General features: G+C 63.5%; 104 protein-coding genes and 1 tRNA gene (1 of these 105 only partly in view). 69 read left to right on the forward strand and 36 right to left on the reverse strand.

Features of this window, described 5'->3' with window-relative positions; all coding sequences use genetic code 11:
* Positions 1-142: 142 nt before the first annotated feature.
* The 4 genes from ACT01B_RS07600 to ACT01B_RS07615 all read left to right on the forward strand — a co-directional run bounded on the left by ACT01B_RS07600 (position 143) and on the right by ACT01B_RS07615 (position 6,654).
* On the forward strand, positions 143-1,279 hold the full coding sequence (locus ACT01B_RS07600; protein WP_445146759.1) for an efflux RND transporter periplasmic adaptor subunit: 1,137 nt from the start codon (positions 143-145) through the stop codon (positions 1,277-1,279).
* Positions 1,276-4,476 carry an efflux RND transporter permease subunit gene (locus ACT01B_RS07605; protein ID WP_445146760.1) on the forward strand — a complete coding sequence of 1,067 codons (3,201 nt, stop codon included), beginning with the start codon at positions 1,276-1,278 and terminating at the stop codon, positions 4,474-4,476. The genes ACT01B_RS07600 and ACT01B_RS07605 overlap by 4 nt, the downstream gene beginning before the upstream one ends.
* Positions 4,473-5,954 (forward strand): efflux transporter outer membrane subunit, encoded by a 1,482-nt coding sequence (locus tag ACT01B_RS07610; protein ID WP_445146761.1) that lies wholly within the window; start codon positions 4,473-4,475, stop codon positions 5,952-5,954. Before ACT01B_RS07605 ends, ACT01B_RS07610 begins: the two co-directional genes overlap by 4 nt.
* Before the next feature lie 160 nt (positions 5,955-6,114).
* On the forward strand, positions 6,115-6,654 hold the full coding sequence (locus ACT01B_RS07615) for a DUF6496 domain-containing protein (RefSeq protein WP_445146762.1): 540 nt from the start codon (positions 6,115-6,117) through the stop codon (positions 6,652-6,654).
* Here ACT01B_RS07615 and ACT01B_RS07620 read toward each other — a convergent pair whose 3' ends face one another.
* From ACT01B_RS07620 to ald, 4 genes are all read right to left on the reverse strand, one after another.
* Positions 6,655-7,275: a cytochrome b gene (locus ACT01B_RS07620; protein WP_445146763.1), complete on the reverse strand. Its 621-nt coding sequence runs from the start codon at positions 7,273-7,275 to the stop codon at positions 6,655-6,657. It abuts the gene before it with no gap.
* A complete protein-coding gene (locus tag ACT01B_RS07625; protein ID WP_445146764.1) occupies positions 7,275-8,363 on the reverse strand; it encodes a catalase family peroxidase in 1,089 nt (362 codons plus the stop codon). The genes ACT01B_RS07620 and ACT01B_RS07625 overlap by 1 nt, the downstream gene beginning before the upstream one ends.
* Positions 8,364-8,580: 217 nt before the next feature.
* A complete protein-coding gene (locus ACT01B_RS07630) occupies positions 8,581-8,958 on the reverse strand; it encodes a cupin domain-containing protein (protein WP_445146765.1) in 378 nt (125 codons plus the stop codon).
* Between the two features lie 466 nt (positions 8,959-9,424).
* Positions 9,425-10,543, reverse strand: a complete 1,119-nt coding sequence (gene ald, locus ACT01B_RS07635) for an alanine dehydrogenase (protein ID WP_445146766.1) — start codon at positions 10,541-10,543, stop codon at positions 9,425-9,427.
* Between the two features lie 160 nt (positions 10,544-10,703).
* Here ald and ACT01B_RS07640 point away from each other — a divergent pair, with 160 nt between their 5' ends.
* The 12 genes from ACT01B_RS07640 (at position 10,704) to ACT01B_RS07695 (ending at position 22,305) form a co-directional block, all read left to right on the forward strand.
* Entirely contained in the window at positions 10,704-11,177 is a 474-nt protein-coding gene (locus ACT01B_RS07640; protein WP_445146767.1) for an Lrp/AsnC family transcriptional regulator, read from the forward strand.
* 98 nt (positions 11,178-11,275) lie between these two features.
* Positions 11,276-11,701, forward strand: coding sequence for a MerR family transcriptional regulator (locus ACT01B_RS07645; protein WP_445146768.1), 426 nt, complete (start codon positions 11,276-11,278; stop codon positions 11,699-11,701).
* A 161-nt stretch (positions 11,702-11,862) separates the two neighbouring features.
* Positions 11,863-14,127 (forward strand): heavy metal translocating P-type ATPase, encoded by a 2,265-nt coding sequence (locus ACT01B_RS07650; RefSeq protein WP_445147447.1) that lies wholly within the window; start codon positions 11,863-11,865, stop codon positions 14,125-14,127.
* A 97-nt stretch (positions 14,128-14,224) separates the two neighbouring features.
* Positions 14,225-14,389: a hypothetical protein gene (locus ACT01B_RS07655; RefSeq protein WP_445146769.1), complete on the forward strand. Its 165-nt coding sequence runs from the start codon at positions 14,225-14,227 to the stop codon at positions 14,387-14,389.
* 149 nt (positions 14,390-14,538) lie between these two features.
* A complete protein-coding gene (gene folC, locus ACT01B_RS07660; RefSeq protein ID WP_445146770.1) occupies positions 14,539-15,831 on the forward strand; it encodes a bifunctional tetrahydrofolate synthase/dihydrofolate synthase in 1,293 nt (430 codons plus the stop codon).
* 77 nt (positions 15,832-15,908) lie between these two features.
* Complete coding sequence (locus ACT01B_RS07665; RefSeq protein WP_445146771.1) at positions 15,909-16,967, forward strand: SPOR domain-containing protein; 1,059 nt, start codon at positions 15,909-15,911, stop codon at positions 16,965-16,967.
* A 21-nt stretch (positions 16,968-16,988) separates the two neighbouring features.
* Positions 16,989-17,594: a CvpA family protein gene (locus ACT01B_RS07670; RefSeq protein WP_445146772.1), complete on the forward strand. Its 606-nt coding sequence runs from the start codon at positions 16,989-16,991 to the stop codon at positions 17,592-17,594.
* A 15-nt stretch (positions 17,595-17,609) separates the two neighbouring features.
* Complete coding sequence (gene purF, locus ACT01B_RS07675; RefSeq protein ID WP_445146773.1) at positions 17,610-19,085, forward strand: amidophosphoribosyltransferase; 1,476 nt, start codon at positions 17,610-17,612, stop codon at positions 19,083-19,085.
* A 65-nt stretch (positions 19,086-19,150) separates the two neighbouring features.
* Positions 19,151-19,963, forward strand: a complete 813-nt coding sequence (locus ACT01B_RS07680) for a ferritin-like domain-containing protein (RefSeq protein ID WP_445146774.1) — start codon at positions 19,151-19,153, stop codon at positions 19,961-19,963.
* An 81-nt stretch (positions 19,964-20,044) separates the two neighbouring features.
* A complete protein-coding gene (locus tag ACT01B_RS07685) occupies positions 20,045-20,413 on the forward strand; it encodes an ArsR/SmtB family transcription factor (protein ID WP_445146775.1) in 369 nt (122 codons plus the stop codon).
* Entirely contained in the window at positions 20,410-21,495 is a 1,086-nt protein-coding gene (locus tag ACT01B_RS07690; protein ID WP_445146776.1) for an SRPBCC domain-containing protein, read from the forward strand. Before ACT01B_RS07685 ends, ACT01B_RS07690 begins: the two co-directional genes overlap by 4 nt.
* 60 nt (positions 21,496-21,555) lie before the next feature.
* Positions 21,556-22,305: a VOC family protein gene (locus ACT01B_RS07695; RefSeq protein ID WP_445146777.1), complete on the forward strand. Its 750-nt coding sequence runs from the start codon at positions 21,556-21,558 to the stop codon at positions 22,303-22,305.
* A gap of 122 nt (positions 22,306-22,427) precedes the next feature.
* On the opposite strand, the gene ACT01B_RS07700 is transcribed toward ACT01B_RS07695, so the two are convergent.
* Positions 22,428-22,811 carry a DUF427 domain-containing protein gene (locus ACT01B_RS07700; RefSeq protein WP_445146778.1) on the reverse strand — a complete coding sequence of 128 codons (384 nt, stop codon included), beginning with the start codon at positions 22,809-22,811 and terminating at the stop codon, positions 22,428-22,430.
* Between the two features lie 465 nt (positions 22,812-23,276).
* Here ACT01B_RS07700 and ACT01B_RS07705 point away from each other — a divergent pair, with 465 nt between their 5' ends.
* Complete coding sequence (locus tag ACT01B_RS07705; protein ID WP_445146779.1) at positions 23,277-24,755, forward strand: MFS transporter; 1,479 nt, start codon at positions 23,277-23,279, stop codon at positions 24,753-24,755.
* 62 nt (positions 24,756-24,817) lie between these two features.
* On the opposite strand, the gene ACT01B_RS07710 is transcribed toward ACT01B_RS07705, so the two are convergent.
* From ACT01B_RS07710 to ACT01B_RS07740, 7 genes are all read right to left on the reverse strand, one after another.
* On the reverse strand, positions 24,818-26,302 hold the full coding sequence (locus ACT01B_RS07710) for an ABC transporter permease/substrate-binding protein (RefSeq protein WP_445146780.1): 1,485 nt from the start codon (positions 26,300-26,302) through the stop codon (positions 24,818-24,820).
* Positions 26,299-27,069, reverse strand: coding sequence for an ATP-binding cassette domain-containing protein (locus ACT01B_RS07715; protein ID WP_445146781.1), 771 nt, complete (start codon positions 27,067-27,069; stop codon positions 26,299-26,301). The genes ACT01B_RS07710 and ACT01B_RS07715 overlap by 4 nt, the downstream gene beginning before the upstream one ends.
* Positions 27,070-27,242: 173 nt before the next feature.
* Positions 27,243-28,184, reverse strand: a complete 942-nt coding sequence (folE2, locus tag ACT01B_RS07720) for a GTP cyclohydrolase FolE2 (protein WP_445146782.1) — start codon at positions 28,182-28,184, stop codon at positions 27,243-27,245.
* Between the two features lie 80 nt (positions 28,185-28,264).
* Positions 28,265-29,566 (reverse strand): S8 family serine peptidase, encoded by a 1,302-nt coding sequence (locus ACT01B_RS07725; protein ID WP_445146783.1) that lies wholly within the window; start codon positions 29,564-29,566, stop codon positions 28,265-28,267.
* The gene (locus ACT01B_RS07730) at positions 29,563-30,198 is read right to left on the reverse strand and encodes an anti-sigma factor family protein (protein WP_445146784.1); all 636 of its coding nucleotides are present in this window, start codon (positions 30,196-30,198) and stop codon (positions 29,563-29,565) included. The genes ACT01B_RS07725 and ACT01B_RS07730 overlap by 4 nt, the downstream gene beginning before the upstream one ends.
* Positions 30,195-30,779: an RNA polymerase sigma factor gene (locus tag ACT01B_RS07735; protein WP_445146785.1), complete on the reverse strand. Its 585-nt coding sequence runs from the start codon at positions 30,777-30,779 to the stop codon at positions 30,195-30,197. The genes ACT01B_RS07730 and ACT01B_RS07735 overlap by 4 nt, the downstream gene beginning before the upstream one ends.
* Before the next feature lie 67 nt (positions 30,780-30,846).
* The gene (locus ACT01B_RS07740) at positions 30,847-31,557 is read right to left on the reverse strand and encodes a hypothetical protein (protein WP_445146786.1); all 711 of its coding nucleotides are present in this window, start codon (positions 31,555-31,557) and stop codon (positions 30,847-30,849) included.
* A gap of 508 nt (positions 31,558-32,065) precedes the next feature.
* Here ACT01B_RS07740 and ACT01B_RS07745 point away from each other — a divergent pair.
* The 19 genes from ACT01B_RS07745 to ACT01B_RS07835 all read left to right on the forward strand — a co-directional run bounded on the left by ACT01B_RS07745 (position 32,066) and on the right by ACT01B_RS07835 (position 53,367).
* On the forward strand, positions 32,066-33,151 hold the full coding sequence (locus tag ACT01B_RS07745; RefSeq protein WP_445146787.1) for an acyltransferase family protein: 1,086 nt from the start codon (positions 32,066-32,068) through the stop codon (positions 33,149-33,151).
* 511 nt (positions 33,152-33,662) lie between these two features.
* Positions 33,663-34,802: a DmsE family decaheme c-type cytochrome gene (locus tag ACT01B_RS07750; RefSeq protein WP_445146788.1), complete on the forward strand. Its 1,140-nt coding sequence runs from the start codon at positions 33,663-33,665 to the stop codon at positions 34,800-34,802.
* Between the two features lie 12 nt (positions 34,803-34,814).
* Positions 34,815-37,430: an MtrB/PioB family outer membrane beta-barrel protein gene (locus ACT01B_RS07755; RefSeq protein ID WP_445146789.1), complete on the forward strand. Its 2,616-nt coding sequence runs from the start codon at positions 34,815-34,817 to the stop codon at positions 37,428-37,430.
* Between the two features lie 47 nt (positions 37,431-37,477).
* The gene (locus ACT01B_RS07760) at positions 37,478-38,146 is read left to right on the forward strand and encodes a c-type cytochrome (protein ID WP_445146790.1); all 669 of its coding nucleotides are present in this window, start codon (positions 37,478-37,480) and stop codon (positions 38,144-38,146) included.
* A gap of 196 nt (positions 38,147-38,342) precedes the next feature.
* Positions 38,343-38,780: a sugar 3,4-ketoisomerase gene (locus ACT01B_RS07765; protein WP_445147448.1), complete on the forward strand. Its 438-nt coding sequence runs from the start codon at positions 38,343-38,345 to the stop codon at positions 38,778-38,780.
* Positions 38,765-39,430, forward strand: coding sequence for an acetyltransferase (locus ACT01B_RS07770; protein ID WP_445146791.1), 666 nt, complete (start codon positions 38,765-38,767; stop codon positions 39,428-39,430). The genes ACT01B_RS07765 and ACT01B_RS07770 overlap by 16 nt, the downstream gene beginning before the upstream one ends.
* 6 nt (positions 39,431-39,436) lie before the next feature.
* Positions 39,437-40,390: a hypothetical protein gene (locus tag ACT01B_RS07775; RefSeq protein ID WP_445146792.1), complete on the forward strand. Its 954-nt coding sequence runs from the start codon at positions 39,437-39,439 to the stop codon at positions 40,388-40,390.
* Positions 40,377-41,306 (forward strand): GNAT family N-acetyltransferase, encoded by a 930-nt coding sequence (locus tag ACT01B_RS07780; protein ID WP_445146793.1) that lies wholly within the window; start codon positions 40,377-40,379, stop codon positions 41,304-41,306. The genes ACT01B_RS07775 and ACT01B_RS07780 overlap by 14 nt, the downstream gene beginning before the upstream one ends.
* Positions 41,306-42,418, forward strand: coding sequence for a DegT/DnrJ/EryC1/StrS family aminotransferase (locus ACT01B_RS07785; protein ID WP_445146794.1), 1,113 nt, complete (start codon positions 41,306-41,308; stop codon positions 42,416-42,418). Before ACT01B_RS07780 ends, ACT01B_RS07785 begins: the two co-directional genes overlap by 1 nt.
* Positions 42,415-43,689 (forward strand): O-antigen translocase, encoded by a 1,275-nt coding sequence (locus ACT01B_RS07790; protein WP_445146795.1) that lies wholly within the window; start codon positions 42,415-42,417, stop codon positions 43,687-43,689. The genes ACT01B_RS07785 and ACT01B_RS07790 overlap by 4 nt, the downstream gene beginning before the upstream one ends.
* Complete coding sequence (locus ACT01B_RS07795) at positions 43,668-44,615, forward strand: glycosyltransferase (protein WP_445146796.1); 948 nt, start codon at positions 43,668-43,670, stop codon at positions 44,613-44,615. The genes ACT01B_RS07790 and ACT01B_RS07795 overlap by 22 nt, the downstream gene beginning before the upstream one ends.
* Complete coding sequence (locus ACT01B_RS07800; protein ID WP_445147449.1) at positions 44,612-45,784, forward strand: hypothetical protein; 1,173 nt, start codon at positions 44,612-44,614, stop codon at positions 45,782-45,784. The genes ACT01B_RS07795 and ACT01B_RS07800 overlap by 4 nt, the downstream gene beginning before the upstream one ends.
* Positions 45,785-45,807: 23 nt before the next feature.
* Complete coding sequence (locus tag ACT01B_RS07805) at positions 45,808-46,635, forward strand: Wzz/FepE/Etk N-terminal domain-containing protein (RefSeq protein WP_445146797.1); 828 nt, start codon at positions 45,808-45,810, stop codon at positions 46,633-46,635.
* A 146-nt stretch (positions 46,636-46,781) separates the two neighbouring features.
* Entirely contained in the window at positions 46,782-47,615 is an 834-nt protein-coding gene (locus ACT01B_RS07810) for a class I SAM-dependent methyltransferase (protein WP_445146798.1), read from the forward strand.
* A 16-nt stretch (positions 47,616-47,631) separates the two neighbouring features.
* A complete protein-coding gene (locus ACT01B_RS07815) occupies positions 47,632-48,852 on the forward strand; it encodes an amidohydrolase family protein (protein WP_445147450.1) in 1,221 nt (406 codons plus the stop codon).
* The gene (locus ACT01B_RS07820) at positions 48,849-49,547 is read left to right on the forward strand and encodes a class I SAM-dependent methyltransferase (protein WP_445146799.1); all 699 of its coding nucleotides are present in this window, start codon (positions 48,849-48,851) and stop codon (positions 49,545-49,547) included. Before ACT01B_RS07815 ends, ACT01B_RS07820 begins: the two co-directional genes overlap by 4 nt.
* A gap of 25 nt (positions 49,548-49,572) precedes the next feature.
* The gene (locus ACT01B_RS07825) at positions 49,573-51,087 is read left to right on the forward strand and encodes a B12-binding domain-containing radical SAM protein (RefSeq protein ID WP_445146800.1); all 1,515 of its coding nucleotides are present in this window, start codon (positions 49,573-49,575) and stop codon (positions 51,085-51,087) included.
* 13 nt (positions 51,088-51,100) lie between these two features.
* Positions 51,101-52,228 carry a glycosyltransferase family 4 protein gene (locus tag ACT01B_RS07830; RefSeq protein ID WP_445146801.1) on the forward strand — a complete coding sequence of 376 codons (1,128 nt, stop codon included), beginning with the start codon at positions 51,101-51,103 and terminating at the stop codon, positions 52,226-52,228.
* Positions 52,225-53,367 (forward strand): glycosyltransferase family 4 protein, encoded by a 1,143-nt coding sequence (locus ACT01B_RS07835; RefSeq protein ID WP_445146802.1) that lies wholly within the window; start codon positions 52,225-52,227, stop codon positions 53,365-53,367. The genes ACT01B_RS07830 and ACT01B_RS07835 overlap by 4 nt, the downstream gene beginning before the upstream one ends.
* Before the next feature lie 269 nt (positions 53,368-53,636).
* Here the strand turns inward: ACT01B_RS07835 and ACT01B_RS07840 are convergent, their stop codons facing one another.
* The 4 genes from ACT01B_RS07840 to ACT01B_RS07855 form a co-directional block, all read right to left on the reverse strand.
* Positions 53,637-54,566, reverse strand: coding sequence for a glycosyltransferase family 2 protein (locus ACT01B_RS07840; protein ID WP_445146803.1), 930 nt, complete (start codon positions 54,564-54,566; stop codon positions 53,637-53,639).
* Positions 54,567-54,773: 207 nt separating this feature from the next.
* Positions 54,774-55,724 (reverse strand): class I SAM-dependent methyltransferase, encoded by a 951-nt coding sequence (locus ACT01B_RS07845; RefSeq protein WP_445146804.1) that lies wholly within the window; start codon positions 55,722-55,724, stop codon positions 54,774-54,776.
* A 46-nt stretch (positions 55,725-55,770) separates the two neighbouring features.
* Positions 55,771-56,988: a nucleotidyltransferase family protein gene (locus ACT01B_RS07850; protein ID WP_445146805.1), complete on the reverse strand. Its 1,218-nt coding sequence runs from the start codon at positions 56,986-56,988 to the stop codon at positions 55,771-55,773.
* Positions 56,963-58,471, reverse strand: a complete 1,509-nt coding sequence (locus ACT01B_RS07855; RefSeq protein WP_445146806.1) for a B12-binding domain-containing radical SAM protein — start codon at positions 58,469-58,471, stop codon at positions 56,963-56,965. The genes ACT01B_RS07850 and ACT01B_RS07855 overlap by 26 nt, the downstream gene beginning before the upstream one ends.
* A 203-nt stretch (positions 58,472-58,674) precedes the next feature.
* On the opposite strand from ACT01B_RS07855, the gene ACT01B_RS07860 reads away from it, so the two are divergent.
* From ACT01B_RS07860 to ACT01B_RS07880, 5 genes are all read left to right on the forward strand, one after another.
* A complete protein-coding gene (locus ACT01B_RS07860; protein WP_445146807.1) occupies positions 58,675-59,697 on the forward strand; it encodes a serine kinase in 1,023 nt (340 codons plus the stop codon).
* A gap of 164 nt (positions 59,698-59,861) precedes the next feature.
* Complete coding sequence (locus tag ACT01B_RS07865) at positions 59,862-61,616, forward strand: ATP-binding cassette domain-containing protein (RefSeq protein WP_445147451.1); 1,755 nt, start codon at positions 59,862-59,864, stop codon at positions 61,614-61,616.
* Between the two features lie 57 nt (positions 61,617-61,673).
* The gene (locus tag ACT01B_RS07870) at positions 61,674-62,423 is read left to right on the forward strand and encodes a class I SAM-dependent methyltransferase (RefSeq protein ID WP_445146808.1); all 750 of its coding nucleotides are present in this window, start codon (positions 61,674-61,676) and stop codon (positions 62,421-62,423) included.
* Between the two features lie 28 nt (positions 62,424-62,451).
* Positions 62,452-63,348 (forward strand): flavin reductase, encoded by an 897-nt coding sequence (locus ACT01B_RS07875; protein WP_445146809.1) that lies wholly within the window; start codon positions 62,452-62,454, stop codon positions 63,346-63,348.
* Between the two features lie 157 nt (positions 63,349-63,505).
* On the forward strand, positions 63,506-64,189 hold the full coding sequence (locus tag ACT01B_RS07880; protein WP_445146810.1) for a peroxiredoxin: 684 nt from the start codon (positions 63,506-63,508) through the stop codon (positions 64,187-64,189).
* A gap of 240 nt (positions 64,190-64,429) precedes the next feature.
* Here the strand turns inward: ACT01B_RS07880 and ACT01B_RS07885 are convergent.
* Positions 64,430-64,506, reverse strand: a tRNA-Pro gene (locus tag ACT01B_RS07885).
* Positions 64,507-64,705: 199 nt separating this feature from the next.
* On the opposite strand from ACT01B_RS07885, the gene hisS reads away from it, so the two are divergent.
* Both hisS and ACT01B_RS07895 read left to right on the forward strand, forming a co-directional pair.
* Complete coding sequence (gene hisS / locus ACT01B_RS07890; protein WP_445146811.1) at positions 64,706-66,088, forward strand: histidine--tRNA ligase; 1,383 nt, start codon at positions 64,706-64,708, stop codon at positions 66,086-66,088.
* Positions 66,089-66,167: 79 nt separating this feature from the next.
* Positions 66,168-68,063, forward strand: a complete 1,896-nt coding sequence (locus tag ACT01B_RS07895) for an HAL/PAL/TAL family ammonia-lyase (protein ID WP_445146812.1) — start codon at positions 66,168-66,170, stop codon at positions 68,061-68,063.
* A gap of 76 nt (positions 68,064-68,139) precedes the next feature.
* Here ACT01B_RS07895 and ACT01B_RS07900 read toward each other — a convergent pair whose 3' ends face one another.
* The 8 genes from ACT01B_RS07900 to ACT01B_RS07935 form a co-directional block, all read right to left on the reverse strand.
* A complete protein-coding gene (locus ACT01B_RS07900) occupies positions 68,140-68,757 on the reverse strand; it encodes a DUF998 domain-containing protein (protein WP_445146813.1) in 618 nt (205 codons plus the stop codon).
* A 399-nt stretch (positions 68,758-69,156) separates the two neighbouring features.
* Complete coding sequence (locus ACT01B_RS07905) at positions 69,157-69,429, reverse strand: 2-hydroxyacyl-CoA dehydratase (RefSeq protein WP_445146814.1); 273 nt, start codon at positions 69,427-69,429, stop codon at positions 69,157-69,159.
* A gap of 145 nt (positions 69,430-69,574) precedes the next feature.
* Entirely contained in the window at positions 69,575-70,963 is a 1,389-nt protein-coding gene (locus ACT01B_RS07910) for an ATP-binding protein (RefSeq protein ID WP_445146815.1), read from the reverse strand.
* Positions 70,960-71,625, reverse strand: a complete 666-nt coding sequence (locus ACT01B_RS07915) for a response regulator (protein ID WP_445146816.1) — start codon at positions 71,623-71,625, stop codon at positions 70,960-70,962. Before ACT01B_RS07915 ends, ACT01B_RS07910 begins: the two co-directional genes overlap by 4 nt.
* Positions 71,626-71,941: 316 nt before the next feature.
* On the reverse strand, positions 71,942-72,457 hold the full coding sequence (locus ACT01B_RS07920; protein ID WP_445146817.1) for a peroxiredoxin family protein: 516 nt from the start codon (positions 72,455-72,457) through the stop codon (positions 71,942-71,944).
* A gap of 95 nt (positions 72,458-72,552) precedes the next feature.
* The gene (locus ACT01B_RS07925) at positions 72,553-73,566 is read right to left on the reverse strand and encodes a transporter (protein WP_445146818.1); all 1,014 of its coding nucleotides are present in this window, start codon (positions 73,564-73,566) and stop codon (positions 72,553-72,555) included.
* A 328-nt stretch (positions 73,567-73,894) separates the two neighbouring features.
* Positions 73,895-74,233 (reverse strand): DUF2946 family protein, encoded by a 339-nt coding sequence (locus ACT01B_RS07930; RefSeq protein ID WP_445146819.1) that lies wholly within the window; start codon positions 74,231-74,233, stop codon positions 73,895-73,897.
* Positions 74,234-74,422: 189 nt separating this feature from the next.
* Entirely contained in the window at positions 74,423-75,091 is a 669-nt protein-coding gene (locus tag ACT01B_RS07935; RefSeq protein WP_445146820.1) for a MarC family protein, read from the reverse strand.
* A gap of 428 nt (positions 75,092-75,519) precedes the next feature.
* On the opposite strand from ACT01B_RS07935, the gene ACT01B_RS07940 reads away from it, so the two are divergent.
* Positions 75,520-75,804 carry a hypothetical protein gene (locus tag ACT01B_RS07940; protein WP_445146821.1) on the forward strand — a complete coding sequence of 95 codons (285 nt, stop codon included), beginning with the start codon at positions 75,520-75,522 and terminating at the stop codon, positions 75,802-75,804.
* A gap of 106 nt (positions 75,805-75,910) precedes the next feature.
* On the opposite strand, the gene ACT01B_RS07945 is transcribed toward ACT01B_RS07940, so the two are convergent.
* Positions 75,911-77,314 (reverse strand): diguanylate cyclase domain-containing protein, encoded by a 1,404-nt coding sequence (locus tag ACT01B_RS07945; protein WP_445146822.1) that lies wholly within the window; start codon positions 77,312-77,314, stop codon positions 75,911-75,913.
* Positions 77,315-77,688: 374 nt separating this feature from the next.
* Here ACT01B_RS07945 and ACT01B_RS07950 point away from each other — a divergent pair, with 374 nt between their 5' ends.
* The 14 genes from ACT01B_RS07950 (at position 77,689) to ACT01B_RS08015 (ending at position 90,918) form a co-directional block, all read left to right on the forward strand.
* Positions 77,689-78,024, forward strand: coding sequence for a YerC/YecD family TrpR-related protein (locus tag ACT01B_RS07950; RefSeq protein ID WP_445146823.1), 336 nt, complete (start codon positions 77,689-77,691; stop codon positions 78,022-78,024).
* Positions 78,021-78,914 (forward strand): ATP phosphoribosyltransferase, encoded by an 894-nt coding sequence (gene hisG, locus ACT01B_RS07955; protein ID WP_445146824.1) that lies wholly within the window; start codon positions 78,021-78,023, stop codon positions 78,912-78,914. The genes ACT01B_RS07950 and hisG overlap by 4 nt, the downstream gene beginning before the upstream one ends.
* Before the next feature lie 28 nt (positions 78,915-78,942).
* A complete protein-coding gene (gene hisD, locus ACT01B_RS07960; RefSeq protein WP_445146825.1) occupies positions 78,943-80,250 on the forward strand; it encodes a histidinol dehydrogenase in 1,308 nt (435 codons plus the stop codon).
* Positions 80,247-81,308: a histidinol-phosphate transaminase gene (gene hisC, locus ACT01B_RS07965; RefSeq protein ID WP_445146826.1), complete on the forward strand. Its 1,062-nt coding sequence runs from the start codon at positions 80,247-80,249 to the stop codon at positions 81,306-81,308. The genes hisD and hisC overlap by 4 nt, the downstream gene beginning before the upstream one ends.
* Complete coding sequence (gene hisB / locus ACT01B_RS07970; protein ID WP_445146827.1) at positions 81,305-82,423, forward strand: bifunctional histidinol-phosphatase/imidazoleglycerol-phosphate dehydratase HisB; 1,119 nt, start codon at positions 81,305-81,307, stop codon at positions 82,421-82,423. The genes hisC and hisB overlap by 4 nt, the downstream gene beginning before the upstream one ends.
* A complete protein-coding gene (gene hisH / locus ACT01B_RS07975; RefSeq protein WP_445146828.1) occupies positions 82,423-83,013 on the forward strand; it encodes an imidazole glycerol phosphate synthase subunit HisH in 591 nt (196 codons plus the stop codon). Before hisB ends, hisH begins: the two co-directional genes overlap by 1 nt.
* Positions 83,010-83,738, forward strand: coding sequence for a 1-(5-phosphoribosyl)-5-[(5-phosphoribosylamino)methylideneamino]imidazole-4-carboxamide isomerase (gene hisA / locus ACT01B_RS07980; protein WP_445146829.1), 729 nt, complete (start codon positions 83,010-83,012; stop codon positions 83,736-83,738). The genes hisH and hisA overlap by 4 nt, the downstream gene beginning before the upstream one ends.
* Positions 83,732-84,502, forward strand: a complete 771-nt coding sequence (hisF, locus tag ACT01B_RS07985) for an imidazole glycerol phosphate synthase subunit HisF (protein WP_445146830.1) — start codon at positions 83,732-83,734, stop codon at positions 84,500-84,502. The genes hisA and hisF overlap by 7 nt, the downstream gene beginning before the upstream one ends.
* Positions 84,503-84,597: 95 nt before the next feature.
* On the forward strand, positions 84,598-85,230 hold the full coding sequence (gene hisIE / locus ACT01B_RS07990; RefSeq protein WP_445146831.1) for a bifunctional phosphoribosyl-AMP cyclohydrolase/phosphoribosyl-ATP diphosphatase HisIE: 633 nt from the start codon (positions 84,598-84,600) through the stop codon (positions 85,228-85,230).
* Between the two features lie 353 nt (positions 85,231-85,583).
* Positions 85,584-86,987, forward strand: a complete 1,404-nt coding sequence (locus ACT01B_RS07995; RefSeq protein ID WP_445146832.1) for an FAD/NAD(P)-binding protein — start codon at positions 85,584-85,586, stop codon at positions 86,985-86,987.
* A gap of 119 nt (positions 86,988-87,106) precedes the next feature.
* Positions 87,107-88,108 (forward strand): sulfate ABC transporter substrate-binding protein, encoded by a 1,002-nt coding sequence (locus ACT01B_RS08000; protein WP_445146833.1) that lies wholly within the window; start codon positions 87,107-87,109, stop codon positions 88,106-88,108.
* Between the two features lie 5 nt (positions 88,109-88,113).
* Complete coding sequence (gene cysT / locus ACT01B_RS08005; protein WP_445146834.1) at positions 88,114-88,938, forward strand: sulfate ABC transporter permease subunit CysT; 825 nt, start codon at positions 88,114-88,116, stop codon at positions 88,936-88,938.
* Positions 88,935-89,798, forward strand: coding sequence for a sulfate ABC transporter permease subunit CysW (gene cysW / locus ACT01B_RS08010; protein ID WP_445146835.1), 864 nt, complete (start codon positions 88,935-88,937; stop codon positions 89,796-89,798). The genes cysT and cysW overlap by 4 nt, the downstream gene beginning before the upstream one ends.
* A 1-nt stretch (position 89,799) precedes the next feature.
* Positions 89,800-90,918, forward strand: a complete 1,119-nt coding sequence (locus ACT01B_RS08015) for a sulfate/molybdate ABC transporter ATP-binding protein (protein WP_445147452.1) — start codon at positions 89,800-89,802, stop codon at positions 90,916-90,918.
* 271 nt (positions 90,919-91,189) lie between these two features.
* Here ACT01B_RS08015 and ACT01B_RS08020 read toward each other — a convergent pair whose 3' ends face one another.
* The 4 genes from ACT01B_RS08020 to ACT01B_RS08035 form a co-directional block, all read right to left on the reverse strand.
* A complete protein-coding gene (locus ACT01B_RS08020; RefSeq protein ID WP_445146836.1) occupies positions 91,190-92,230 on the reverse strand; it encodes a C13 family peptidase in 1,041 nt (346 codons plus the stop codon).
* Between the two features lie 20 nt (positions 92,231-92,250).
* Complete coding sequence (gene mtnC / locus ACT01B_RS08025; RefSeq protein ID WP_445146837.1) at positions 92,251-92,937, reverse strand: acireductone synthase; 687 nt, start codon at positions 92,935-92,937, stop codon at positions 92,251-92,253.
* Between the two features lie 78 nt (positions 92,938-93,015).
* Complete coding sequence (locus tag ACT01B_RS08030) at positions 93,016-93,579, reverse strand: 1,2-dihydroxy-3-keto-5-methylthiopentene dioxygenase (protein WP_445146838.1); 564 nt, start codon at positions 93,577-93,579, stop codon at positions 93,016-93,018.
* A complete protein-coding gene (locus ACT01B_RS08035; protein ID WP_445146839.1) occupies positions 93,576-94,223 on the reverse strand; it encodes a methylthioribulose 1-phosphate dehydratase in 648 nt (215 codons plus the stop codon). Before ACT01B_RS08035 ends, ACT01B_RS08030 begins: the two co-directional genes overlap by 4 nt.
* A gap of 166 nt (positions 94,224-94,389) precedes the next feature.
* Here ACT01B_RS08035 and ACT01B_RS08040 point away from each other — a divergent pair, with 166 nt between their 5' ends.
* Positions 94,390-94,722, forward strand: a complete 333-nt coding sequence (locus tag ACT01B_RS08040; protein WP_445146840.1) for a high-potential iron-sulfur protein — start codon at positions 94,390-94,392, stop codon at positions 94,720-94,722.
* A gap of 464 nt (positions 94,723-95,186) precedes the next feature.
* Here the strand turns inward: ACT01B_RS08040 and ACT01B_RS08045 are convergent, their stop codons facing one another.
* Both ACT01B_RS08045 and ACT01B_RS08050 read right to left on the reverse strand, forming a co-directional pair.
* Entirely contained in the window at positions 95,187-96,632 is a 1,446-nt protein-coding gene (locus ACT01B_RS08045; protein WP_445146841.1) for an amino acid permease, read from the reverse strand.
* 96 nt (positions 96,633-96,728) lie between these two features.
* Positions 96,729-98,279 (reverse strand): APC family permease, encoded by a 1,551-nt coding sequence (locus ACT01B_RS08050; protein ID WP_445146842.1) that lies wholly within the window; start codon positions 98,277-98,279, stop codon positions 96,729-96,731.
* 276 nt (positions 98,280-98,555) lie between these two features.
* Here ACT01B_RS08050 and ACT01B_RS08055 point away from each other — a divergent pair, with 276 nt between their 5' ends.
* A complete protein-coding gene (locus tag ACT01B_RS08055) occupies positions 98,556-99,086 on the forward strand; it encodes an NUDIX hydrolase (protein WP_445146843.1) in 531 nt (176 codons plus the stop codon).
* Between the two features lie 26 nt (positions 99,087-99,112).
* Here ACT01B_RS08055 and ACT01B_RS08060 read toward each other — a convergent pair whose 3' ends face one another.
* The 4 genes from ACT01B_RS08060 to ACT01B_RS08075 all read right to left on the reverse strand — a co-directional run bounded on the left by ACT01B_RS08060 (position 99,113) and on the right by ACT01B_RS08075 (position 104,370).
* Complete coding sequence (locus ACT01B_RS08060; protein ID WP_445146844.1) at positions 99,113-99,637, reverse strand: 3-hydroxyanthranilate 3,4-dioxygenase; 525 nt, start codon at positions 99,635-99,637, stop codon at positions 99,113-99,115.
* Between the two features lie 39 nt (positions 99,638-99,676).
* Positions 99,677-100,030, reverse strand: a complete 354-nt coding sequence (locus ACT01B_RS08065; RefSeq protein WP_445146845.1) for a gamma-glutamylcyclotransferase family protein — start codon at positions 100,028-100,030, stop codon at positions 99,677-99,679.
* A gap of 481 nt (positions 100,031-100,511) precedes the next feature.
* Positions 100,512-102,401: a DNA topoisomerase IV subunit B gene (gene parE, locus ACT01B_RS08070; protein ID WP_445146846.1), complete on the reverse strand. Its 1,890-nt coding sequence runs from the start codon at positions 102,399-102,401 to the stop codon at positions 100,512-100,514.
* 169 nt (positions 102,402-102,570) lie between these two features.
* Entirely contained in the window at positions 102,571-104,370 is a 1,800-nt protein-coding gene (locus ACT01B_RS08075) for a M24 family metallopeptidase (RefSeq protein WP_445146847.1), read from the reverse strand.
* Positions 104,371-104,647: 277 nt separating this feature from the next.
* Here ACT01B_RS08075 and cyoA point away from each other — a divergent pair, with 277 nt between their 5' ends.
* The 9 genes from cyoA to ispD all read left to right on the forward strand — a co-directional run.
* Positions 104,648-105,592 (forward strand): ubiquinol oxidase subunit II, encoded by a 945-nt coding sequence (gene cyoA, locus ACT01B_RS08080; protein WP_445146848.1) that lies wholly within the window; start codon positions 104,648-104,650, stop codon positions 105,590-105,592.
* Between the two features lie 3 nt (positions 105,593-105,595).
* Positions 105,596-107,617, forward strand: coding sequence for a cytochrome o ubiquinol oxidase subunit I (cyoB, locus tag ACT01B_RS08085; protein ID WP_445146849.1), 2,022 nt, complete (start codon positions 105,596-105,598; stop codon positions 107,615-107,617).
* Positions 107,618-107,620: 3 nt separating this feature from the next.
* On the forward strand, positions 107,621-108,253 hold the full coding sequence (cyoC, locus tag ACT01B_RS08090; RefSeq protein ID WP_445146850.1) for a cytochrome o ubiquinol oxidase subunit III: 633 nt from the start codon (positions 107,621-107,623) through the stop codon (positions 108,251-108,253).
* A complete protein-coding gene (gene cyoD / locus ACT01B_RS08095; RefSeq protein WP_445146851.1) occupies positions 108,253-108,630 on the forward strand; it encodes a cytochrome o ubiquinol oxidase subunit IV in 378 nt (125 codons plus the stop codon). Before cyoC ends, cyoD begins: the two co-directional genes overlap by 1 nt.
* Positions 108,631-108,912: 282 nt before the next feature.
* Positions 108,913-110,583: a CTP synthase gene (locus tag ACT01B_RS08100; protein ID WP_445146852.1), complete on the forward strand. Its 1,671-nt coding sequence runs from the start codon at positions 108,913-108,915 to the stop codon at positions 110,581-110,583.
* The gene (gene kdsA / locus ACT01B_RS08105) at positions 110,580-111,413 is read left to right on the forward strand and encodes a 3-deoxy-8-phosphooctulonate synthase (protein WP_445146853.1); all 834 of its coding nucleotides are present in this window, start codon (positions 110,580-110,582) and stop codon (positions 111,411-111,413) included. The genes ACT01B_RS08100 and kdsA overlap by 4 nt, the downstream gene beginning before the upstream one ends.
* A 91-nt stretch (positions 111,414-111,504) precedes the next feature.
* Positions 111,505-112,818, forward strand: a complete 1,314-nt coding sequence (gene eno / locus ACT01B_RS08110; RefSeq protein WP_445146854.1) for a phosphopyruvate hydratase — start codon at positions 111,505-111,507, stop codon at positions 112,816-112,818.
* Position 112,819: 1 nt separating this feature from the next.
* Entirely contained in the window at positions 112,820-113,146 is a 327-nt protein-coding gene (gene ftsB / locus ACT01B_RS08115) for a cell division protein FtsB (RefSeq protein WP_445146855.1), read from the forward strand.
* A 267-nt stretch (positions 113,147-113,413) separates the two neighbouring features.
* A protein-coding gene (gene ispD / locus ACT01B_RS08120) for a 2-C-methyl-D-erythritol 4-phosphate cytidylyltransferase (RefSeq protein WP_445146856.1) crosses the window boundary here: on the forward strand, positions 113,414-114,041 show its 5' portion. It continues 65 nt past the right edge of the window; 628 of the gene's 693 nt are visible here — the first part of the coding sequence; the start codon lies at positions 113,414-113,416; its stop codon lies beyond the right edge, outside the window.

The raw sequence follows: 114,041 nt of genomic DNA on the forward strand, positions 1-114,041 counted from the left end.
TAGCACGCGCATCGACTATGGATCGGAATGCTTTGTTGAATTCAAATACAACTATGTATTAGAGTTCATGGGTGAATTTACCTTGGCCGGCTGCGGGTCAGCCGGGTACCCCACAAGCGTCCCCAAGCTGTAGGAGTAGCTCGTGACTAACTCTGATTTCCGCCTGTCCGCCGGCGTGTTGGCGCGGCATGGCTGGCTGCCCGTTGCCATGGCAGCACTGGTCCTGCTTTCCGGGTGCGGCAAGGGGGCGCCTCAGTCCGAGCCCGCCCGGCCGGTGATCGCCATGCCGGTCGCGTTGGTCGACGGCGCATCGCGGGAACGATTTCCAGGCGAGGTCCGCGCACGCTTCGAAATGCCGCTGTCGTTCCGGGTGGCTGGGCAACTGGTCGCCCGCCAGGCGCGGCTGGGCGATACGGTGAAGAAGGGTCAGGTGCTGGCGCAGCTCGATCCCGCCGACGCCGCGCGCTCGCAAGCCTCCGCCCAGGCCGCGCTGGAGGCGGCAGAACATCGGCTTATCTTCGCCACGCAGCAGCGCGATCGCGACGAAGCGCAGGCGAAACAGAATCTCATCAGCCAGCTGCAGCTGGACCAGACGCATGACGCCTATGCCGCTGCGCTGGCCGCACGCGACCAGGCCAGGCAGCAGCTGGCGCTGGCGCAGAACCAGTCGAACTACACCACCCTCGTAGCCGATCGCGACGGCAGCATCACCAGCGAACAGGCCGACGTCGGGCAGGTGCTGGCCGCCGGCCAGGCGGTGTTTGGCTTTGCCTGGTCCGGCGATCGCGACGTGTTCATCGACGTACCCGAGAATCGGCTGGCCGGCATCACGGTGGGCCAGCCCGCGACAGTGAGCTTGCTGGCCTTGCCGGGCAAGACGCTGGCCGGCCATGTGCGCGACATTTCGCCCGCAGCAGACCCGCAGTCGCGTACCTATCGCATCAGGCTCGCGCTGGACCAGCCGGGGCCGCAGGTACAACTGGGCATGACGGCGGAAGTCAGCCTTGCCGCGTCATCGACTACCCGCCCGGCGATACGCATTCCCGCCACGGCGCTGTTCCATCAGGGCGAACATCCGGCGGTGTGGGTCGTGCGTGCTGCCGATGCCAGGCTGGAGCTTCGTCCGGTCGCCGTCCTGAGTTACGGCGAGCGCGATGTACTGGTGGGCAGCGGTCTGCATGCCGGCGAGCGGGTGGTGATGCAAGGCGTGCATACGGTGTCCGCGGGCGAGAAGGTGGAGCCGATCGCGCCGCCGCATCCTGAGGACGCGCCGCTATGAATCAGCCCGATATGCATCAGGCCGCCAGTAACCAGGAAGGCCGCTTCAATCTCTCGGCGTGGGCGTTGCGTCACCAGTCGCTGGTGTTCTTCATCATGGTGATGGTGGCGCTGTTCGGCATGTTGTCGTACAGCCGCCTGTCGCAATCGGAAGATCCGCCGTTCACCTTCAAGGTGATGGTGGTGCAAACGTTCTGGCCCGGCGCCGATGCCAAGCAGGTGCAGGAGCAGGTCACCGATCGCATCTCGCGCAAGCTGCAGGAGACGCCGTCGATCGACTTCCTGCGCAGCTATTCGCGGCCGGGCGAGTCACTGATCTTCTTCAACATCAAGGATTCCGCACCCAGCGCCAGTGTTCCCGATACCTGGTATCAGGTGCGCAAGAAGGTGGCCGACATCGCTGCCCAGCTGCCGCCAGGTGTGCAGGGGCCGTTCTTCAACGACGAATTCGGCGACGTCTATACCAATATCTACGCGCTGGAAGGCGATGGTTTTACGCCAGCGCAGTTGCATGACTATGCCGATCAGCTACGTGCGGAACTGTTGCGCGTACCTGGTGTAGCAAAAGTCGACTTTATCGGCGACCAGAACCAGCGCATCTTCATCGAGATGTCGAACGCGCGCCTGTCCAAGCTGGGCATCAGTCCCCAGCAGCTGGCGCAGGCGATCAACCAGCAGAACGCGGTGACCTCGGCCGGCGTGCTCACTACGTCGGACGACCGCGTGTTCGTGCGACCTACCGGCCAGTTCGACAACGTGGACGCGCTGAAGGACACCTTGCTGCGCATCAACAACCAGACGTTCCGGCTCGGCGACATCGCCACCATCCACAAGGGCTACGACGATCCGCCGAGCCAGCAGATGCGCTTTATGGCGCAACCGGTGCTGGGTATCGGTATCACCATGCAGCCGGGCGGCGATGTCATCCATCTCGGCAAGGCGCTCGATGCGGCGACGGTTTCGCTGCAGAAGCGCTTGCCGGCGGGGTTGAAGCTGTCCGAAGTGACCAGCATGCCGCATGCGGTGTCCCATTCGGTGGACGACTTCCTGAAGTCCGTGGCCGAAGCGGTGGCGATCGTCTTGCTGGTGAGTCTGCTGAGCCTGGGTTTCCGTACCGGCATGGTGGTGGTGATCTCGATCCCGTTCGTACTGGCAGTAACCGCGCTATGCATGGAGTTGTTCGGCATCGGCCTGCATAAGGTGTCGCTGGGCACCCTGGTGCTGGCGCTCGGCTTGCTGGTGGACGACGCGATCATTGCCGTCGAGATGATGTCGGTGAAGCTGGAACAGGGTTGGAGCCGTATGCGCGCCGCCGCGTTCGCCTATACCAGCACGGCCTTCCCCATGCTCACGGGCACCCTGGTTACGGTCGCCGGCTTTTTGCCGATTGCGCTGGCCAAGTCCGGTACGGGCGAATACACGCGTTCGATCTTCGAGGTGTCCGCGATCGCGCTGCTGGTGTCGTGGCTGGCAGCGGTCATCGTGATTCCGTTGCTGGGCTATCACCTGTTGCCTGAGCACCACCAGCGCGCCAAGCCCGGCCAGGAGTGGTGGGCACGCGTGCTGCCGCGCCGCTGGAACGAGGCGCGCAGCGCGAATACCGCGGCCGTGGTGCACAAGGAGGGCGATATCGAGATCTACGACACGGCGTTCTACCGGCGCTTCCGCGGCTGGCTGGACTTCTGCCTAAAGCGCCGCTTCCCGGTGCTGGGCATGACGGTTGCGCTGTTTGTGGTGGCGCTGGCCGGCTTCGGCCTGGTGCCGAAGCAGTTCTTCCCCAGCTCAGACCGGCCCGAACTGCTGGTCGACCTGCGCCTGCCGGAAGGCGCCTCGTTCGACGCGACCATGAACCAGGTGAAACGCTTCGAGGCAGCGATCAAGGATCGCAAGGAGATCGGCAGCTACGTCAGCTTCGTCGGCGCGGGCGCTCCGCGTTTCTATCTGCCGCTGGATCAGCAACTGGATCAACCCAACTTCGCCCAGTTCGTGATCACGGCAAAGAGCATCGAGCAGCGTGAAGCGTTGGCACGCTATCTGGACGGCATGCTGCCGCGCGATTTCCCGGCCGTGCGTAGCCGTGTCAGTCGGCTGGAGAACGGGCCGCCGGTGGGTTTTCCCGTGCAGTTTCGCATCGAGGGCGACGATATCGCGACCGTTCGTGGCATCGCCGAGCAAGTGGCGGGCACGATGCGCGCCGATCCACGCACGCGCAATGTGCAGTTCGATTGGGACGAGCCGGGCGAGCGATCCGTGCGCTTCGAGATCGACCAGGTCAAGGCGCGCCAGCTCGGCATCACCTCCCAGGACGTGTCGAATTTCCTCGCCATGTCGCTGTCGGGAACCACGGTGACCCAGTATCGCGAGCGCGACAAGCTTATTGCTGTCGATCTGCGTGCGCCCAAGGCCGATCGCATTCACCCCGACCAGATCGAACGGCTGGCGATACCGACGCCCACTGGTACGGCGATTCCGCTGAGTCAACTCGGTCGCGTCGACTATGGCTTGGAATACGGCGTGGTGTGGGAGCGCGACCGTCAACCGACCATCACGGTGCAGGCCGATACGCGCAACGGTGCCCAGGGACTGGATGTCACCAACGCCATCGACAAGCAGCTCGACGGCATACGCAGCCATCTGCCGGTCGGCTATCGGGTCGAGGTCGGCGGCGCGGTGGAGGAGAACGGCAAGGCACAGGGTTCGATCAATGCACAGATGCCCTTGATGGTGATCGCCGTGCTGACCTTGCTGATGATCCAGCTGCAGAGCGTCAGCCGCACCTTCATGGTGGTGTTGACTGCGCCGCTGGGTTTGATCGGCGTGATCGGTTCCCTGCTGCTGTTCCGCCAGCCGTTTGGTTTCGTTGCCATGCTGGGCACGATCGCCATGCTCGGCATCATCATGCGCAACTCGGTCATCCTGGTGGACCAGATCGAGCAGGACATTCGCGCTGGACATCCGCGCTGGGAAGCCATCGTCGGCGCCACCGTGCGGCGCTTCCGTCCCATCACGCTGACGGCCGCTGCCGCCGTACTGGCGCTGATTCCGCTGTTGCGCAGCAACTTCTTCGGACCGATGGCCACCGCCCTGATGGGCGGCATCACCGTCGCCACCGTGTTGACCCTGTTCTATCTGCCGGCGTTGTACGCCATCTGGTTCCGCGTGCGGGCCGGCGAGCCGCCGCAGGAGGTTGCACCATGAGACTTGTGATCAAGCATAAGCGGACCTTAATGGCGACGGCTGTCGCCGCGCTCACCCTGGCCGGTTGTTCCTTCGCGCCGCCAGCGAAACCACCGGCCTCGCCTTCACCGCAGAGCTACACGGTAGAGCCGACTCCCGCGGTGAGTGCCGAAGCAGGGGGCGTCGTCCAGCATTTCAATGCAGGCGAGCATGCCGTGCCGGATTGGTGGCGGCAGTTCGGTTCCGACACGCTCGATGCCTGGGTGGAGGAAGGGCTGCGCAACAATCCATCGCTGGATGCCGCCAGGCACACGCTGGAAGCGGTACATCAGCAATATCGCGCGCAGGTCGGGGCGACCCAGCTGCCATCGCTCGACGCGCAAGGTCAGACCAGTCGGCAACGCGCATTAGGCGTGCCGAACCTGGGGCCGCCGACTGATCTTTACAACGTCTACGCCGGCCAACTGAGCCTGGGCTATACCTTCGATGTGTTTGGCGCGGCGCGTTATGGAGTCAAGCAGGCCGCCGCCCAGGTGGATTTGCAGTCGTACCAGTTGGACGGTGCGCGTCGCGCGCTTGCGGCGAACATCGTGATTACCGCGGTCAACACTTCGTCGCTGGCGGAACAAGTCACCATCAATGAGCGGCTGGCGGTGTTGGCGCATGAACAGGCCGACCTGACAGAAAAGGCTTATCGTCTCGGCGCGGCGTCGCACGACGACGTGCTCACGGCGCAACAGAACGCCGCGATACTGGACGCTTCGTTGCCGCCGTTGCGCTTCCAGGCGCAGCGCGCCCGGCACGCGCTGGCGGTATTCATGGGGCGCACGCCGGATCAGGCGCCGGCCGTGATTCCGCTCGCACAGCTGCATGTGCCAGACGACATTCCGGTCAGCGTGCCATCCGACCTGCTCAAGCAGCGTCCCGACGTGATGGCCGCCGAGGCTGCCATACAGGCGGCCTCGGCCCAGGTCGGTGTGGCCACCGCCAACCTTTTTCCACATATCTCGCTTTCTGCCACGATCGGTTCGGGGGCTTTCAAGGCGGCGGATTTGTTTACCGGCGCCGGGGCGATATGGAGCGCTGGGCTGTCGTTGGCGCAACCGATCTTCCGCGGCGGCGCGCTACTGGCGCAGCGCAAGGCAGCCATGGCCGATTACGATGCCAGCATGGCGCAGTACCGGCAGACGGTGCTCAACGCATTCCAGAACGTGGCCGACTCCTTGGCTGCCTTGCAGCAGGACGCCATGACCCTGCAGGCTGCGCAGAGCGCATCCAGTTCGGCAGCAGAGTCGTTAGCCGATGCCAAGGCGCGTTACCGGCTGGGCGCCGTCTCTTACCCGGTGACACTTGCCAGCGAGCAACGTTGGCGGAACGCGACGCTCTCCGATGTTCAAGCCACGGCTGTGCGGCTGGTGGATTCCGCCGCGCTATTCCAGGCCATGGGTGTGCCAGCGGTGGCGGCTGATGGCGAGCCAGTGGTAGAAGCGGCGCATTGAGAGCGATGGGAGAGGGCAAGGGAATCAGGCTTGCGTAAGACGCCAAAGAAGCACCGACATGGGTGGCTTGGCCGCATAGCGAGCTGTTGAGGTTTCCTTGCCCCGCCATTCACAGCCGGCCCCGCAGCATGGCCTCTCCTTCCGTCATCGGAGCAGCGTGATGCCCAGCGAGAAGGCCCGGGCTCGTGCGCGCAAGGACAAGCGCGAAGGCAAATCGGCCAGCACCCAGGCCGGCGAATTCGTGCGCGAGGAAATCGAGCATATGCGCGCAGACGGGCATGCGGCGGTCTCGGTCAGGCAAGCCATAGCCATCGGCTTGTCCGAGGCGCGTCGCGCCGGTATCGATGTGCCGGCCAGGAAGGCTGCGGCGAGCAAGAAGGGCACGCGCAAGAAGCCTGCCGCCAAAAAAGCCGCTGCGAAGACGGCGGCAAGGCGCACCTCGGCGAGGCGCAGCCGCGCTTCCACCATGGCATTGAAGCGTGAGGGTAGCGCCGCGGCGGCGACAACCGCGTCGGCGCGGGCTTCCGCGCGTACAACCCCTGAGCGTTCGGTGTCTGCCAAAGAGGCTGCGCCCAGCAAGGGTCCGGCAGGTCGCAAGGTTGCTGCAAAGAAAGCTTCACGCACCAAGGGTGCGACCGGCCGCTCGGCAGGAGCTACCCGGGCCGCTCGCACGCGTGCCATGCACGCGCGCGAGCGCTGATCAGCTGGCGTTAGCCGACGGCGGTAAGGCGTCCGAGGCCGGTGGCTCGATGCCTGCTGGCGGCTCCTGCGCTTCCTCGGCTGAAGCCGGAAACCCGACCGTCATGCTGGCATAGACCTCATCGCGCCGAATCAATGCGTGATAAAGCGCAGCCCCCATATGCCCAAGAATGGTCAGGAAGAACAGATAGGCAAGGTATTCGTGCGCCTCGCGCAACCAGGCGAAAAGCACGGGGCTTGCGGGAAGTATCGCTGGAAGATGCCACGAGCTTCCAAGCATCACCGGGTAGCCGCCGGCCGACAGCATCGCCCAGCCGATCAACGGCATGGCCAGCATCAAGGCGTAAAGCAGCCAATGCGAAGCGTGTGCGACAAACTGCATCAAGGCAGGCATGTCCGCAGGTAGCGCCGGTGGCCGGAAACGCAGGCGCACGACAATGCGCAGCAAGACCAGCAACAGTATCGCGATGCCGAGCGGCTTGTGGATGGCGAGCAGCCACTGGTGCTTCGCCGATACCGTCGAAACCATGCCCACGCCGATAAACAACATCGCCAGAACCAGCACGGCCATGGTCCAGTGCAGCAGACGCGCGAGCGGATGGAAAGCCTTGGGAGTCGTCATCACTTGCTCTCCGGTTTGGCAGCATCGGCCTGCGCCGTGCCGGGGAAGTGCGCCTCTTCGCGGGTCCGACGCAGATAGGAGTCGGCATAGGCAGCGGAGCGCGCCGGCAGCAAGGGATCATCGGAGATCCTGATGCCCTCGGGGAGCACGGTCGGGTCGTAGTTGATGTCGCGGCAGGGACCGCTGTCCTGCGGTTGTTCGCTCTCGATGACCAGGGTGCCTGCATCGATGGTGGTGCGGTCGACCGGCCACGCCTTGGTGGCGTCGTTGGTCGGGTCGCCGGGTGCGGCCAGGGTTACCAGCAAACGCCAGCGTTGCGGTGCGGCCGCCAGGCGTTGCTGCAGATCCTGCGACAGGAAGTCGTTGTCGTCGGATTTCGGCGCCGCGCCAACTTCGTCGCTGGCTTCCGGCACCACACGCCAGCGCGCTGCGTGCTGCTGCCCGTGGGCGTCGACAAGATAGAACGCATCGAGGGCGTCATAGCTATCGGTGGCGAAGCTGGCCGATGGCTTATGGGACTTGGCCCAGGCAAGAAACGCCGCGGCTTCCGGATGGGACGCGAAGAAGGCGCCTGCGCGCGCCGGGTCCGGTTTGCCGGTAGCTGGGTCAGGGCGGGTTGCCACCGTCAACTGATAGAACGCCTCAGGCGTCGCCACGACAAACACCGGTATGTTGTTCATACCCGTGCGCCACTGTTGACCATGGGGCAGGTCAAAGCGAAGCGCGAGGCTGCGAATCGCCGTGCTGCCGTCCGGCGCATAGGGATTGCCGCCGGGAATGGCAAAGCGGCCCACCACCGGCGTGCGCACGTTTCTAAAAACGGACGCCGTGGAATAAGCGGATGCGGCACCGCTGCCTTCGAAATAGCCTGCAACACAGATGCCCTTGGCATGATTGCGACGGTATCCCGGATGCACGCCGCCGTTGTCCTGCAAGGCATTGACAATACGCTGTGGCGTGAGTCGCCGTGGCGTGAGCCAGCCGCCGACGTAGGCAAAAGCCAGCGCCAGGATCATGACAGCAACGGCAATCACGCCCCAGCGCCAGACCTGGCGTTGCGGCGGTGACGTATCGGACGAATCAGGCATGAGGCGCTCCCGGCCAGGTTGTCAAAGGCGTTGACACCAGATTTCGTTGGATCGCGTGCAACGGTTACGTGGATGCAAACGGCAGGCAGCATTCCTCGTGAAGTGGACATCGGCCAGTCATGTCATGGCCGATGTCACCCAGACGCGCGCATCGAAATGGAATGGGCGGCTTCCATTAAACGTGTTGATAAGGCAATGCACGGGTCGCTGCGACCCGCTATTTGGCTGGCTTGAGCTCGATCACAATGACCTTCTCCGCCGTTGTTCCCACGTTCTGGTTGCTATGTGTGATAGGCGCGCTCCACAGCACTTCACCCGGCTTGCGCGTGGTCTCGGTCACTTTTCCATCGGATGTCGTGGTTTTGATCTTGCCCCCGGTGACGAAGTACACCACGTTCTCCGGATGGGAATGCATCGGGATGCCTTCGCCCGGCTTCACGTTCACTTCGAGCACTCGTACGTCCGCTTTGTCGATCAACACCTTGGTCGTATCTGGCGACACGGTTGCCATGTCCTGGGCCATGACGGCTCCGGCACCGGCATAGACCAGGGCGACCAACACGCATTGCGCATACCGACGGTTAATGACTGCCATGACACGTCCTCCACATCGTTGCTGAGGTTGTCGAAGGTCCTTGACGGCTGATCACGCGATCAGCGCCCGATTCACCGGGTGTCCTGATGCAGGCGGCACACTTCTTTCCGCCCATTCGAGCGGGCTGTGACAGGCGTCATGAGCGCAGCCGGCACCACACGCGTAGGCGAACTACGACGGCTACGCTGGTGCCCGGGCGGAGGCTTCCACAGCATGCGCTGGCCATCGAAGGAGAGGTGCCGCTGCGCCAGACAAGCCAGCCCGGACGCCCGGCGGACGCTACGCGCTCATAAGAGGGGCGTCAATCATGCAAAAGGAGGCGTTGGCAGCAGGTATCGATGGCGCCTTGGGGGCGACCCATGCAGTCGAGCTCCTACCTATAAGTCTGTCCGCTCGGTGACGGAAGATGGGTAGGGCGCCATGGCCTCCCTGCGGCGAAGCGCAGGGAGGCCATGCTTGCGAGGCCTTACAGGCCGATCGCGGTTTCCGCCTTCACGTACGGCAGGCCGTGTGCCTGGGCAACCGGCTCACAGGTCACCTGGCCTTCGGAGACGTTGAGGCCGTTGCGCAGATGGACGTCCTGCGCCAAAGCCTTCTTCCAGCCGTTGTTGGCCAGGGCGAGCGTGAAGGGCAGGGTCACGCTGTTGAGCGCAAACGTCGAAGTGCGGGCGACCGCGCCCGGCATGTTGGCAACGCAGTAATGCACCACGCCGTCGACCACGTAGGTGGGGTCGGAGTGGGTGGTGGCGTGCGAGGTTTCCACGCAGCCGCCCTGATCGATGGCGACGTCGACGATCACCGAGCCCGCCTTCATCGTGCGCACCATGTCGTGCGTCACCAGCTTGGGAGCCGCGGCACCCGGCACCAGCACCGTGCCGATCAGCAGGTCGGCGCGACGCACCAGTTCCTCGATGGCCGAGCGGGTGGAGAACACGGTGGAGATCGAGGTGCCGAACTGCGTGGCGAGACGCTTGAGCGCATCGGCCGAACGATCGACCACGGTTACCTTGGCGCCCATGCCCACGGCGATGGTCGCCGCGTGGGTGCCGGACACGCCGCCGCCCAGGATGACCACTTCAGCCGCCGGCACGCCGGGCACGCCGCCGAGCAGCACACCACGTCCGCCCTGTGCCTTCTCCAGCGAATGCGCGCCCACCTGCGGAGCGAGACGGCCGGCGACTTCGGACATCGGGGTCAGTAGTGGCAGTGAACCATTGGCCGCGGTGACCGTTTCGTACGCAATACAGACGGCGCCGGAGGCGATCAGGTCCTGGGTCTGCTCAGCGTCGGGCGCGAGATGCAGGTAGGTAAACAGGATCTGGCCCTTGCGGAGCTTCTTGCGCTCAACCGCCAGCGGCTCCTTCACCTTCACGATCATGTCCGCTTCGGCAAAGATCTGGTCGGCACCATCGACGATGGTGCCGCCGGCCGCGACGTAGTCGGCGTCGGTGATGCCCGCGCCAAGACCGGCGCCGACCTGCACCATCACCTGGTGACCGTTGTGCACCAGTTCCTGCACGGACGACGGGATAAGGCCCACGCGATATTCGTGGTTCTTGATTTCTTTCGGCACACCGATGCGCATGACTTGCTTCTCTCGCTAGGGATGATGGGAGGGCTGCATTTAGCAGCAATGCCAGGGCGGCAGTATGATCTAGGTATCAAGCAATTACTCGCGCATTTGGCTTGACGTAGAGCGATAATATGGCTTTAAATTCGATTTTTAGCCAAATTATTGGAATGTTATGCCAATCAGAGATCCGGCTCTCGACGACCGCGACAGGGCGATACTCCTGCGGCTCCAGCAGGACGGCCGATTGACCAATCTGGAGCTCGCGCATCAGATCAATCTATCCCCCTCGGCCTGCCTACGCCGCGTGAAACTGCTTGAGGAGCGCGGCGTCATTTCGCGCTATGTGATGCTGGTGGACGAAAAGGCCGCGGGGCTTCCGGGCACGGCTTTTGTCCTGATCACGCTCGACCAGCAAGGGCGCGCGGCGCTCGACACCTTTGAAGCGGCCATCCAGCAGCATCCGGAAGTGACCGAGTGTTGCCTGCTGGCCGGTGTTGCCGACTACATGGTGCGCGTGGTCTATGCGGACGCGGCGGATTTCGAGCGCATCCACACTGAAATCCTCACCCAGCTCCCTGGTGTGGTGCGCGTGCAATCGACCCTGGCACTGCGTACCGTGATGAAGACGACAGCGCTGCCGGTATGAAGTCGGCTGGCGATCGCGAGGGCTGATCGCCCTCGTCCGCGGTCGCCGCGTGGCCGGGGCTTGACTCTGGACCTAGATCAAAGGTCTAGACTTTGTCCATGGACACTCAAAACACACCCATGACCATCGGTGCCGTCGCCAAGCGCGTCGGCGTGGCGATCGACACCATTCGTTACTACGAGCGTGAAGGGCTGCTGCCCGAGCCCCTGCGGCGCGCGTCGGGTTACCGCAGTTACGACGACAGCGCCGTGCGGCAGCTGCGCTTTATCCGGCGAGCCAAGGATCTGGGTTTCACCTTGGAAGAAATACGCGACCTGCTCGCCTTGTCCGCCGATCGCCAGCGCGGCGTGAAGGCGGTGAAGAAGCGCGCGCAGGAGCGCCTCGCTGCCATCGATGCGCGGATCGCCGAGCTCACCCGCGTGCGCGATGGCTTGGAGCAACTGGTCGATGCCTGTCCCGGGCACGGTTCGCCGGATCAATGCCCGATCCTGCGCGCGTTGGCTGACCAGGAGGATGACGCATGAGCGCCGGTCAGCAGGGATGTTGTGGCGCGCAGGAGAAAGCCGTCGAACCGGCGGAGACATCCTGCTGTGGCGGTGCTGCGCCTGCGGTCAAGCAACACCAACACGATCAGCATGAGCATCACGACCACGCGGCTCACTCGGAGAAGGATCCGGTCTGCGGCATGAACGTGGACCCGCACACGACGGTGCATCACGCCGAGCATGGCGGGCAGAAGTATCACTTCTGCGCGCAGCGCTGCCGAGAAAAGTTCGTCGCCGATCCTGAGCGCTACCTGCGGGAGCGCCCCGCGCCCACACCGGTCATTGCCGGCGCCGTCTATACCTGCCCGATGCATCCGGAGGTGCAGCAGATCGGTCCTGGCCATTGCCCGACATGCGGCATGGCACTGGAACCGATGATGCCCAGCCTGGACGAGGACGACGGCCAGGAGTTGCGCGCGATGTCGCGTCGCTTCTGGACGCTTGCGGCATGCACGCTGCCGGTATTCCTGCTGGCCATGGGGCCGCATTTGTTGGGCTGGCACCTGCCGAATCCTTGGGGTGGCATGGCGACGTGGATCGAGGCGGTACTTGCGACGGTCGTGGTGGGGTGGGGTGGTGCGCCGTTCTTCGCGCGCGGTTGGCGTTCGCTGAAGCCCTGGTCGCCGAATATGTACACGCTGATCGCGTTGGGCACCGGCGTGGCGTGGCTGTACAGCGCGGTCGCCTTTCTCGCACCGTCGCTGTTTCCCGAGGGCTTTCGCGATCTGCATGGCCGGGTCGGGGTGTACTTCGAGTCGGCGGCGGTCATCGTCACCCTGGTGACGTTGGGCGACTTCCTCGAACTGCGCGCGCGGCGTCGTACCGGCGAAGCGCTCAAGGGTTTGCTGGGGCTCGCGCCGAAGACGGCGCGCCGGGTCGGTGCGGACGGCCGTGAGTTCGATGTGCCGCTGGACCAGGTGCATGCCGGCGACACCTTGCGCGTGCGTCCCGGCGAGAAAGTGCCGGTCGACGGCGTCGTACTCGATGGCAGTAGTCACGTCGACGAATCCATGCTCACCGGCGAGCCGTCGCCGGTGGCGAAGGCCAAAGGCGAACGCGTGACGGGCGGCACCATCAATCAGGATGGCGCGTTGTTGATGCGTGCGGACAAGGTGGGGGCGGAAACCATGCTGGCGCAAATCGTGGCACTGGTGGCGCAAGCCCAGCGCAGCAAGGCGCCGTTGCAGCGCGTGGCGGATCGGGTAGCGGCATGGTTCGTGCCGGCGGTGGTGGCAGTCGCCGCACTGGCGTTCGTCGCCTGGGCGTTGCTGGGACCCGATCCGCGTCTGGCCTATGCGCTGATTGCCGCGGTGTCGGTGTTGATCATCGCGTGTCCGTGTGCGCTGGGCTTGGCCACACCTATTTCGATCATGGTGGCCAGCGGTCGCGCAGCGCAATCGGGCGTGCTGTTTCGTGACGCGGCTGCGATTGAATCCCTGCGCGACATCGACACCTTGGTCGTGGACAAGACCGGCACGCTGACCGAAGGCAAGCCGATGTTGAAGGAAGTCGTGAGCCTGGGCGCGTATCCCACTGAACGACTGCTGGCGATGGCCGCTGCGTTGGAGAAGCCGAGCGAGCATCCGCTGGCGCGGGCGATTCTTGCGGGAGCCGAGGCGGCGGGTGTCAAGGTGCCCACGGTGACGGACTTCCGCACCTTGACCGGCGCGGGCGTGGAAGGCGAGATCAAGGGTCACGCGGCGGCGTTGGGCAATCTGCGCCTGCTGTCGAACATCGGCATCGAGCCGGATGATACGGCGCGAACTCGTGCGGATGCGTTGCGTGCCGAGGGAGCTACCGTGATGTTCCTGGCCGTCGATGGTGCATTGACAGGGCTGATCGCCGTGGCCGATCGCATCAAGGCGAGCACGCCCCAGGCAATCCGGGATCTGCATGCGGCCGGCCTGCGCATCGTGATGCTGACGGGTGACAACGCGATCACGGCCACGGCCGTGGCCAGCAGCCTGGGTATCGATGAGGTGCATGCGGACGTCTCGCCCGCCGGCAAGGCCGCGGTGGTCCAGTCCTTGCGTGCGGCCGGCAGGCGCGTAGCGATGGCCGGCGACGGTATCAACGACGCACCTGCGCTGGCGGCCGCCGATGTCGGTATCGCCATGGGCAGCGGCACGGATATCGCCATGGAAAGCGCCCAGGTGACCCTGGTGAAGGGTGAGTTGACGGCCATCGTGCGCGCCCGGGCGCTATCGCAGGCGACCGTGCGCAATATCCGCCAAAACCTGTTCTTTGCCTTCATCTACAACGCGGTGGGCGTGCCGCTGGCGGCAGGGCTGCTGTATCCGCTGTTGGGCGTGATGTTGTCACCCATGGCGGCCGCGCTGGCCATGAGCCTGTCGTCCGTGTCGGTCGTCGCCAATGCCTTGCGGCTGCGCCGCCTGCCATTGTGATGATTGTCACCTGCGATGATTGACGGGACTCCCTGCCACGCATGGCTAGGGAGGCCGATGATTCCTCCCGCACCAATCGGGTGTGGGAGGGGATCTGATGAACATCATCGACGACATGCGCGGCACCCTGGAAAAGCACATGCCCCTTTTGTTGGGGCTGCTGGTGGCTCTGCTTGCGGCACGCGCCCTGAAGAAAATGTTCTGGACCGCCTTTGGGATGTACTGGGCGCTGCGTGCCAGTGGCATTCATTTGTGGGGTTGAAGCTGCGCCTGCTGTTTGCCCGTCATCCCAGCTTTGCTGGGATGACGGTGAGAGATTGCCAGAACTGAGGCTGCGGCTCGCGGTTCGCGCCATCTTTGTGGCAAGCATGCTCTAAGCTGTGCACCCGTTTTACCGCCGGAAGCCGTTGGATGTCCGCCAGCCAAACCCGCACACTCGACGAATGGCTGGCGTATCAGGAACGCGTCAATGTACGCAGCATCGAGCTTGGCCTCGATCGCGTGCGTGCGGTATGGCAGCGCATGGGCGCGCGGGCGCCGGCGCGACGGGTGATCACCGTCGGCGGCACCAATGGCAAGGGCTCCACGGTGGCCATGCTGGAGGCCATGCTGTCGGCCGCAGGGAAGCGGGTGGGCTGTTATACGTCGCCGCATTTGCTGCACTACCGCGAGCGCGTGCGCATCGATGGCGCCGATGCCGATGACGGCCTGCTGATCGCAAGCTTCGAGCGTATCGAGGCGGCACGCGGCGACATTCCACTCACCTATTTCGAGTTCGGCACGCTGGCGGCGCTGGATCTGTTCGCGCGCGCCGATCTCGACGTGGCCGTGCTCGAGGTAGGGCTGGGCGGTCGACTGGATGCGGTGAATATCGTGGATGCCGATGTGGCGATCATCACCACGGTCGATCTCGACCATATGGACTGGCTGGGGCCCGATCGCGACACCATCGGTGCGGAAAAGGCCGGGATCGCGCGTGCCGATCGTCCGGCGATCGTCGGCGAACTGGATCCTCCCGCGGGATTGACCAATGCCCTGGATGGCATCAAGGCCCGTACGCAACGGGCGGGTGCGGACTTCGTGGTCGAACGCCTGGCAACCGGCTGGCGCTGGCGTCACCGCGACGGCACGTCGCTTTCATTGCCCGATCCGGCGCTGAGCGCACCGGTCCAATACGCGAACGCCGCCGCCACCATCGCGGCGCTGCATGCACTGAGCGCCATTGACGCGTCCCTGGCTGACATCGACCTTGGCGCGGCGGCGGCGGTTGGCCTGCGCAGGGTTCGGGTGGCAGCGCGGCTGCAGTCGCTTGGTGGCGACCCGGCCCTGGTCGTCGATGTGGCACACAACCCGCAGGCGGCCCGCGCGCTCGCCGAATGGTTGGATTCGCAGCCACGAGGCCGCGTGCACGCGGTTTACGGCGCCTTGTCCGACAAGGACGTGGGTGGCGTGATCCGCGCACTAGGCGCACGCATCGATGACTGGCATCTGGCCGGGCTCGAGCGCGATACGCCGCGAGGACTGCCAGCACAGGTGCTGGCGGAACAACTGAAACTGGCCCTCCCGCAGGCACGCTACGACGTCCACGCGAATGTATCGGCCGCACTCGCCGCGGCGCGCGCAACGGCGAAACCGGGCGAGCTCGTGCTCGCTTTTGGATCTTTCTTCGTCGCAGCGGCGACCCTTGCTGAATCGTCGGAATGAGGTTTCAGTCAGACCGGCGACTCAGACAGGTATAATCGCGCCGTTCTCGCACCTCGTCCGCCGCCTTGGAGCCTGTCTTGAAAACACGTCTGCTGGGAGCTGCCGTTCTTATTGCGCTGGCGGTCCTGTTCTTGCCGATGATCTTCTCCAGCAGCCCGCCGAGCAGCAGTGCCGACGAATCCGTAAGCCTGGCCATCCCGCCGGCACCGGATCGGGATCTGCAGACCAAGACCATGAGCTTGACGCCGGGCGCCGCCACGTCGTCCTCGGCGGCGCCGGCGCCCAAGCCGGCCATCGACGTCGCCAAGGCGCCGGCCGCCACGCCGGCGGGTTCTGACCAGCTGGCCACGGTGAATATTGGTTCCAACCGTCCACGCGATGTGGAGATCGATCCTGCTGCGGGTCAGAAGCCAGAGCCGACGACGGTCACCAAGGGCGGTACCACGGTGGCGCAGCCGCTGATCCCCGCCCAGACCTCGCCTGTGGCGTCGGCGACCAAGTCGGCCAAGGCAACTGCCACTCCGGCCGTGCCCGCCCAGCCAGAGGCGCAGCCGGCAACCGCGGCAGCCACCGCCGCGCATGGCCAGTATTTGGTCAATCTCAGCGCGTATGCGTCACCGGCCAGCGCGCAGAGCCTGATCCAGCGCGTGCACGCCTTGGGTTATCCGGTGTCGGGTCGCGCCATCACCCAGGCCGGCAAGCAGCTGACCATGGTCACGGCAGGCCCATTTGAGTCACGCGCTGCGGCGGAATCGGCGCGCCTGAAGATCAGTCAGACCATTCCGGGTGCACCGGCGCGCCTCGAAAGCAGCGCTGCCACGCCGACGCAGGACGATATGCCGGCCGCCAAGCCCGCCAATACGGTCACCAATACGCCCAGTACGACGGCCACGCCGGGTGCGGGCGCCTGGGCAGTGCAGGTGGCGGCCATGGGTAGCCAGGCCGATGCCAATGCGCTGCGCGACAAGCTGCGCGCCAACGGCTTCGATGGCTATGTCGATACGGTCAATGCCAGCGGCAAGCAGTTGTGGCGCGTTCGCGCGGGTCCGCAGACGCAGCGTGCTGACGCCGTGCGGATACGCGACCAGATCAAAACCAAGCTCGGTGTCGACGGCAACGTCGTCAGCGCTCCCTGAACATCCTGAACTGGTGACCCGGTGAATTGGGCCGACTACATCATCCTCGCCGTACTTGGCCTGTCGGTCTTGATTGGTCTATGGAGAGGCCTCATTTCCGAGGTGCTGGGGCTGGTGGTGTGGGCGGTAGCGTTCTGGGTCGCATGGACGTTTGGTCCTAGTGTGGCGGGCTACTTCGAGCACAGTATCCAGCTGCCGTCGGCGCGGATTCTGGTCGGTTACGGCATCTGTTTCCTTGCCGTATTGATTGCAGGAGCAATGCTGCGTTTTGTGGTGAGCAAGCTGGTCGAGGGCACGGGCTTGTCCGGTACCGATCGTTTGCTTGGCATGGTGTTCGGTTTTGCCCGAGGTGTGCTGCTGGTGACGCTGGCGGTGTTTCTGCTTGGGTTTACCGCGTTCATTCGCGACCCATGGTGGAACGAATCGGTTTTATTGCCGCAGTTCAAGGGAGTGGCTGCGTGGCTGGGAGAGCGGGTGCCGGAGAGTGTTCGGCACTACCTGAATCCCCCGGCGCTGCTGGACCATCTTCCCGCCTTGCCGGCGGTTGTGCCGGGCGCTTCACCTGCGACTAAGCACAATGCCCACCCGGCGGCCGCCTCCACGGCCGCTACTGCGACGACTTTCTAAATACAGGCAACAACCATGTGCGGAATCATCGGTATCGTCGGCACCACTGAGGTCGCCGCGTCACTTTATGACGGTTTGACCGTGTTACAGCACCGTGGCCAGGACGCTGCCGGTATCGCCACCGTGGATGGCGCGCGACTGCGCTTGCACAAGGGCAATGGCCTGGTGCGCGACGTGTTCAGCCAGAGCGCGATGATTGGCCTGCGCGGCAATATCGGCATTGGTCATTGCCGTTATCCCACCGCCGGTTCGGAGGGCTCGGCAGAAGCGCAGCCGTTCTACGTGAACTCGCCTTATGGCATCGCGTTCGCGCACAACGGCAATCTGGTGAACACCGAGACCCTGCGTCGCGAGATGTTCGAAGACGATCGCCGCCATATCAATACCGATTCCGACTCCGAGGTGCTGCTCAACGTGCTGGCGCACGAGCTGCAGATCCAGGACCGCATGGCGCTGACGCCGGATCACATCTTCAAGGCGGTCGCTGGCGTGCATCGCCGCGCACGCGGCGGCTACGCCTGCATCGCCCTGGTGCTCGGCTACGGCTTGCTGGCCTTCCGCGATCCCAATGGCATCCGTCCGCTGGTGCTGGGTGAGCGCATCACTTCGGAAGGTCGCGAGTACGCGGTGGCTTCCGAGTCGGTGGCGTTGGATATCCTGGGCTTCAAGCGTTTGCGCGACGTGGCGCCGGGCGAAGCGGTGTTCATCACCAACGACGGTCAGTTGCATGCGCGCCATTGCGCGGAAGATGCCGTGCACGCGCCGTGCATCTTCGAATACGTCTACCTGGCCCGCCAGGATTCGATGATCGAGAACGTCTCGGTGTACAAGGCTCGTCTGCGCATGGGCCAGAAGCTGGCCGAGAAGATCCTGCGCGAGCGGCCGGACCACGGCATCGACGCGGTGATCCCGATTCCGGATACCGCGCGTACTGCGGCGTCGGCGCTGGCCGAAGCGCTGGGCGTGCCGTTCCGCGAGGGCTTCGTGAAGAACCGCTATATCGGCCGCACCTTCATCATGCCGGGGCAGGGCGAGCGCGTGAAATCGGTGCGCCGCAAGCTCAATCCGGTGGAGCTGGAGTTCCGCAAGAAGAACGTGCTGCTGGTGGACGACTCCATCGTGCGTGGCACGACCTCGCGCCAGATCATCCAGATGGCGCGCGATGCCGGTGCCAAGAACGTGTACTTCGCCTCGGCCGCGCCGCCGGTGCGCTATCCGAACGTGTACGGCATCGACATGCCGGCCGCGTCGGAGCTGGTGGCCGCCGGCCACACCGAGAAGGAAGTCGAGAAGGTGCTCGGCGCCGACTGGCTGATCTATCAGGATCTGGCCGATCTGGTCTGGGCGGTGCAGGACGGCAACGAGAACCTGAAACAGTTCGACACCTCCTGCTTCTCCGGCGAATACGTCACCGGCCTGGAAAAGCACTACCTGGAGCAGATCGAAATGCTTCGCTCCGACGACGCCAAGGCCTCCCGCCGCACGGCGTAAGCACTTCCACCACCGTCTCCCCTTCGGGGAGAGGGTGGTGGTGAGGGGGTGCTCGAAAAACCTTTATGACGACCGACCTCCACGCCGCCGCCAAGCGTTGCCTCGACGCCACCGACCCCGCCGAGAAACTGCGCCTGACCCATGCAACATGGCAGGCGTTGCAGTCCGGTGAGTTGCGCCCGGAGCCGGACTCGCCACCGCCCGAACCGATCAGTGCGCCAGGACGTCCGGCAAAGCCGCAACTGGTGCCCCTGCGCCAGGTGCCGCAACGCGGTCTCGGTACGCCCGAAGGCCGCGCCGCGCTGGTCCATGCCGTCGCGCATATCGAATTCAACGCCATCAACCTGGCCTGGGACGCGGTGTACCGCTTTCGCGGCAAGCCGGAGGCGTATTACCGCGACTGGGCTAGTTGTGCGCACGACGAGGCGCGCCATTTCGCCATGTTGTCGGAGCGCCTGGCGGAACTCGGCCATGCCTATGGCGACTTCGATGCGCATAACGGCCTGTGGGAAATGGCCGAGAAAACGGCGCTCTACGACACCGCGCGCATGGCCCTGGTGCCTCGCGTGCTTGAAGCGCGTGGACTGGATGTCACGCCCAGCATGATCGAGCGACTGACTTCGGTGGGTGACACCCGCACCGTGGCGATTCTTGAAGTGATCCTGCGCGAGGAAGTGGCCCACGTGGCCGCGGGTACGCGCTGGTTCCGCCACTGCTGCGAGCGCGATGGGCTCGACCCGCGCGAGACCTTCCTTGATCTCCTGCGCGACTACATGGGCCGCACCCTGCGCGGCCCATTCAACCGGCCCGCACGCCTGGAAGCGGGCTTCGACGACGAAGAGCTCGACCGGCTGGCGGCGCTCGCGCTGGAAGCCTGAGACACCACGGATAACGCGCACGGGCCGATGGTCCGTGCGATGGCACTTGACTATCGATTAACCAAGTGGTTAAGTGACGGCATGTCCATCGACCACGATCCGCTCTCCAGCACCTTTGCGGCGCTCGCCGATCCCACCCGCCGCGCCATCCTGGCGCGGCTTGCCGAAGGCGAAGCCACCGTTGGCGACCTGGCCAGTCCTTTCAGCATCTCGGCGCCAGCGATTTCCCGGCACCTGCGCGTACTGGCGGACGCTGGCCTGATCGAGCGCGAGGTCGATGCGCGCTGGCGCATCTGCCATCTGCGCGCCGATGCCTTGCGCGGTGCACATGACTGGCTTGAGACCTATCGGCGCCATTGGGAAGACAACCTCGATCGGCTCGTCGCATTCGTCGAACGCACGCATGGCACCGAGATGCGCGCTCCTCACGTACGGAGAAAAAAGCCATGACTCAAGCCGCCACCTTCCAGCTGGAAATGACCCGCTTTATCCGCGCGCCGCGGGAGAAAGTGTTCGATGCGTTCACCCATCAGGATGCGCTGGCAGCCTGGCATTGCCCGCGCGGCATGCACGTCTCCGACGTGAGCGCCGATGCGCGCGTAGGTGGGCGCTATCGCATCGCCATGGCGGCGCGCGATGGTTCGGCTTTCGTTGTGGCTGGCGAATATCAGGCGCTCGATCGTGCCGATTTCCTGGCCTACACCTGGTCCTGGGAGCGCGGCGCGATGGCGCCGGATCGCATCACCCTGATCGAGGTGACCCTGATGGCGCGTGATGGCGGCACGGCCCTGCATATGCGCCATACCGGCTTCCCCGATGCATTCATGCGGGACGGGCACATGGCGGGCTGGCAGTCGGTGTTCAACCATTTGACGGACTACCTCGACCCGGCTGGCAGCGCTGGCAGTCTTACCCTGATCGGCGACCCGCGCAGCAGCTATTGCCGCACGGTGCGCATGGCGCTTGCGGAGAAGGGTGTGGCTTATACGCTCCAACCGGCGCCGCCCAGCTCAGCGGAGGTACTTGCTGCCAATCCCTTTGGTCGTATTCCCGTGCTGCGCGATGGTGAGTTCGAGTTCTACGAGACGCGCGCCATCCTCGGCTATATCGACGAATCGTTCGACGGCCCAAGCCTGTTGCCAGCCGGTGGTGCCTGGGCGCGGGCGCGCGGCGAGCAATGGGTCAGCGTGATCAATAGCTATGTCTATGACACGATGGTCAATCGCTACATCCGCCCATGCACGCGCGCCAGCGGCGCGCATGGCGAGCCCGATCGTGCCGCGATTGACGCCGCGCTGCCCGATATCGACCGCCAGCTGGCCGTATTCGAGCAGGCCTATGGCGGGCTCGATTTCCTGGTGGGCGGTTCACCCTCGATGGCGGACTTCATGCTGGCGCCGATCTTGTTCTACCTCGAGAGATTTCCGGAAGGCGCCGCCTTGCTCGGCAAATATCCGCAAGTCCGCCGTGCGCAGGCGGTCATGCGCGAGCGGGAGAGTTTTATCGCGACGCAGCCAAAACCTGGCGGGTAGAAAACGGAGTGCGCGCAGCGGCGCACGCGATCGGAGCTACTTGAACGAAGAGGCAAGCCCATGAATACCACGACTGGAAAACTCGTCTGGGTCGAACATGCCAGCGCAGACCCCGGCAAGGCACGCACGTTCTACGAGGCGCTGTTCGGCTGGACCTGCTCACCGATGGATGTGAGTGGCAGCAGCTACGAGGTCATCATGAATGCCGGGGAAGGCATTGGAGGCTATCGTCCCGCGCAGGAAGGCGAATCCGCCCACTGGGGCATCTACCTGAGCGTGGCCGATGTCGACAAGAGCTATGCGCAGGCCTTGCTGGCTGGCGCGCAGCCGTGGATGCCGCCTACCGATTTTCCGCCCGTCGGTCGCGGCGCCACCTTGCTCGATCCGGTCGGCGCGACCGTGTCGATCTGGCGTAGCGCGGCGGATGATCGTGCCGATGCCGACATGCCGCCCGGCCATTGGTGCTGGCATGAGTTGCAGGCGAGCGATCCGGCCAGTGCGTTGGCATTCTACGAAGGACTCTTCGGCCTCACCCATGACGCCGTACCGTTGGGCAATGGCTCGTACTACGTGCTGAAGAGTGGTGAGCGCGGGCGTGGCGGCATCATGAAATCGTTCAACGCGGATGCGCCATCCATGTGGCTGCCCTATGTGCATGTCGCGGACGTGGAGGCAAGCACGGCGAAAGCCAAGTCCCTCGGTGCCGATATCTGCGCGCCGCCTGCGGATATCGCTGGCATCGGTCGCTACTCGGTGCTGCGCGATCCGCAGGGTGCATCGCTCGCGCTCTTTCTTCCCATGGCGCGGTGATTCAACGCTTCGTTCGTACAAGTCCATCCTGCGGTCAAACGGCCGCCAGGGTGGCTTGCCAAGGGTTGGTGCGCACGCGATGCATCGACAAAAAGCCTGGAGCTGGAACTTGCCCACAGGATTCAGTCGAACTCTTCGATAGAGTCCACGCGCGTGGGATAGAAAGCGAGGTGATCCTTGATCGCGGAAACGGCGTCGTAGGGATGCTCATACGTCCATACCGCGTTGACCGTGCGATCGCCGCCGAGCGGAATGCTGTAGTAGCTGCATTCACCCTTGTACGGGCAGTAAGTGGCGTGATCGGTGCGTTCGAGCAGCGCCATGTCGGCGTCCCGGCGAGGGATGTACTGCGCTGCGGGATAGCTCGCTTCGCGCAGAACCAGGGCATCGCGCGTGTCCGCGATGACCCGGTCGCCAACCTTCACGACGACGCGACGGGGGTTCCGCTCGATCGTGATCGGGTGATCGGGCCCTGGAATCCTGACGGTTCGGGCGGTGGTATCCATGGTCTATCTCCTCTAGCGATAGTGATCCCAGGAGGGCTGTGCCGCCGTGTCGGGTGATGCGGCGCGTGAGTCGCCGATGGGTAGGGCCTGCTCGGCCAGCAACGAAGCGACGTGTTGCAGAAAGCGCTTTGGATCGGGATGTAGCAGGTCATGGTACGCGCAAATTCTCAGGTCTTGGCCAGCAACCTGCCCATCACTGAACTTGTTATCGGCTATCAGCGTTCCAGCGGCGCCCCCACTCACCCATGGTGCAGCTGGACGGCCTGATGGCAGGCGCCTGCACCGCATCTCGTTGGGGATTAAGCTGGGCGGGCTTCTGTGGGACCACGTGCCGCACCGGATGCCATGAGCCAGATCGGAAAACCTCCTTGCGATGATGGCGCCGTCCTGTATGGCGGGACGGCGAAGCCATGTTCAGCACCCTCGCGGCATTGGACCCTGGTTGCCGCGATTCTCGGGTCCAGCATGGCCTTCGTCGACGGCACGGTCGTCAATGTCGCCTTGCCCGCGATCCAACGCGAGCTGGGTGCCACGACGTCCGACGCGCAATGGATCATGGAGTCGTACGCGCTCTTCCTCGCTTCGCTCTTGCTGGTAGGCGGCGTGCTTGGAGATCGGTTTGGGCGCAAGCGGATCTTCATGATCGGTACTGCTCTGTTTACGCTGGCCTCGATCGCCTGTTCGTTGTCCACGGCCATCGGTCCATTGATTGCCGCAAGGGCGATCCAAGGCATCGGTGCAGCGCTGTTGGTACCGGGCAGCCTGGCACTTATAAGTGCCACGTTTCCCCAAGCGGAGCGTGGCGCAGCCATCGGCACCTGGTCGGCATTCAGTGGCATCACGGCGGCGATCGGTCCGGTGATCGGCGGGTTTCTGGTCGATCACTATTCCTGGACCTGGGCCTTTCTGGTGAATGCCCCGCTTGGCGTCGTGCTGCTCTTGATCTGCGCCGCGAGGGTTCCCGAGAGCAGGGGGGACGCAGGCAGCGGTGCCATCGACATCGCGGGCGCGGGCCTGGCGACGGTCGGACTGGCAGGCGTGGTATTCGCCTTTATCGAGGCACCGTCACGGGGCTGGGGGGCGGTTCCCGTCTGGATAGCCGCGGTCATTGGTGTGCTTGCGCTAGGTCTATTCGTTCGCGTGGAGGCACGCGTCGCCGCACCCATGTTGCCGCTGGAGCTGTTTCGCGAGCGCAATTTTGCCGGTGCCAATGTGCTGACCTTGCTGCTCTATGCGGCGCTGGGGGGCAGCCTGTTCTTTCTTCCGCTCAATTTGATTCAGGTGCAAGGCTTTGGGGCCACCGCCGCCGGTGCCGCGCTGCTGCCCTTCATCGCCATCATGTTCGCGCTGTCCCGATGGGCAGGAGGGCTGGTCGATCGGTTTGGCCCCAAGTTGCCGCTCGTCGTGGGGCCGCTGATAGCGGCCATCGGCTTTGCGATGTTCGCACTGCCGTCGGTCGGCAGCCATTATTGGACGACATTTTTCCCCGCGATCTGCATCCTGGGCGTCGGCATGAGCATCACCGTGGCACCGTTGACGACGACGGTGATGAATGCCGTGGGCGAAGAGCTGGCGGGGACTGCGTCCGGGGTGAACAACGCGGTATCACGTGCGGCGGCCTTGCTGGCGATCGCGGTGTTCGGCGTCGTGCTGACCATGACCTTCGATGCCCGCTTGAGCGACCAACTGGCGACCTTGCACGCGCCAGCGGCACTGGTCACATCCGTCATGGCGCAACGCGAGAAGCTGGCCGGTATCGTCATTCCGGACGGCTATCCGGCAGCGATGACGGCGGCGTTGAAACGGGCAGTGGACCTGTCGTTTGTTGCCGGCTTTCGCTGGGTCATGCTGGTTTCCGCCGGGCTGGCGCTGCTGAGCGCGATCAGCGCCGGCATGTTCATCCATGGCAACCATCCCGCGCATGCAGCCACAGGGGTGGCTTGAAAAAACCGCCAGCTGAGTTTTCGGTGTTATGACAAGCAGGACCTATGCGCCTGTCTCGCCAACTACTGCCTCGCTTCGAGGCGCAGCCCGCGCGGCGTAAGCCATCGTTCGACACCTTCGAACAGGCCTTGCACGAGTAGTGCGAGTACGGCGGCAGGCACCGCCCCCTCCAGAATCAAGCCGATATTGTCGAGGCGGATGCCGGTGAGGATGGGCTGGCCATAGCCACCGGCTCCGATCAAGGCGGCCAGCGTAGCGGTACCGACATTGATCACCGCCGCGGTCTTGATACCGGCGAGGATCGATCGCGTCGCCATGGGCAGTTCCACGCGACGCAATCGCACGCTGCCCGGCAGGCCCAGTGCGGCGGCGGATTCGCGCAGCTCGAGCGGTATGTCGATCAAGCCCGCATGTGTATTTCGCACGATCGGTAGCAGGCTATAGAGGAAGAGCGCGGCGGCGGCCGGCCAGGTTCCAATGCCGAGCAGCGGGATCATGAAGACGAACATCGCCAGCGACGGCACGGTCTGCAGGATGCCGGTAACGCCGATGACCAGCTGGCCCGCGCGTTTCCATCGCGCAGACAAGATGCCCAGCGGAATGCCCAGCAACACCGCCATGCCAAGCGACAGTGCGACCAAGGTGACGTGCTCGGCGGTGCGCTGCCACAGGCGCTGCCAGAATCCGCCATCGCCGCCGACGGGGGAAATGGACAGGAAGCGCGCGGCGACGTCGCTTTCCTTCATGCCGCCAAGCTTCACCTCGGCATTCATGCGCTGCATCGACGATACATCGATGCGCCCACCAAGCTTGCGTAGAGCGGCGATGAACGCGGGCGCGCTCTGCTCCAGTTCCAGTCGATAGAGGAAGACGGCCTCATAGCGCGGAAAGTAATGACGGTCGTCGTTGAGCGTCCGCAGGTGGTAGTAAGGAATCTCCGCATCGGTGCTATAGAGATCGATGGCGTCGACGGCGCCGCTCGCGACGGCGCGATAGGACAGCGTGTGATCCAGTCCGCGCACTTGCGTTTGTGCGAGGCCATAGCGCTGGCGTACACCCGGCCAACCATCCGTGCGATCCATGAATTCGTTGGAGAAGCCGAAGCGCAGTTCGGGATGCATCGCCAGGTCGGATATGCGCGAAATGTGGAGCTGCGCTGCACGATTCTCCTGCATGCCGATGGCATAGGTGTCGCTGAAGCCCAGCGTGTCGGTGATGCCGATGCCGAGTGGTTTGAGTTTCTCGCGCAGCGCAGGAATGTCGGCGTCGGGGGCGACATCTCTCAACAGCTCGTGAGTAAGCGTACCGGTATATTCCGGGTAGGCGTCGATAGCGCCATGCTGAAGAGCGCTCCACAGGATGCTGGTGCCGCCCAGCTCCCGCTGATGCCTGGCGTCGACACCGGCTTGCTGAGCGTTGAGGCGCGCCAACTCACCGAGAATCACCGACTCGGTAAACTGCTTGGAGCCGATGTGCACCGGCGCTGCCCAGGCCAGCGCAGGCAGCATGGCGAGCACCGTGAGCACGGTGAGCAGCGCGCGCTTCATGCGGATGCCTCTGGCAAGTATCGCTGCGCCTTCACGAAACGAGTCACGAACTCGTCTGCCGGTCGCTCACAGAAGTCCGCAAGCCGGCCATCCTGCAGGACCTTGCCGTCGCGAAACAGGACCAGTCGCTCGGCAAACCACGCCGCTTCGGCCAGGTCATGGGTAACCACGATCACGGTCTTTCCCAGCTGATCGAAGATGCGCTTGAGTTCGTCCTGAAGCTCATGCCGGACCAGCGGATCGAGCGCCCCCAGGGGTTCGTCGAGGAGCAGGGCATCGGGGTTCAACATCAGGCCGCGCATCAAGGCGACGCGCTGACGCTGGCCGCCCGACAGTTCGGCGGGATAACGCTCCAGCACGTCGCGCGAGAGATGGGTCAGTTCGGCGAGTTCCTGTGCCCGCGCGTGGACTTGCGCAGTCGTCCAGCCCATATAGCGCGGCAGCAGTGCGAGATTGCCCAGCACGGTGAGGTGCGGGAACAGGCCACCCTCCTGGATGACGTAGCCGACGCGCCGCCGCAGTTCCAGCACGTGTGCGCGTTGAAGCATCTCGCCGCCCGTTCTGACCACACCCTGGTCAGGCCAGTCCAGTCCAAGCAACAGGCGCAACACGGTCGACTTGCCCGCGCCACTGCTGCCGATCAAGGCGGTGGTGCTTCCCACGGCGAAGCTGAGACTGACCTCGGCGAGTGCGACGACCGAGCCATAGCGCTTGCTCACGCGCTCCAGCGCGAAAGCGATGGGTCGCGCCGAATCAGCGCCGAACAAGGTGTTTCCCCGCCCAGCACATCCATGGCGCGCAGGCATGCGTCCGGTATGACGACCCGGCAGTCTCCAAGACCCAGCCACGGTGGCAGCGAGCATGCGACATGGGTGAGGACTCTACCGTAAGCCCCTACCAGCAGCTACGCATGCTCAAACCGGGGCATCGGAGGGTTCTGCTAAGGGAGTGGCGCCGATCCACCAGCGCGGCCCGCATAGGCCACCGCATCATGCGCATGAAGACTCTCGTGGTGCGCTATCCGGATATGGAAATCGGCGATGCTTTCATCGGCGAGGAGCGCGTTGTAGATCCGGCGCGCAGCATCTTCGCAGAACATGAGGTTGCCGCCATTCGCGCGGGCGAATGCCTGCTCGTCCTCGCGTTTGACGGCCGTCTGTACGGGCGTGCCCAGCGCCTGTTCCACGCGGTCGAGCAGGTCGATCAGGTGTAGCGGGGCTCCGTCGAGAAAGCGCACGCGCAAGCGGGCGGTGCTGCGCTGGGCATGCGGCGTGGCGAGGATGCCGCGTTCGCTTCCCAGCCACGCCATGACCGTAGCGTGATCCGGACAGCTTCCCGTGTCGAAATCATGGGCAAACTGCTGTTGAATGAGTTGACGCGACAGTGCGGCCGAGGCCGGGCAGGTCGACGAATAGACGACTTCGGTGCCAAGCACGAGATGGAAGGCCTGGGCGCTCACGCTCGCTTCGATCAGGACCGGGTACGCCCGCCATCCTCGGTTGTCGCTGCGAAGAGCGGCGCGACGTACCAGGTGTTCGAAGCGGATGCTGATGCGCGCATGATCGGCCACGTCAGCGTGCGATTGCACGAGTGCGCTCAGCAGGCGCTCAAGAACGTCGCCATCGATGATCTTGCCGCCGAGGTGCCGGTCCAGTAGGCGATACAAGCGCGACCGACGGATGCCGCGTGTTTTCCCGCGAGCGAGGCAGACAAAGGCGTCCACCCTGGCGCGTGACCGCTGTACGTCGCCGTCGCCGGCATCGAAGCACAAGGGCAGGTCGACGTCCTCCACGCCGGCCCAGTTCGGCAGGTTCGATGAGGCGACCGGCGCCGGGATCGTGACCTCGTCTACCGGGCAAATGGCGCGCTCTGTGCCTTTCACGATAAGACCCGAATCGTCATGGCCCGGAAGGTAGTCAGCCCAGTCTCGCCGGGCAGCTCAGGTAGAGGCCGCCGCCGGCATCAGGGTGAAGCCTTCTGCTCAGCGCGAAGCGCCACCATGGCTGAGGCCGCATTCACCTGGAACACGCCGTTGGACGTCTTGCTGCTGCGTAGCAGGAGATCGTGGACCGTGCGCGCATCCAGCTTGGGCGAGAGCGATAGCATGAGCGCGGCAATGCCGCTGACATGCGCGGCAGCCATGGACGAGCCCGAAGTGAAGTCGTACCCGCCGCCAGGCTGGGTGGTGAGGATGTCGTCCCCAGGGGCGCTAAGAACGCTGGGTGGCGCAGCCGACTTATCGCTCACTCGAACCACGATGACACCGGGCGTATCGCTCGGAAAGCCATCGGCGTCTCCTTGCGGAGGCATGGCGACGACGACGATACGCCCCTGGCTCAATAACTGGTCGAGAAGCTTGTCGAGCAGTTGATCCTCAGGCCCTCCCAGGCTCAGGTTGACGATGCGCGCATTGGAGTCGATCACGGCCGCCAGCGCCTTGGCCAGCGTGAAGGTATTGCAATGCGCGCCCGCGCCTTGCGTGGTGGAGTACCAGCAAGCTTTATAGATGTTGAGCACCGCCTTGGGCGCCATGCCCACGATGCCCTCATGGTTATCGCCAAGCGCAGCGATGATGCCGGCCACTTCCGTGCCGTGGCTGTCAGCCGTGAACGCCGACACATCGGCATCGACCAGATTTCTCGCTACGCCAATGCCACCCTTGAGATCGGGATGCATCATGTCGACGCCCGTGTCGATGACCGCGATATGGACCCCGCTGCCCTGGCTGAGGTTGTGCGCGACAGCGGCCTCGGTCTGCACAAAGCCGCGTTGCAGGTTGACGTAGGGATCGTTGTAGCGGTGCGCCTGCGTGGCGTCCTCCGCATAGACGGAATAGTCCTGCAGCGGCTGCGCAAGCTGCACGCGACTATCCTTCGCCAACGCTCCGAGCAGCGCCTCGCGGCTCATGCCTGCTGGCGGCTCCAGGACGATGCAGTACAGGCCCAGCGCCTTGATGGGCCAGCCGGAAACCTCGCGTATCCCATAGCTTTCCTTCAAGGCGGCCAAGGTGGACGCTGCCCGTTGGCCGGCACCATAGCTGCCCGAAGGGGTGTACCCAAGCAGACTTGAGCCCGCGTGGGTGGCTGGCGGGTCGATCGGGTTGGCCACCGCCAGCACGATGTCTCGCTGCGTATCCATCGAGGAAGCTCCGGCCAGCCCAGGGGAAGCCTTGTCGCTCTTCGGCATGGTGGGGCGCGGTTGGGTACACGCACCCAACGCGGCCATGACCGCGACAAAGGCGAGCATACGGGCGCGACGCTTCATTGGGTAATGGCAACCGGCTCGGCCAGACGAATGCCCCGGGTCCCGCGCAGTTTCTGCAAGATATCCTTCGTCGTTGAGGCAGTTCCCCTCGGCACGACGGTGTATGCGCCAACGTCGTTGGGGTCACCCACGACCTGCAGTTGGAGGGCATGAAGCAGGGCATTCCATTCGGCCAACTTCATGCTGTCGTCAGGCACCACATGGATCGCGCCCGCAGGTGCTGGCGTCGCATTCTGGCTTAGCGTGCGATAGGCCGGGTGGCCGCCTTCTACCCAGAGCTTTGCACCCAGCACCCCGATGCCGATGGCCTGGACCAACACCGCAGCGACCAGTGCACGCGTCAACCAACTTGCGGGACGCGAACGGAACGGTACGTCCTGTGTATCGGGGGCATCGACCCTGGCCAGCAATCGCCGCAACCCGGCATTTACATCGAGCACGATATCCGGAGGCAATGAGACGGCAAGCTGCAGCCGACGTTGTTGCGCGAACTCTGCGCGGCACGCATCGCATTGGGTCAGGTGCTGACTCAGCCATTCGTCATGCGTTGGCGAAGCGCCGCTCTGCAGCGCCCAGGGCATGGCCTCCCAGGCACGACCACAATCCATGTCGATATCCGAGGGAGACTTCATGACGCGCTCTCTTTCTGAATGGGGGAATCGCCCGCAAGCGCCGGCAGCGTATTGCGCAGTTTGACCCGCGCATGGAACAGGCGCGCCTTGATGGTGCCCACGGGGCACTCCATGATGACGGCGACGTCGTCCAGGGTGTGGCCCAGTCCGTAGACCAGCTCGATCACCGCCCGCTGGTCCGTCGATAGTCGATTCATACCCTTGGCCAACCAATCTCGCAGCTCGCGATCCTCGTCAGGGTTATGCGACAGATAGCGATCTTGCGTCAGCGCGTCATCTTCCATGGGCTCATCGCCATGTTGCCGCAGCGCCTTTAGTCCGCAGCGATAGGCAATGCCTATGACCCAGGTGGAAACGCGTGAGTCGCCGTGAAAGCTGCCCGCCTTCTGCCAGGTGATCCACAAGCAATCGTTGATGACTTCCTCGATGACGTCGGGTCGCCGGGTCAAGCGGGAAAGAAAACGGCACAGCCTGCCGTGGTAGCTGCGGTATAGCACCGCCAACGCGGTACGGTCGCCGCTCGCCATCCGCTGCAGCAGTATGCGGTCCGTGGCGTCTGCGTCGATGTCGGCGTCGTTCATGGCCGCCTCACAAGGGTGGTAATTCGACCCATGAGTGCCATTTCAGCGCAAGGGGGTTGCCTTCGCGTCAAAACGAGTAGGAAATCGTGGCCACCCAGGGGGCAGTATCGAAACCGCCGGGGGGATGGGTGAGCCCGCTGGTTAGGACGCGGTCGAGCTCCATGTGCCAGGACCCCATGCTCCATATCAAGCCCGCGTGGCCGTAGCCGTAGGTCTCCGCCGGAACGGGTTCGTAGTAGCCAGGTTGATAGTATCCGTAGGAACTTGCACATCCCTGGCCGCCGGCATTGCAGGGGGTAACAGCAGATCGCGTGACGCCTACGCCGGCGGAGAACGAAAAGTGTCGCGGCAAAGGCCAATGGAAGTCTACATCCGCCGCACCGCGCAGGCGGGAGCCCTCGGTGTTGATGCCGTAGATTGCGGACAGGCCAAACGTGAGTACGTCCCGGTAAATCCAATCGAACGTGGCCTCGACGCGGTTATAGGCCCGCGCATGCGCATTGCTTGGGTAGTCGTAATAGGCCAGGACAGCCCGTGCCTGCCAGTCCGCGGCGAGCGACCACGAGCGTGATGCCTGCGCGAGCGCTTCAGAAATCCGATCTGGCGAGCGCACTTCAGTACTCGCCGATAAGCCCACGGACCATCCAGTGGCAAACGAGTAGGACCCTGCGCCTTGCAGGATAGCCGTTTGCGGCGTGACCGCCTGGCCTCGATCCACCAATTGCGAGCTGAGCGCCACGGTGCCGTTCAAGTTCGTAGCCTGGGCATGGGCTGCCATGGGCAAACCCATGCCGATGAGCAGCCATGCACAGCCAAGACCGTGACCGATGCGCGCGATCACCGCGTATGCGAGGCCTGGGCGAGCGGGGTTGGTGAAGCAAGGGTGAAAACGGATGTTTGCGCCTGGGCTGAGCAATGTCGGCATGGATGTCTCAGGCGCGCGCATTTCGGCGCCGTCGGATCCCGCAGTCCACGGAGCGGGTTTTGCGATGAAAGCCTGTAAACGATTCGTCGCGAAGCATCGGCCCATCGTCTCAGTGACCCGCACTCGCACCCTGGACGTAAGCGTCACCCGGGTCGAGATCCCTTGACTACTATACGGTTGAAGGGGCCAAAAGGGGGCGGCTACTCCTCTAGGGATGCGGACGGACAGAGCCGGTGACGCCTGCGCAGAGTTAATCAGAGCATCCCCGGCACCCTGATAAGCTCGCCCCAGCGATGCGATGACCCGGGCCCTTTGAAACGTGGCAACGGATACTGTCTTCGACTTCCACTCCGTATGGCCCATGCTCGTGCTCATGGCGGGAGTATTGGGCATCGCATCCACCGGAATATTCCGACGCCTTGATGCGGCCCCGGGACGGACAATGCGCCGCGACGTCACCCTCGACGGGTTGCGCTCTTTCCTGGCGCTGGCGGTGGTCTTCAACCATATGTCGATGCGCCGCGCTGCTGGTGCGAGCGGCGCCGTGCAGCTGCCGACGTCCCACGTGTATTTCTATCTCGGCAGTCTCGGTGTATCGATTTTCTTCATGATTACCGGCTACCTGTTCTGGGGACGATTGCTGGATACGTCAGGTCGCCCGGGATGGCTGAAGCTCTATACGCACCGATTCTTTCGTATCGTCCCGCTGTATTGGTTCCTGATGGTTGCCTACTTCGCGATCGTGCTCTATCGCACGGGCTTCAACTCGCCCGTGCCGATCACGGAGGCGATGGGGCAGGCCATGAAGTGGTTGGCCTTCGGCGCCTATCCGTATCCGCCACGGTTCCTGGGCGACGCGCGCAGCATGCTCGTCGTGGGAATGACCTGGACCTTGTTTTTTGAGTGGGTGTTCTATGCCTCGTTGCTGGCCCTGTCCGTCATGGTGAAAACCCGCTGGTCCGGGGTTATCGTCGTCAGTGCACTGATTTTGACGCTGTACGCAAGCTCAGGTCTTGCAGGGCAGACGGTCTATTACGTCGCATTTTTCCTGTGTGGAATGACCGCCGCTTCGGTCGCGAGGCAGTTGCCCCAGTGGCATGGGGATGGAATCATTCGTTCAAGCATCGCCCTGTGTTTGTTGATCGGGGCCATGGCGCTTAGCTCGACGGCGTACTCCCTGGCCGGCGTGTGTCTGCTCGGCCTGTTCTTCCTGCTCATTGCTTCGGGAACATCGATTTTTGGTCTGCTCCTGACGCGAGGTGCCGTGCGCCTCGGGCATGCGAGTTATAGCCTCTACTTGCTGCATGGCCTCACGCTGTCGCTCATTTTCGCGCCATCTGTTCTGGGCACGTACGCCATGTCGTCGCCGCTGCATTTTTGGATCGTCAGCGGCGCTGACGATGGTCGTTCTGGCCTCGGTGGCAGCCATCTCGTATCTGCTGATTGAGAAACGAGGCATTGCTATCGGCCACAAGCTCTTGGCCAGGACGCAGCCGGTAGCGCTGGAGCTCGGTCGCACCGACAGCGCGACAAAAGCGCCTCAGTAAAGCCCGGACCCAGGGACGCCATCGGCGTACCACGTCGGCATGCGCGTCTGCGTCGATTATCCCCAGGTGCCTGGCGGGAAAAGGGGCGGGGCTCGCTTTGGAACCGATATCGACCGATCGGCACGGGTGATATGCCCACCATCTCGAAATCGTTTGCAACCAAAAGGAACCGTCCGGGCACACACGGCACAGCGCGGCCGCACGGGGTCCTTGTGTGCTGCCGCCGGAGCGGGTCGTGGACGGACGATCTCGTTCGGCATGGGCTGGACGGGATCGGACGCGATCGTAGTGGCAGGATGCTGGATCTTGGTGCGGGCTGGGAGACGCACTGGCGATTCATGGGCACGGAACCGATGGGCGGTTCCAGACGATAGGGGTAGAGGGTTCGCGCTAGCCAAGGGGCTCCAAGCTATGCGTTTATTTTCGTTGTTTTTTGCGGCCTTGCTAAGCCTGATGCTGGTCGCAGGCGGTATGTTGCTGAGCCCACATAGCGCACAGGCGCAACAAGCGGCTGCAAGCACAGCCCCCCCCGCCGATGCCGGGCACAGCGCTTCCAGCGGACTCAGCCAGGGCGATATCGCGAGAATGCTGCCGGCCACCGACATGGGGGCCAACGCGGCACGGCAGAACGATCCACACCTTCCGCCGGTCAGCAACAGCCTGGCCACGCCGTTCGATGCCGCCACGATTCCGGTCAACCCGCTGGCACCGAACGCCGACGCCGTGGGCGCGAAGACCTGTGTGGCCTGCCACGCGCAGGAAAACCTGCAAGCCTCGCACAGCCTGCACGTCATCGCGTTCCGCGCCGGCGCGGCGAACAGCGGTCCGCAGGCCGCCTGCGAAAGCTGCCACGGCCCTGGTTCCGAGCACGCCAAGAGTCCCACCGCACCGGGTTCGATCATCGCGTTCACGCACGATGCGAAGACACCGCCACGCGTCCAGGCCGGCGTGTGTCTGGGCTGTCATGCCGGCGGCGCACGGCAGCACTGGAACGGTTCGATCCATGAGAACCGCGGACTGTCCTGCACCGATTGCCACAACCCGATGGCACGACTGTCGCCGGAAGGCCTGCTGGCGCAATCGTCGATCAATGAGGTCTGCGCGACCTGCCATCAGGACATTCGCGCCAAGTTCAACCGTCGCTCGCACATGCCGTTGCCGGAAGGGCAGATGGCCTGCACCGACTGCCACAACCCGCACGGCAGCATCACCAAGCCGCTGCTGAAGACCGATACGGTCAATGAAACCTGCTACACGTGCCACGCCGAGAAGCGCGGGCCATTCCTGTTCGAGCACGCGCCGGTGCGCGAGAACTGCCTCAACTGTCACGACGTGCATGGCTCCAACCAGCAAACGCTGCTGGTCGCACCGATCCCGATGCTGTGTCAGCAGTGTCACACCATGACGCTGCATCCGAACGATTTGCAGACCCCGGCCGGACTCGGCAACGGCCCGCATCCGGACGAGCGGATCATCGGGCGCGGCTGCCTGACCTGCCATAGCAATATCCACGGCTCGAACAATCCTTCCGGACCGAAGTTCCACGAGTGACGGAGGCGGACGATGCTTGCGCTGAAGGAAAATCGCACAACGCCGACAGTCCTGACTCTGAGCCTGCTGCTGGGATTGTTCGGCATGCAGGACGCGCTGGCGGGTGATACCAGCGACACGATGCGTGTGGGCGATATGCAGTTTGGCAATGCACTCGATCCGCTTGGCTGGGCACCGATGCTGCAACCGGCCGATCCCGAAGGCATGTCCTATCTGCACGCCGGCATGCTGCGCACGCCCACCGGCGCGCTGTATCCGTATCCGCCCATGGTCAACGCGGGCAAGCCGCTGGGCCAGGGCGATTGGCTCTATAACGGCGAGATCGAATTCGGCTACCTCCATGTCGGCGGTGATCGCAACGCGGAGTATTTTCGCCAGTACGCCGACTGGCGCAGCGGACCCGTTCTGGGCCTGCTCGCACTCGACTTCCAGAATCCGAAGACCGGCGAATATGTCGAATTGCGGGGCAGCCACCTCAGCGCCGACGATCAGTTCTATCGCCTGCGCGCCGGCCAATACGGCAGCTATCGGATCGAGGCCTTCTACCGCGACATGCCACATACCGTGTCGACCAATGCCTACCCGATCTGGAATGGTGTCGGCAGCACCCATCTGACCCTGCCCCCGTCGCTGGTCCCCGGTGGAAGCACGCCTGCGCAGGTGGCGGCTGTGTCGGCTGCCACGCCGGAGCACACCATCGGGCTCACCCGCACGCGCGAAGGGCTCAGCTACGAGGGCGTGGTGTATCAAAACTGGATCGCTTCCGCCGGTATCACCAACGAAAAGCGCACGGGCACCCGTCTATGGGGCGGCCCGATGTACTTCAACTACCCGTTCGCCGACAACGGCGGCATTCTGGAAACGGTGCGGCCCATCGATTTTCGCACCACCGACATCAACCTCAGTGTGCGCAACGTCGGCAAGGTCTGGCACTTCCTGGCGACCTACAACGGCTCGTTCTTCCGCAATCACAAGGACTACCTGGACTTCCAGAGCCCGTTTGCCTTGTCCAACGTGGTCGGCGTGCCGCAGGTCGCCAATATCACTACCGGCCAATTTTCGCTGGAGCCGAACAACGACTACCACAATGTGCGACTGGACTTGTCGCGCGAGCTGAAATGGAACGGCCAGCTGACCATGGCTGGCGCGTGGGGAACGATGCGTCAGAACGATTCGTTGCTGCCGCCGACCAACTGCACCGGTACCGGTGGCGTCTACATCGCACCGACAGCCGACTACACCTTCCAGTGCGCGAACTGGAACACCCCGGCGGCGCTGTCGGAGACCAGCGCGCATGCGCGGATCGACACCGCCCTGCTCGACGCACGGGCGACCTTTCATCCCACGCAAGCGTTCGGCTGGCATGCCGGCTTGCGCTGGTATCGCGAGGACGACAAGACCCGCTATCTCGCCTATAACCCGCTTACCGGCCAGTACGGTTTCATCTCCGAAAACGGTTCGCAAGGCAGCGTGGTACCGGGCGGGACCGGCATCTTCGATCCGACCAACCCCTTGTATGCGTCGAGCAGCGTCCCCGTGCGCAACATACCGATCAGCTATACCGACTCGGTGCTCGAGCTGGGCGCCGATTGGCAGCTTAGCCACAAGACCTCGCTCGGCCTCACCTACACCTTCGACCGCAACGAGCCGAAGTATCGCGAGCGCAGTCGCGTCGATGACCAACGCCTCAAGTTCGACTGGGTCAGTCGCGATGTCGTCGGTGCCACCATACGGTTGAGCTGGGAATATGCCAGGCGCGATGGCGACAAGTACAACTACGATTCGTACGTGCAGTTCTACTCCCAGTCGCTTCCCGGCTTCGTCACGCCGTCCATTGGCTTGCCGGCTTACACCGTTGCCGACATGCGCATGTACGATCTGTCCAATCGCACAGAAAGCAAGTCGCGCCTGATCGTCACCCATCCATGGGGCGAGTCGGCCACGGTCTCGGCCACGTTCTACGGCAATCGTGACAATTACGATGCGCTGATCGGCCGGCAGAGCACCAGTACCACCGGCGCCACCCTGCAGTGGGATTGGCAGCCGACCCCGGCGACCACCATGAACGTCTCCCTCGGGGTCGAAGGCTCGCGCATGGGCATCTCCAACGTCAACGATGCGGACTATGCCGACAATGGCAATATCTACGGCAGAATCGGCCAATCCAACCCTAACCTCGGTGGGCCGTTTTATCCCTATGCGAATCAGTGGTGGGAGTACGACAGCGAAACCAATCGCAACGCCGGGCTCACCTTCAGTCACGATTTTGGTCGAGCGCGTGCCGACCTCAGGTACAACTATACCGGCTCGTTCGGTCATGTCGGCTACAACTACGCCACCATCGGCGCGCTGGCCTACCGTGATGCCGCCGGCGTGGCTGCAGCCGCCAGCGGCTTTCCCGAAAACAAGTACAGCACCAATACGCTCGACCTGGGCCTGAGCTTTCGCGTCACCAGCAACGTCGGCGTGCGCCTGTATGGCCGCTACGAAACCGGTGCATTCAGTGATTGGCACTATTTGGGGCTGAACAACACGCTCGTCTATGACCACCGCCTCTATACCGACAAGGGCGGCCAGCTGCATTACAACGCGAGCCTGGTCGGCGTCATGTTGAACCTGAAGTTGTAGGAGCCGTGATGACGTATCGCAGAAGTCTCCTGTGGGTTTGCCTGCTGATGTCTACCGTCGTACTCGACGTTGCGGCAGAGCCGCCAGCGGCCAGCACCTCCGCCGCGCCGCCCAGCGCGCAGGACCTGCGTCGCATGCGCCCGATCCGTGGCGACGCCAAGGCCGGTGCCGGCAAGACCGCGGTGTGCCTGGCCTGTCATGGCCCGCAGGGCGTGGCGATCGCACCGAACTTTCCTAATCTGGCCGGGCAATCGGCAAGCTATCTCTATGTACAGTTGAAGGAATTCCACGATGGCCAGCGCAAGGATCCGGTGATGACTGGCCAGGCCGCGGCGTTGAGTGATGAGGACATGCGCAACCTGGCCAGCTACTACGCCTCGCTGCCGCCGAAGCCGGCGGGGCAGGCCGATGCCAGCGCGCGCGGGGCGCAGTTGTATCTGGACGGCGATCCCGCGCGAGGCATTCCACCCTGCCAGGCTTGCCACGGACCGGCAGGCCTCGGCCCGCAACCGTATCCAAGCAGTGCGCCACAACCACCATGGGCCACGTTTCCGCATCTGCGTGGCCAGTCCGGCTTGTACCTGACCAAGCAACTGGGCGACTTCAAGCGCGGTACGCGCGCGGGCAACAGCAATGCGAAGGTGATGCACGGCGTGGCGCAGACGCTGAGTGATGACGACATACAGGCACTGTCGGCTTACCTCAGCACCTTGTGATGTCGGTCGCCGAATCGGCGCAGGCCGGCCTGCCTGCCGCACGTCGGCGTGGGGCTGAGTCGGCCGGTCCATCGGTCGATCCCACAGCCAGAGCGGAGCTGACGTCCGGGGCCCCAGTTCGATGCAACCTTTCGCCGGCCAGGCGGCACCCAATGAAAAGTTAGTCACGTTCAAGATCCGCAGCCTGGCCTGGAATATGGAAATCGAACGAGTCCAATTGCAGATGCATGGCGACAATCGCGGCATGCTCATTGCATTGGAAAAGGATCGCAACGTGCCGTTTGAAATCCGGCGCGTGTACTACTTGTTCTCCACCAAATGCGATGTGCATCGAGGCATGCATGCGCATCGCAACCTCAATCAGTTGGCCGTGTCGGTGCGTGGCTCAGTCACCTTTCTGTTGGACGATGGCGAAGGTCCGCGCAAGGTTGTGCTCAACGATCCGTCGCAGGGCTTGCTGTTGCGCCGCATGGTATGGCGCGAAATGTACGATTTTAGCGAGGACTGCGTGCTGATGGTCCTGGCGGACCAGTTCTACGATCCCGCGGACTACATTACGGATTACGATGCTTTCATGCGCGAAGTGCGTGGCGACACGTACATGGGAGACGTACCAGCATGCCAAGGCCGCTAGTGATTATCGGGGCGGGCGAGTTCGCACAGATTGCCTGCGAATATTTCGAGCACGATAGCGGTTACGACGTCGTCGCCTTCAGCGTCGAGCAAAAGTACCTCACCCAGCCGACCATCGCCGATCGGCCCGTGGTGGCTTACGAGGACCTGGAGACACTTTACTCGCCGGCGGACTACGAGGTCTTTGTTGCCATACCGGCCAGCCAGCTAAACCGGCTGCGAGCGCGTTTCTATCTGGATGCGAAAGGTAAAGGCTATCGGTTCGCCACCTATGTCAGCACGCGGGCCTTTGTCTGGCGCAATGCGCAGATTGGTGAGAACAGCTTCATCTTCGAAAATAACGTCATCCAACCCTTTGTCCGCATCGGCAATAACTGCGTCCTATGGAGCGGTAACCATGTGGGTCACCGCACGGTCGTGCAGGACAACGTATTCGTGGCATCGCATGCCGTAATTTCTGGCTATTGCGATATCGGCGACAGCAGCTTTATCGGGGTCAATACCACTTTCAACGATCACATAAAGGTTGCCAACGACAACGTAATCGGTGCCGGCGCGCTGGTTACGCGCGACACGGAGCCTGGCCGGGTCTACGTCGGATCGCCCGCGCACGCGGTGCCCGATCGCTCCAGCTTCGATGTGAGGTTATGAGAGGTAATGTTTGACTGGACCAAGAAGGGACTGGTGTTCGACACCGCCCAGCGCAGCGTGGGTGGCTGGATGCGTCATTCGGCACTCACCCCGACCCCTTACCGCATTAATGATCACTTGATACGCGTCTACGCGGGATTTCGCGACGACGAGGGCATCAGCAGAATCGGTTACGTGGACGTTCGCGCCGACGATCCGTCGTCGGTGGTCCGTGTGAGTCTCGAACCGGTCATCGACATCGGCAGGGACGGGTGCTTCGATGACAACGGCATGATTCTCGGCGATATCGTCGACGCGCCGGATGGCCTGTACATGTTTTATGTCGGCTTCCAGCGCGTGGCCAAGGCCAAGTTCCTGGCATTCACCGGTCTGGCCGTGTCCCGCGACGGCGGCGAACGCTTTGAACGGACCCAGGAAACGCCGATTCTCGATCGAGCCCAAGGACGGAGCACCATCGCTGCGGTTCATTCGGTCATTCGCGAAGGAGATCGTTGGCGCCTGTGGTATGCGGTGGGCGACGACTGGGAATACATCGATGGACAACCGTTTCCGCGCTACCACATTCGCTACGTGGAGACGAACGACCTTGGCGCGATCCCGCGGGAGGACCAGGTGTGCCTGCAGCCTCACGGGAGTGAATACCGCATCGGCCGGCCACGCGTCTATCGCATGGACGCTGGTTACGTCATGTACTTCACGCGGGGCAATGTCACGGGCGAGTATTTTCCGGGGCTCGCATACAGCCCGGATGGCATTCACTGGGAGCGTCACGATGAGGCGCTTGGCCTTTCGTTGTCACCCAGCGGATGGGACTCGCGGGTCATCTGCTACCCGGCGCTGATTCGGCAGCGTGACAAACTCCTGATGTTCTACAACGGCAATGACATGGGGATCGATGGCTTCGGGGTTGCCGAAGCGCTACAGACGCAAGTCGACGGTGGCCTGCATGCTTGCGGTTAGGCCCTACCGTCGGTCGGACGCGAGCGCCTGGGATGCGGTGGTCGAGCAGTCGAGGAACGGCGTGTTCTTGCATCGGCGAGATTATATGGACTACCACGCCGACCGCTTTGACGACCGTTCCCTCATCGTCGAACGTAACGGCGTGCCGGTGGCGATCTTTCCCGCCAATGTCCAGGGTAAGACAGTGTTGAGCCATGGCGGCCTTACCTATGCCGGCCTCATTAGCACGCATGCGTTGCGTGCGGAATCGACGCTTGCTGTGTTCGAGTTGATCGGCGAGGCCTATCGCGCGTTTGGCGTGGAGAAGGTCATCTACAAGGCCGTGCCGCACATATTCCACGCGTACCCTGCCGAGGAGGATCTTTATGCCCTGCATCGGCTCGGCGCGCGCCTGAAACGGCGCGACATCTCATCGGTCATTGCATTGAAGGAATCGTTTTGCTTCACCGACGGGCGTCGCCGCGCCGTTAACAATGCACGGAAGGCCGGCCTGCAAATCCAGCCAGGCACGGACCTGGCAGGCTTCCACACGCTGCTTGCCGAGGTGCTGCGCAACCATGGCGCCGCGCCGACGCATAGCCTGGACGAGCTTCGCTTGTTGCAGGCGCGCTTTCCGCAGCAAATCGTGCTCTACGACGCGCGCCGCGACGGTGGCCTGCTGGCCGGCGCCATCGTCTACGACTTTGGCCGTGGGGTGCATACCCAGTACCTGGCGGCATCGGATGAGGGCAGGCGCGTGAATGCGCTCAATCTGTTGCTGGCCGAGCTAATCGAGCGCTACGGCGACCGACATTACTTCTCCTTTGGCATTTCCACCGAACAGGAAGGAAGGGCGTTGAATGGTGGTCTGATCTCGCAGAAGGAGTATTTCGGGGCGCGCGGCGTGGTGCACGACTTCTACGAATGGGCACTCTGATGAATGTCCCATTTTTCAATGCGGGGGAGTCGAATGCGCGTTATGCCGACGAGCTGAAGGCGGCCGCGGCGCGCGTGATCGATTCGGGTTGGTACATCCTTGGCGAGGAAGTGGCGGCCTTCGAGCAGGAGTTCGCCGCGTACTGCGGCGTCCGTCATGCCGTGGGCGTGGGTAATGGCCTGGATGCGTTGTCGCTGATCCTGCGCGGTTACAAGGAGCTCGGCGCCCTGCGAGAAGGTGACGAGATCATCGTGCCAGGCAATACCTTCATCGCCAGCTTTCTCGCCATCACCGAAAACCGGCTTGTGCCGGTTCCGGTGGAGCCCGACGCCGCGACGTTCAACATCGATCCGGTTCGCTTGAACGAAGCCATCGGCCCGCGTACGCGCGCCATCATGGCGGTGCACTTGTATGGCCAGTTGGCCGACATGCCCGTGTTAGCCAGCGTGGCCAAGCAACACGGCTTGCTGTTGATCGAGGACGCGGCGCAGGCGCACGGCGCGAGGCGGGACGGACGCAAGGCGGGCGCCTTCGGGGATGCCGCCGGCTTCAGCTTCTTTCCTACCAAGAATCTCGGGGCCTTGGGCGATGCAGGCGCCGTGGTCACCGACGACGCCGCACTCGCCGCGCAGGTGGCGGCACTGCGCAATTATGGCTCCGACGTGAAGTATCACCATCCGTTTCGTGGCGTGAATTCGCGACTGGACGAGATGCAGGCCGCCATGCTTCGCGTGAAGTTGAAGTATCTCGATGAGGACGTTCAGAGGCGCCGCCAGGTGGCCCGACGCTATCGCGATGCGATCCGCCAGCCTGACATCCTGCTTCCGGCGGTGGCGCATGAGGAACAGCATGCCTGGCATCTTTTCGTCGTCCGCAGCGGCCATCGCGATGCCCTCCAACAGCATTTGCAGGGCTGTGGCATCCAGAGCCAGGTGCACTATCCGGTGCCCCCGCACCGGCAGCCGGCCTACGCGATGTTGCAAGGTGCACATTTGCCACTGACGGACCGACTGCATCGCGAAGTACTCAGCCTTCCGATGGGGCCGACCTTGCCGGGTGACGCGGTGGAGCAGGTGATCCAGGCTTGCCAGGCCTTCGGGTGCTCGCCATGAACATCGCGCGCGCCAGTTTCTATTCGGCCGCCGCCACCGGCGCGCGCCTGCTTGCCGGCCTGGTCGTGATCAAGTTGGTGGCTTCGTTCACGGGCCCGGAGGGGGTCGGCAAGCTGGGCCAGTTCATGAGCCTCATGTCGCTGCTCGCGGTTTTTGCCGGAGGGGGCATTGGGGCCGGCCTGGTCAAGTACATCGCGGAATACCGTGACGATGCGCAACGCCTGGCGCGCCTGCTCGGGGCTGCCCTCTGGTATGTGCTCGGCGCCTCGCTGGTGATCGGCGCCGCCACCTTGGTCTTCAGCTCGCAATTGGCGCAGTGGTTGCTGGGTGATGCCCGCTATGCACCCTTGATCCGGGTGCTGGCCGTCGCCCAGCTAGGCATCGCACTGGCTAACTACATTCTTGCCGTGATCAATGGCTTCATGGACGTGCGCCGTCTCGCCCTCGTGCAGATTGCCGGGTCCGTGCTCAATATCGCCATGGTGGCGTGGTTTTCAAGCTGGCTGCATCTGCAAGGGGCGCTGCTGGCCCTGGTGCTTGGCCAGACCCTGTGGCTGGCGGTCGGTCTGCCGACGTGGTGGCGCAGTCCGTATTTCAATCGCAGCATGCTCAAGGTGCGCTTTGATCGTGAAATGGTCGCGCGGCTGGCGGCATTCTCGACCATGACGCTCACCTCTGCCTTGCTTCCGCCGCTGGTCAATATCGCGGTCCGCGACCATCTCGTCGGTGAGTTCGGTTGGCGGCAAGTGGGCTACTGGCAGGCCGTGAGCAAGGTGTCTGACGCCTACCTGCTCTTCATCACCTCCGCCATCAACATCTACTACCTGCCGAAGCTCGCGTCGATCAACGACCGCGCATCCCTGCTGCTCGAGCTGCGCCAGGCCTACCGCTTCCTGCTGCCGCTGGTGATGGGCCTGGCGCTGGCCGTTTACCTCATGCGGAGCTGGGTGACGCTGGTGCTCTTCAGCGGCGAGTTCTCGCAGGCGAACGGGTTATACGGTCCGCAACTGGTGGGCGACGTCATCAAGATCGCTTCCTTCGTACTGTCCTATCTCATGCTGGCCAAGGCCATGACGCGGCTATTCATCATCTCCGAGTGCGTGTTTGCGGCAAGTTACCTCGTGCTGGTCTATGCGTTCACCGCGCATTTCGGACTAGTGGGTGCAATTTACGCGTTCTCGACGAATTATTTCCTCTATCTCATCTTCAATATCGTGGTCGCGCGCCGCTATCTCGGAGGGCTGGGGCAATGGTCGGCGGACTATCGATGAAGAGGTCGGCGGCGCCCTTGGTCTCGGTGCTGATACCCGCGTTCAATCATGAGCGCTTCGTGGAGCGCTGTCTGGATAGCGTGCTTGAAGATCCGTATGAATCCAAGGAACTGGTCATCATCGATGACGGATCGACGGACGGTACCGGCGAGCGGATCAGCGAGTGGGTCAGCCGACATCGCGACGAGATACCTATCGAATACGTGCGCCGCGACAATCGAGGCATCGCAGCGACCATGAACGAGCTGGCCGCGCGCGCTCATGGCGAGTTTCTGCGGCTCGGTGCCAGTGACGACTACCTGCTACCCGGCGGACTCGATGCGCAGGTGGACTACCTGCTGGAGCATCCGCGCAAGTGGGCCGTGATCGGTGACTCGGTCGTGGTCGATCAGGAGGGCAAGAAGCTCTTCGACAGTGGCATGTGCGATTTGCACCATGCCAAGAAAGGCCTGTACCAGTCCGACGAAGGCATCCGCCGGGCCGTAATCAGCCACTGGGCCATCGGAGGTCCGGTGGCGCTGATTCGCAAGCGCTCCCTGGAAACCGTGGCGGGCTGGAACGAGAGCTTGCGGATCGACGATTGGGATTTCTTCCTCCGCCTGGCATCGCATGATGCGATCGGGTTTATCGACGTCTGTGTCTGCGCCTACCGCCTCCACAGTGCGAACCTGAGCAGGACGCGCGACACCAAGGCGCGGATCCTCAACTTGCTCGAGTCGCGTAGCGTTGCCATGCGCCGGGAATGCCTGTTCAGGGACCCGTATCGCAGTTTGCTCAGGGCGCAGTCGCACTTTATCGGCGCCAAGATTTCGTTCCTTCAGCGGCGCCTCTGGCCGCTCACGTTTCACCTCCTCGTTTATCTGTCACTCGCCATGGCGACCAGGATCAAATTGCGGGCGGCCTTGCATCTGGCGGAAGGGGCATGAGGAGAGTCCTGCGCCTTCCGTCGATCTATCTGTGCCTGCCCATGTTGTTGACCTGCGGGCTGACCTTGTTCACGTACAAGCTTCCCCCCGGCTACCTGGAAGGCATCCTCCTGCTCGTGGTGATTTCCGTGCTCATCATGCTGTTCGATGTGGCCTCTGGATTGAGACTGCCGGGGCCGAGTCTGTTTCGTGCGAGGAATTACCTGGGAACGCGCGAATCCCTCGTTGCGCTCGGCTTTGCTGCTTTCATCATCTTGTTTTGCGTGCTCGACCTGGTGCTGTTCCCGATTCCCTTGATCGATGCTCCGGCGTCTTACGCCCAGATGGAGGGTGGACGGCTGCATGTGCGGCACATATCCGATATGTGCTGGGTGCTTCCTCCGATCGGCCTGCTGTGCACCCGGAGCAAGCGACTGCGCGGCGCACTCATATTCATCGGGTTTGCCTTTCCGGTGCTGGTGATTGACCGGAACAGGATTTTTGCCGCGCTATTCGCGACGGCGCTGGTGATCGTATTCCGCAGGGATGAGGCCAAACGCTTGCCGTGGGTGACCGTTAGTCTACTTGCGGTCATCGGCGGTACGGTCTTCTCCGTGCTTGGCATTCTCCGGTCCGGGACGTTGGACACGGTCGCGCTGCCGTTTAGTGACCTCTATCGCGCGATGCCGGTGGGCGTCCAGTGGCTACTGCTCTATGCGACTGCGGGGCCATACAACTTCGCTTCCATGTTGGCCAAGCACTATTCGAACGCGAGCTTCCTCATCAACCAGCTCGTGCCCATGAGCGGTTCGATCGCCACGGCCGGCACGGACATTCCGCTGGATGCATCGAACATCAACGTCGGCTCGGAATTCCTGCCGTTCCTTCTCGCCCTCGGGCCACTGGGCGCCATGATGTCCATCGTGCTGCTTTATGTCCTGCAGCGCTGGAGTGTGCGTCGCCTGTATCCAGGGGTTTCGCTGTTCTCGCTGCTGATCTTTCTGCGCATGTCCTATGTCTGTCTGATGTCGCCGTTCGCGCCGCAAGCATTCACCTGGACGAACGCCGGTTTCATCGCCATTTGCCTCGTGCTTCAGGCCTTGGTGGGGCTGCTCCCGAACCGGCGGGTGCCAGGGTTCGGCCCGAACGTCGCCGTGTTGCAGGCGGATGCGCGAAAACTCTCATCCTGATCCCTTGAAAGAGCCCTAATGCCATGGAAAGAGACGAAATCTATCTGGTCGATATGTGGCGAATCGTCGTCCGCGAGTGGAAGTGGTTCCTGCTCATGGTGGTGCTGGTTTTGGCAGCCACCTACGCCTTTACGCATGTGGCAAGGCGCCAGTGGGAAGCGACCGCGTGGATACAAATCGCACAAGTCGGCCAGGTCCCGCAGGGGCAGGACCCGAAGGTTGAGCCGCTGCAGCGGGTGGCCGAGCGGTTGCAGACGAAGGCATTCCAGAACGAGGTCGTGCAAAGCCTCGGCCTGCCGCTCGATTCGCGCGAGGCTGGGCTGTATCGGAAAAGTCTGAAAGTCGATCAGTTGCAATATGCGGGTGCACTGGTCCGCTTGACCGTGCGCGCGGACTCCGCGCGGCAGGCTCGCCAGTTCGCCGAAGCCACGGTTGCCCAGCTGCGTGTCGTTCACCAAGGTCTTGAGGCGACCACTCTGGCGCTGGCGCGTGCGCGTCTGGACGAAGTGCAGGCTGATCTAAAGGACGCGCTGGCCGAGCGGGATCGGCTGTTGCAGACCGCGGGCAGGGGAGAAGCCGGTGACAAGAGCGGGCAGGCTTCATCGCTCGCCGGCGTGCTGGTCGCCAGCAGGGGCGAGGAAATCCGCAACCTGCAGACGACACGGAGTGATCTCCTCACCCGACTCAGCGCCAGCTATACGTACGAGACCTCGTTGTTGTGGCCGGTCTATGTTCCCGAGGGACAGGTTTTCCCCAATGCGGTCTTGTTCTGGGGTGTGGGCATCCTGGCGGCACTGGGTCTCGGGACTTTCGCAGCTGTGGTGAGAAATGCGCTTCGTCGCCGCGTCTAGAACGGTGCCGCGCGTGCCATGACATTCAACCAAACCCGTTCACATCGGCACTCACGTTCAGATAAACAGAGCAGGGCGTCGGAGCGCGTATGGATATGAGTGGACATCAGGGGCGAGACGCCGAAGAGCGAGGCCCAGCCTCCCGCATGAATGACCCGCGTTCAGCGGGAGCATCATTGGGCGAAGGCCAATTGCTCGAAACGCAGCGCGCCTTCGACAGCGTCGCTGCCGACTATGATGGCCCTCGTGGCAACAATGAGCTGATCCAGCGCATGCGGGTTTCCCTGTGGGAGACGGTGTTCGACAAGGTTTCCGCTGGATCAAGGCTGCTCGATCTTGGTTGCGGCACCGGCATCGATGCCGTCGAATTCGCCAGATGCGGTTACCAGGTAGCCGCCACGGATTGGTCGCCGCGGATGGTCGGTCGAACTAAGTCCCGCGCCGCCGCCGCCGGGCTGGAGTCCCAGGTGACGGCAAGGCACTTGGGCATACACCAGCTCGATCAGCTGCAGCCGGAGTTTGACGGCATCTACTCGAACTTCGGGCCTTTCAACTGCGTGCCGGATCTGCCATCCATCGCGGCCGAGTGCGCGCGCTTGCTCCGGCCGAACGGTCATCTGGTGTTGTCGGTGATCGGGCGGATCTGCCCATGGGAAGTGCTTCACTACACGTTACGGGGCCGCTTCAAGCGCGCGGCCGTGCGGAGCAAGCGCGGTGCGACCGCGGTCGGGATGAACCGGCACACCATCTGGACCTATTACTACCGGCCGCGTGAGTTCTACGACGCTTTTGCCGAGCACTTCGTGCTGGAGGAATACCGGGCGCTCAGTCTGTTCCTGCCGCCGCCCTACCTGGTTGACTACTACCGCAGCCATCGTGCCTGGTGCGAACGGCTGGGCTGGCTCGACGATCACCTGGGTGCGCTACCGGTCCTGCGCAACATGGGCGATCACTTCCTGATTGTCATGCGACGACGCTAAGTCCGTGGATGTCTTGCTGCCAAGCGCGAGTACCAGCCTGTGTCACGCGGCCACCATCACGCCCGAAGGTGTCTCGCGCGCGCCGCTGTTGATCCGCAATGGCCACATCGGCACGTCAACCGCGGCATGGGCCTGTCGCGTCGACCTTCATGACCATCTGATCTTCCCCGGTCTGGTCAATGCGCACGACCACCTGCACGTCAACGCCGTACCCCCCTTGAAAGCAGGCGCCCCTTTCCCGAACAGCTATGCGTGGATCGAGGCGTTCCGCTCACATTTTGACGAGCCGGAAGTCACGGCAGCGCTTGAATGGCCCAAGGCACTGCGGCTCAGGCACGGGGCGCTGAAGAACCTGCTCGCCGGCACGACTTGCGTAGCCCACCATGACCCCTGGCAGCGGGAGTTCGATGCGCCGGATTTTCCCGTGGCGTTGCTGCGGAACTTCGGCTGGAGCTATGCACTGGGTTGGCCCGATTATGGGCCGCCGGTGCAGGAGAGCTTCCTGGCCACGGCGGTCGAACGGCCCTGGATGATCCATCTGGCCGAGGGCACGGACGCGACGGCGCAAGCGGAACTGGCAATGCTGGACGAGCTTGGTTGCCTTGCGGCAAACAGCGTGTTGATCCATGGCGTCGGTCTGCGCGAGCAGGACATCGCCCGCATCATTGCCGCCAGGGCGGCAGTGGTCTGGTGTCCGGCCAGCAATCTGGCGCTGCTGGGCAAGACGCTCGATCCGCGACGCCTGTTCGAGGCGGGACGGCTGGCCCTGGGTACCGATTCGCGCTTGAGCGGGGCACGCGACCTGCTCGAGGAAATGCGCTGCGCCAGCGCCTTGGGTGATCTCGGCCCAGGGCAGCTGGTGGAACTGGTGACCACGCATGCCGCGCGCATTCTGCGCCTGCCCCAGCACGGCAGCCTTGCGCCTGGGTCGCGGGCCGACATGGTGATCGTCCGCGATCGCGGCGGCGACGAGGCGAACGGCCTTGCCGGCATCGAACGCAGCGAGATTCGCGCCGTCGTACACGACGGCATTCCACGCATCGCGGACCACGATTTCGTCGAATGGTTTGATGCCGCCGGCGTGGACACGGTGCCGGTGATCCTGGACGGCAAGCCCAAGCTGTTGGCCAGTTCATTGGCCGACCCGGCGCTGATCGCGCTGGAACCTGGGCTCGAGCTTGCCGCTGGCCGCCAGGGGCGCGCGAGCGACCTCGTCACGGAGGCGCATTGCCGATGAATGAGACGCCCATCCTTGAACCTGCCGAGGCCTACGCGCTTTGGGCGCCAGAATATCCGGCGTGTGCGCATAACCCGGTGATGCAGGCCGAAGAGCGAGCCATGCTGACGCTCATGCCTGCCGAGTTGGCGGGATACCGCGTGCTCGACGCGGGCTGCGGCAGTGGACGTTACATGCTGCATGCACTGCGACGTGGCGCAGCGCGCGTGGTTGGCGTGGATCTTTCGCCGGAGATGCTGGAGCGCGCGCGCATAGAGCTGGGTCAGCACCGGCCGGATGCCAGGGTCGAGTTGTTGCAGGGCAGCCTGGAAGCGCTGCCGGTGCCGGATGCATGGGCGCAATTGACGATTTGTGGTCTGGTCATCGGTCATCTCGAGAGTCTGCAAACGTCGCTCGCCGAGCTGTGCCGGGTGACCCGGCCCGGCGGCAGGCTGTTGTGCAGCGACGTGCATCCGATCGGGCATGCGCTCGGCTGGGTGCGTGATTTCAAGTCGGGCGGCGCGCGCTACGCCGTGCGGCATACGCAGCACCGCTTCAGCCATTGGCACGCGGCCTGCGCGGCACTGGGGCTGCGGATCGAGCAGGTGCTGGAGCCGATGCTCGACCCGGCCGACATCCCCGCTGGCGCGCACTTCGACCGCGTGGCGCTGGAGGTTCCCGTCGCTCTGGTGTTCCAGCTGCGACGCGAGCCATGACTTCTCTAAATTGCAGGCCCATGCCATGACCAATGCACCACGTACGCTGTTGATCAATCCGACCATTACCTCGCGTCGCAGTGCGAAGTTTCCGCTGTCCCTTTTGCACCTGTCAGCGGCGTTGGATCGTACCGGCAGCAGTCAGATCATCGACGGCAACGTCGACCGCAACTTTGTTGACGACAGCGTGCGCGCGATGGAGCAGACATCCTTCGACGCGGTCGGCATAAGCGTGATGGGCGGCCCGCAGCTGGCACCGGCCATCGCCGTCTCCACGGCGATCCGCCAGCGCTTTCCAGCGGTACCTATCGTATGGGGTGGCTATTTCCCGACTCTCAATACGGACGCGACACTGGCCGCACCTTACGTCGACTACGCGGTTCGCGGGCAGGCCGAGGAAACCCTGCCGGAGCTGGTCGCTGCGCTGGGCGGCGAGACAGACTCCAAGCTTGCGGTGATCGGAGGACTGTCGTGGAAGCGCGACGGCGTGATCGTGCACAACCCGAACCGCCGTTTCACACTGGGCGACACCGGATTGGTGCTGCCCTACGACAAGCTCGGGGACCCGCGGCGATACCTGGCGCCTAGTTATCTTGGCCGACGCACTGCCGCGCATCAGGCGGCAAAAGGTTGCCGGTTCCGCTGCACGTTCTGTGGCGTGGCCGCGATGTTCGGAGGCACCACGGTGCTGCCCGCAGCCGAGAGGCTGGAGCGCGACCTGAGCTATCTCAAGCATGAACTTGGGGCGGACTCGGTCTTGTACTTTGACAACAACTTTTTCGATCGGGAACAGGACATGGTTCCGCTGCTCGAAGTGATGGCCCGATTCGAGATGCCGTGGTGGTGCTTCGCCCGCTCGGACGCCCTGCTGAACCTGTCGGAGAGTTCGTGGAAGCTGATACGCAAGAGCCGGCTACGGATGGCGTATATCGGCGCGGAGTCGCCCAACGGCCAGATGCTCAAGGAGATCCGCAAGGGCACGCGGCCGGATCAGACCATCGAGGCGGTGAAGCTGTGCCGGCGACACGGGGTGATTCCCGAACTGTCCTTCATGGTCGCGCCGCCGGAGAATACCGAAGAAGAGACCGAGCACACCTTCGAATTCATCCGCACCTTGAAGCGGATCAATCCGCAGACCGAGGTTGTCATCTACGTCTACACGCCGCTGCCGGAGAACAGCCGGCACGAGCAGGATCGCGCCAAGCGTCCCGCCAAGCCGCTGTTCGACCTCAACGGCGAACCGGTCGTGTTCCCGACGACGCCGGAGGAATGGGCGCAGCCGCGTTGGGTCGATTACACCTGCCATGCCGATGCGCCCTGGCTGGATGACCGATTGCGCCAACGCATCCATGATTTCGTCACCGTGCTGCGCTGCCGCTTTCCCACGGTGCAAGACCTGCGCTCGCCAACCTGGGCCAAGCGCAGCCTGAGCGCCATGGCTGGCTGGCGCTATCGCTACGGCAAGTACGACCGACCGTGGGAATTGGAGTTGGCCAATCGGCTGGTGCGCCTGCACGTGCCGCAAGTTTCAGGTCTTTAGGGTAGGGCGGGCCTTGCACGTCGCGCAGATCAACTTTCTACCCGTGCCGGCGGGCCGTGCGCATGCCGAGGTTCTCGATCAATGGCACTCGCTGGGGGATGTCGCCGACGCGGTGGCCAGTTCCGGCACCCGGGTTTCGGTAATCCAGACAGCGGCACGCCAGGATCTGATTACACGCAACGGCATCGACTACCACTTCGTCGACGTCAGCGGCTTGGACGCGGCGACGAGCCGTGGCCGTCGTTTCGCCAGTCTGCTCGTCGAGATCAAGGTTGACGTGCTGCACGCGCACGGCCTGGGCTTCGCCGAGGACGCATTTGCCGTCTCGCAATGCTTGCCGCAGCTGCCCATCATCATGCAAGACCACGCCGATCGGCCGCCGCGCTGGTGGCGGCGGCCACGGTGGCGGCGCTGGTATGCGGCCATGGCCGGCGTCGCCTTTACGGCACCCGAGCTGGCGCGACCGTTCACGCGTGCAGGCTTGTTCGAGCCGCACGCGAGGCTCTTCGCGATCCCCGAATCCAGCACCCGCTTCACCATGGGCAGTCGCGCACATGCGCGTGCGCAGACCGGTCTACACGGCGATCCCTGCGTGCTGTGGGTGGGACACCTGAACGCCGGCAAAGACCCGCTGACCGTGCTCGACGGTGTGGCCCGGGCTGCACGGCAGCTGCCCGGTCTGCAGCTTTGGTGTGCCTTCGGCAGCGCACCGCTGCTCGACGAAGTGCAAACTCGCGTCGCGCGGGATCCTCAGCTGAGCGGGCGCGTGCACCTGCTCGGCAAGGTGGCGCACGGGCAGGTCGAGACACTGATGCGAGCCGCGGATCTCTTCGTCTCGGGCAGCCACGCCGAGAGCTGCGGCTTCGTCGTACTGGAAGCGCTGGCCTGTGGTGTCACGCCGGTCGTCACGGATATTCCTTCCTTCCGCGCGCTGATCGGAGGCAGTCGCGTCGGCCACCTGTGGCCTTGCGGCGACGCGACACGGCTGGCCGAGGCGCTGGTCGATGCGGCGGCGAGCCGGCCGTCGCCGGCGCACGTGCGCGCGCACTTCGATGCCGCGCTGTCGTTCGCGGCCGTGGGCCGTCAGTGGGCTGACGCTTATGCGCAGGTCCAGGACGACCGGCAACGGAGGACATCATGAAGCTCGCGCTAGTGATCCCGGGCGGCGTGGATCGTAGCGGCGAGTTTCGCGTGATCCCGGCACTGCTGGCCCTGATCGAGCGGCTGGCGCGGACGCACGACGTGCATGTCTTCGCGCTGCACCAGGAAGGGGCCGCAGGCAGCTGGGAACTGGTCGGCGCCACGATTCACAACATCGGCGATGGCTGGACGCGGCTGCGCGCGATCGCGGCGATCCGCGCGGAGCATCGCCGCGTGCCGTTCGATCTGGTCCATGCCATCTTCTCCGGTTCCTGCAGTCTGATCGCCGTAGCCGCGGCAAAGCTATTGCGCTTGCCCAGCCTGGTACATATCGCCGGCGGCGAGCTGGTCGCCTTGCACGAGATCGACTACGGTGGACGACAGCACTGGAAGGGACGGCTGCGCGAGGCGTGGGTGCTACGCGGCGCCGACGTCATCACGGCGGCCAGCGCGCCCATCATCGATTCGCTGCAGGCGCTCGGCCTAAACGCCCGGCGCGTGCCGCTCGGCGTCGACTTGCGCAGCTGGCCACCACTTGCACCGCGCAGGCGCGGCGACGGGCCGGCGCGACTGATCCATGTCGCCAGCCTCAATCGCGTCAAGGACCAGCCAACCCTGCTGCTAGCGCTGGCGGCACTGGTCGAAGCTGGACTGGCATTCCAGATGGATATCGTCGGCATGGATACGCTGCAGGGCGAAATGCAGCAGCTGGCCAGCCAGCTCGGGCTGGAACGCTGCGTCAGGTTTCTTGGCTTCAAGACGCAGCGCGAACTGCGTCCGATGATGGAATCGGCCGACCTGCTGGTGATGTCGTCGTTGCATGAGGCCGGCCCCTTGGTCTTGCTCGAAGCGGCCGTGGCGGGGGTGCCGGCGGTCGGCACGGCGGTCGGGCATTTCGCGGAATGGGCGCCTGCAGCGGCTTGCGCCGTGCCCGTCGGCGACTCGGCCGCACTGGCGGAGGCCATCCAAAAGGTGCTTGCCGATGAGGTACTGCGGCTGCAGTTGGCCGTGGCCGCGCAGCGTCGGGCGGTGCTGGAAGACGCCGATTGCACCGCGCAGACGTTCGAGACGCTGTACCGGCAATTGTCCATGGCCGGTTCCGGTCACCGGCGGAAGATCGTGCCATTGACGCGGCCCTGAAGACCACGGCGTCTTCGCTACGCTCGGGACCCGCCGATCAGGCGTAGGTGGCCTTGGCGACGCTCAAGCGCCCTTAAGGGCTATGAAAAGGCGAACCTTCGAAGGTTCTCGCCTGCCGCGAAGTTTTGCCACCAAGGGGCGCATGGCCCACTGCAGGACATACCATGGGCAATGCACGTCCCATTGGATCGCCAGCGCGTCTTCCAGCGTCTGCCGGTGCGTTGCACCGGGCGGCGATGCGGCGTCCAGCCTGATCGTGATTCGCGTCTTTAAGTGAACACTCCCAACGCCCGCACCGCGCATCCCGCCGCAGTTCTCCAGACCACTCCTTTGAAAGGTGTGATGCGGGCGGCGCGGACGAGTGCCGCGAACGCGGCCCCGTGTGACCTTTCCCGCGACAATGCCGCCGCCTGTCCTGCCAGTTGCATCACGCACTGGTGCAGGCACAGCACCCGTACTTCCCGGTCCGTCGTGGCCGCCGCTGCTTTGCGAAATACGCGCTCCTGATCGGCGTAAAGTTCCGCGAGGCGCAAGCGCGCGGTGCTCCTGTCCGGGTGTTCGCGAACCAGAGTCAAGATATCGGGTAACGCGAGGACCTCGCTACGCGCAGCGAGTCGCAGCGCGAAGTCGTAGTCGGAATGAATGGGGATTGTTTCGTCGAACCCGCCAATCTCCTCGATCAGCGATCGCTGCACGAGCATGGTCGGGACCGGTGTCGAGACCTTGAACCTAAGCAATGGTTCGAGGATGTATCCGGAAACCGGCCGAGGCAGAAGGTCCGACCGCTCCGGCAGCGATGCCCCCTCCGTGTCAATCAGCGAGTATCCCGTGTAGCTCCACCTGCATTCAGGCTGCGCGGCGAGCCGGCGCAGTTGCAATTCCAGTTTTCCGGGCAACCACAAGTCGTCCGAATCAAGAAATGCCACCCACTTGCTGCGCGCGTGCTTGAGGCCGGCGCTGCGTGCTGAAGTGAGATCGCCGCGGTGCTCCATCCAGAGTGGCCGGACGCGTGGATCATCGATCGCTTCGAGATAACCACGCGTGTCGTCGGTGGAACCGTCGTCGGCGACGATGAGCTCCCAGTCGCCGAATGTTTGCCCGACTACCGATGCAATAGCCTTGCGCAGCAGTGGCAAGCGGTTGTAGGTCGGCAGGACGACCGAAACCACCGGCGTTCCTCCAATCGAACGCTCGTTCATGGCTTCCTTCGTCGATGATCCGCGTGATTCCGCTCGCGCATAGTACCCCTTGCCAGCCAAGCCCGTTCAGCAGTGAAGTCGGTGATGAATCGACCAGCTTGCGGGTAAATTCGCTGTCTGATGCCCTGTCGCCGAATCTCGGGGGCGAGCAATTCCTCAACTTGCACAACTTTCCAATCCCTGTCTGAAGAGCTGCATTCATTACGATCATGCGCTTTTGCGGGCTGCGTAAAGTCGAAACCTCGAAGGTTCCCTCCTGCCACGACATTTCGCCACCAGGGGTCGCATGGCCCATTTCAGGCCATACCACGGACGATGCACATCCCAGTGGATCGATAGGGCGTCTTCCATCCTGCCCAGGCGCTCATCCGTAAGGAATCCAAGAGTGGCGATTGAGTCAGCAGCCGTGCCATGACTTCGCCGGAAAGCCGCGCGACGGTCCGCGAGCATTTGCTCTCCGCTTTCCCTCCGGCTGTACCACGGCGTATCGCTGATGATTACCACGCCACCTTTTTTCACGCAGCGCATCGCTTCACGCAGGCTGGCCTCGTAGTCTTCGGCGTAATGAAAGGAGGCGTTGAACACGGCGGCGTCGAACTGTTCGTCCGCGAAGGGGAGACAGCGAATCTCGGCCTGGAAACGCGGAAAGAGTTCAGGCAGGCGTGTCCGGTAATGCCGGGCGGCTCCCAGTCCGTCGCAGTCATTGGTGAGCAGGTCGACCGCACAAGGTCGATACCCGGCCAGTGCCAGGCGAAAGCTCATCCAGCCATTGCCCGCGCCGAGGTCCAGAATCCTGTTGCCGCGACCGGCGCCATCCAGCAGATGCCGAGCCAGGTAGTCGTAGCTGCGAGCCCTCATCCGCCATTGCTCGCGATACTTTCCTGATGTATCCCGGTAGGGAAGACCGAGATAGAAGTCTTCGCTTTCGCTGCCGCGGCCTTCCGACTCTCTTATTCGCTCATAATCCTGCATGAACTGTGCATAGCGCGCGACCGACTCCGCTGGCAGGGCATGCGCGATGCCGTCGGCGATGACGATGGAAAAACCGCACGCAGGGCAATCCAAGTCATCGATACCGGTCTGGCATCGCGGGCAGCGCAGCTTGATGCCTGACAGCAACGCAGGCCCGGCAGCCATCCCAGTGTTCGGCGTGCCCATCGTTCATCCATCTCCAGGTAGGCACCGAATGAGTGGCGGGCAGGGTCTAAGGCACGGAAGCCGGAGTTTCCAGTGCCGCGCGCACAGCGTACAAGATGTCGAGCCGCGGCACCGGCCGGGTGAGCCAGGTCAGGATGCGATGACCGTGATGCAAGGTGAGCCAGCCTTGGCCGTGCAGCCATAGCTGCGTTCGCACCATGTCGGCACGTTCCCGGCTGGCTTCTTCCGATGGCTTGAGACGATTTCTGACGTAGCGCCCGGCTTCCCGGAGGGAGCGGGACCACTCGATGCCGGGAAGTGCGTGTAGCCACAGGTCCGAACACGAAACCTGGGTCAGGGTCTGGTGGTGCGACATCGTCCGCAACACAAGAGGGCAGTCGTGCTCGAGCCGGTCGAACACGGCTTGTGGAACCGCGCCTGCGAAGTAGCGCTCAACCAGGCGAAGTGGCGGCAGCGCCCACCATCGAGAGTCGACGGCGCGCTCACTCCAAAATGCGCTCCAGTCGGTGGTAGACATGCAGGCAGACAACAGAGCGATGTCGTTCAAATGCAGCAGGCGCAGGGTGCGGCTGCACATGTTGCCTGCCGCGTGCAGCAAGAGGTGGCTCATCAACGCGCCGCGCGAGGGATAGGCATTCAAACCTGCCTGTGGTCGGCGCGGATAGATCCTGGCGGTGATATCGACCAGGGATACCGGCAACCGCTCCTGGATGCGGGTATGCAACTCGATCGTGATCGGCGTGTCGCGGTGCTCGCCCAGGCCTTCAAAAGGCTTGCCGGTCGGGGGCTTGAATACCTGGTGCTTCCACATGGCGAACGACTCAACGTAGCCAAGATCAAGCAGCAGCTCGGTCGCCAGTCCGGCATCGCCTTCAGCGACGAGCAGGTCGATGTCGGCCATCGGCCGGTCGCCTGGCACATAGAGCCCCAACGCATGCAGCGCGGAGCCCTTCAGGGGAACGATCGCCAGCCCGGCGGCGAGAGCGCCGGCGTCAATGCGCTGCAGCAGCGTCGCTATGCGTTGATGGCGATGTTCGACGTGCGTGCGTTGACTGGCGAGAAAGTCCCTCCACTCCGGGTTTTGCCACGTGGAGTATTTGCACAATAGCGGCGATACGCCGTGTACCACGGCCGCCACCGATGCCAATCGCCATTCAAGAGCGTTCCATTCCGGCGTTGCCGTACCTGGCCGTGCCAGTTCCTCGGCGAGCGCTTCGGTGGTGCGGCCCAGGCCGGCCTTAACGGTTTTGAGCGGTGGTAGCATGGCGCGGCGGCTCCGCCTGACCTGGTGTCGTTGTCGGAGGCGACACGGCGTCCTTCGTACGGTACTCATGTTCGCAGGCGATCAACGCTTCCCAGCGCGCATCGAGCGCGGCGCGGGCCTTGTTGTGAGGGTGGCGCTCGAGCGGCTGCGACTGCTGAAGGGCGACTTGCTCGTGCAGCAGATCGTGCACTTGACGGTAGAAATCCGAGTCGTAGGCACCACGAAACATCATGGCGAGATCGCCGCTGTCCTGCCAATGCGTCTTTTCGCCCAGCTGCGATTTGACCTTCTCGTAGAATAGTGTTCCCGGCAGCGGATAGGAGACGCTGACGCCGATGTCGTCCGGAGCAGCTTGCGCAATCAGCTCGCGGGTCGCCAGCAGGTCGGCCAGCTGTTCGCCGAGGTAGCCCAGCTGGATGAAGAAGCCGACGCGGATGTCCTGCGCACCTAGCCGGTTGCGGGCTGCAATAAGGTCTTCGACCTTGGTGCCCTTGTTCATGTCGTCCAGGACATGTTGACTGCCGCTTTCCGCACCGATCCAGGCCTCTGCGCACCCAGCTAGCTTCAGCGCGGCGGCCATGCGTTCGCTGATCAGATCGGCGCGCGTCTGGATGGTGAACGGTATCGACCCGTCGACGCTGCTCAAGTAGTCGCCGAACTCGGTCACCCAGTCCACGTGGAAACCGAAAATATCGTCGGCCATCCAAATGTGATCGGGCTTGAATGCCTGTTTCAGATAGCTCATTTCCGAAGCCACATCCTCGGCATGACGCTGCCGATAGTGGTTTCCCCAGATCGGCTTGGCGCACCAGTTGCAACGGAAGGGACAACCTCGCGAAGCGGCCATATTGAGGCTGAAATAACCATGGCGCTCCTGCCATATCGCACGATACCGCTCGATATCGACCAGATCCCAGGCGGGATGGCCGACCAAACGCAGGTCCGGCGGTTGCGCGCCGATGCGCAGCAATTGCGTCTGCCCGTCCACCAGCGTAGCGACTCCGGCGACGCCGGCTGCCAAGCCATGGTGGTGGATTTGGCGGTCTCGATCGAGCCGCTCGACCAGGGTGACCAGGGCGGCAATGCCTTCGCCAATCAGCACCGCGTCCGCGCCCGCCGTGAGAAACGGGTCCGGGTGGTCGGAGGCATCCGAGCCGGCGACGATCACGCGGGCGCCACTGACGCGCGCCTCGGCGATCATCTGGCAGGCAGCCTCGCGCATACGGCCAAGGCACATCTTGGTCAGGTAATTGAAGTTGTCTTCATACAGCACCACCAGGTCTGGCTGCGCGCTGTGTAGCGACTCTTCATAGTCTTCGACACCATCGGCAAGCATGGCGTCAAACAACGAAACCTCGTGACCCATCTGCCGCAAGAGTGCAGCAATCTGAATGGTGGCGAGCGGGGGATACGGTTTGCCGCGCTCCCACTGTTTCCTGTCGAGCTTCAGGAAGTAGGCGTGGCCGACCTGAATCTTTAGCATCTGGAAGAGGCCTCGAACGTAGCCGTGGGGATGTGTTGGGACGCGTCAGGGTTGATGCCGGCAAGCCGACTCCCAGGATCAACGCTATTTCCACGTGAGTGCGCCGGCCCCTATCCGCGGTTGCCTCAAGCGGCAAAAATATTTCGGTGTCGTGCCGTGGCCCCCTGTGCTATCAAATTGGGCGGACCTTTTGGGCGATGATCATGGCCTTGACCCCTTTTCACAGCGTTCACGACGACAGCGCTGACCCCTTCGGCGAGCGACCCATCCACGGTTTCTCCGTTCAAAAGCACATCTTGGGCGGGCGATTTCGGTTCGACAGCAACAGCCAGGCGCTGCTGCAACTGGTTGAGGCGGCGTACGGAGAGCTGCCGCAACAACAGCTGCCGATGACCACACAGGAGTTCACTATCGAGCTTCGCCTGTTGCCGCGGCAGATGTCGCCGCGTGACTTGGAACCTCCGCGTGTGCAAATGCAGGCAGGCGCAGGTCTGATCTGCGGCGTGATGGATGTGTCAAATTACGTTGTCCTCGCGCCCGCACAGCGTCGGGCCCTGGTCGTCGCTTCGGAGGACATGCTGAGCCATCCCTATCACCTGCGTTACGAGCTCATTGAGTTCGCCGTGTTTACCTTGGCGGCGCGCGGTTTGGGGCTGGTCCCTTTGCATGGCGCCTGTGTCGGGCGCGAGGGGCGCGGCGTCCTCTTATTGGGAGGCAGCGGCTCGGGGAAGTCGACACTGGCTCTGCACAGTCTGCTGCACGGTCTGGATTTTCTTGCCGAAGATGCCGTCTTCGTGCACCCGGAAAGCCTGCTCGCAACCGGTATTGCCAACTACCTGCATGTGCAGGCCGATGCGCTGCGTTTCATCGACGAGGGCGACGTCCGCCGTTGGATCAGCCAGGCACCCGTCATTCGCCGTCGTAGTGGCGTGGATAAGTTTGAGGCTGACTTGAGGCGTGGCCATGGGCGACTCGCGGCCACGCCGCTGAAGCTGGTCGGCGCGGTTTTCGTCTCCAGTCAATCGGCCGACGATCCCAGGGAGCTGTTGCAAGCGATCCCTGCGGGTGAAGTCGTAGCCCGGTTGCTGGCCGATCAGCCGTATGCAGCCGGGCAGCCTGGCTGGCGACATTTCGAGAGCCAGCTGGTGGGGCAGGGCATCTACGAACTGCGTCGTGGGACGCATCCGCGGGCATCTGTCGACGCCCTGCTGCGGCTGCTTAACTGATTCAGCCAGGTGCCTGGTCCTGGTGCAAGCACAACCATTCCCCGCCAAAGTCGCACCCACGGGGGTTGGCGCCTTCGGCCTGGGAGAAGTGCCGTTCTAAATCACCTTGACGTGTCATCGAAGCGGCGGTCCCTGCGGCTGCCCCGCGTCGCGAGTTCATGACGATGCCTGGCAAGTCGCCACCGGCACGCGACCGCGCACGCGACTTGCTGCGTTCGCTCGCGCGTACGCTCACGGGCGCGGAGCTGGCGGAAATCGCGGTATACATCGTGCTGTCACTGGCGGCTGCGCTGATGGGCAGTCTCGCGGCACTGCTCCTGGTGCCGCTGGTGCAGCCGGGGGCCCCGTTGACGATCGCTGGGGGCATGTTCGAGGTCCACGGGTCCGTCGAGAAGCAGGCTGCCTACTTCGCTGCCGCCACGGTCAGCGTAGCGGTATTGCGCTGGTTGGCGGCTCGGCTGGCCGCGCGCCTGACCAGTCGATACAGCATGACGCGGCGTCAACTCGTGCATGCGCGATTGATTGATGCGCCACTGACCTCGCTGGCGGACCGGACATCGGCGGAGATCGCCAACGTCCTCACTTACAACGTGGAAATCATCACCCAGGCATACAGTGCCCTGCTGCAACTGCTGGTCGCTGGCGTGACCACCGTCGTGAGCCTGGTTTTTGCGTTATGGCTTTCGCCGCCGCTGGTGCTCGCGGTGCCCCTGATCGCCGGCTTTGCACTGGTTGCATCACGCGCCTTCGGCCGCGAACAATCGCAGGTCAGCCGCCAGTACATCGCAGATTTGACTCGCTTGTTCTGGTTGAGCGAGGACTTTCCACGGCGTTTGCGCCACGTACGCTCGTTCGAGCGGGAGGACGCCGAGAAGCACAGCTTCGGCACGATTTCGGCCCGGCTGGGCCAAGGCTATCGGCGCCAGCTTGAGCTGATCGCCTCCGGCAAACTGATGCTGGAACTGATGGCTGCGGTCGGCATCGCCGTCGTCCTCGTGCTGGCCTACCGCTGGCACAGCGTCGACCAATCGTCGCTCATCGCCGTCTGTCTGCTGCTCGGGCGATTGCTTCCCTATCTGGTGTCGACCCGGCAAAACTTCCAGCAGCTGCGCTCGGCCGCGCCGGCATCTGAACTCTGGCGCAAGTACATGCACCTGGAGTCGGCTCGATCATTCGATGCCTCGCCGCGCGCGACGGTTTCCCGCCACGCCCTACGCATCGACCGCATGCGCGTGAGGCCGCCCGAAGCCGGTCTTGACCTCGGTGACCTGGCGTTGACACCCGGCGAACTGACCTTGATTTCGGGTGACTCAGGCATTGGCAAGAGCAGCCTGGTCGATGTCCTCGCCGGCATGATGCGGCCCGAATGGTTTGCGGCGCGAGTCGGCGATCAGCCCGTCGATTTTGACGAGTACCGTGAACTCGTACGTCATGGTGCCTATGTCAGCCAGAGTGTGCGGCCCTGGCAGCATTCGGTGCGCGAGTGTCTGTTGTGGGCTGCGCCCGACGCAACCGATGACATGTTGTGGAGCGCACTGGCGGATGTCGGCCTGGACAAGCGGCTGGCAAAATCAGCCGATGGGCTGGAGACGGCCTTGCACAGTTCGTCGAGCAGGCTCTCGGGAGGCGAGTTGCAACGGCTGCTGCTGGCTCAGGTCATCCTGCGGCAGCCTTTCCTTGCGTTGTTGGACGAGGCCACCAGCGCGCTGGATGCCGCGGCCGAGATGGCGGTGCTCGCCGCCATAAAGTCCCGTCTGCGACAGACGATCCTGATCGTCGTATCGCATCGGAGCGGCGTGGCGGCCATGGCGGACCAATGCGTGGTCATCGGCAACGACCTGGTGACGACGGTTCATGGGAAAAGTGACGTGCCGCCCAGGGAGGCCTCATTTGGTGCATCGAATCGCTCCACGTCCTAGTTACCTCGTCGCCGGATCTATCCATATGGGGATCGATGCCCGGCATGAGTTCACCGCTTGCGATTCGCGCGAGGCAACTTTCGGTCACGTGGCCGGCACTCACGCGGACAAGCACCCTTTCTGCCTGCGCTTGAAGATCGCTTAACAGGCAACGCAGACATCAAGGTCGCCGACGACATGCATAGCGGAGAGCAGTACCACCTAACCATGCTGGCCTCGCAGCGAGATCGCATGGTGCGCGACAGGTTTCAGCAGATGGCCTTGGGCCTGCTGCCGGCGGGATCGGGCGTGCTCGATTTCGGCGCGGGAACGGGTATCGATGCAAAGGCTTATGCCGCTAACGGGCACCCGACCTTCGTGTACGAACCCTCGGAGGCGATGCGCGACTATCTGGAGCAAAACTGCCGCGATGAAATCGCCCGCAAAACCATCGTCACGGTTGCGTCGCCACTCACTTGCGAGGTGCAGGCGGTCACAGCGAACTTTGCGGTGTTCGACCACTTCGCGGATCACAGCCTGCTTTTTGAGGAGCTATCGCGCGTGGTGCGCCAGGACGGTTTTGTTCTCGCCAGTATGCTCAACCCTTATTACCTCGGTGATGCGCGTTACGGCTGGTGGAGGTCGAATGTGGTGAATCTCATGCGTAACGGTCACTACGCCATCCCAAGCGAAAGCCGCGTTCATCGTTTTGCGCCACGAGTCGTGGCGCGCGCGGCGGCACCGTATTTCCGGTTGGAACGCCTGATCCCGCGTGGTCTCGGGTTGGCCACCCAGCTTTACATGTTCTTGCTATTTCGGCGGGTCTGAGATGTGGAAGGATTGGATAAGGCCGTTCGTGCGTCCATTACCGCAATGGTCGACGGTGGCCGTCGCTCCTCCACAGCAGGTGGTCACCGCCAGCTTGCATTGGGATGGCAACTCGGCTGATGTCACGGCCGACCACACCGTGGCTTCGCTCAATCCACTGGTGATCGCGACCAGTGTCGATGCCGGCCAACGTCCGGTGCTGGAATACCATGATCGCGCCACCGGACGGCTGCTAGGCGTCTTGCGGCTGGCGCAGATGGCGCCAGTCACCGCCGAAAACGCATCGCTCACTCTCTATCACGTCGCCGCTGGTGGGCACCGCTGCCTCCGCTGGCCGCGGCGCTCGTGGAATGCGTGGCTGCAGAACCGCCTCATGCTGAAAAATCTCGCGACGAACCACTTGAATACCGACCCTGCCGCGGTACAGAAGCTCATGATCGCCTACCTGTGTCCACGACCGGTCGTGCTTGTCTCCGTCGGCACACAGGGCCGCCAGAATATCTTTCCGATGGATTTGATAGGCCCGCTGGAACGGAGCGGATTCTTTTCGCTCGCGCTACGCAGCACCAATGTTTCCATCCCGACCATCCTGGACGAGCGCAAGGTCGTGCTGTCCAGCATGCCCGCGGCGATGAAGGCGGTCGTGTACAAGCTCGGTGCGCATCATAAACATCCGCTGACGGACTGGACTGCGCTTCCGTTTGCTGTCCGACCGTCGCGGGAATTTGGCATTCCCGCCGTTGCTGCGGCGCTGCGCATTCGGGAGTTGGCCATCGTGCATAGCCAGGAGATCGGCTTGCACACGTTTTTCCTTTGCCGCGTCATTTCTGACGAACATCTGGTGGAAGGCGCCCAGCTGCATCACACGGGAGGCTTTCACCAGGCTTATCGCCACCGGCACGGCATGCCGCTGACCGAGATCTAGCGAGCATGATCGGCCTCGTCGCCCTGACTGCGTTCGAAGCCGTGGCTTATTGCCCGGAATGGCTGCGCGATCGCGTTCGAGCTTCGTCAGCCGGTCAAAGCCCCTTGCGCTTCACTGCCTGGGCATCGACCCTAGGTGAGGAGCGACCTCATCGAGCATGTCGGTCACCAGCCGGATAAGGCTACCGCACTGTCTTTTTCCATGTACATCAACGAGGGTTTCTGCAATGAATAAGCGTCTTATGTTTTCGCTCGCAGCCGGTGCCCTTGCCGCCGGAATGGCCATGGCGCCCTCGGCGTTCGCTGCCATTGCGCAAGGCACCACCGCGCCCGCCTTTACGGCCCAGGCCAGCAAGGCCGGAAAGGATTTCACGCTTTCGCTTGCAGAGGCTCTCAAGAGCGGGCCCGTGATCGTGTACTTCTTTCCGTCGGCCTATACCGGAGGCTGCGATATCGAGGCGCACGCCTTTGCTACCGAAGCGGCGAAGTTTACGGCTGCCGGCGCGACGATCATCGGCGTCTCTGCCGACAGCATCCAGCGACTCAATTCATTTTCGGCCGACCCGAACTACTGCGCTGGCAAGTTTCCGATCGCGTCCGACCCTGACGGCAAGATCGCCGCGTCCTTCGATCTGAAAATGTCTGCGGCCGAACCCAATGCGAAGGACGTGCGAGGCGAAGTCATCGACCACGGCTTCATCTCGCGCACCACCTTCGTCATCGGGCGCGACGGGAAAGTCGCAGCCGTTTTCTCCTCCGAAGCCGACCATCTTCATCCGCAGGATCATGTAAGCAAGTCACTCGCCATCGTCGAGCAACTTCAGTCCGCAAAGATGCCCTGAGGGGCGCGGATATCACGACGCTTTCCCTGCGGCAGGGAAGCCGCCCAAGGCGGACCGCCCATGCTCACGAACATCTGAGATGGGCGTGCGCCGCTTCCGGCGCAAGACTGCCACATTAAAGGGGCTGGCCAAGCCGTTTACTGCTGGCCAGGGCCATTCGGGCGTTTCGGCGCTGGAAAAGAAAAAGGCCCTGAAAGCTCGCGGTGACGCGGTTTTCAGAGCCTTGATTTCTTCGAATTTTGGTCGGGGTGACAGGATTCGAACCTGCGACTTCTACGTCCCGAACGTAGCGCTCTACCAGGCTGAGCTACACCCCGTGGGAGCCGCGTATCTTAATGACCCTGCGCGGGCTTGGCAACAGGGGCGGGCGAATTTTCTGACATGGCGAGTGGCTGCCGCTGTCGAAGCCGCGCAACTCGGGCCCGGGGCGGCCTTCTGGTAATCTATACGGCTCCGTCCGGCGATGGGTTGCCCGGCGGCTATTCGACGTCTACACATCGTTAAGCAGAGGATTTCATGGCGCTTACCCCGGCCCGTACCATGCCCGGCGTGCTCGAGTTGCTGCCGCTCGACCAGATCGCGTTCCAGCGCATGCTCGACGTGATCCGCCGCAACTACGAGCGCTTTGGCTTCCTGCCGATCGAAACGCCGGTGATGGAATTCTCCGACGTCCTGCTTACCAAGACCGGCGGTGAAACCGAGCGCCAGGTTTATTTCGTTCAGTCCACCGGTGCGCTGAACGCCGACAAGGGCGATGGCGTGCCGGAGCTGGCCCTGCGCTTCGACCTGACGGTGCCGCTGGCACGTTACGTCGCCGAGCACGAGCACGACCTCTCGTTCCCGTTCCGGCGCTACCAGATGCAGCGCGTTTACCGTGGCGAGCGCGCCCAGCGCGGCCGTTTCCGTGAGTTTTACCAGTGCGACATCGACGTGATCGGCAAGGACAGCTTGTCGGTGCGTTATGACGCCGAAGTGCCGGCGGTGATCTACAGCGTGTTCCGCGAACTGAACATCGGTGCGTTCACCATCCAGCTCAACAACCGCAAGCTGATGCGCGGCTACTTCGAAAGCCTGGGCGTCACCGATGGCGAGCAGCAGACGCTGGTCTTGCGTGAGGTGGACAAGCTGGACAAGCGCGGCGCCGATTATGTGCGCGACACGCTCACGGGCGTAGCGTTTGGTCTCAGCGCCGACATGGCACAGAAGATTCTCGCCTTCGTGCAGACGCGCTCCACCTCGCTGCAGGATGCGTTCGACAAGCTCGACGCGCTGGGCCCGGGCCCGGAAGCGATGGAGCAAGGTCGCGCCGAGCTGAAGGAAGTGCTGGGCATGATTCGTGACTTCGGCGTGCCGGAATCGCACTACGTGCTGAATCTGTCGATAGCCCGTGGCCTGGATTACTACACCGGCACGGTCTACGAGACTACGCTCAACGACCACCCGCAGATCGGCTCGATCTGTTCGGGCGGTCGCTACGAGAATCTGGCCGGGCAGTACACCAAGTCGCATTTGCCGGGCGTGGGCATTTCCATTGGCCTGACGCGTCTTTACTGGCAGCTGCGTGAAGCCGGTCTGGTCGGCACCGCGCAGAGCACGGTCGACGTGCTGGTGACGCAGATGGACGCGGCCCAGTTGCCGGCCTATCTCGCCTTGGCCAGTGAGTTGCGCGGCGCCGGTATCGCTACGGAAGTGGTGCTGGAAGGCGGCAAGCTCGGCAAGCAATTCAAGTACGCCGATCGTGCGGGCATCCGCTTTGTGATCGTGCTGGGCGAGGACGAGCTGGCCAAGGGCGTGGTCACCGTGAAGGATTTGCGCCGCGAGGATCAGTTCGAGGTGCAGCGCTCCGAACTGATCAAGACGCTGCGCGTCGAGCTGGCCCAGGCCGAAGTCGGCGCCTGACGAATCGCCGCCGCGCATCCCCATGCGCGGCGGCGCGACATAAAACTCATTCGATGGCCCGTCCGGGCTCGGAGCAAGCATGACCGCAAAGACGATACTCCTGGACGGCAATAGCCTGACCCGCGAACAGCTCGTCGCGGTGGCCCGTCAGGGCCTGCGCGTGGAGCTGGACCAATCGCAGCTGGTGCGCGTGCAGCGCGCTGCCGATTTCCTCGCCAACAAGGTCAGCTGTGGCGAGCCCACTTACGGCGTCACCACCGGCTTCGGCAGCAACGCCGACAAGCTGCTGGGTGCGCATCGCCTGCGTGATGAACTACCCGGCGGTCATCCAGACAAGCCCGAAGGCAGCTTGCTCGAAGAGCTTCAGCACAACCTGATCACCACGCACGCCGTGTGCGTGGGCAAGCCGTTCGCGGCGGATGTGGTGCGCGCGATGCTGGTGATTCGCATCAACACGCTGATGCGCGGCCACTCGGGTATTCGGGTGGAGACGCTGAAGGCGTTGACCGCGATGCTCAATGCCGAGGTGGTGCCGGTGGTGCCGGAGAAGGGTTCCGTAGGCGCCAGTGGCGATCTCGCTCCGCTCTCGCATCTGGCCATCGTGCTGCTGGGCGGCGGCGAAGCGTTCTACAAGGGCGAAAGAGTCACCGGCGCCGAAGCGCTGAAGCGCGCGGGCCTGTCGCCTATTCGCCTGTCGTTCAAGGAAGGTCTGGCCTTGAATAACGGTACGGCGCAGATGCTCGCCACGGCGGCGCTGGCGCTGGACGAACTGGAACACCTGTTGGATCTGGCCGATCTCGCTGCGGCCATGACCTTGGACGCGTTCGCCGGCCGCAGTGGCGCCTTGCGTCCCGAAGTGCATGCACTGCGTCCGCATCCTGGCCAGGTCGAAACGGCCGCGCATGTGCGCGAACTGCTCGAAGGCAGCACCCTGGTCGATATTCCTTACCACCTGGTGCCCCGCTTCAAACCGTGGGCAACCGATGCCTGGGTCGAACCGGCTGATCAGGCGCTGACCTTCGATATCGGCTGGGACTGGGTGCCGGCCAACCAGCGTCACGGTCGCGAGGCGTTCTACTCGCGCTTCCTGCCGTTCAAGGGCGGCAAGAAGCATCAGCCGCAGGATGCCTATTGCCTGCGCTGCATGCCCCAGGTGCACGGCGCCGTGCGCGATGCCTGGGCCCAGGCCTGTCGCGTGATCGACATCGAACTCAATTCGGTGACCGACAACCCGCTGATTTTTCCGGACGCCGAAGACGCCCAGTTCATTGAAGATCAGGTAATTTCCGCCGGCCACTTCCACGGCATGCCGCTGGCGCTGGCGATGAGCTACGTGAAGGCGGCGATTCCGGTGTTGGCTTCGATCGCCGAGCGCCGTCTGAACAAGCTCGTCGATCCAGCCACCAACGACGGCCTGCCGGCCTTCCTCACCGGCAACGAAGACGGTACCGATTCCGGCTTCATGATCGTGCAATACACTGCCGCCGCGCTAGTGAACGATCTGGCCACGCGCGCGCATCCGGCCAGCGTGTATTCCGTGCCGACCAGTGCGAATGCGGAAGACCATGTATCGATGGGCGCGAACGAAGCGCGCCACGTGCTGGAGATGATGGAAGATCTTGGCTACGTGATTGCGCTGGAGCTGTATACCGCCGCGCAGGCGCTGGATTTCCGTCAGGCCATGCTCAATGCCGCGCGCAGGCTCGCAGCTCGCGGCGATTGGCAGGCGCTGGCCGGCAAGGTGGCCAATGCACCGCGCGAAGGCCACCCGAACTATGCGCAGTTCGTCAGCGAAGTGCAGGAGCTCACCCGTGCGCTGGCCAACGTGGGCGACTTCCACGCCGGTTCGGCGGTGCGCGAGGCGCACGACGCGCTGCGTCGCCACATCGGCTTCATGGCGCGCGACCGCGCGATGGATGGCGACGTGCGCAAGGTGTGTGAACTCGTGCGCGAGCGCGTGTTCAAGGTGGACTGAGGTCGCGCCGGGTCGCGCACAGGCTGCGCTCCTACAGTGTGCTGTTGTAGGAGCGCAGCCTGTGCGCGATCGGCCTTCAGGTTCGCCGCAACCGCTCCAATTGCAGCGCCGCCCATCCCAGCCACAGCAAGATCAGTGCGATCAGCACTTTCTGGGTCAGGCCTGGCGGTGCGCCTGGCCAAAGAGCCAGCAGCCACATCTGCGCGAAGGCCAGCCAGGCCAGCAGCATGCCCGCCCGACTGCCGTGTCGCAGGCGCGGATCGTGTCGCCAGCGCGATGACAACAGCAGCATGCCCATCACCAGGCACAGGAAGGTGGTTTGCGCGGCCATGCTATGGATCAACCGCGCCAAGGTTTCCTGCGGGCTGTGCTCGTAGGTGGCCGTGATGGCCACGAGTGGCAGTGTCAGCGCAGTCACGACCAACAAAACGCTTGCGAGGCAGCTGCGCTTGCGGAGATCGGATACGCGATAGCTTACCCAGGCGAGGCACGCCAGTGCAGCGGCCATCAGGTAATAAGCACAACGCAACCACGCGCCACCTGGGCCGATGAGATAGGCGCTCAGCGGCATGGCGATGGGATCAAGGTCGGCTCGCGTCCATTGCAGGACGCCCGCGGTCAGCACGAAGTTGGTCACGGCGATGAGGAGCAGGCCGATCGACAGCGACATCATGGTGCTGCGTGGAGTAGGCATCGTGTGTTTCGCGCAGTGTTGTGCAGCGGGAGCCGCGTGGGCGTGATGGTCGCACGGCGGAATTTCCGGCTGCAGCAGGAATACCAGGAACGCGCAGGCGGCGATACAAGTGCCAACCACGAAGGTCGATGGGTCGCCCGCCGGAACTAGCCCGCGGCCTCTATCGCCTGGATAGGTCCGCTAGTGGTCGGGCCACGAACCCGCTGCGGGTTCGCCTGGCGATGGAAGAGGGCACGTCAGCTGGAATCTCAAATGGGGTGAGGCGGCATTCCGATAGCCACTACCTGGCGGTTTTACCGTGATCTTTGCTGCCACGGCTTCCGCCTGGGAGCCTTCGGGCAGGTTGAAGGCTATGCCTCAGCCATGGCGACCAGCTCGGCCATGGCGCCAACTCGGCGTTTACGGCTGCTTTTTGGTGCTCTTCCTGGGCTTGGTGCCGGCTTCACTCGCCGCGATGAGTTGCTGCAGATATTGGATGCCGTCCTCTTCAGGGAAGAAGGCAACGACATCGGCCACGGTCAATCCGTAGCGCTTCTGTAGCGCAAGAAACTCAGCTCTCGCGAGGGCGAGGCGCGCGTCGTCCGTGAGCTCTTTCTGGTCCGCCTGATGCTTGCGGTCCAGGTCGGCGAGTTCTTCCTGGAAGCGCCGAAATGCGTCTTTGGGGACGGTCATGAGAGATCGTGGGTCCTGACAGGAAGGCGCATTGTCTCACGGCGACGGGGCTAGTCATTTCACCTCGAGCTGTACCGCCTTTTCCGTGCTATCCGCTCGACTGCCAGGCCGACGGCCGTGGGCGATAGCGCGAGCCGCAAAAGGGTCAGGCCATCACGGGAATGGCGACCCTTACCCGCAAACCCTTGCCGAACGGCGAGTCGAGCAGTTCGATCGATGCGTTATGCATGCGGGCCGCGCGTTGCACGATGGAGAGGCCAAGGCCGTAACCCTCGCCGCGACTCGATGCTTCGCGATGAAATCGCGCGAACACGGCATCCCGACGTTCGGGCGCAATGCCCGGGCCATCGTCGATCACTTCCAGCGTCGCTTCGTGATCATGTTGCTCGATGGCTAGCTGGACCTGGCCTCCGGCCGGCACATGGCGCAACGCATTCTCCAGCAGGTTGCGCAGCAGGGCGGCGAGCGCAGCATCGTGGCCGCGCACCCATACGGGCGAGTTCGACGGGGGAAAGGCCAGCTCCACGCCACTGCCGGCGATCACCGGCGTCAGCTCTTCGATCACATCGCCGGCCAGCTCCATGAGGTCGACCGTGGCGAGCTGGCTGGAGGCGGCACCGGCTTCGAGTTTGGCCAGTGCAAGCAGCTGCTCGATCCGGCGCGCCAGCGTACCGACGCTGTGTTGCGCGCCGGCCAGGCTGTCGTGCGCTTCGCTCAGATCATTCGTCGCCAGGGCGCTCTCGAGATTGAGCATGATCGACGCCAGCGGCGTGCGCAGTTCGTGTGCCACGTCGGCACTGAAACGTCGCTCGCGCTCCAGCGCATCCTCTTGCCGTGCCAGCTGCGCGTTGAGCGCCGTGAGTACCGGTTGCAGTTCCTGCGGAGCATGCTCCAGCGTGATCGGCTCGCGGCTGCCGGGCTCGCGTGACGATAGTGCCGAGGCAAGTGCGATCAGCGGGCGCAGGCCCCGCGCGACCGACCAGCCGATCAGCAGCGCGAGCACCGGCAGGCCGAGCAGGAAGGGCAGGCCGTGTTCGAGCCAAAGCGTGTTGATGATCTCGAGGCGAGTGTCGTAGCGCTCGGCTACGCGGATCACCATGTCGTTGGAGGTGTCGACATAGGTGTAGACGCGCCAGATATGGTGTGCCTTGCGCAGATCCTGATAAGACGAACGATCCATGGGCGTGGGTGGTAGCGGCAGCAGATTGGCCGAGCCGAGCATCAGCTTTCCATGCGGGTCAAAGACCTGAAAACCCACCTCCGACTCCCAGGTGGGAACGTCGCCGGCTGCCTGGATCACCTTTTTCTTCTGCACGCTCGCCAGTAGCCGCTCATTGCCGATCAGCCCCTGGATTCCCGTGCGCTGGACCAGGGCGCTGATCGTATGAGCGGCCTGGGCAAGCCGTCCATCGGACATTTCCTCCAGTTCCGCACTGGTGTGCGAGAAGCTGTAGATGGCCAGGGGAACCCAGACAATGAGCAGCATCGCAACGATCATCCAGCGCAGTCGCCCACGAAGGCTGTTCAGGGTCATTGAGGATCCCGCGGAATCATGTAGCCAAACGCGCGTATGTTCTGGATCGTCTCGAAGCTCAGTTTGCGTCGCAGCGAGTGCACCAGCACGTCCAGCGCGCCATCGCCCACGACTTTGTCGTTACCGTAGAGCGAGTTTTCCAGGGCGTCCCGGCGGACCAGGCGGCCGGCGCGTTCCATCAATGCCTGGAGCAAGGAAAATTCACGGCGGGTGAGCTCCACTCGCTTGTTGCGAAAAGTCACTTCTGACGTGCCAAGATCCAGGCACAGCGCGCCCACTTCGATCTTGTTCACCGCCAGTCCCTGCACGCGGCGCGTCAGCGAGCGGATACGGGCACCCAGCTCATCCAGGTGGAACGGTTTGGTGAGGTAGTCGTCCGCGCCGGCATCCAGTCCTTGTACTCTGGCCTGGACGGCATCACGGGCGGTCAATATCAACACCGGCGTCTTGATGTTGTTCTGGCGAGTTTCGAGCAGGACATCGAGGCCATCCTTGCCGGGCAGCCCTAAATCCAGCAACACGAGATCGGCCGATTCCTCACGCAGCGCGGTGGTGGCCTGACAGCCATCCAGAAGCCACGTCACGGTGTACGAAAGACGCTCGAGCGCGCGCCGTATGGCAGCGCCCAATTGCTGATCGTCTTCAACCAGAATGATATGCACAGATCCCCCGTCAGCGTTGCGATCGCGAAGCTCGTCGAATGTATGACGCTTCGCCCCCGCTGATTGTCTTGCAGGTTTGTGACAGGGCCGGGTCGGTTTGCCTCCAGGCCGGCGTCATCACCCGGTGGTGTGCGGGAGGACACGCCCGTGTTCTTCCTTGGGCCGCACGCAAACTGATGTCGGCGCGGGCCACGCAGGAATAGCGAATAGGCTCCTAAGTGGGCCCAAATATCGACGGAAGGCTAGGCTCGATGCGTGACTGGCTGAGGGACGTTCGTTTCAAGCCTGGCCACGGTGGGCTGTCAGGGAAGTGTTGCTACCGAGTTGCACTCAACAACGGTGCAATCACCTTGTCTAGTCGATCCGCCGTCCAGGCGGGCTGCTCATCCTTCCAGCCGTTGTCGACAAGTCGCCCGTCGCGGTCGATGGTAAAGCTCACCGGCAGATGCCAGATACGCCCATAGCCAGGCACGTGGGGATCGCCCAGCAGCCCGACCGGGAAACTCAGCGCGCTTGCCACGGTTTTTACCTGATCGAGCTGGTCCGGGGTATCGAGGCTGAAGCCGAGCACGACCAGGCCTTGATCGGCGTGCTCCTGCGCATAGCGAGAAAGCAGCGGTAGTTCCTCGCGGCAGGGATCGCACCAGGTAGCCCAGAACGTCACGATCACGACCTTGCCGCGCAGATCGCGCAAGTCGATCTGCTTCCCGTCCAGGGTGTTCAAGGCAATCGGCGGGGCTGTCTTGCCCACCACCAGATCGTTGGCGAGCAGGGGCTGTGCAAGCGTGGCCAGCAACAGACTGGCGCATAGGTGGCGTAGATAGTTGGGCATGGCGCGAAATGTAGACGGAGGAGTGGAAGCATCTCGTGAAGCGTTGCGGCAAAAAAACACGGCAACGCCACTTGGGGTTAGGCGGTGATTCGGGCTCACAGTTTCATGCTGATGCCTACCGTGCCGGTCCAGCGCGGGAACAACTGGTAGCCCTGCAAATGACTGTAGACGGGCACTTGCACGAAGGCATACAGCTGCAGGTTCTCGCTCAGGCTGCCGCTGATGCCCGGGCTTAGATAAGCCACTGTTCCCTCGGTGTCGGGGCGATCGGCCAGCGCACCCTGGTCCGCACTCTTGTGGAACCAGTTGATCTGTACCTGGGGTACCCAGTCGGCGTGGGCCTCATAACGCAGACCAACGCTGACGGAAGCGAGATTGCCGGGGCGGAAATCAGCGCCGGGTGCATCGAGATTCTGCTTGATCGCCGCCTGGAACTGGCCGTTGACGAAGGCGTCGAAGTCCTGGCTCACCGGCTGGAAGTAGTACGCACCCGCGATCAGGTCCGTGCTGCCGGTGCCTGCTTGCAGGCTGGTATCCAGCGACTGTCCGAGCCATGGGCCCGAGTTGAAGGTGGTGGGATGGCCCACAAGATTGCCGTCATCGCCCTGGCCACCGTAATGGCCGGTGGGCAGCTTGATGCCGAGTTGCACGCCGAAGTTGTGCGTGGGCAGGAAGCCTTGATAACTGGCCAGTACCTTGGCGTCCCCGATGCCTGCCACGTGCGCGTTGCTGATTTGGTCGGGCGCGATGGCGGCTGGCGTATAGGGCTGCAGCTGGGTGCCGTAGGTGGAGTGATCGCGTATGACATAAGGCAGCACAAGCGTCATCCCCCAGTCCGCGTTGAAGCGATACGTGGCGGAAACATTGTAGTAGCGGTTGATGGTGCGCTTTTCGATCTCTCCGCCACCCAGCGAGGGATCGGAAGGTTGGTTGACCACCTGTTGCGGCGTGGCCCGGCTGCTGCCACTGCGCAGCTGGTCCTGATCGATATAGGTGTAATCCACGTTGATGCGCCAACCGGATTCGCTGGAGTACCCCGTGGCGGCGTCCGTGCTGAGAGTGCAGCCACAGGTGGCGCACGCATGGGCTGCCTGGGGAAGCAGGCTCATGACCACGATGCCGGCGAGCCCAGCCAGAGGCGCGGTCGTGAGGCGCAGAAGTTGTGCTCGGCCAGAGGGCCGGCGACGTGGAGACCCAGGGACGTGCTCGATGGTTTGCGTGGGGGACGTGCTTGTCGAATTCATGGCGCGCATGAATGGATTTCCATGGGCAGGTGGCGACGATCGCGGTCGCTCACGTTGCGGTGTCGTCTGCGTATACCCGCGACGTGTGACCTGCGGCGTTTGGCAACGCGACATGGCACCCGCACAGGGGTGATCGCTCGAGGGAGAAGTAGACTGCCGGCAGCAAGCATGCTGCCGCAGAGTCTGCTGGTCGTTAGCCGATTAGCGGCGGTCCACGGGGATGGGCGCTCAGAATCGGCGACGCATAGGCGTCGTCGGCCATGGCCAGAATCGGAACGCCCGGGCTGGGAGCCAGCGGGAGGAGGTGCAGCACCTTGCCCGAGACGAGCAGCGAGTTGTGGTCAAGCAGAACGCAGTAGCCGCAGCGTTCCGTGGAGGCCGCGGGGCCGTCGGGCGACACCGCGGGTGCCTGGTTCCCGCCACATGGTAAGGGCAGGCGTCGTCCAGGCCGGACAGCGGGCCCGTTATCGGCATGCTTCGCGAAATGGCTGGCATCACGACAATAAGCAGCATGGCCAGCATCGCCAGCCATGCCACGAATTGACGAGGAGCCTTTCGTTGAAACACCGCAATTCCCAGGGCGCGAGCGCGCATTCAGCGCGTCAATCTAGCATGAGTCAGGCAGTCACATCGCCGGTGAGACAAGGCCTTGCGCGGCGTGAGCCAAGTCAGGTGCGCAGGACTTGCCTTTGATCTGTCGTTTCGCGTTCCGGTGCGGCCTTCACTTCGACGGAACGGAAGCGAGCAAGTCCGAGACGCCGAACCAGAACAGCTGCACGCCAATGCAAAAAATCACGAAGGCGAACAGCCTCATGGCGACCTGGGTGCCAATGGCACCTAGCAGCCTTTCCAGATCTCCCGCGAAGCGCACGCAGATATAGATGCTTGCGCAGAGGATGACGAGTGCCGCACCCACGCCCACAAAGTGGCCCACCGACGGTCCTTCACGTGGTGAGCCCGTGCCAAGCGCAATGGCCACGGCGATGGAGCCAGGACCGACCGTGAGTGGGAGCGTCAAGGGATAGAACGCTTTGGCAGCCAGTGAGCCTTCGTTCTTGTGGGCCTGCAGCGCCTGCGCTTCGTCGCCGCTGTCTTCGTCGTCCGGCTTTTGCAGCAGGTTCCAGCCGGCCATGCCGATGACCAGGCCACCGGCCACACGAAGCACCGGAATGGAAATGCCAAAGAAGGACAACACATAGGCGCCGATCAAAAGCGAGCCCAGCAAGATGGCGAAGCTATTGATGGTGATGCGCCGAGCCAGGTCGGCCAGGTCGGCCGGCGTCGCATGTGGCATGAGGCTCAGCACGATGAGGGCCGATGCCGGAGGGTTGATGATGGGGAATAGACCCGTGACAAGCAGCAGGACGGTCTGGGTGACTTCTTTCAGCATGGCGCGTGGCCCCGGGAAGGACGGACGAACGCAGTTCCGAATGTCGGCGACGATCTTGCAATGCCAAGATATAAGGGTTCCGCTGCACATTCGTGGTCGCGCGCGTGGATGCTTGCGCCACTCATGACCGACACCTGTCGAGCCATCTACCACCGTGGTCGGCGCGCGCAGGTCTGGTGTTTTCCTGAGCTAAGTTGAAGTTGAAAACGTGAAGCGCCCGTGATCGAAAGGCTGCCTGCCACCGCGAACCTGATGGCCAGAGTCCGGTCGGCCGGTACGCCAGTGCGCGGGTAACGATGCCGCGTCGGGACCTGGGCCAAAAGGAAAGCCCCGCCAGCGAGGCGACGCGGGAAACATGGAGTGTCGCTTCCGGGACAGCCCGGACGCTGATAGGCTGGCCTTTACTCTGTTGAGCGAGCTAAACCGCAATGGGTCAGTTTTCGCAAATCAACGCCGTGATCGAGGCCTATACCGACTGGGCCCGGCCATGGATGTTCTATGACAGTGTGGTCGCGATCGAACGACTCGCGGACGACGAACGCTCCCTGATTACCGCCATCTGGTCGGAAGGCTGCAACGAGCGTCACTGGTCGGATGGATCCGTGCCCGAGGGGTCAGCTGCGGCAGAACTTGCTCTGGAGCAGTCGTTTCCCGCGCTCTCGGCGAAAGCGCGCAGTCGCGTCGTGCGGGCAGCCGCTTATCAGTGGAAATGACCCCGGCCTGATGTTCGCGCCGATGTAGAGCACTAAGCTCCACAAGCTTTCGCGCGTGTCCCTGCGCGTGTCCGGTTGCCGTGACTTCGTACACCACGCGCCATGGTTAGGGAGTACGGTCAGGGTCACGCGGTTCGCCATCGGGTGCGTTGGGGCTTGTGGCGAGCAACGCCCGATCACCACCGGCCTTTTTTGCGTGATACATGGCATGGTCGGCTGCCTTCGTGAGCAGGTCCGGATCCTCGCTATGCGCGGGAAAGTTGGCGACGCCGATACTGGTTGATATCCGAACGCGCTGGTCCGCGAGATCGAAGGGCGCACTGAGAGCCTCGCGGATTCGCTCGGCGACGTCCATGCCGTGGCCGGGCGACTGGATCGCGTTGAGAAGGACGACGAATTCGTCGCCACCGACGCGCCCTACGACATCGCATTCACGCAGGCAACGACGGATGCGGGCTGCCACCTCGCAAAGCAGCAGGTCGCCAATGTGGTGTCCGAAGCTGTCGTTGACCTGCTTGAATCGGTCCAGATCAATGTAGAGCAGGGACACGTGACTCTGGTGGCGTCTTGCGTTGTCCAGCGCGATGTCGAACTGGCGGTAGAAGAGTTTGCGATTCGGCAGATCGGTCAAGGAATCGTGCTGTGCGAGGTGATGCAGTCGTGCCTCCGACAGCTTGCGCTCGACCGCCGCGGCAACCTGGGTGGAAACGAGTTGCAGCAGCTCCTTGTCTGCCTCGGTATACCGTGTGGCGTCCGAATAACTCTTTATGACCAGCGCCCCGACCGTGCCGTCCTTGGAGTTCAATGGCACGCCCAGCCAATGCAGTGCGCCCTCGTTGGCGTCAAGGGAGCCATCCGATCGTGGCGCCATGGAGGCGGAAGGACTTTGCAGTGTCGGTTGCCCGGTCCGGATCACCTGGGCGATGAGCGTGTCGGCGTCCAGGTTTTGTGGCTGGAGCTCTCCCGCCTGTTCGTCGACTGCATACGGAAAGCTGATCTCACCGGATTTCCGGTCGAACAGGGCGACCGCGAAGTTCTCTGCCGGCACGAGTTCGCCGATGATCCGATGCGTCTGTTCGAACAGGTCATGCAGGCTTTCTGCCGCATGTGTCGCCTCGGCAATGGCGTGAAGCGCCGAGCGTAGCGACTCGCCACGTTTGAGCTCGGTGATGTCGCGAGCGACGGCGATTCTTACCTGGTCGGCTTCCGACCAGCGTGCCGACCACATGATGTGGACGACTTCGCCATTCTTGCGAATGTAGCGATTGTGAAAGTGTGACTTGTGCTGTCCTGCCATGATCTCCGCGGCCGTGCGTAGCGTGATCTCGCGGTCCTCGGGATGCACCAGCTCGATCATCCGCGTGCCGATGACCTCGTCGGGCGCATAACCGAAGATGCGCTCGAACGCGGCGCTGACGAAGACGTAGCGCCCTTCGGCATCGACCACGCAAATGGCGTCCAGCAACAGATCCAGAATCTTGTTCAGCGGCGTGAGTGCATTCGTTTCCATCGGACCTCGACCACTGGCAAACACTTTGGGATCCCCACCCAGACGGAAGCAAGACTTGTGCCCCGAATCACGAGATACGCCAAGGCATTGAACCATCTAGGGATCGGTCCGTGAAGGGCATGATCCTGCAGGAAGGTGGCAGCGGGCCGAGCGCGGGGCATGGGATCTGGGGTCAGCTTTTGACCATGGACGACTGCACCTGGGCGAGCATCCACAGTCTCGTGACACCCGGAGATGGCCTGAGGGCAGTCTAGCCTGCCCGCACATGACCCGCCGGCCTGAATCGTGCCCGTGAGGGCGGCGCTTGAGGCATCTTGCTGCGACGCGCCATCCTGCGTATGATGCGCTCCACTGTATTAACGCATTAGTACATTATGAAGCGTCGATCGATCGATCCCGAGACCCCGGCCGAATCCGCCGAACTCAGCCTGTGCGAGGCATTGCTCTCGCTCAAAAATGCCGACGAGATGTCGGCGTTCCTGCACGACCTGTGCACGCCGGCCGAACTTGAGGTGATGATCGACCGCTGGCGCGTGGTGCCGTACCTGCTGGATGGCGTCTCCTATCGCGAGATTCACGAGCGCACGGCCGTGAGCATCACCACCATCGGCCGCGTGGCGCGCTATCTCAATCAGGGCAGCGGCGGTTATCTCGCCGCAGGCGCCCGTGCCGCCCGTCGTCGGTCGGCGAGCAAAAAGGCAAAGGCATGAAACCGCGGGACAGACTTCGTATCGCGATGCAAAAATCCGGCCGGCTCACGGAGCCCGCGCTGGAACTGCTCAATCGTTGCGGCCTCACGTTTCGTCAAAGCCGGGACAAGTTGTTCTGCTTCGGCGAAGGCGAGCCAGTCGATCTGTTGCTGGTACGCGACGACGATATTCCCGGGCTGATCGCGCAGGGCGTATGCGACCTGGGCATCGTGGGGCGCAACGTACTTGGCGAGTACCAGCTCACCGCCGGTCGCGAAGGCCCCGCGTTGGCCGAATGGCGCCCGCTCGGTTTCGGGCGCTGCCGCTTGTCCATCGCGGTGCCCCAGGAGCTCGACTACCACGATGCCGCTCAATTGAATGGCCAGCGCATCGCCACCTCCTATCCCGGCCTGCTGGGAGCGTGGTTGCGGACGCGGGGCGTGCAGGCTGGCGTGGTCACCTTGGCCGGTTCCGTGGAGATTGCGCCACGCCTGGGCACGGCCGATGCCATCTGCGACCTGGTGCAAAGCGGCGGCACCCTGGTAGCGAATCAATTGCGCGAGGCCGAGGTGCTGCTGGAAAGCGAAGCCGTGCTAGCGGGCCCGCAGGTGCTGCCGGTCGACGAGCGTGGCGACATGATCGATCTGCTGCTCAAGCGGCTGGACGGCGTGATTCAAGTGCGCGAATCGCGCCTGCTGCTGCTGCAGACCTCGCGTGGTGCGCTCGATGCGGTGATCCGCCTGTTGCCCGGTGGCCCGCAGCCGACGCTGTTGCCGCTAGCTGGTCAGCCCGATCAGCTGATGCTGCAGGCGCTGTGTGCCGGTGAGGTGAGCTGGCGCCAGCTGGAAGAAATCAAGAAGGCGGGCGCGCGCGAAATGTTCGTGCTGCCGGTCGAAAAGATGCTTGCGTGATGCGGGCGGAAGCGAGAGGTAGCAAAGCATGAACCGCCTGAACTGGAATTCGCTGGATGGGGCCGGTCAGCGCGCGGCGTTGGCCCGGCCACCGCAATCACGCGCGGATAGCCTGCGTAGCGGCGTCGAACAAATCGTTGCGCGTGTGCGCGCCGACGGCGATAGCGCGCTGCGCGAATTGAGCGCTCGTTTTGACCGCTGCCAGCTCGTCGCCATCGAAGTTACGGAAGAGGAATTTCGCGCAGCCGAAGCGAAGCTGGCACCCGAACTGAAGGCCGCCATCGACGAGGCCGCAGCACGTATCGAAGCATTCCACCGCGCAACGGCACCCACCCCCGTCGCGCTGGATACGGCGAACGGCGTGCGCGTGGAGCGCGTGCTGCGCGCGGTCGGCCGGGTGGGACTGTATGTGCCGGCAGGGAGCGCGCCGCTGCCTTCGACCGCGCTGATGCTGGGCGTCCCGGCGCGCATTGCCGGCTGCCGCGAGGTCGTACTGTGTTCGCCGGCTCGCGCTGATGGTTGTTGCGACGAGGCCGTGCTTTACGCGGCGCGAAGCAACGGCGTCCACAAGGTGTTCAAGCTAGGTGGGGCCCAGGCCATCGCTGCCATGGCCTATGGCACGGCGTCGGTGCCCAAGTGCGACAAGCTTTTCGGGCCGGGCAATGCCTGGGTCACCGAAGCGAAGTTGCAGGTCTCCGCCGACCCGGACGGCGCCGCTATCGATATGCCGGCGGGTCCTTCCGAGGTCCTGGTGATTGCGGATGCCGACGCCAATCCGGTTTTTGTGGCAGCCGACCTGCTGTCGCAAGCCGAACATGGCCCCGACTCGCAGGTGATCCTGCTGAGTCCGGCGACGGCGATGCTCGATGCGGTGGCCGCGGAGGTAGCGCGTCAATGTGCGGCGTTGCCGCGCGCGGAGATTGCCGAACAAGCGCTTGCGCAGAGCCGGCTGATCGCGGTGGATTCGCTGGCCCAGGCGATCGACGTAAGCAATCGCTACGCGCCGGAACATCTGATTCTGCAGGTGAACAACCCGCGCGAACTGCTCGATGGCATCGAAAGCGCGGGCTCGGTTTTTCTCGGCGCATGGACCCCCGAATCGGTTGGCGACTACTGCAGCGGCAGCAATCACGTACTGCCGACCTATGGCTATGCGCGCAGCTATAGCGGCGTTTCCGTGGCCAGTTACCAGAAACAGATCACCGTGCAGGAAGTATCGCCGGAGGGGCTGCGTACGATCGGGCCCTGTACTGTCACCCTGGCCGCTGCCGAACAGCTGGAGGCACACCGCCGGGCGGTGACCTTGCGCCTGGCGGCGCTGGAGGACGCGGCATGAGCGTGCTCGATCTGGCGCGTGCCGAGATTCGCGCCATGCAGCCGTACTCTTCTGCGCGCATGGAAGCCAGCGGCGGCGCGATCATGCTCAACGCCAACGAGTCGGCATGGGCGCCACCGGGCGACGATGGCCTGGGCTGCAATCGCTATCCGGATCCCCAGCCCCAGGCCTTGCTCGATGCGTTGGCGACGCTCTATGGCGTGCGTTCGAACCAGGTCCTGGTGGGGCGCGGCAGCGATGAGGCCATCGACTTACTGGTGCGTGCCTTCTGCCGCGCGGGCCAGGATGCCATCGCCATCCAGCCACCCACGTTCGGGATGTATGCGGTGTCCGCGCGCATTCAGGGCGCGGCCGTGGTGGAAGTGCCATTGAGCCCATCGTTCACGCTCGATGTGGACGCGCTGCTGGCTGCGCTGAGGCCGGCCGTCAAGCTGGTGTTCGTCTGCACGCCCAACAATCCCACCGGACAACAGGTGACACAGGCTGAGATCGTGCGCCTTGCGCAGGCGTTGAGCGGCCGCGCCCTGCTGGTGGTTGACGAGGCCTATATTGAGTTCTCGGATGCCGCGAGCGTGGCAGGCCTGATCAATCGCTACGACAACCTCGCCGTGCTGCGCACATTGTCCAAAGCCTGGGCGCTGGCCGGCGCGCGCATCGGCAGCTTGCTGGCGAACGAAGAGGTCATCGCGTTGCTCCGGCGTATCATGCCGCCTTATCCACTACCGCGGCCGTGTGTGGATCTGGCGCTGGAAGCGCTCTCCGAGCGTGGCCAGGCGATCGCGCGCGGGCATGTCGAGGTCGTGAGGCAAGAGCGTCAACGCATGCGGGCCGCGCTGGCGGTTCTGCCCGGCGTACGCCAGGTATTGCCGTCCCAAGCCAACTTTCTCGCCGTACGCTTCGATGACGCCGCTGCCGCGTACCAAGGCTTGCTGGGCGCCGGCATTGTCGTGCGCGACGTGCGCCGATATCCCCAGCTAGGCGATGCGCTGCGCATCACCATCGGAACGCCGGAAGAGAACGATAGGGTTCTCACCGCATTGCAGGACGTTTTTGCATGAGCCGCAAGATCCTCTTTATTGATCGCGACGGTTGTCTGATCGAGGAGCCTGAAGACTTCCAGATCGACAGCTACGAAAAGTTCGCCCTGCTACCCGGCGTCATCGCGGCCTTGCAGCGTTGCGTGGGGGCAGGTTACGAACTGGTGATGGTGACCAACCAGGACGGCCTGGGCACGGGAAGTTTTCCTGAGACCGATTTTATCGGGCCGCACGAGTTGCTTATGCGCATACTCGAATCCCAGGGCATCCGCGTTCGCGAAGTGCTGATCGACCGCAGCTTCCTGCACGAGCGCAAAGACACACGCAAGCCCGGGATCGGCATGCTTCGTCACTATCTGGCCGATGACGGCTGGAGTCGAGCGGCATCCGCCATGGTCGGCGATCGCGATACGGACCTGCAGTTTGCCGACAATATGGGTGTGCGTGGCTTCAAGGTGGGAGTGCACGGCTTGAGCTGGGACGAGATCGTGCACCAGTTGCTCGACGCACCACGCATGGCGACAGTGGAGCGCAATACACGCGAAACCCGCATTACGGTAAGCGTCAACCTGGACAAGCCGGCGGAACCGCAGATCCATACCGGTCTCGGCTTCTTCGATCACATGCTGGAGCAGATCGGCAAGCACGGCGGTTTCGCGCTGGCGCTACGCTGCGACGGCGACACGCAGATCGATGAGCACCACACCATCGAGGATTGCGGCCTGGCACTTGGCCAGGCGTTGAAGCAGGCGCTGGGCGACAAGCGCGGCATCGGCCGATACGGCTACGAGCCGAACGACCTGCCTCGCCAAGAAACCAACCCGCAAGGACAGCATGATTTCACCTTGCCGATGGACGAAGCGCAGGCCAGCGCCACGCTGGATCTTTCCGGGCGTCCATACTTCGTGTTTGACGGGCAATTCCCGCGTGAGCGTGTAGGTGACGTGCCGACCGAACTGGTCCCGCACTTCTTTCGCTCGCTGAGCGAGACGCTCGGCGCCAACCTGCACCTGAAAGTGCGGGGCGACAATGCACACCACATGGTCGAGGCCTGTTTCAAGGTGGTGGCGCGTACTTTGCGCCAGGCCATCCGGCGCGAGGGCAACGAGTTGCCGAGCACCAAGGGAGCGCTGTAGTGAGCGTGGTCCTGGTCGATGCCGGTGGCACCAATATCGGTTCGGTACGCTATGCACTGCAGCGACTGGGAGTCGATGCGGCACTGACCTCGGACGCCGCCGCGATTCGCGCCGCCGACAAGGTGATTCTGCCTGGTGTGGGGGCGGCGGGGCCGGGCATGGCCCGCTTGCGCGAGCTTGGCCTGGTCGACTTGATGCGCTCGCTGACCCAGCCGGTGCTGGGCGTATGCCTGGGCATGCAACTGCTGTGCGAACGCTCGGAGGAGGGCGATGTCGACTGTCTGGGCGTCGTGCCGGCTACGGTACGTCGCTTTGTCGAACAACCCGGATTGCGTGTCCCACACATGGGCTGGAACCGCTTGCAGCGCCAACGCGAGCATGCGCTGCTGGCGGGTCTCGCTGAGCAGGAATGGGCCTATTTCGTGCACAGCTATGCCGTGCCCAACGGCGACTACGCGCTGGCGACGACCGACTACGGCGGCGAATTCGCCGCAGTGATCGCACGCGGTAATTTCCATGGTATGCAATTCCACCCGGAGCGCTCGGCCAAGGTCGGCGCACGCTTGCTTAAGAACTTTCTCGAGCTATGACTTTTACTGTCCTTCCGGCGATCGACCTGCGCAACGGCCGTGTGGTGCGGCTCAAGCAGGGCGATTACGCCCAGCAGACCACCTATGCATTTGATCCGCGCGCATTGGCGCGAAGCTACGCCGACGCGGGTGCAGCGTGGTTGCATCTGGTGGACCTGGACGGCGCGCGCGGCGGCAGCCTGGACAACCTGTCGGTGATCGAGGCGATTGCCAGCGACGGCATGCGCGTGCAGGCCGGCGGTGGCGTTCGGGCCGAGCCGGATGTACGGCGTCTGTTCGATGCTGGGGTATCGCGTGTCGTGCTGGGCAGCCTGGCCATACGCGAGCCGGAGATGGTTGCCGGTTGGCTCGCCTCCTACGGCGTCGAGCGCTTCACGCTGGCGCTCGATACGCTGCAGAAGGAGGGCGCATGGACGCTGCCAAGCGCGGGCTGGACGGAAGCGGAGTCCAGCACGCTGGACGATCTCGCGCCCTGGTATGCCGAGCGTGGAGCGAAACATCTGTTGTGCACCGATATCAAGCGTGACGGCATGCTGGCCGGCTTCAATCTCGACCTGTATCGCTACCTTGCCACCGCCGTGCCCTCGCTCGCCGTGCAGGCATCGGGCGGCGTACGTTCGCTCGACGATATTCGGGCAGCACGCGAGGCGGGAGCGCGCGGCGTGATCCTCGGTCGGGCCTTGTTGGAGGGGCAGTTCTCCGTCGCCGAGGCACTGACATGCTGAGCCGCCGCATCATTCCCTGCCTCGACGTTCGCGACGGCAAGGTCGTCAAGGGCGTTCGTTTTCGCGATCACGTGGTAATGGGCGAGATCGTCGATCTGGCCCTGCGTTATCGCGACGAAGGCGCCGACGAGCTGGTGTTCTACGACATCACGGCCAGTCCCGAGGGGCGCAGCGTCGATCGCGGATGGGTTGAGCGGGTGGCGCGGGAAATCGACATACCCTTCTGCGTAGCGGGCGGTATCCGCAGCACAGAAGAAGCGCGTGCTGTGCTGCACGCAGGGGCCGACAAGATCTCGGTGAATTCGCCAGCGCTTGAGTGGCCGGAGCTGATCGATGAGCTTGCCGCTGCCTTCGGGGTCCAATGCGTGGTCGTGGGTGTCGATAGCCTGCGCGATGCGGATGGCGAATGGCGGGTGCGCCAGTACACCGGCGATCCGTCGAAGACGCAGTCGCTCGCTCGTCGCAGCCTGGACTGGATCATCGAAGCGCAGCAACGCGGCGCCGGCGAAATCGTGCTCAATTGCATGGACAGCGATGGAGTGCGCAATGGCTATGACCTGGAACAGCTGGCGGCCGTTCGCGCGATCTGCCAGGTTCCCTTGATCGCGTCCGGTGGCGCAGGCGCGCCCGAGCATTTCCGTGATGCATTCGCGCAGGCCGATGTCGACGGTGCACTCGCCGCCAGCGTTTTCCACTCGGGCACCATCGCCATTCCCATGCTCAAGCAGTGGCTGGGCGAGCAGGGTGTCGTAGTCAGATTCTAGGCGGAGGCAGCGTCGCCGTACGCAAAACCGGCCGAGACTTCCGCTCGCTCGGTTTGCCGCAGTTGTCACCCGTTCTTGTTCAAGAGGAAATGCAGATGGACTCGATCAACCTCGACCCGACCCAGCTCGACTGGGCCAAAGGCGATGGCCTGCTTCCCGTTATCGTCCAGCACTGGCTGAGCGGCGAAGTGCTGATGTTGGGCTATATGAATGCGCAGGCGTTGACGACAACGCAGGCGACGGGAAGGGTCACGTTCTTCAGTCGCAGCAAGCAGCGCCTGTGGACCAAGGGAGAGACATCCGGCCATGTGCTGGCAGTGAAGTCCATGCGCATCGATTGCGATGCCGACACCGTGCTGGTGCTCGCCCAGCCGCATGGACCGACTTGCCACAAAGGTACCAGCAGCTGCTTTGGCGACGACGTGACGCCGCCGCTGGGTTTCCTTGCCGAACTCGACGCACTGGTGGCGCGCCGACATGCCGAGCGCCCGTCGGGCAGCTATACGACCCAGTTGTTTGAAGGCGGCATTCGCCGCATGGCGCAAAAGGTCGGTGAAGAAGGCGTGGAGACCGCACTTGCTGCGGTCGCGCAGGACGACGCCGCCTTGCTTGGCGAGTCGGCTGATCTGATCTTTCACCTGATCGTGACGCTACGTGCCCGTGGGCTTGGGCTGGGCGATGTGGTCGCATTGCTGGCCGACCGCCACATGGAACGGGCGGGCAGCTAGCTCGCTTGCGTGGCCTTCACGGCTCCCGCCTCGAACAGGCCTCATAACCTCCAGGGCATGTCGGTCTTGCGCGCGACGACGAATGGCTAGCGCCGCCTTAACAGGGACTGTGATTGATTCTGCATCGGGCATATCCACGCGTCGGGGTGGCGTCATGCGAGTCGCATCTGCCAGTTTTGTACTGGTACGCGCGAACCAGGTTCGCGGGCGTCAGGTCATGGGTGCCTTTCAAGGGTTTGGGTCCGTCTTCTGTTTTTACCGTGTGAATCCCTAAGCAGTCGTGCATGGCGTGGATTAGGCGAGCTGCCTCGGCAGACCGCACGATGCCGCGTCCGCGACACGAGGAACATTTTATGGCGGATATCGCTGTGATTGGTGGTGGTGCCGCGGGAGCGGCAGCTTTCGGCGAGCTGTTGGCGCAAAGTCATGGTCGCACGGTGCACTGGATCGTCGGCCCGGAGGCGCCAGGGCGTGGCGTGGCTTATGCCACCCGCGACGACAGGCATCTGCTCAACGTGCGCGCGTCGAGCATAGGCGTCTTCCTGGAGCAGGGCGAAGAATTCATCCAGCACGCCTCGCGGCAGCTGGGACAGGTGAGGGGAACGGATTTCCTGCCACGCCGGTTGTTCGGAGATTTCATCCAGGCCCAGGTAGGCGCGCGTATCGATGCCGCCCGCAAGGCCGGACGGAGTTTTCGGATTCATCCAGAGAGCGCACACGAACTCTTGCGCCGCCCCGAAGGCGGCTATGCCGTGCGTATCGATACGGATCGGTGGGTCGATGTCGGCGATGTCGTTCTTGCGGTCGGTGCGCTCGCCCAACGTCCGCTGCGTACGGTGACGCCGACGGCCTTGTCCAGCGGCGCCTATGAACTCGATCCCTGGCGACTGGACCACCATCCGAAGGCGCCGCGTCGTGTACTGGTCATCGGTACGGGACTGACGGCGGTGGACACATTGCTGTCCGCGTCGATGCAATGGCCGAACGCCGAACTGGTTGCGGTATCGCGACATGGACTGTGGCCATTCACGCATTCGCCCTTGCCGTTGGCGCCTTATCCGGCGCAGGAAGAACTCAACCGGGCCCTGCTGGCGTGCGCCGGCGTGGCGCCCATGCTGCGGCTCGTGCGCAAGGCCATGGAGGATGTGCCAGAGGCCGATTGGCGTAGCGTCATCGACGGCATGCGCCCTATCAATGCGGTGCTGTGGCAGCAGCTGAGCAACGATCAGAGGCGGCAGTTCCTGCGTCACGCGCGATGGATTTGGGAGGCCTCCCGGCATCGCATGGCGCCGGCGTCTGGCCAGGTCATCCATCAAATGCAGGAAGAAGGACGCCTGCAAGTCCATGCTGCCCGCGTGCTTGAAGTGGATGGTGCCGCGCCGCTGCAGGTCACCTTGCGCGAGCGTGCGACGCAATTGGTCAGCACCTTGGAGGCTGACCTGGTGATACAGGCGACCGGGCTGGATACCGCGGTCGCGTATGGCGCCCATGATCTGCTGTCCCAGTTGTTGCGCGATGGGCTGGCCGTCGCCGACCCGCTTCAGCTCGGCGTGCTCGCCAAGGCCGATGGACAGCTGCTTGGCGCGTCAGTTGAGCCGCAGCGCGGCCTCTACGCGATCGGCTCACTGTTGCGCGGAAACCTGTGGGAGTGTACGGCGATGCCAGAGATACGCATCGCTGCCCATCGACTTGCGGCGCAGCTTTCCGCGGAGGGTGTTGCTGCGCGAGAAAGCGTGGGCGATGGCCACAACGGCTGAGGCCTGCGGATGGGGGGTGACGTTGCGCAAGGCGCCGACATGTGGTTATGCCATATTGCGATTTTCCATCGACAGGCCCGGGCGATAGTCTGGTCGTTCGTTCATTGGCAGGAGGCGCCATGAAGAAGCTCATCACCGCGTTGCTGGTTGCCGCAAGCATGCTGGTGACGGCGGCTGCAGCAGCCAAGGATGTCACCCTGCTCAATGTGTCCTACGACCCCACGCGCGAACTCTATCGCCAGGTGAATAGCGCGTTCGTCGCCCAGTGGAAGGCGCAGCATGGCGATGATGTCACCGTCCAGATGTCGCATGGTGGATCGGGCAAGCAGGCACGCTCCGTGGTGGACGGCCTGCCCGCGGATATCGTCACCCTTGCACTGGCCTACGATATCGATGCCATCGCCGATCATGGCCTGCTCGCCAAGGACTGGCAGCAACGCTTGCCGTACAACGCCTCGCCCTATACCTCCACGATTGTCTTCCTGGTGCGCAAAGGTAACCCCAAGGGCATCAAGGACTGGGCGGATCTGGTCCGGCCCGGCGTGCAGGTCATTACACCCAATCCGAAATCCTCCGGCGGCGCACGCTGGAACTTCCTGGCCGCATGGGGTTACGCGCTCAAGCAACCCGGTGGCAGCGACGCGACGGCGCGGGCCTTCGTGCACGATCTCTACAAGCATGTGCCGGTACTTGATACCGGCGCGCGTGGCGCCACCAACACCTTTGTTCAACGCGGCATCGGCGACGTACTGATCGCCTGGGAAGACGAGGCGCTGCTGGCGCGCAAGCAGGTGGGCGACGATGCCGTGCAGATCGTGGTGCCATCGATCACCATCCTGGCCGAGCCGCCGGTAGCCGTGGTCGACAAGAACGTGGACAAGCGCGATACGCGTGCGGTGGCAGAGGCCTACGCCAAGTTCCTCTATTCGCCGCAGGGACAGGAGATCGCCGCCAGGAATTTCTACCGCCCCCGCTCACCGGATGTGGCGAAGCAATACGCCAGCCAGTTTCCGCCGACCCACACCTTCACCATCCAGGAAGTGTTTGGCGACTGGCGGCAAGCGCAGAAGAAGTTCTTCGACGAAGGGGCCATCTTCGATCAGATTGGCACGGGAAACTAGACGGCATGCGGCACCGGGTCCTTCCTGGTTTCGGCATCAGCCTTGGCTATGCGCTGGCCTACCTGGGGCTGATCGTGCTGCTGCCGCTGGCGGCGTTGGCCTGGAAAGCGTCGGGCATCGGTCTTGAAGGACTGATTCGTTTGCTCAGTGCGCCGCGCACGCTGGCGGCGCTGCGGTTGAGTATCGGCGGCGCCTTGCTGGCGGCACTGTTCAACGCGGTGATTGGACTGCTCGTCGGCTGGGTGCTGGTGCGTTATCGCTTTCCGGGGAGGCGGCTGTTAGATGCGCTGGTCGATCTGCCTTTTGCCTTGCCAACCGCCGTGGCCGGTATCGCACTCACCACGCTTTACGCGCCGAACGGCTGGCTTGGCCAGTGGCTCGATCCGCTTGGCATCAAGGTGGCCTATACACCGCTCGGTGTCTTCGTGGCGATGGTCTTTGTCGGTTTTCCCTTCGTCGTGCGCACACTGCAACCCGTGCTGGCATCGATGGAGCGTGACGTGGAAGAGGCGGCCGAAAGCCTTGGTGCGCAGCGCTGGCAGACTTTCCTGCGCGTGATTCTTCCCATGTTGGCACCGACCTTGTTGACCGGATTTGCGCTGGCCCTTGCGCGGGCAATGGGTGAGTACGGCTCGGTGATCTTTATCGCCGGCAATATTCCCTTGCACTCGGAAATTGCGCCGCTGTTGATCGTGCAGAAGCTTGAGCAATTCGATTATGCCGGCGCCGCCGCCCTCGGCGTCGTGCTGCTGCTGCTTTCATTCGCGCTACTGGTCATCGTTGCACTGCTGCAACGCTGGAGCGGTCGCTGGGCGGAGCGTACCCGATGAAGGCACAGCCGCGTTCCCGTCCCGTTGGCTGGCCGCGCCGGCTCGTGCATGGCGGCTTGATCCTGGTCGCGCTGGCGTTCCTGGTGCTGTTTCTGGTGTTGCCGCTGGCCACGGTTTTCGTGGAGGCGTTCCGCCAGGGCGTGGCCGCCTACGTCGTCGCGATCCAACAGCCTGAGGGCCTGGCGGCCATCCGGCTCACCTTGATCGTTGCGGCCATCGCCGTACCGCTCAACCTCATCTTCGGCATCGCCGCCGCCTGGGCCATGACACGCTTCGAGTTTCGTGGAAAGGCCTTGTTAGGCGCCTTTATCGACCTGCCTTTCTCCGTCTCGCCGGTGATCTCCGGCCTGGTCTATGTGTTGTTGTTCGGCGCGCAGGGCTGGTTCGGGCCGTGGCTCGATGCGCATGGCGTGAAGATCATCTTCGCCGTGCCGGGACTGGTGCTGGCGACCATCTTCGTTACCTTGCCTTTCGTCGCGCGCGAGCTGATCCCGCTGATGCAGGCTCAGGGCAGCGAAGAGGAGGAGGCGGCACGCGTGCTTGGCGCAAGCGGCTGGCAGATGTTCTTTCGTGTGACCTTGCCCAATATCCGCTGGGCGCTGCTGTATGGCGTGTTGCTGTGCAATGCGCGCGCGATGGGTGAGTTCGGTGCCGTATCCGTAGTGTCCGGCCATATCCGTGGCCTGACCACCACGATGCCCTTGGAAGTGGAGATGCGCTATAACGAATACGACTATGTGGGCGCCTTCGCCATGGCTTCTCTGTTGGCCTTGCTGGCCTTGATCACGCTGGCCGCCAAGACCCTGCTGGAATGGCGCTATGGCGACGAGATTGCCGCGCACGCGCCAGGTGGTCATTGACATGCCATTGGAACTGTCCCATCTGACCCGCCGCTTCACCGAGTTTGCCGCGTTGGACGATGTCAGTCTGACGATTGCACCCGGTGAGTTTCTCGCGCTGCTTGGTCCCTCGGGGTCGGGTAAGACGACCTTGCTGCGCATCCTCGCTGGCCTGGATTACCCGGACAGCGGTACGGCCTTGAAAGGCGATGAGGACTTTCTCGCCACACCTGCACGGCAGCGTCGGGTCGGCATGGTGTTTCAGCACTATGCGTTGTTTCGCCATCTCACCGTCACCGAGAACATTGCGTTTGGCTTGCGCATACGGCCGTGGCGGTCGCGCCCGCCGCGCGCGGACATACGCACACGGGTGGATCGCCTGCTCAAGCGCGTGCAGTTGGAAGGATTCGGCGGCCGCTACCCGTCGCAATTGTCCGGTGGCCAACGCCAGCGCGTTGCGCTGGCACGTGCCTTGGCGGTAGAGCCCGACTTGCTGTTGCTGGACGAACCGTTTGGCGCGCTGGATGCCCAGGTGCGCGTGACCTTGAGGCGCTGGCTGCGCGAATTGCACGAGGAACTTGGGCTCACCACGGTGTTCGTCACCCACGATCAGGAAGAGGCGCTGGAACTGGCCGACCGCGTGGCCGTCATGAACAACGGACGCATCGAGCAGGTAGGGGCGCCGGAGATCATCTATCAGCAGCCGGCCACGCCGTTCGTGTGCGAGTTCATCGGCAAGGTCAATCGATTCACGCTGACGCGCAGCGGCACAGGTTTCGTCGCCGGTGGCTGGGTGCCCGATGGCGACCCGTGGCAAGGACGCTTTGCCGAGGCGAGGGCCTATGTGCGGCCCGAGCAGCTGTGCGTGGCAGTCCCTTCATCGCAGCCTGCGTGGGAGACACGCCTGCGCCATATCTATCTGGCCGGCAGCGTGGCCCACCTCGATCTGCACGTGCCTGCGCTGGATCAGGCGCTGGAAGCCGACGTGGCCAGCGAGGATCTATCCCGCCTTGGACTTCATGCAGGCATGGAGCTACGCGTAGCGCCACGCAGTGCAGTGTTGTTTCCCTGTGACGCGAATGGCGCAACGATCAACGACGAGCGCTGGCTCTGGCACGCGGAGCACCGCGTGCACGCCTAGGCGTGTTCACCCTAACCAAGTGGTGCGCATTGCCTTGCCCAGGTCGTCAGGTGGCAGTGCGTCGCGCAGGCCAGGCTGGCTGCCTGGTCAAGCGGCGCGCTGCCGCCTGGCGGCCTGGGCAAGGCAACCCGTAGGGCCGGGTCTGTTTGCCCCCAGGTCGGCGTCATCACTCGGTCGCGTACCGACGTACGCTTCCTCGTTCTTCCTTGCCCTGCGCGCAAACAGCTCCCGGCGCGCGCCACTTGGTTAGGGTGAACACGCCCTGGTCGCGTCAGTGCGGTGCGGTTGGGGCTGTCGGCGCACCCGACGAAGGCGCGGGCTTGAAGGTCACCGCTGGGCCTGGCGTGATGTGCCTGCGCCACAGCGCCAGTTGATTGGCGATGCCGGCGCCCACGTCCATCTGCGGCTCGGACGGGGTGAGCTTGTCCTTCTGCTCCCATTGCGCAATTTCACCGGAAGCCTGCCGGAAGGCCTCCATGAAGTCGGGTGTTCGATTGAGCGCATCAACCAGCCAGGCGCGGCCGAAATAGGTGATGTCCGAATCGCTGCCGCAACCGAACGAACTGCGGTCGGCACGGGCGGCCGTGAGCACGAGCGTGCCAGCGCCACGCAGCGCCGGCACGAAGCCACCCGAATAACAGGCATTCACCACCACCACTTTCCACTTGAACGGACGTTTTTTCAGAATGTCGCCCAGGTCCGGCGCGCCGATCTGGTCCAGCGGCAGCGGATCCATATCGACCAGCAGGCTGTGGTCTTCACCGCCGTGCGTCGTGAGATAAACCAGCAGGATGTCCTCATCCGGCTTCATCACGTCGGCCAGGCCGTCCAGCGCGGCCTCCAGGTTGCTCCAGGTCGCCAGGGGGCGCCGCTCCAGCGAGTTCGGATTGTTTTCCAGCACCAGCACATGCGTGCCTGCTCCGAACCGCTCGGGGAACAGCTTGGCGGCGTACTCGGCTTCGTTGCGGAACACGTCCTCGCCGCCGTCGGCGCCGAAGGCAAGCACGTAAAGATTGGGGCGGCCGGCGGTGCGCGGTCCCAGGGCCGCCAGCGCCTTTTGCACCATGTCACGCTGGCCATACATCACCTGCTCAGGCGACGGTGCCTTGTTGGGCCAGTTGTCGGCGCTGTCGGCGGAATCGCTGCCGTCATCACCAGCTGCCGTTGCGGCGGGCGCGGGCGCGGAGCGCGCCTCGGCGACGCTGCCATGGCCGTCGGCTGGCTTGGCAGGGGGCGGCGCATAGTGGGCAAGTCCCAGCATGAGCAGAACCCCGGCAGCAAAGGCGAGCAGGGCGGTGAGTGCGATACGCATGGCGGGGGCTCGCGCGGCAGTCAGAGGACGATGGCGTCGAAGTCGGCATAAGCGGGATGGCGCGGTGCGTCGGGTATCGGCAGTGGAGCGCGTAGCAACCAACCCGTGCACAAGCCGGCGGCCTTGGCGGCGTCCAGCTCTTCCACGATGTCGGAGAGAAACAGGATATGTCCCGGCTGCTCGTCGATGGCGGCGGCGATCTTCTCGTACGCGTTCTTTTCCCGCTTGGGGCCCGTCTCGGTGTCGAAGTAACCGGAGAACAGCGGAGTCAGGTCGCCGGCCTCGCTGTAGCGGAAGAACAGCTTCTGCGCGGGCACCGAGCCCGAGGAATAGACATAGAGGTGAAGGCCGTCGGCACGCCAGGCGTGCAGTTTCGCGCCGACTTCCGGATACATATGGGCGCGAAAATCGCCGCCCTCGTAACCGTCCTTCCAGATCATGCCCTGCAGCGCCTTAAGCGCCGTGGACTTGCGGTCCTCATCGATCCAGCGCAGCAGCAGTTCGATCACTTCCTGCCGGCTGGCCTCGACGATCCCGGCCTCCTTGGCGGCCTCGTGCAGCCAGTGCTGGACCTCGGGCGTATCGCCGTGGGTTTCCACATACGCCGGCAGGCGTTTGCGCGCATAGGGAAACAGCACGTCCTTGACGAAGCTGATCGAGCTGGTGGTGCCCTCGATATCGGTGACGATGGCGCGGATAACGGTCATGCGGGTAACCAGGAGCGGGGGCTACAAGCTTACCCGCCACCACGGTCGCCGCCTACCGTAGCGCCCGTGACGGGGGCCTCAGGCCGTGGCCGAGGTATGCGGCGTCATGCGGGGAAACCGGTCGGCGATGTCCTCGCCGGTGAACTGGGCCACCCAGCCTTCCTTGTTGGTGAACAGACGGATCGCCACGAAGTAGGGCGATTCACTCATGTCGAACCAGTGGCGGGTGCCGTCGGGGACGCCGATCAGGTCGCCCTGCTCGCACAGGATGTCGTAGACCTTGCCTTCCAGGTGGAGGGTGAACTGGCCGGCGCCCGCGACAAAAAAGCGCACCTCGTCCTCGCTATGCGTGTGCTCGCTGAGAAATTTCTGGCGCAGGGTGGCGCGATCCGGGTGGTCCGACTTGAGGCTGATCACGTCGACTGTCTGGTAGCCCTCTTCGGCCATCAGGCGATCGATATCCGCGCGATACGCCGCGATGACTTCGTCCTGGCTGGCACCTGGGGCGATCGCCTGGTTGGCTTCCCACTGCTCGAAGCGCACGCCGACCTTGGCCAGCTCGTGGGCGATGTTCGCGTGGTCGGTATGCACGGACACCGGCGTTTGTGGCTGGGTGTCGTTGAAGATACGCAGGCGGCTCATACGGAACGACTCCTCAAATCCATCTCGCAGCCAAGCAGGAATTCGAGTGCTTCCAGGTGGCGGCGTGTTTCGGCCATGTCGCGGCCCCAGGTATAGATACCGTGACCGTTGATCAGATACGCGTGCAGCGGCCGGCCACTGTCGAGCCAGGCATCGACCTGCGCAACCAGCTCGGGCATGTGCTGCGTATTGGGAAATACCGGGATCGCCAGCTCGCTGTCATGCGTGGTCTGGCCGGCGATGGCCTTCTGCAATTCCCAGCCCGCAAGCGTCACCACACCGTCGCGGGCGAACAGGCGGGAAGCGACGCTCTGCGTGCGGGAATGCGTATGCAGCACGACGTTCATCTCCGGCCAACGGCGATAGATCTGCGTATGCAGCTCGGTTTCCGCGCTGGGGCGCGCCGATGTGCCAACGGCCTTCCCGTGCATGTCGATCAGCATGATGTCGTCACGACCCAGGCGACCCTTGTCGCGGCCCGAAATCGTGATGGCCGCGTGATCATCATCGAGTCGCATGGAGAAATTGCTGCTGGTCGCCGGAGTCCAGCCGGCAGCGGCCAGCTCGCGTGCGGCATCGGCGATGGCGTCGGCGCGCTGGGCAAACAGCTCGGGTGAAATCGTGGCGGGTAGAACCTGGCTCATGGCGAATGGACGTCCAAATGAAGGCTCACTATAACACGCCTGTTTTGTGCAGTGCGGCGAAAATGCGAGTCGTTCTCACGATGCTTCTTTTGAGCTAGTAACATCCGGGCAAGGTCCGCCGCGGGTGTGGTGGATATGGATGTTCCACTTGTCGGAGAATTCAACCATGTCGCATGAAAAAGATATCGAATCGCGTCGTCGTTTTCTCAAGGCTGCTGCAGGGACCGCTGCCGCTGCCGTGGTGATCGGCGGCCTGCCGCGTTTCGCGCGCGCTGCCGATTTGCCGCACCTGTCTGATGCAGACCCGACGGCCAAGGCGCTCGGTTATGTCGAGGATGCCAGCAAGACGACGGATCCGAAGCGCAAGGCCGGTGATACCTGCGCCAACTGCCAGTTCTACTCCGGCGGCCCGACTGGTTTTGGTCCGTGCCAACTGTTCCCTGGCAAGGCCGTCAACGCGAACGGCTGGTGCGTTTCGCACGCCGTCAAGAAAGCCTGATCGTTCGTTCTGCGTTGAATCGTTGCGAGGCCGGCCTTGGTGCCGGCCTTTGCTTTTTGCGCAACTGACGCATGCAGCTTCAGCGCGAAGGCGCGAAGCTTTTTGGAAATCACGGAAGGGCACTACAACCGAAGAACTCGGTGAGTAGAAGATGCTGCCCAGACGCGTCAGGCCGAGGAGCTGACCCGCCTGACGCGCCGGGCGGCAATCCGGGGCCCACTGCCAAGTGATATACCCGCGGAGCGCAGATGATACTCCCGGCCGGCGGTCTTGGGGCCTGTGCGGCCAAAAAAATTATCGAAAAAGTCTCGTTAAATCCAAATAAAACAATGGGTTATATTTACATTCGAGACTTTGGCTCATGAATAGCCACGCCGCGATGGTTATTCATCATCAGCCATGTGAATGGCATGTTCTCTGACGTTCGAAGGAATTGCCAGCCATTGGCCGGCAATTCCCAGCGGTCAGCTTTTTACCCGGGTATGAAGGCGGCTGTGGCGGATGCCGTAGCCGAAATAGATCGCGAACCCGCCCACGGTCCAGGCGATCATCAGGACCCAGTTGAACCAGTCCATGAAGTACAGCAGGGCCAGGCAGCTGAGCACGCCCGCCGGGCAGATGACCCAGGCCCACGGCACGCGGAAGCCGCGCGGCAGATCCGGGGCGGTGTAGCGCAGGATCAGCACGCCGGTGCATACCGCGACAAAGGCGATCAGCGTCCCCATCGAGGTGAGATCCGCCAACAGATCCAGCGGGAAGATCGCCGCCAGAAGGGCAATGCCGGTGCCGGTGATCAGCGTGTTGATGTGCGGTGTGCGATGACGGGGATGGATACGACCGAACACCGGCGGCAACAGGCCGTCACGCGACATCACCATGAAGATGCGCGGCTGCGCGATGATCATCACCAGGATCACCGACGAGAGGCCGATCAGCGCGCCAATCTCGACAATCCAGCGCAGCCAGCCGAGTTCAGGATGCACGCGGATCGCCGTGACCACCGGCTCGCTGGTGCCAAGCTGCGTATAAGAGATAAGCCCGGTCAAGACGGCAGCCATGGCCAGATAGAGCACGGTGCAGATCACCAGGGACACCAGCGTGCCAAACGGCAAGTCCTTTTGCGGATTCTTGCATTCCTGCGCCGCTGTGGAGGTCGCTTCGAAACCGATATAGGCGAAGAACACCATGGCGGCGCCGCGCATGATGCCGGACCAGCCATATTTGCCGGTCCCTTCGGAGGTCGGGATGAACGGATGCCAGTTGGCCGGATCGACGTAGCGGTAGCCAGCCACCACCACCACGATGATCAGGCCGACCTTGAGCGCCACCATCAGCACGTTGAGGCCGGACGACTCGCGAATACCCACGTAGCAAAGCCAGGTGAGCGCGGCCACGATCGCCACGGCGGGCAGGTTGAGCAAATGGCCGGTGGTGACGAGATGCCCATTGGTATACGCCAGCGGCGCTTCGGTAAGCGCCTGCGGCAGATGGATGCCGATATTGTCCAGCAGGCTGGTGAAATAACCCGTCCAGCTGGCTGCTACTGCAGAGGCCGAGATGCCGTATTCCAGCACCATGTTCCAGCCGATGAACCAGGCGACCATCTCGCCCAGGGTGGCGTAGGCGTAGGAGTAGGAGCTGCCCGAGATGGGAATCAGCGTGGCGAACTCGGCGTAGCACAGCGCCGTAAAGCCGCTGCAGATCGCCGCCAGCATGAACGAGATCAGCACGGCAGGGCCGGCATGCTCGGCAGCGGCCTGACCGGTGACGACGAAAATACCGGTACCGATCACGGCGCCGATGCCTAGCGCGGTAACGCCCCATTTGCCTAGCGTGCGTCGCAGCGCCGGGCCATGGGAATCGTCGGCATCTGAGAAATCGGTTTTACGGGCGAATAACTGCTTGAGCATGGGGCAACAACCTGGTGAAACGTTGGTCGCGGGACGGCAGCATGCCGCCATCGGTTAAAACGAGAGGGCCGGCACTGGGCCGGCCCTTCTGCAGAATCAGGCGTTCTGCTTGCGCAACTTGCTATGCGCGTAGCCATAGCCGAAGTAGATCAGCATGCCGATCGTCGTCCATCCAAGCATCAGCGGCCAATTGGCCTGGAACGACTGCCAGAACAGATAGAGGCAGATCACCGAGCCCAGCACGCTGACCACCCAGATGCCGGGAACGCGGAACGTGCGCGGCAGGTCCGGTCGGGTGTAGCGGAGGATCAGCACGCCGATGCACACCGTGGTAAAGGCCAGCAGGGTGCCCATGGAGACCAGTTCGCCCAGGATGCTTACCGGGAACAGGCCGGCAAGCACCAAGGCGGCGGCACCGGCAATGATGGTGGCGACGTGCGGGGTGCGGTGCTTGGCATGCACGCGCGAGATGGTCGGCGGCAGCAGGCCATCCTTCGCCATGCTGAAGAAGATGCGCGACGTGCCCAGCAACATCACCAGGATCACCGAGCTCAGGCCGGCCAGTGCGCCGAACGAGACGACGGCCTTCAGCCAGTTGAGCTCCGGGTGGATGCTCAGCGCCGTGGCTACCGGTTCCGGCGTGCCCAGCATGCTGTAGGGCGCGATGCCGGTGAGGGTCAGCGCCATGGCGATGTAGAGGATGGTGCAGATCAGCAGCGAACCCAGGATGCCGATGGGCATATCGCGCTGCGGGTTCTTCGCCTCGCCGGCAGCCGTCGACACCGCGTCGAAGCCCACATAGGAGAAGAACACCAGCACGGCCGCGCGGAAGATGCCGCTGGTGCCGAAACGACCCGGGCCTTCCGCAGGCGGAATGAACGGATGCCAGTTGGCCGGGTTGATGTAGCGGAAGGCGAAGACCAGGAACAGCAGGATCACCACTACCTTGATCGCCACGATGATCGAATTGACGAAGGTCGACTGGGTGATGCCGCGATAGCACAGCATCGTCAGCGCGGTCACGATGAGGATGGCCGGCAGGTTGATGATGGTGTTGGTGCTGACCAGGTAGAAATGCTCGGAGAACTTGGCCAGGATCTGCTGGCCGGCCTTCAGGTGGCCGATCTGGCTGCTGTCCATGAAGGCCAGCGGCGCCGACGCCAGGTTGACAGGCAGCGACAACGACATGCCAGTCCAATGACTGAGTATGGACAGGCATTCGTTGAAATAGCCCGACCAGCCCGCCGCCACCGTGGCGACGGCGAACAAGTATTCGAGAACGAGGTTCCAGCCGATGAACCAGGCGACAATCTCACCCAGCGTGGCATAGGAATAGGCATAGGCACTGCCGGAGACCGGAATCATCGCGGCGAACTCGGCGTAGCACAGGCCGGCGAAAGCGCAGGCAATACCGGCGACGATAAAGCTGATGACCAGGGCCGGACCCGCGTGTTCCGCGGCGGCCTGGCCGGTGATGACGAAGATGCCGGCGCCGATCACGGCGCCAATGCCCAACATGATCAGGTGGCGCGCGGTCAATACGCGCTTGAGACTGACTTCGCCTTGCAGGCTGTCGTGTGGCAACTCGCCCGCGTCCACGTGTGGCGACGCCTGAATCGGATGCGTCGCGAACAGGTTTTTCAGCATGTCTCTCCCCTACAGCCTTGTTTTCGTTCTTTACCGCGTATAACCGTGCCATATGGCACGGTTGGCTTGCCGCTACCCCGGCAACGACGGAGAACCATAGCCTAGCGAGGCGTGGGCGTACAAGTTGCAGTGCGGGCAGGACCGAGGGCGCTGCAAGGGGTTTGCCGACGATCGCCAAAGTAGGGTCCGGCGGAGCTCTGAAATCCGGGCGATGTCTGAAATAATGCTCAGCCGCCGCATGTTAGGGTGCGGCGCTGCATGGTTTTGGAACATCACATGAGCGTGCTTCTGGCGCAGTTTCAACATTACGGCCGACAGTGGCCGAACGAGCAAGGCACTCAGCCTTTCGTCGAACTGCTCGCGGTGGGCCCGCCCGCCTTCGAGCGCGGGTCTCGGGATGCTCATTTCACCGGCTCGGCATGGCTGGTCAGTGCCGATGGAGCGCGCGTCCTGTTGACGCATCACCGCAAACTGGACCGTTGGCTGCAGCTGGGTGGACATGCCGATGGCGATACCGACCTGGCTCGTGTCGCCCTGCGCGAAGCGGAGGAGGAGTCGGGTCTGGATGACCTGAGCGTGGTGCCAGAGCCTTTCGATCTCGACCGCCACCGAATTCCCGCGCGCGGCGATGAGCCCGAACATTGGCACTACGATGTGCGCTATGTGGTTCGTGCCGGCGCCCATGAGCGCTTCGTGCTCAGTGAAGAATCGCATGCGCTCGCGTGGCGATCGATCCGGGAGATTGCCGGCGATCCAGGCAGCGATGTTTCGTTGCGCCGGATGGCGCACAAGTGGCTGCTGCGCTGACGCTCGTGATCCCAGCGTAGCGACGGCTACGAAGCGTACTTCGATGGCGCCGGATTCAAATGCCCGCATTTCTCGCAGGTGCGCGCATCGATCGAGCGATAAAAGCGTTCTAACACCGGCGGGAAATCGTGTTCGATGCTGTCCAAGGTGAAGTACTCCTCGTATAGCTTGTGGTTGCAGCGTTCGCAGAACCACATCAAGCCGTCCTTTTCGCCGGCCAGGCGCTGGCGTTCAATCACCAGGCCAATCGAGTCAGGCATGCGCTGCGGCGAATGCGGCACGCAGGGCGGCAGGTAGAACATTTCGCCAGCGCGGATCGGGATGTCGCGCGACTCGCCGTCGTCCTGCACCTTCAGCACCATCTCGCCTTCGAGCTGGTAGAAGAATTCGGGGCCTTCTTCGTAGTGATAGTCGGTGCGCGAGTTGGGCCCGCCGACGATCATGACGATAAAGTCGCCATCCACGATGCACTTGTTGCCCACCGGCGGCTTGAGCAGGTGCCGGTTTTCGTCGATCCAGCGCTTCAGGTCGATAGGGGGCAACAGGGACATAGGACGTTCCGGCAAAGGGAAAGGCATCGACCGATACTGTCAACTTTGCGGCGGCGCATAGCGCGCGTCAACATAGACCCAGGCCCGAATGCCGGAATCCAGCGCGGCGGCCACGCGCGTGTAGGCAGCGACTTCGTACGTATCGGCGTGGGCGAGCTCGGTATCGGTGATCTCGAAAACCGTTCCAGTCACGCGGTGGCTGCTGTTTCCGGTGAACTTGATGATGGGATGGTGGGCCATACCGCTGGTGGCCACCACGTCGGCATCATCGATGGCCACGAACGACTGCTCGAATCCCACGAGACTATCGGTTTGGCCTTGGAGCACGCGGCCGAAGGTGGCTATCTGCACCTGTTCTTGCTGCAGCGTGCCGTATGAAAAGAGATGCGGCATGGGTTGAATCCTTGGTCGTAAGGAATGCCTGGACACGTTCATGCAGCTGATGCGGGTGATGGGTTCAGCGCCTTGCCAAGGGTGTGGCGACGGCGAGGCAGCACGATTGCACTCGTTCCTCTACCCATCCTTGATGTGGATCAGTGCGACGGTCGCGCTTCCTCTCCCCTCCGGGGAGAGGGCGACAAGATGTTAAGGCAACGCTGAATAAGTATCGCCGTCGCCATGATGTCTGGAAGGCTCGCGGGGTGTGCCGTGCGGCGCCGGGAAGACTGGCCGTCTTGCCAAGCCGTACGGCGCAGCCTGCGGGCCTTCCAGACATCACCCAAACACTTGAAATCCCATCGGTTGGGCCGGCCCTGTCTGCCCGCATCTCGTCGGGGCGCCGACTCGACAGACAGCCAGTCTGCCGTCGCCGCCGCCCCTGTGATCTGCGCGCAGACAGGGCCGGTGGCGACGGCGATACTTATTCAGCGTTGCCTTAAATCTCCAGCGTCGCTAAATCGCCCTTTTCTTCCAGCCACGCCTTGCGATCGCTCGCACGCTTCTTGGCCAGCAGCATGTCCATCAGCTTGGTGGTGCCGTCGTCACCGTCGACCGTGAGCTGCACCAGGCGGCGCGTATCGGGGTGAATGGTCGATTCGCGCAGCTGTGGGGGGTTCATCTCACCCAGGCCCTTGAAGCGGGTGGTGCTGACCTGGCCCTTCATCTTTTCGCGCTGGACTCGTTCGAGCATCGCGTTCTTCTCGTTTTCGTCCAGGCAATAGAACACCTGCTTGCCCACGTCCACGCGAAACAACGGTGGCATGGCAACAAAAACGTGCCCCTCGCTCACCAGCTTGGGGAAGTGGCGCAGGAACAAGGCACTCAGCAAGGTGGCGATGTGCAGGCCGTCCGAGTCGGCGTCGGCGAGGATGACGACCTTGCCATAGCGCAGGCCACTGAGATCATCCTTGCCGGGATCGCAGCCGATGGCCACGGCGAGGTTGTGCACTTCTTCCGACGCCAGCACCGAGCCAGATTCGACTTCCCAGGTGTTGAGGATCTTGCCGCGCAGCGGAAGGATGGCCTGGAATTCCTTGTCGCGCGCCTGCTTGGCGCTGCCGCCGGCAGAGTCGCCTTCCACCAGGAACAGCTCGGTGCGGCTGAGGTCGGTGGCGGTGCAGTCGGCCAGCTTGCCGGGCAGTGCGGGGCCCTGGGTGATCTTCTTGCGCACCACCTGCTTGGCCGCTTTCAGGCGTGCACTGGCGCGCTCGATGGCGAGTTGTGCGATGCGTTCGCCAAGATCGACATGCTGGTTGAGCCACAGGCTGAAGGCGTCATGGATCACGCCTTCCACCATGCCGGCGGCCTGGCGCGAGGACAGTCGCTCCTTGGTCTGGCCGGCGAACTGCGGATCCTGCAGCTTGGCGGAGAGCACAAAAGAGAGGCGTTCCCACACGTCTTCCGGCGCCAACTTGACGCCGCGCGGCAACAGGTTGCGGATATCGCAGAACTCGCGAATCGCATTGGTGAGGCCCGAACGCAGGCCGTTCACATGGGTGCCGCCCTGGGCAGTGGGAATCAGGTTGACGTAGCTCTCCTGCACCAGATCGCCTTCCGGCAGCCAGGCAAGCGCCACATCGAGACCATCGGCTTCGCGTTGCACGTGGTGCACGAACAGTTCGGCCGGAATCGCCTCGGCGCCGTCGAGTTCGTCGCGCAGGTAGTCGCGCAGGCCGTCCTCGTAATACCACTCGTTGACTTCGCCGCTGGCTTCGTCGGTCAGTTTGACGCTGAGACCCGCGCACAGTACGGCCTTGGCGCGCAGCAGGTGGCGCAGTTTGGAGAGCAGGATCCTCGGCGAGTCGAAATACTTCGGGTCGGCCCAGAAGCGCACCGTGGTGCCGGTCTTCTTTTTCGGCACCGTGCCGATGATCTCGAGATCGCTGACGCGGTCGCCATGCTCGAACGCCATGCGGTATTCGTTGCCATCGCGGCGGATGGTGACTTCCACCCGGCTGGACAGCGCGTTCACTACCGACACGCCCACGCCGTGCAGTCCGCCGGAGAAGTTGTAGTTCTTGCCGGAGAACTTGCCGCCCGCGTGCAGGCGCGTAAGGATCAGTTCGACACCCGGGATGCCTTCCTCGGGGTGGATATCCACCGGCATGCCGCGGCCGTCATCGGTCACTTGGACCGAGCCGTCGCCATACAGGATCACGTCCAGCGACTTCGCATGGCCGGCGAGGGCCTCGTCCACCGAGTTGTCGATGACCTCCTGCGCCATATGGTTCGGGCGGCTGGTGTCCGTATACATGCCGGGACGGCGCTTGACCGGGTCAAGGCCAGAGAGGACTTCAATGTCGGCGGCGTTGTAGCGACTGCTCATGCGGGAGGTTTCGACGTGGTTAGACGCGAGAGAATGGGTGGCGGGGGCAGGCAGGTCAAGCGTGTCCTGCTCTATGTAGGAGCGCACCCCGTGCGCGAACAGCCTACACGGTTGCGTCGCCGCGCCAGCCTGGATCGCGCACAGGGTGCGCTCCTACACAATCAACGGGTTACAGCGGGGCGCAATGCCGCTCCAGCCAGACCAGGTCGGCTTCCTCCAGCAAGGGCGCCAAGGCCGCCCGCACCGTGGCGTGATAGTCGTCCAGCCATGCGCGTTCCTCGGGATTGAGCAGGCCCGGTTCCAAAGCACGGCGGTCGAACGGGCACAGCGTCAGCGTCTCGAAGGCATAGAACTCGCCGAACTCGGTTTTGTCCGCTTCGATCACCACGGCGAGGTTTTCGTGGCGGATACCGTACCGACCGGGCTTGTACAGGCCCGGTTCGATCGAGCTGATCATGCCCGGCTCCAGCGGTACGAGTGAGCCTCCCGCTACCGGCGGGCGAATGCCCTGAGGCCCCTCGTGCACATTGAGGAAGTAGCCCACGCCGTGGCCGGTTCCGTGGCCGTAGTCCATGCCGCTGGCCCAAAGTGGCGCGCGGGCCAGTGCGTCGAGCTGCGGGCCGCTGGCGCCCTTGGGGAAGCGGGCGCGGCTGAGTGCGATCATGCCTTTCATCACCAAGGTCGAGTCGCGGCGCTGTTCGGCGGTGGTTTCGCCCAGGGCCAGCACGCGGGTGATGTCGGTGGTGCCGCCCTGGTATTGGCCGCCGGAGTCGACCAGCAGCAAACCCTGTGCCTTGAGCGCGCTGTGTTGCTCGGGTGTGGCGCGGTAATGGGGCAGGGCGCCGTTGGCCTGGTAACCGGCGATGGTGGCGAAACTTTCACCAACAAAATCCGGCTGGGCCGAGCGCTCCTCACGCAGCAAGGTGTCGACATCCAGTTCCGTCTGCGTCATGCCCGCGGTGAGGCGCTCTTCGAGGCGGCGGAAGGCGCGCACCAGCGCCGCACCGTCACGACGCATCACATCGCGCACGTGATCGAGCTCGGGCTCGCTCTTGCGCGCCTTGAATAGCGTCGTGGGGTTGGTAGCCTCGATGGTCCTCACGGCGGAGGTCAGGGCACCCGCCACGGCGACTACGACCCGGCTGCCGTCGAACAACAGGTGGTCCTTGGGGCCAAGCTCGGTGAGGGCATCGGTCACCGTCGCATAGTCGGCAATGCGGATGCCGTCGGCGGCCAAGGCAGCGACCAGGGTGTCACTCAGCTTGCCGCGGCCTATAAAAAGAGTGGCGTGCCCTTCGGCCTGCACCAGCAGGTGGGCGAGAAACACCGGATTGCACTCGACATCGCTGCCGCGCAGGTTGGTCAGCCAGGCAATATCGTCCAGGCTCGACAGCAGGTGGTGAGTAGCTTCCAGCTTGCGCATGGCGGTGCGCAGTCGACCGAGCTTGTCGGCGCGGGACAGGATGGCGTAGCGGGGCGCATGTTCGACCACGGCGCGCTTGGGCAGGGCGGGGCGGTCGGGCCAGATCAGGCCAGGCAGGTCCAGGTCGACGCGCAGGCCGGCGCCGATGCTCTCGAGCTGGTATTCCAGATGTCGCGCGGTGCCCAGCGAGATGCTGTCCCCCGCCACCGCAAGCGTCTGACCTGTCAGCAGGTTTTGCTGCAGCCATTCCAGATGTTCCGGCGCGTGTGCGACGCGCTGCTTCATCAGCTCGATGCCGCTACCGGCCAACTCTTGCGTGGCCTGGGCGAAGTAGCGCGAATCGGTCCACAGCCCCGCATGGGTGGCAGTGACCACCAAGGTGCCGGCGGAACCGGTGAAGCCGGACAACCACTCGCGCGCCTGCCAGTGCTCGGGTAGGTATTCGGATAGATGCGGATCGGCGCTTGGGATAAGGCAGGCGGCGACCTTGTGTTGCTGCATGGCTTGCCGCAGGGCGGCCAGTTTTACGGGCGTAGTGGGGTCCATCGGCGCATGTTAGCAGCGCATCGCGGGGCGGCTGCATGGCGAGCACCCACTCCTTATCACTGCAGTCGTCCAGCCCGTGCCATGGAAGGAATTTGAGCGCGCGCTCATCGAGCACGAAACCAAGTGCTGGCTATTGCATTTGCATGTCAAGTCGCCACAGCGCGGTGCGCAAGAATTTACCCCTGCGGCATTGTGTCTCAAGCGCGAAAAAAGCGGCGTTCAAGTCGCTAGCATGCCGCCCGTCCCCACGCCGTACCCCTCTAGGTTGTCCGTGAAAATGCATGCTCTTCTCTCGCGTTTGCGCTATGCAAGCGTTGGCGCCGCCGTGTTCCTCAGCGGCTGCAACATGGAAGTTCTCAATCCCAAGGGCGATATCGGTGCCCATGAGAAGTCCCTCATCCTGATCGCGCTTGGCCTGATGGCCGTGGTGGCGATTCCGGTCATCGCGATGACGCTGTGGTTCGCCTGGCGCTATCGCGCGTCCAACAAGGATGCGACCTATGCGCCGACGTGGGCACACTCGACCAGGATCGAAGTGGTGGTGTGGACGATTCCCGCCATCATCGTGGCCATCCTCGCGGTGATCACCTGGCAGACCTCGCATACGCTCGATCCGTACAAGCCGTTGGAGTCGAGCGCCAAGCCGGTGACCATCCAGGTGGTGGCGCTGGACTGGAAGTGGCTGTTCGTCTATCCGGACTACGGCATCGCCACGGTCAACGAGATCGCGTTCCCGACCGATGTGCCGCTGAATTTCCAGCTCACCTCCGACTCGGTGATGAACGCGTTCTTCATCCCGCAGCTGGGTAGCCAGATCTACGCCATGGCCGGCATGGAGACCAAGCTGCACCTGATTGCGCGTGAGCCGGGGAGCTATGCGGGCCTCTCGACCAACTACAGCGGCGAAGGCTTCTCGGATATGCACTTCCAGGCCATTGCTACGTCGCAAGACGGATTCAAGGATTGGATCGCCAAGGCCAAGGCCACGCCGGTCGTGCTCAACGACGAGACCTATAAAGCGCTGGCCCAGAAAAGCACGAAGGCGCCGGTTGCCTACTACGGCAACGTCACGCCGGGCCTGTTCGGCAGCATCGTCAACAAATACATGGGCGGCATGTCGCACGAAGCCATGTCGATGGATATGCATCACCACGAGGATGGGGGCGCGATGCCGTCGCCCGTCATTCCGTCCAACATCAGCCCGGCAAAGGCAGAGAAGTAAGCCATGTTTGGAAAGCTCACCCTCGAGGCGGTCCCGTACCAGGAGCCGATCATCATGGGCACCCTTGCCGTCGTGTTGCTCGGCGGCCTGGCGTTGTTCGCCCTGCTCACCCGCATGCGCCAGTGGGGCTACCTGTGGTCCGAATGGTTCACCACGGTGGACCACAAGAAAATCGGCGTGATGTACATCATCGTGGCGCTACTCATGCTGCTGCGCGGTTTTGCCGACGCCATCATGATGCGCGCGCAGCAGGCCATGGCCTCGGCCGATTCGGCCGGTTATCTGCCGCCGCACCACTACGACCAGATCTTCACCGCGCACGGCGTGATCATGATCTTCTTCGTGGCCATGCCGCTGATCACCGGCCTGATGAACCTGGTGGTGCCGCTGCAGATCGGCGCGCGCGACGTCGCCTATCCGTTCCTGAACTCGCTGAGTTTCTGGCTGTTCCTGTCGGGCATGGTGCTGGTAATGGTCTCGATGTTCGTCGGCGACTTCGCGGCGACCGGCTGGCTGGCTTATCCGCCGCTGTCGGGGCTCGAATACAGTCCAACGGTCGGTGTTGACTATTACATCTGGGCGCTGCAGCTATCCGGCCTGGGCACCACGCTGAGCGGCATCAACTTCATCGTGACCATCATGAAGATGCGTGCTCCCGGCATGACCATGATGAAGATGCCGGTGTTCACCTGGACCGCGCTGATCACCAACATGCTGATCGTGGCCGCGTTCCCGGTGCTGACGGTGACCTTGGCGTTGCTGACGGCCGACCGCTACCTGGACATGCACTTCTTCACCAACACGCTTGGCGGCAACGCCATGATGTACGTGAACCTGATCTGGATCTGGGGTCACCCCGAGGTCTACATCCTGGTGCTGCCGTGCTTTGGCGCGTACTCGGAAATCGTCGCCACGTTCTCGAAGAAACCGTTGTTCGGCTACACCTCAATGGTCTACGCCACCGCGGCGATCGGCGTGCTGTCGTTCCTGGTGTGGTTGCACCACTTCTTCACCATGGGCTCGGGTGCGAACGTCAATGCCTTCTTCGGCATCATGACGATGATCATCTCGGTGCCTACCGGCGTGAAGCTGTTCAACTGGTTGTTCACCATGTATCGCGGCCGCGTCGAGATGTCGGTGCCGATGCTGTGGACGATCGGCTTCATGATCACCTTCGTGATCGGCGGCGTCACCGGCGTGCTGATGGCGGTGCCGGGCGCGGACTTCGTGCTGCACAACAGCGTCTTCCTGATCGCGCACTTCCATAACGTGATCATCGGTGGCGTGGTGTTCGGCTCCATGGCCGCGATCAACTACTGGTTCCCGAAGGCGTTCGGCTTCCGCCTCAACGAGCGCTGGGGCAAGGCTTCGTTCTGGTGCTGGCTGGTCGGCTTCTACGTGGCCTTCGTGCCGCTGTACATCCTTGGCCTCAAGGGCATGACGCGCCGCATGAACCATTACGCCAACCCCGAGTGGCAGCCCTACCTGGTCGTGGCCCTGATCGGTGCCGTGATCATCGCGATGGGCATCTTCTTCACCCTGCTGCAGTTCTACGTCAGCGTGCGTGACCGCCACAAGCTCACTGATCCCAGCGGCGACCCGTGGGGTGGCCGCACCCTGGAATGGTCGATCAGCTCGCCAGCACCTTTCTACAACTTCGCCCTGGTACCGCGGATCGCCGAGCTGGACCAGTTCTGGGAAGACAAACAAAACGGAGTCGCTTACGTGCAGCCTGCCAAGTACGAAGACATTCATATGCCCCGCAACACCGGCATCGGTGTTTACATGGGCGCGTTCGGTACGGTCCTGGGTTTTGCCCTGGTCTGGCACATCTGGTGGCTGGCGGCGGTGGGTCTGCTCGGCATGGTCGGTTCCTTCATTGCCCGCGCTTACGACCAGAACATCGATTACTGGGTGCCGGCGGCCGAGGTCGAGAAGCTTGAGCGTTCGCACCTGGCGAAGCTGCAGCAGCTCGACACCACGCAGGTCGTGCCGGTGGCGCCCTCGCGTCAGAAGGTGGCTTAACCCATGAGCAGTACTGCACTAAGCGCCACGCACGGCGCGTTCGAGGACGTCTCCCACGGCGGGGACGTCCACCATCACGACGACGGATCCAAGACCCTGCTGGGGTTCTGGATCTATCTGATGAGCGACTGCCTGATCTTCTCGGCGCTGTTCGCGACCTTCATCGTGCTGGCCAATGCCACGGCCGGCGGCCCGAGCGGCAAGGAGCTGTTCGAGCTGCCCTACGTGCTGGGCGAGACCATGCTGCTGTTGATCAGCAGCGTCACCTTCGGCATGGCCATGCTCAACATGCATGCCGGCCAGCGCAACAAGGTGATCGTCTGGCTGGCGGTGACCTTTTTGTTCGGCGCCGGCTTCATCGCCATGGAGGTGTATGAGTTCGCCCACCTGATCCATGAAGGGGCGGGCCCGAGCCGTAGCGCCTTCCTGTCGTCCTACTTCACCCTGGTCGGCACCCACGGCCTGCACGTGACCTGCGGCCTGATCTGGCTGGTGGTGATGATGGACCAGATGCGCCGCTACGGCCTCACCGACGCCACCCGTCGGCGCCTGTCGTGCCTGAGCCTGTTCTGGCACTTCCTGGATATCGTCTGGATCTGCGTGTTCACCTTCGTCTACCTGCGGGGAGCCATCTGATGGCCGGCGCTCACCATTCCCATGACGTGGCCCATCACGAGGCCGCCCACGCCGACCACGGCAGCACCAAGTCCTACCTCATCGGCTTTGCCTTGTCGGTGCTGCTGACCCTGGCTTCGTTCGGCGTCGTGATGAGTGGCCTGGTGCCGCATCACCTGATGATGCCGGGCATCGTGGTCTTCGGCGTGGCCCAGTTGCTGGTGCAGCTGGTGTGCTTCCTGCACATGGGCACGTCACCGTCCCAGCGCGGCAACCTCACCATCATGCTGTTCACCCTGCTGATCCTGGCCATCGTGGTGGTGGGCTCGTTGTGGGTGCTGCACAACATGAACGCGAACATGATGCATCCGACGTCGCAGATGATGCCGGTGGAGTAAGTAGGCACCCCTGGCCGCGCCCAGGGGGCCTGGTCCAGTTCCGGTCGACAACCCGTCATTCCAGCGGCTCTCAACAGCCGAAGGGCTGGTCAAGCTGGAATCCAGCGCCTTTCCTGGACGTTCGGGAAGGCGCTGGATTCCGGCTTTCGCCGGAATGACGACGAGGGGGATGAGGTGCCCCGGTGGCTCTCAAGTTGAACGAATTGGCCCGCAATCGTTTCAAGATCTCGCGGTAAACCCGTTCTTCCTCTAAAATGCCTATTTCCAGCACGGCTGCATCCCATGACCCCCCTGATTTTCGTCACCGGCGGTGTGGTGTCCTCGCTTGGCAAGGGCATCGCCGCGGCGTCGCTGGCTTCCATCCTGGAAGCGCGTGGCCTTTCGGTCACCATGATGAAGCTGGATCCGTACATCAACGTGGATCCCGGCACCATGAGTCCCTTCCAGCACGGCGAGGTCTATGTGACCGACGACGGCGCTGAGACCGACCTGGATCTCGGCCACTATGAGCGCTTCGTCCATACCCGCCTGACCGGCAAGAATTCCATTACCACGGGCAAGATCTACGAGTCGGTGATCCGCAAGGAGCGCCGCGGCGACTACCTGGGCGCCACCGTGCAGGTCATCCCGCACATCACCGACGAGATCAAGCACTGCATCCACGAGGCCACCCGCGGTTTCGACGTGGCCCTGGTGGAGATCGGCGGCACAGTCGGCGACATCGAGTCGCTGCCGTTCCTCGAGGCGATTCGTCAGCTGCGCATCGAGCATGGCCCGGAGAAGGTGCTGTTCATGCATCTGACCCTGGTGCCGTACATCAAGGCGGCCGGCGAGATCAAAACCAAGCCGACCCAGCATTCGGTGAAGGAGCTGCGCTCCATCGGTATCCAGCCGGACATTCTGCTGTGCCGTTGCGAACAGCCGCTGCCCGAGGGCGAGCGCCGCAAGATCGCGCTGTTCACCAACGTGCCCGAGAACGCCGTGATCAGTGCGGCCGACGTGGACGTCATCTACAAGCAGCCGCTGTACCTGCACAAGCAGGGCCTGGACGAGATCGTGGTCAAGCGCCTGGGTCTTGAGGCCGGCCCGGCCGATTTGTCCGGCTGGCAGCGCACCGTCGATGCGGTCGAGCATCCGAAGGACGAAATCACCGTTGCCATCGTCGGCAAGTACGTCGAGCACAAGGACGCCTACAAGTCCCTGGGCGAGGCGCTGCGCCACGGCGGCATCAAGCAGCTCACCCGCGTCAATCTCAACTGGGTTGATTCCGAACAGGTCGAAGCCGAGGGTGCGGCCAAGGCGCTCGGCAGCGCCGATGCGATCCTGGTCCCGGGCGGCTTCGGCAAGCGCGGTTTCGAGGGCAAGGTACTGGCGGCCCGTTACGCCCGCGAGCACGGCGTGCCGTATTTCGGCATCTGCTACGGCATGCATGCGGCGGTGGTGGATTTCGCCCGCAGCGTGGCCGGTCTTGCCGATGCCGATTCCAGCGAGAACGACCGCAATACGCCCGATCCGGTGATCGCGCTAATCACCGAATGGACCACGGCAACTGGCGAAGTCGAGCAGCGCAGTGAGCGCTCGGATCTCGGCGGCACCATGCGCCTGGGCTCGCAGGAGTGCCGCCTCAAGGCCGGCACCCTGGCGCGCGAGCTGTATGGCCAGGACGTGGTGCGCGAGCGTCATCGTCACCGTTACGAGTTCAACAACCGCTATCGCCAGACCTTCGAGGATCTGGGCCTGGTGATCTCCGGCAAGTCGATGGACGACCTGCTGGTGGAGATCGTCGAGCTGTCGCCGCAGAAGCATCCCTGGTTCCTCGGCTGCCAGGCACATCCGGAATTCACTTCGACGCCGCGCGATGGCCATCCGCTGTTTATCGGCTTCGTGCACGCCGCGCGCGAGTTCAAGGCCGTGCGCGAGGGTGATCGTTTGGCCAAGGAGTCGGTCGCATGAAGTTGTGTGGTTTCGAGGTTGGCCTGAACCAGCCGCTGTTCCTGATCGCCGGCCCCTGCGTGGTCGAGTCCGAGCAGCTACAGATCGATACCGCCGGCAAGTTGAAGGAAATCACCGGCAAGCTCGGTATCAACTTCATCTTCAAGTCGAGCTTTGACAAGGCCAATCGTTCCTCGATGGACAGCTTTCGCGGCCCCGGCATGGAAGCGGGTCTGCGTATCCTGGCCGAGGTAAAGCGCCAGCTCGGCGTTCCCCTGCTCACCGACGTGCACGAATACACGCCGATGAACGAAGTGGCTGCCGTGGTCGACGTGCTGCAAACGCCGGCCTTCCTGTGCCGCCAGACGGATTTCATCCAGCACGTGGCCCGCGCCGGCAAGCCGGTCAACATCAAGAAGGGCCAGTTCCTGGCGCCGTGGGACATGAAGCACGTGGTGGCCAAGGCCAAGGCCGTCGGCAACGACGACATTATGGTCTGCGAGCGCGGCGCCAGCTTCGGCTACAACAACCTGGTGTCGGACATGCGCTCGCTGAGCGCGATGCGCGATACCGGCTGCCCGGTGGTGTTCGATGCCACGCATTCGGTGCAGCTGCCGGGTGGGCAGGGCGCCAGTTCGGGTGGTCAGCGCGAGTTCGTGCCGGTATTGGCGCGTGCCGCCGTGGCCGTGGGTGTGGCCGGGCTGTTTGCCGAGACGCATCCCGATCCCGCCAAGGCATTGAGCGACGGCCCCAACGCCTGGCCGCTCGATAAGATGGAAGCGCTGCTGGAGACCTTGCTCGAACTGGACCAAGTCACCAAGCGCCACGGTTTCCTCGAACATACGCTCTGAGCTCCGTGGGGGAGGCGAATGAAGCGAATCCCCCTCGGATCAGGCAGGATGTTCTCCCCCGCTTCAGTCATCTCAACCAGCTACGGACCCCATGAGCACCGAAATCACCCGCATCCACGCCCGTGAAATTCTCGATTCCCGCGGCAATCCCACGCTAGAAGCCGAAGTGACCCTGGCCGGCGGCGGCTTTGGTCGCGCGGCCGTGCCGAGTGGCGCCTCCACCGGTTCACGCGAAGCGGTTGAGCTGCGCGATGGCGACAAGTCGCGTTACCTGGGCAAGGGCGTGAAGAACGCGGTCGGCAACGTCAACGGCGCCATCGCCAGCGCGCTGAAGGGCTTCGATGCGGCGAACCAGGGTGGCCTGGACGCCAAGCTGATCAATCTGGACGGAACGCCTAACAAGGGCAAGCTGGGCGCCAACGCCATCCTCGGCGTATCCATGGCCGCCGCGCACGCCGTCGCTGCGCAGCGTCGCCAGCCGCTGTGGCAGTACCTGGCCAGCATCAATGGCACCACCGGCGAGCCGGGCGCGTTGCCGCTGCCGATGATGAACATCATCAACGGCGGCGCTCACGCCGATAACAACGTCGACGTGCAGGAATTCATGGTCCTGCCGGTGGGCGCTACCAGCTTCGCCGAGGCGCTGCGTGCCGGTACGGAAATCTTCCACGCGCTGAAAAGTGTGCTGAAGGGCAAGGGCCTCAACACCGCCGTGGGCGATGAAGGCGGCTTCGCGCCGAACCTGCGCTCGAACGTCGAAGCGCTGGATACCATCCTCGAGGCGATCAACAAGACCGGCTACAAGGTCGGCAGCGACATCCTGCTCGGCCTGGACGTGGCCAGCTCGGAATTCTTCAAGGACGGCAAGTACGACCTGGAAGGCGAGGGCAAGATCTACACGCCGCCGCAGTTCGTCGACCTGCTGGCCAGCTGGTCCAGGCAGTACCCGATCGTGACCATCGAAGACGGCATGGCCGAAGGCGACTGGGACGGCTGGAAGCTGCTGACCGAAGCGATCGGCAACAAGGTGCAGCTGGTGGGCGACGATCTGTTCGTGACCAACCCGACGATCTTCAAGGAAGGCATCGACAAGCACATCGCCAACGCCATCCTGATCAAGGTCAATCAGATCGGCACGCTGACCGAGACGCTGGAAGCCATTGCCATGGCTGACGCGGCCAAGTACGCCGCGATCGTGTCGCATCGCTCGGGCGAGACGGAAGACACCACCATTGCCGATATCGCCGTGGCGACGACCGCCACCCAGATCAAGACGGGTTCGCTGAGCCGCACCGACCGTGTGGCCAAGTACAACCAGTTGCTGCGTATCGAAGAAGCACTGGGTGCCGACGCGCGTTATGCCGGTCGCCAAGCCTTCCCCAACCTGACCAACCTGCCGGGCTGACATGCTGCGCTGGGTCGCCTTGATACTTCTACTGGTGTTGATCGCTCTGCAGATGAAACTGTGGAGCGGCAGCAACGGCGGCGTGCATGAGGTGGAAACCCTGCGCGCCGCGGTGAAGAAACAAGGCGAAGACAACGACAAGCTGACCCAGCGCAATCAGGCGCTGGGAGCTGACGTGAACGACCTGAAGACCGGTGAACAGGCCGTGGAGGCGCGCGCGCGCGCCGAACTGGGCCTGATCAAGCCGGGCGAGACCTTCTATCAGGTCGTCGAGAAGCCGGGTGCCAATGCGGCACCCGCTTCAGCCGCATCCACTGGCGGGCATTGAGCATGGCGCCCGCAGAGTCGGCTCATGGCTTTTGTGTGGCCAGCGCCAGGTCTGTTTGCGCACAGGACAAGGAAGAGGGAGGGAGTGTATGTCGATACACGACCGAGTGATGACGCAGGCTTGTGGGCAAACAGACCCGGCCCGAAGGGTTGGACCCGTGTGCCAGCCAGAAACTGACGCGCGGCTTGACCTGACGGCCAGTCAGGCGCTGCGCCACGCGCCACTCTCTGGCTGGCACACGGGTTCAACGCTGGCTACACAAAAGCCATGAGCCGACTCTTCTGGTGTGTCGTGCCTGCGGCAGGGCGAGGCGCCCGCGTCGGCGGCGATATTCCCAAGCAATATCTCCCGTTGGCTGGCAAGCCGCTGATCGTGCACACGCTGGAGCGCCTGTCGGCGCATCCCTTGATCGCGGGACTGATGATCGTGCTTGGTGCCAAAGACGAGCATTGGCCCACGGTTGACCAGCTCAACGGCAAGCCGGTGCTGACTACCATCGGTGGGGCCGAGCGTTGCGATTCGGTGCTTGCCGGCCTGCGCGCGCTACTTGCCGGGGTGGCTGATGACGACTTCGTGCTGGTGCATGATGCAGCGCGGCCTTGCGTGCGCCGTGAGGACATCAGCCGCTTGATCGAGCTGGCCGTGCCGGCCGGTGGCGGACTGCTCGGCGCGCCCTTGCGCGATACGCTCAAACGCGCGAACGCCGACGGACGCAGCCAGGCTACCGAGCCACGCGACCAGCGCTGGCGTGCCTTTACGCCGCAGATCTTCCGTCGCGCTGAACTGTCCGCGGCCTTGCTTGCGGCGTCCGCGGCAGGCGTTACCGTGAGCGATGAGGCCATGGCGATGGAGCGAGCAGGCTTCGCGCCGTTGCTGGTCGAAGGTGCGGAGGACA

Source organism: Dyella sp. Tek66A03, assembly GCF_052567735.1.

What these genes read in the sequence shown, in the direction of transcription:
- ACT01B_RS07605 (WP_445146760.1), top strand. Translation starts at nt 1,276, where the DNA reads ATGAATCAGCCCGATATGCATCAGGCCGCCAGTAACCAGGAAGGCCGC.
- ACT01B_RS07610 (WP_445146761.1), top strand. Translation starts at nt 4,473, where the DNA reads ATGAGACTTGTGATCAAGCATAAGCGGACCTTAATGGCGACGGCTGTC.
- ACT01B_RS07615 (WP_445146762.1), top strand. Translation starts at nt 6,115, where the DNA reads ATGCCCAGCGAGAAGGCCCGGGCTCGTGCGCGCAAGGACAAGCGCGAA.
- ACT01B_RS07620 (WP_445146763.1), bottom strand. Translation starts at nt 7,275, where the DNA reads ATGACGACTCCCAAGGCTTTCCATCCGCTCGCGCGTCTGCTGCACTGG.
- ACT01B_RS07625 (WP_445146764.1), bottom strand. Translation starts at nt 8,363, where the DNA reads ATGCCTGATTCGTCCGATACGTCACCGCCGCAACGCCAGGTCTGGCGC.
- ACT01B_RS07630 (WP_445146765.1), bottom strand. Translation starts at nt 8,958, where the DNA reads ATGGCAGTCATTAACCGTCGGTATGCGCAATGCGTGTTGGTCGCCCTG.
- ald (WP_445146766.1), bottom strand. Translation starts at nt 10,543, where the DNA reads ATGCGCATCGGTGTGCCGAAAGAAATCAAGAACCACGAATATCGCGTG.
- ACT01B_RS07640 (WP_445146767.1), top strand. Translation starts at nt 10,704, where the DNA reads ATGCCAATCAGAGATCCGGCTCTCGACGACCGCGACAGGGCGATACTC.
- ACT01B_RS07645 (WP_445146768.1), top strand. Translation starts at nt 11,276, where the DNA reads ATGGACACTCAAAACACACCCATGACCATCGGTGCCGTCGCCAAGCGC.
- ACT01B_RS07650 (WP_445147447.1), top strand. Translation starts at nt 11,863, where the DNA reads ATGAACGTGGACCCGCACACGACGGTGCATCACGCCGAGCATGGCGGG.
- ACT01B_RS07655 (WP_445146769.1), top strand. Translation starts at nt 14,225, where the DNA reads ATGAACATCATCGACGACATGCGCGGCACCCTGGAAAAGCACATGCCC.
- folC (WP_445146770.1), top strand. Translation starts at nt 14,539, where the DNA reads ATGTCCGCCAGCCAAACCCGCACACTCGACGAATGGCTGGCGTATCAG.
- purF (WP_445146773.1), top strand. Translation starts at nt 17,610, where the DNA reads ATGTGCGGAATCATCGGTATCGTCGGCACCACTGAGGTCGCCGCGTCA.
- ACT01B_RS07680 (WP_445146774.1), top strand. Translation starts at nt 19,151, where the DNA reads ATGACGACCGACCTCCACGCCGCCGCCAAGCGTTGCCTCGACGCCACC.
- ACT01B_RS07685 (WP_445146775.1), top strand. Translation starts at nt 20,045, where the DNA reads ATGTCCATCGACCACGATCCGCTCTCCAGCACCTTTGCGGCGCTCGCC.
- ACT01B_RS07690 (WP_445146776.1), top strand. Translation starts at nt 20,410, where the DNA reads ATGACTCAAGCCGCCACCTTCCAGCTGGAAATGACCCGCTTTATCCGC.
- ACT01B_RS07695 (WP_445146777.1), top strand. Translation starts at nt 21,556, where the DNA reads ATGAATACCACGACTGGAAAACTCGTCTGGGTCGAACATGCCAGCGCA.
- ACT01B_RS07700 (WP_445146778.1), bottom strand. Translation starts at nt 22,811, where the DNA reads ATGGATACCACCGCCCGAACCGTCAGGATTCCAGGGCCCGATCACCCG.
- ACT01B_RS07705 (WP_445146779.1), top strand. Translation starts at nt 23,277, where the DNA reads ATGGCCTTCGTCGACGGCACGGTCGTCAATGTCGCCTTGCCCGCGATC.
- ACT01B_RS07710 (WP_445146780.1), bottom strand. Translation starts at nt 26,302, where the DNA reads ATGAAGCGCGCGCTGCTCACCGTGCTCACGGTGCTCGCCATGCTGCCT.
- ACT01B_RS07725 (WP_445146783.1), bottom strand. Translation starts at nt 29,566, where the DNA reads ATGAAGCGTCGCGCCCGTATGCTCGCCTTTGTCGCGGTCATGGCCGCG.
- ACT01B_RS07730 (WP_445146784.1), bottom strand. Translation starts at nt 30,198, where the DNA reads ATGAAGTCTCCCTCGGATATCGACATGGATTGTGGTCGTGCCTGGGAG.
- ACT01B_RS07735 (WP_445146785.1), bottom strand. Translation starts at nt 30,779, where the DNA reads ATGAACGACGCCGACATCGACGCAGACGCCACGGACCGCATACTGCTG.
- ACT01B_RS07740 (WP_445146786.1), bottom strand. Translation starts at nt 31,557, where the DNA reads ATGGCAGCCCATGCCCAGGCTACGAACTTGAACGGCACCGTGGCGCTC.
- ACT01B_RS07745 (WP_445146787.1), top strand. Translation starts at nt 32,066, where the DNA reads ATGCTCGTGCTCATGGCGGGAGTATTGGGCATCGCATCCACCGGAATA.
- ACT01B_RS07750 (WP_445146788.1), top strand. Translation starts at nt 33,663, where the DNA reads ATGCGTTTATTTTCGTTGTTTTTTGCGGCCTTGCTAAGCCTGATGCTG.
- ACT01B_RS07755 (WP_445146789.1), top strand. Translation starts at nt 34,815, where the DNA reads ATGCTTGCGCTGAAGGAAAATCGCACAACGCCGACAGTCCTGACTCTG.
- ACT01B_RS07760 (WP_445146790.1), top strand. Translation starts at nt 37,478, where the DNA reads ATGTCTACCGTCGTACTCGACGTTGCGGCAGAGCCGCCAGCGGCCAGC.
- ACT01B_RS07765 (WP_445147448.1), top strand. Translation starts at nt 38,343, where the DNA reads ATGGAAATCGAACGAGTCCAATTGCAGATGCATGGCGACAATCGCGGC.
- ACT01B_RS07770 (WP_445146791.1), top strand. Translation starts at nt 38,765, where the DNA reads ATGCCAAGGCCGCTAGTGATTATCGGGGCGGGCGAGTTCGCACAGATT.
- ACT01B_RS07775 (WP_445146792.1), top strand. Translation starts at nt 39,437, where the DNA reads ATGTTTGACTGGACCAAGAAGGGACTGGTGTTCGACACCGCCCAGCGC.
- ACT01B_RS07780 (WP_445146793.1), top strand. Translation starts at nt 40,377, where the DNA reads ATGCTTGCGGTTAGGCCCTACCGTCGGTCGGACGCGAGCGCCTGGGAT.
- ACT01B_RS07785 (WP_445146794.1), top strand. Translation starts at nt 41,306, where the DNA reads ATGAATGTCCCATTTTTCAATGCGGGGGAGTCGAATGCGCGTTATGCC.
- ACT01B_RS07790 (WP_445146795.1), top strand. Translation starts at nt 42,415, where the DNA reads ATGAACATCGCGCGCGCCAGTTTCTATTCGGCCGCCGCCACCGGCGCG.
- ACT01B_RS07795 (WP_445146796.1), top strand. Translation starts at nt 43,668, where the DNA reads ATGGTCGGCGGACTATCGATGAAGAGGTCGGCGGCGCCCTTGGTCTCG.
- ACT01B_RS07800 (WP_445147449.1), top strand. Translation starts at nt 44,612, where the DNA reads ATGAGGAGAGTCCTGCGCCTTCCGTCGATCTATCTGTGCCTGCCCATG.
- ACT01B_RS07805 (WP_445146797.1), top strand. Translation starts at nt 45,808, where the DNA reads ATGGAAAGAGACGAAATCTATCTGGTCGATATGTGGCGAATCGTCGTC.
- ACT01B_RS07810 (WP_445146798.1), top strand. Translation starts at nt 46,782, where the DNA reads ATGAATGACCCGCGTTCAGCGGGAGCATCATTGGGCGAAGGCCAATTG.
- ACT01B_RS07820 (WP_445146799.1), top strand. Translation starts at nt 48,849, where the DNA reads ATGAATGAGACGCCCATCCTTGAACCTGCCGAGGCCTACGCGCTTTGG.
- ACT01B_RS07825 (WP_445146800.1), top strand. Translation starts at nt 49,573, where the DNA reads ATGACCAATGCACCACGTACGCTGTTGATCAATCCGACCATTACCTCG.
- ACT01B_RS07835 (WP_445146802.1), top strand. Translation starts at nt 52,225, where the DNA reads ATGAAGCTCGCGCTAGTGATCCCGGGCGGCGTGGATCGTAGCGGCGAG.
- ACT01B_RS07840 (WP_445146803.1), bottom strand. Translation starts at nt 54,566, where the DNA reads ATGAACGAGCGTTCGATTGGAGGAACGCCGGTGGTTTCGGTCGTCCTG.
- ACT01B_RS07845 (WP_445146804.1), bottom strand. Translation starts at nt 55,724, where the DNA reads ATGGGCACGCCGAACACTGGGATGGCTGCCGGGCCTGCGTTGCTGTCA.
- ACT01B_RS07850 (WP_445146805.1), bottom strand. Translation starts at nt 56,988, where the DNA reads ATGCTACCACCGCTCAAAACCGTTAAGGCCGGCCTGGGCCGCACCACC.
- ACT01B_RS07855 (WP_445146806.1), bottom strand. Translation starts at nt 58,471, where the DNA reads ATGCTAAAGATTCAGGTCGGCCACGCCTACTTCCTGAAGCTCGACAGG.
- ACT01B_RS07860 (WP_445146807.1), top strand. Translation starts at nt 58,675, where the DNA reads ATGGCCTTGACCCCTTTTCACAGCGTTCACGACGACAGCGCTGACCCC.
- ACT01B_RS07865 (WP_445147451.1), top strand. Translation starts at nt 59,862, where the DNA reads ATGCCTGGCAAGTCGCCACCGGCACGCGACCGCGCACGCGACTTGCTG.
- ACT01B_RS07880 (WP_445146810.1), top strand. Translation starts at nt 63,506, where the DNA reads ATGTCGGTCACCAGCCGGATAAGGCTACCGCACTGTCTTTTTCCATGT.
- hisS (WP_445146811.1), top strand. Translation starts at nt 64,706, where the DNA reads ATGGCGCTTACCCCGGCCCGTACCATGCCCGGCGTGCTCGAGTTGCTG.
- ACT01B_RS07895 (WP_445146812.1), top strand. Translation starts at nt 66,168, where the DNA reads ATGACCGCAAAGACGATACTCCTGGACGGCAATAGCCTGACCCGCGAA.
- ACT01B_RS07900 (WP_445146813.1), bottom strand. Translation starts at nt 68,757, where the DNA reads ATGCCTACTCCACGCAGCACCATGATGTCGCTGTCGATCGGCCTGCTC.
- ACT01B_RS07905 (WP_445146814.1), bottom strand. Translation starts at nt 69,429, where the DNA reads ATGACCGTCCCCAAAGACGCATTTCGGCGCTTCCAGGAAGAACTCGCC.
- ACT01B_RS07910 (WP_445146815.1), bottom strand. Translation starts at nt 70,963, where the DNA reads ATGACCCTGAACAGCCTTCGTGGGCGACTGCGCTGGATGATCGTTGCG.
- ACT01B_RS07920 (WP_445146817.1), bottom strand. Translation starts at nt 72,457, where the DNA reads ATGCCCAACTATCTACGCCACCTATGCGCCAGTCTGTTGCTGGCCACG.
- ACT01B_RS07925 (WP_445146818.1), bottom strand. Translation starts at nt 73,566, where the DNA reads ATGAGCCTGCTTCCCCAGGCAGCCCATGCGTGCGCCACCTGTGGCTGC.
- ACT01B_RS07930 (WP_445146819.1), bottom strand. Translation starts at nt 74,233, where the DNA reads ATGGCTGGCGATGCTGGCCATGCTGCTTATTGTCGTGATGCCAGCCAT.
- ACT01B_RS07935 (WP_445146820.1), bottom strand. Translation starts at nt 75,091, where the DNA reads ATGCTGAAAGAAGTCACCCAGACCGTCCTGCTGCTTGTCACGGGTCTA.
- ACT01B_RS07940 (WP_445146821.1), top strand. Translation starts at nt 75,520, where the DNA reads ATGGGTCAGTTTTCGCAAATCAACGCCGTGATCGAGGCCTATACCGAC.
- ACT01B_RS07945 (WP_445146822.1), bottom strand. Translation starts at nt 77,314, where the DNA reads ATGGAAACGAATGCACTCACGCCGCTGAACAAGATTCTGGATCTGTTG.
- ACT01B_RS07950 (WP_445146823.1), top strand. Translation starts at nt 77,689, where the DNA reads ATGAAGCGTCGATCGATCGATCCCGAGACCCCGGCCGAATCCGCCGAA.
- hisG (WP_445146824.1), top strand. Translation starts at nt 78,021, where the DNA reads ATGAAACCGCGGGACAGACTTCGTATCGCGATGCAAAAATCCGGCCGG.
- hisD (WP_445146825.1), top strand. Translation starts at nt 78,943, where the DNA reads ATGAACCGCCTGAACTGGAATTCGCTGGATGGGGCCGGTCAGCGCGCG.
- hisC (WP_445146826.1), top strand. Translation starts at nt 80,247, where the DNA reads ATGAGCGTGCTCGATCTGGCGCGTGCCGAGATTCGCGCCATGCAGCCG.
- hisB (WP_445146827.1), top strand. Translation starts at nt 81,305, where the DNA reads ATGAGCCGCAAGATCCTCTTTATTGATCGCGACGGTTGTCTGATCGAG.
- hisA (WP_445146829.1), top strand. Translation starts at nt 83,010, where the DNA reads ATGACTTTTACTGTCCTTCCGGCGATCGACCTGCGCAACGGCCGTGTG.
- hisF (WP_445146830.1), top strand. Translation starts at nt 83,732, where the DNA reads ATGCTGAGCCGCCGCATCATTCCCTGCCTCGACGTTCGCGACGGCAAG.
- hisIE (WP_445146831.1), top strand. Translation starts at nt 84,598, where the DNA reads ATGGACTCGATCAACCTCGACCCGACCCAGCTCGACTGGGCCAAAGGC.
- ACT01B_RS07995 (WP_445146832.1), top strand. Translation starts at nt 85,584, where the DNA reads ATGGCGGATATCGCTGTGATTGGTGGTGGTGCCGCGGGAGCGGCAGCT.
- ACT01B_RS08000 (WP_445146833.1), top strand. Translation starts at nt 87,107, where the DNA reads ATGAAGAAGCTCATCACCGCGTTGCTGGTTGCCGCAAGCATGCTGGTG.
- cysT (WP_445146834.1), top strand. Translation starts at nt 88,114, where the DNA reads ATGCGGCACCGGGTCCTTCCTGGTTTCGGCATCAGCCTTGGCTATGCG.
- cysW (WP_445146835.1), top strand. Translation starts at nt 88,935, where the DNA reads ATGAAGGCACAGCCGCGTTCCCGTCCCGTTGGCTGGCCGCGCCGGCTC.
- ACT01B_RS08015 (WP_445147452.1), top strand. Translation starts at nt 89,800, where the DNA reads ATGCCATTGGAACTGTCCCATCTGACCCGCCGCTTCACCGAGTTTGCC.
- ACT01B_RS08020 (WP_445146836.1), bottom strand. Translation starts at nt 92,230, where the DNA reads ATGCGTATCGCACTCACCGCCCTGCTCGCCTTTGCTGCCGGGGTTCTG.
- mtnC (WP_445146837.1), bottom strand. Translation starts at nt 92,937, where the DNA reads ATGACCGTTATCCGCGCCATCGTCACCGATATCGAGGGCACCACCAGC.
- ACT01B_RS08030 (WP_445146838.1), bottom strand. Translation starts at nt 93,579, where the DNA reads ATGAGCCGCCTGCGTATCTTCAACGACACCCAGCCACAAACGCCGGTG.
- ACT01B_RS08035 (WP_445146839.1), bottom strand. Translation starts at nt 94,223, where the DNA reads ATGAGCCAGGTTCTACCCGCCACGATTTCACCCGAGCTGTTTGCCCAG.
- ACT01B_RS08040 (WP_445146840.1), top strand. Translation starts at nt 94,390, where the DNA reads ATGTCGCATGAAAAAGATATCGAATCGCGTCGTCGTTTTCTCAAGGCT.
- ACT01B_RS08045 (WP_445146841.1), bottom strand. Translation starts at nt 96,632, where the DNA reads ATGCTCAAGCAGTTATTCGCCCGTAAAACCGATTTCTCAGATGCCGAC.
- ACT01B_RS08050 (WP_445146842.1), bottom strand. Translation starts at nt 98,279, where the DNA reads ATGCTGAAAAACCTGTTCGCGACGCATCCGATTCAGGCGTCGCCACAC.
- ACT01B_RS08055 (WP_445146843.1), top strand. Translation starts at nt 98,556, where the DNA reads ATGAGCGTGCTTCTGGCGCAGTTTCAACATTACGGCCGACAGTGGCCG.
- ACT01B_RS08060 (WP_445146844.1), bottom strand. Translation starts at nt 99,637, where the DNA reads ATGTCCCTGTTGCCCCCTATCGACCTGAAGCGCTGGATCGACGAAAAC.
- ACT01B_RS08065 (WP_445146845.1), bottom strand. Translation starts at nt 100,030, where the DNA reads ATGCCGCATCTCTTTTCATACGGCACGCTGCAGCAAGAACAGGTGCAG.
- parE (WP_445146846.1), bottom strand. Translation starts at nt 102,401, where the DNA reads ATGAGCAGTCGCTACAACGCCGCCGACATTGAAGTCCTCTCTGGCCTT.
- ACT01B_RS08075 (WP_445146847.1), bottom strand. Translation starts at nt 104,370, where the DNA reads ATGGACCCCACTACGCCCGTAAAACTGGCCGCCCTGCGGCAAGCCATG.
- cyoA (WP_445146848.1), top strand. Translation starts at nt 104,648, where the DNA reads ATGCATGCTCTTCTCTCGCGTTTGCGCTATGCAAGCGTTGGCGCCGCC.
- cyoB (WP_445146849.1), top strand. Translation starts at nt 105,596, where the DNA reads ATGTTTGGAAAGCTCACCCTCGAGGCGGTCCCGTACCAGGAGCCGATC.
- cyoC (WP_445146850.1), top strand. Translation starts at nt 107,621, where the DNA reads ATGAGCAGTACTGCACTAAGCGCCACGCACGGCGCGTTCGAGGACGTC.
- cyoD (WP_445146851.1), top strand. Translation starts at nt 108,253, where the DNA reads ATGGCCGGCGCTCACCATTCCCATGACGTGGCCCATCACGAGGCCGCC.
- ACT01B_RS08100 (WP_445146852.1), top strand. Translation starts at nt 108,913, where the DNA reads ATGACCCCCCTGATTTTCGTCACCGGCGGTGTGGTGTCCTCGCTTGGC.
- kdsA (WP_445146853.1), top strand. Translation starts at nt 110,580, where the DNA reads ATGAAGTTGTGTGGTTTCGAGGTTGGCCTGAACCAGCCGCTGTTCCTG.
- eno (WP_445146854.1), top strand. Translation starts at nt 111,505, where the DNA reads ATGAGCACCGAAATCACCCGCATCCACGCCCGTGAAATTCTCGATTCC.
- ftsB (WP_445146855.1), top strand. Translation starts at nt 112,820, where the DNA reads ATGCTGCGCTGGGTCGCCTTGATACTTCTACTGGTGTTGATCGCTCTG.